Origin of the sequence: Pseudotamlana agarivorans, from assembly GCF_001642835.1 — a bacterium.
Lineage (GTDB): Bacteria > Bacteroidota > Bacteroidia > Flavobacteriales > Flavobacteriaceae > Pseudotamlana > Pseudotamlana agarivorans.
On sequence record NZ_LXEI01000010.1, the window covers coordinates 1 to 102373 of the forward strand.

The 102373-nt window shown below is 34.5% G+C and carries 79 protein-coding genes and 1 tRNA gene; 46 read left to right on the forward strand and 34 right to left on the reverse strand.

Annotated features, from left to right (window positions below; all coding sequences use genetic code 11):
- Positions 1 to 38: 38 nt before the first annotated feature.
- Positions 39 to 422: a helix-turn-helix domain-containing protein gene (locus tag A6I66_RS11560; protein ID WP_067149454.1), complete on the reverse strand. Its 384-nt coding sequence runs from the start codon at positions 420 to 422 to the stop codon at positions 39 to 41.
- A gap of 889 nt (positions 423 to 1311) precedes the next feature.
- Here A6I66_RS11560 and A6I66_RS11565 point away from each other — a divergent pair.
- Positions 1312 to 2277: an IS110 family RNA-guided transposase gene (locus A6I66_RS11565; RefSeq protein ID WP_084399660.1), complete on the forward strand. Its 966-nt coding sequence runs from the start codon at positions 1312 to 1314 to the stop codon at positions 2275 to 2277.
- Positions 2278 to 2316: 39 nt separating this feature from the next.
- On the opposite strand, the gene A6I66_RS11570 is transcribed toward A6I66_RS11565, so the two are convergent.
- From A6I66_RS11570 to A6I66_RS11605, 9 genes are all read right to left on the reverse strand, one after another.
- Positions 2317 to 2799 carry a DinB family protein gene (locus tag A6I66_RS11570; protein ID WP_067149456.1) on the reverse strand — a complete coding sequence of 161 codons (483 nt, stop codon included), beginning with the start codon at positions 2797 to 2799 and terminating at the stop codon, positions 2317 to 2319.
- A 142-nt stretch (positions 2800 to 2941) separates the two neighbouring features.
- Complete coding sequence (locus A6I66_RS16510) at positions 2942 to 3214, reverse strand: integrase core domain-containing protein (protein ID WP_084399645.1); 273 nt, start codon at positions 3212 to 3214, stop codon at positions 2942 to 2944.
- Positions 3215 to 3244: 30 nt separating this feature from the next.
- A complete protein-coding gene (locus A6I66_RS16515; RefSeq protein ID WP_084399647.1) occupies positions 3245 to 3718 on the reverse strand; it encodes a DDE-type integrase/transposase/recombinase in 474 nt (157 codons plus the stop codon).
- Between the two features lie 20 nt (positions 3719 to 3738).
- Complete coding sequence (locus tag A6I66_RS11580; RefSeq protein ID WP_067149458.1) at positions 3739 to 4197, reverse strand: helix-turn-helix domain-containing protein; 459 nt, start codon at positions 4195 to 4197, stop codon at positions 3739 to 3741.
- Between the two features lie 206 nt (positions 4198 to 4403).
- Entirely contained in the window at positions 4404 to 5873 is a 1470-nt protein-coding gene (locus tag A6I66_RS11585; RefSeq protein ID WP_067149460.1) for a S41 family peptidase, read from the reverse strand.
- Positions 5863 to 6564 (reverse strand): DUF4386 domain-containing protein, encoded by a 702-nt coding sequence (locus tag A6I66_RS11590; RefSeq protein ID WP_067149462.1) that lies wholly within the window; start codon positions 6562 to 6564, stop codon positions 5863 to 5865. The genes A6I66_RS11585 and A6I66_RS11590 overlap by 11 nt, the downstream gene beginning before the upstream one ends.
- 78 nt (positions 6565 to 6642) lie before the next feature.
- The gene (locus A6I66_RS11595; RefSeq protein WP_067149464.1) at positions 6643 to 7215 is read right to left on the reverse strand and encodes a Crp/Fnr family transcriptional regulator; all 573 of its coding nucleotides are present in this window, start codon (positions 7213 to 7215) and stop codon (positions 6643 to 6645) included.
- A gap of 152 nt (positions 7216 to 7367) precedes the next feature.
- Positions 7368 to 8216, reverse strand: coding sequence for an IS3 family transposase (locus tag A6I66_RS11600; RefSeq protein ID WP_067149466.1), 849 nt, complete (start codon positions 8214 to 8216; stop codon positions 7368 to 7370).
- On the reverse strand, positions 8162 to 8620 hold the full coding sequence (locus tag A6I66_RS11605) for a helix-turn-helix domain-containing protein (RefSeq protein ID WP_067149468.1): 459 nt from the start codon (positions 8618 to 8620) through the stop codon (positions 8162 to 8164). Before A6I66_RS11605 ends, A6I66_RS11600 begins: the two co-directional genes overlap by 55 nt.
- Positions 8621 to 9023: 403 nt before the next feature.
- Between A6I66_RS11605 and A6I66_RS11610 the strand changes: the two genes are divergently transcribed.
- The 11 genes from A6I66_RS11610 (at position 9024) to A6I66_RS11660 (ending at position 34380) form a co-directional block, all read left to right on the forward strand.
- The gene (locus A6I66_RS11610; RefSeq protein ID WP_067149469.1) at positions 9024 to 9995 is read left to right on the forward strand and encodes an IS110 family RNA-guided transposase; all 972 of its coding nucleotides are present in this window, start codon (positions 9024 to 9026) and stop codon (positions 9993 to 9995) included.
- Positions 9996 to 10236: 241 nt separating this feature from the next.
- Positions 10237 to 12096: a cytochrome-c peroxidase gene (locus A6I66_RS11615; protein ID WP_067149471.1), complete on the forward strand. Its 1860-nt coding sequence runs from the start codon at positions 10237 to 10239 to the stop codon at positions 12094 to 12096.
- Position 12097: 1 nt separating this feature from the next.
- A complete protein-coding gene (locus A6I66_RS11620) occupies positions 12098 to 14098 on the forward strand; it encodes a cytochrome-c peroxidase (protein ID WP_067149473.1) in 2001 nt (666 codons plus the stop codon).
- Between the two features lie 292 nt (positions 14099 to 14390).
- Positions 14391 to 22292: a LamG-like jellyroll fold domain-containing protein gene (locus A6I66_RS11625; RefSeq protein WP_067149476.1), complete on the forward strand. Its 7902-nt coding sequence runs from the start codon at positions 14391 to 14393 to the stop codon at positions 22290 to 22292.
- Positions 22293 to 22364: 72 nt separating this feature from the next.
- Complete coding sequence (locus A6I66_RS11630; RefSeq protein WP_067149479.1) at positions 22365 to 23273, forward strand: leucine-rich repeat domain-containing protein; 909 nt, start codon at positions 22365 to 22367, stop codon at positions 23271 to 23273.
- 940 nt (positions 23274 to 24213) lie between these two features.
- On the forward strand, positions 24214 to 25347 hold the full coding sequence (locus A6I66_RS11635) for a FecR family protein (protein ID WP_157614193.1): 1134 nt from the start codon (positions 24214 to 24216) through the stop codon (positions 25345 to 25347).
- A 151-nt stretch (positions 25348 to 25498) separates the two neighbouring features.
- Positions 25499 to 28987, forward strand: a complete 3489-nt coding sequence (locus A6I66_RS11640) for a SusC/RagA family TonB-linked outer membrane protein (protein ID WP_169815728.1) — start codon at positions 25499 to 25501, stop codon at positions 28985 to 28987.
- 2 nt (positions 28988 to 28989) lie between these two features.
- On the forward strand, positions 28990 to 30534 hold the full coding sequence (locus A6I66_RS11645; RefSeq protein ID WP_067149485.1) for a RagB/SusD family nutrient uptake outer membrane protein: 1545 nt from the start codon (positions 28990 to 28992) through the stop codon (positions 30532 to 30534).
- Positions 30535 to 30559: 25 nt separating this feature from the next.
- On the forward strand, positions 30560 to 31468 hold the full coding sequence (locus A6I66_RS11650; RefSeq protein ID WP_157614195.1) for a type 2 periplasmic-binding domain-containing protein: 909 nt from the start codon (positions 30560 to 30562) through the stop codon (positions 31466 to 31468).
- A gap of 51 nt (positions 31469 to 31519) precedes the next feature.
- A complete protein-coding gene (locus A6I66_RS11655) occupies positions 31520 to 32899 on the forward strand; it encodes a TlpA family protein disulfide reductase (protein ID WP_067149489.1) in 1380 nt (459 codons plus the stop codon).
- A 98-nt stretch (positions 32900 to 32997) separates the two neighbouring features.
- Positions 32998 to 34380, forward strand: a complete 1383-nt coding sequence (locus A6I66_RS11660; RefSeq protein WP_067149491.1) for a TlpA family protein disulfide reductase — start codon at positions 32998 to 33000, stop codon at positions 34378 to 34380.
- Positions 34381 to 34906: 526 nt separating this feature from the next.
- On the opposite strand, the gene A6I66_RS11665 is transcribed toward A6I66_RS11660, so the two are convergent.
- A complete protein-coding gene (locus A6I66_RS11665; protein WP_067149493.1) occupies positions 34907 to 36403 on the reverse strand; it encodes a T9SS type A sorting domain-containing protein in 1497 nt (498 codons plus the stop codon).
- Positions 36404 to 37174: 771 nt separating this feature from the next.
- A complete protein-coding gene (locus A6I66_RS11670; protein ID WP_067149495.1) occupies positions 37175 to 37759 on the reverse strand; it encodes an RNA polymerase sigma factor in 585 nt (194 codons plus the stop codon).
- Between the two features lie 118 nt (positions 37760 to 37877).
- Here A6I66_RS11670 and A6I66_RS11675 point away from each other — a divergent pair, with 118 nt between their 5' ends.
- From A6I66_RS11675 to A6I66_RS11700, 6 genes are all read left to right on the forward strand, one after another.
- Positions 37878 to 39011, forward strand: a complete 1134-nt coding sequence (locus A6I66_RS11675) for a FecR family protein (protein ID WP_084399656.1) — start codon at positions 37878 to 37880, stop codon at positions 39009 to 39011.
- Between the two features lie 196 nt (positions 39012 to 39207).
- Positions 39208 to 42654, forward strand: a complete 3447-nt coding sequence (locus A6I66_RS11680) for a SusC/RagA family TonB-linked outer membrane protein (protein ID WP_067149499.1) — start codon at positions 39208 to 39210, stop codon at positions 42652 to 42654.
- Positions 42655 to 42656: 2 nt separating this feature from the next.
- Complete coding sequence (locus A6I66_RS11685; RefSeq protein ID WP_067149501.1) at positions 42657 to 44105, forward strand: RagB/SusD family nutrient uptake outer membrane protein; 1449 nt, start codon at positions 42657 to 42659, stop codon at positions 44103 to 44105.
- Between the two features lie 18 nt (positions 44106 to 44123).
- Positions 44124 to 45248 carry a TlpA disulfide reductase family protein gene (locus tag A6I66_RS11690; protein WP_067149503.1) on the forward strand — a complete coding sequence of 375 codons (1125 nt, stop codon included), beginning with the start codon at positions 44124 to 44126 and terminating at the stop codon, positions 45246 to 45248.
- A 232-nt stretch (positions 45249 to 45480) separates the two neighbouring features.
- Positions 45481 to 46857, forward strand: a complete 1377-nt coding sequence (locus tag A6I66_RS11695) for a TlpA family protein disulfide reductase (protein WP_067149505.1) — start codon at positions 45481 to 45483, stop codon at positions 46855 to 46857.
- A 93-nt stretch (positions 46858 to 46950) separates the two neighbouring features.
- Positions 46951 to 48645 (forward strand): S1C family serine protease, encoded by a 1695-nt coding sequence (locus A6I66_RS11700; RefSeq protein ID WP_067149507.1) that lies wholly within the window; start codon positions 46951 to 46953, stop codon positions 48643 to 48645.
- 287 nt (positions 48646 to 48932) lie between these two features.
- On the opposite strand, the gene A6I66_RS11705 is transcribed toward A6I66_RS11700, so the two are convergent.
- On the reverse strand, positions 48933 to 49502 hold the full coding sequence (locus tag A6I66_RS11705) for an RNA polymerase sigma factor (RefSeq protein WP_067149509.1): 570 nt from the start codon (positions 49500 to 49502) through the stop codon (positions 48933 to 48935).
- A gap of 434 nt (positions 49503 to 49936) precedes the next feature.
- On the opposite strand from A6I66_RS11705, the gene A6I66_RS11710 reads away from it, so the two are divergent.
- The 4 genes from A6I66_RS11710 (at position 49937) to A6I66_RS11725 (ending at position 59804) form a co-directional block, all read left to right on the forward strand.
- Positions 49937 to 51634, forward strand: coding sequence for an alkaline phosphatase D family protein (locus tag A6I66_RS11710; protein ID WP_067149510.1), 1698 nt, complete (start codon positions 49937 to 49939; stop codon positions 51632 to 51634).
- Positions 51635 to 52174: 540 nt separating this feature from the next.
- Complete coding sequence (locus tag A6I66_RS11715; RefSeq protein ID WP_067149512.1) at positions 52175 to 56233, forward strand: chondroitinase-B domain-containing protein; 4059 nt, start codon at positions 52175 to 52177, stop codon at positions 56231 to 56233.
- Positions 56234 to 56607: 374 nt separating this feature from the next.
- On the forward strand, positions 56608 to 58866 hold the full coding sequence (locus A6I66_RS17065) for a discoidin domain-containing protein (RefSeq protein WP_067149514.1): 2259 nt from the start codon (positions 56608 to 56610) through the stop codon (positions 58864 to 58866).
- 128 nt (positions 58867 to 58994) lie between these two features.
- Positions 58995 to 59804: a Cof-type HAD-IIB family hydrolase gene (locus tag A6I66_RS11725; protein WP_067149604.1), complete on the forward strand. Its 810-nt coding sequence runs from the start codon at positions 58995 to 58997 to the stop codon at positions 59802 to 59804.
- 65 nt (positions 59805 to 59869) lie between these two features.
- Here A6I66_RS11725 and A6I66_RS11730 read toward each other — a convergent pair whose 3' ends face one another.
- The 4 genes from A6I66_RS11730 to A6I66_RS11745 form a co-directional block, all read right to left on the reverse strand.
- The gene (locus A6I66_RS11730) at positions 59870 to 60592 is read right to left on the reverse strand and encodes a head GIN domain-containing protein (RefSeq protein WP_067149516.1); all 723 of its coding nucleotides are present in this window, start codon (positions 60590 to 60592) and stop codon (positions 59870 to 59872) included.
- Positions 60593 to 60712: 120 nt separating this feature from the next.
- Positions 60713 to 62434, reverse strand: coding sequence for a PspC domain-containing protein (locus A6I66_RS11735; RefSeq protein ID WP_067149518.1), 1722 nt, complete (start codon positions 62432 to 62434; stop codon positions 60713 to 60715).
- Positions 62427 to 62771, reverse strand: coding sequence for a PadR family transcriptional regulator (locus A6I66_RS11740; protein ID WP_067149520.1), 345 nt, complete (start codon positions 62769 to 62771; stop codon positions 62427 to 62429). The genes A6I66_RS11735 and A6I66_RS11740 overlap by 8 nt, the downstream gene beginning before the upstream one ends.
- 130 nt (positions 62772 to 62901) lie before the next feature.
- A complete protein-coding gene (locus A6I66_RS11745) occupies positions 62902 to 63339 on the reverse strand; it encodes a DUF4870 domain-containing protein (protein ID WP_067149522.1) in 438 nt (145 codons plus the stop codon).
- Between the two features lie 147 nt (positions 63340 to 63486).
- On the opposite strand from A6I66_RS11745, the gene A6I66_RS11750 reads away from it, so the two are divergent.
- Positions 63487 to 63942 carry a DUF4442 domain-containing protein gene (locus tag A6I66_RS11750; RefSeq protein WP_067149605.1) on the forward strand — a complete coding sequence of 152 codons (456 nt, stop codon included), beginning with the start codon at positions 63487 to 63489 and terminating at the stop codon, positions 63940 to 63942.
- Positions 63943 to 64552: 610 nt separating this feature from the next.
- Complete coding sequence (locus A6I66_RS11755; RefSeq protein ID WP_067149524.1) at positions 64553 to 65353, forward strand: TIGR00266 family protein; 801 nt, start codon at positions 64553 to 64555, stop codon at positions 65351 to 65353.
- A 181-nt stretch (positions 65354 to 65534) separates the two neighbouring features.
- Here A6I66_RS11755 and A6I66_RS11760 read toward each other — a convergent pair whose 3' ends face one another.
- Together A6I66_RS11760 and A6I66_RS11765 are read right to left on the reverse strand one after the other, a co-directional pair.
- Entirely contained in the window at positions 65535 to 68543 is a 3009-nt protein-coding gene (locus A6I66_RS11760) for a T9SS type A sorting domain-containing protein (RefSeq protein WP_067149526.1), read from the reverse strand.
- A gap of 450 nt (positions 68544 to 68993) precedes the next feature.
- Positions 68994 to 71996 carry a T9SS type A sorting domain-containing protein gene (locus A6I66_RS11765; RefSeq protein ID WP_157614197.1) on the reverse strand — a complete coding sequence of 1001 codons (3003 nt, stop codon included), beginning with the start codon at positions 71994 to 71996 and terminating at the stop codon, positions 68994 to 68996.
- A 461-nt stretch (positions 71997 to 72457) separates the two neighbouring features.
- Here A6I66_RS11765 and A6I66_RS11770 point away from each other — a divergent pair, with 461 nt between their 5' ends.
- The 5 genes from A6I66_RS11770 (at position 72458) to A6I66_RS11790 (ending at position 76170) form a co-directional block, all read left to right on the forward strand.
- Complete coding sequence (locus A6I66_RS11770) at positions 72458 to 72652, forward strand: hypothetical protein (RefSeq protein ID WP_067149531.1); 195 nt, start codon at positions 72458 to 72460, stop codon at positions 72650 to 72652.
- A 124-nt stretch (positions 72653 to 72776) separates the two neighbouring features.
- Positions 72777 to 73106, forward strand: a complete 330-nt coding sequence (locus A6I66_RS11775; protein ID WP_067149533.1) for a hypothetical protein — start codon at positions 72777 to 72779, stop codon at positions 73104 to 73106.
- 196 nt (positions 73107 to 73302) lie between these two features.
- The gene (locus A6I66_RS11780; protein ID WP_067149535.1) at positions 73303 to 74088 is read left to right on the forward strand and encodes an MbnP family protein; all 786 of its coding nucleotides are present in this window, start codon (positions 73303 to 73305) and stop codon (positions 74086 to 74088) included.
- A 53-nt stretch (positions 74089 to 74141) separates the two neighbouring features.
- Positions 74142 to 75191: a cytochrome-c peroxidase gene (locus tag A6I66_RS11785; protein WP_067149537.1), complete on the forward strand. Its 1050-nt coding sequence runs from the start codon at positions 74142 to 74144 to the stop codon at positions 75189 to 75191.
- Positions 75169 to 76170, forward strand: a complete 1002-nt coding sequence (locus A6I66_RS11790) for a hypothetical protein (RefSeq protein WP_157614199.1) — start codon at positions 75169 to 75171, stop codon at positions 76168 to 76170. Before A6I66_RS11785 ends, A6I66_RS11790 begins: the two co-directional genes overlap by 23 nt.
- 35 nt (positions 76171 to 76205) lie before the next feature.
- Here A6I66_RS11790 and A6I66_RS11795 read toward each other — a convergent pair whose 3' ends face one another.
- Positions 76206 to 77144, reverse strand: a complete 939-nt coding sequence (locus A6I66_RS11795; RefSeq protein ID WP_067149539.1) for a LysR family transcriptional regulator — start codon at positions 77142 to 77144, stop codon at positions 76206 to 76208.
- Positions 77145 to 77253: 109 nt separating this feature from the next.
- On the opposite strand from A6I66_RS11795, the gene A6I66_RS11800 reads away from it, so the two are divergent.
- Positions 77254 to 77733 (forward strand): Dps family protein, encoded by a 480-nt coding sequence (locus A6I66_RS11800; protein WP_067149541.1) that lies wholly within the window; start codon positions 77254 to 77256, stop codon positions 77731 to 77733.
- Positions 77734 to 77907: 174 nt separating this feature from the next.
- Here A6I66_RS11800 and A6I66_RS11805 read toward each other — a convergent pair whose 3' ends face one another.
- From A6I66_RS11805 to A6I66_RS11825, 5 genes are all read right to left on the reverse strand, one after another.
- A complete protein-coding gene (locus tag A6I66_RS11805) occupies positions 77908 to 79239 on the reverse strand; it encodes a DUF58 domain-containing protein (protein ID WP_067149543.1) in 1332 nt (443 codons plus the stop codon).
- A 114-nt stretch (positions 79240 to 79353) separates the two neighbouring features.
- Positions 79354 to 80415, reverse strand: coding sequence for an AAA family ATPase (locus A6I66_RS11810; RefSeq protein WP_067149545.1), 1062 nt, complete (start codon positions 80413 to 80415; stop codon positions 79354 to 79356).
- Positions 80416 to 80417: 2 nt separating this feature from the next.
- Entirely contained in the window at positions 80418 to 81623 is a 1206-nt protein-coding gene (locus A6I66_RS11815; protein ID WP_067149555.1) for a DUF4350 domain-containing protein, read from the reverse strand.
- The gene (locus A6I66_RS11820) at positions 81620 to 82363 is read right to left on the reverse strand and encodes a hypothetical protein (RefSeq protein WP_169815729.1); all 744 of its coding nucleotides are present in this window, start codon (positions 82361 to 82363) and stop codon (positions 81620 to 81622) included. Before A6I66_RS11820 ends, A6I66_RS11815 begins: the two co-directional genes overlap by 4 nt.
- The gene (locus tag A6I66_RS11825) at positions 82360 to 83349 is read right to left on the reverse strand and encodes a stage II sporulation protein M (protein WP_067149558.1); all 990 of its coding nucleotides are present in this window, start codon (positions 83347 to 83349) and stop codon (positions 82360 to 82362) included. Before A6I66_RS11825 ends, A6I66_RS11820 begins: the two co-directional genes overlap by 4 nt.
- Positions 83350 to 83373: 24 nt before the next feature.
- Between A6I66_RS11825 and A6I66_RS11830 the strand changes: the two genes are divergently transcribed.
- Positions 83374 to 84093, forward strand: coding sequence for an RDD family protein (locus A6I66_RS11830; RefSeq protein ID WP_067149560.1), 720 nt, complete (start codon positions 83374 to 83376; stop codon positions 84091 to 84093).
- An 82-nt stretch (positions 84094 to 84175) separates the two neighbouring features.
- Entirely contained in the window at positions 84176 to 84787 is a 612-nt protein-coding gene (locus tag A6I66_RS11835; protein ID WP_067149562.1) for a trimeric intracellular cation channel family protein, read from the forward strand.
- Between the two features lie 178 nt (positions 84788 to 84965).
- Here the strand turns inward: A6I66_RS11835 and A6I66_RS11840 are convergent, their stop codons facing one another.
- Positions 84966 to 85679: a peptidylprolyl isomerase gene (locus A6I66_RS11840; RefSeq protein WP_067149564.1), complete on the reverse strand. Its 714-nt coding sequence runs from the start codon at positions 85677 to 85679 to the stop codon at positions 84966 to 84968.
- A 37-nt stretch (positions 85680 to 85716) separates the two neighbouring features.
- Here A6I66_RS11840 and A6I66_RS11845 point away from each other — a divergent pair, with 37 nt between their 5' ends.
- The 6 genes from A6I66_RS11845 to yaaA all read left to right on the forward strand — a co-directional run bounded on the left by A6I66_RS11845 (position 85717) and on the right by yaaA (position 91935).
- Complete coding sequence (locus tag A6I66_RS11845) at positions 85717 to 86358, forward strand: NUDIX hydrolase (protein ID WP_067149566.1); 642 nt, start codon at positions 85717 to 85719, stop codon at positions 86356 to 86358.
- A gap of 56 nt (positions 86359 to 86414) precedes the next feature.
- Positions 86415 to 87212: a lysophospholipid acyltransferase family protein gene (locus tag A6I66_RS11850; protein ID WP_067149568.1), complete on the forward strand. Its 798-nt coding sequence runs from the start codon at positions 86415 to 86417 to the stop codon at positions 87210 to 87212.
- A gap of 35 nt (positions 87213 to 87247) precedes the next feature.
- A complete protein-coding gene (gene recQ / locus A6I66_RS11855) occupies positions 87248 to 89383 on the forward strand; it encodes a DNA helicase RecQ (protein ID WP_067149570.1) in 2136 nt (711 codons plus the stop codon).
- A 267-nt stretch (positions 89384 to 89650) separates the two neighbouring features.
- Complete coding sequence (locus tag A6I66_RS11860; RefSeq protein ID WP_067149572.1) at positions 89651 to 90121, forward strand: lipocalin family protein; 471 nt, start codon at positions 89651 to 89653, stop codon at positions 90119 to 90121.
- A gap of 222 nt (positions 90122 to 90343) precedes the next feature.
- On the forward strand, positions 90344 to 90904 hold the full coding sequence (locus A6I66_RS11865; protein WP_067149574.1) for a pentapeptide repeat-containing protein: 561 nt from the start codon (positions 90344 to 90346) through the stop codon (positions 90902 to 90904).
- A 272-nt stretch (positions 90905 to 91176) separates the two neighbouring features.
- A complete protein-coding gene (gene yaaA / locus A6I66_RS11870) occupies positions 91177 to 91935 on the forward strand; it encodes a peroxide stress protein YaaA (protein WP_067149576.1) in 759 nt (252 codons plus the stop codon).
- Between the two features lie 23 nt (positions 91936 to 91958).
- Here yaaA and A6I66_RS11875 read toward each other — a convergent pair whose 3' ends face one another.
- Entirely contained in the window at positions 91959 to 92093 is a 135-nt protein-coding gene (locus tag A6I66_RS11875) for a 30S ribosomal protein THX (protein ID WP_067149578.1), read from the reverse strand.
- A 191-nt stretch (positions 92094 to 92284) separates the two neighbouring features.
- On the opposite strand from A6I66_RS11875, the gene A6I66_RS11880 reads away from it, so the two are divergent.
- Genes A6I66_RS11880 through A6I66_RS11890 form a run of 3 tightly spaced genes read left to right on the forward strand, consistent with a single transcriptional unit; the run spans position 92285 to position 94031 of the window.
- The gene (locus tag A6I66_RS11880) at positions 92285 to 93589 is read left to right on the forward strand and encodes a DEAD/DEAH box helicase (RefSeq protein WP_067149580.1); all 1305 of its coding nucleotides are present in this window, start codon (positions 92285 to 92287) and stop codon (positions 93587 to 93589) included.
- A gap of 9 nt (positions 93590 to 93598) precedes the next feature.
- Positions 93599 to 93823 (forward strand): DUF6500 family protein, encoded by a 225-nt coding sequence (locus A6I66_RS11885; protein WP_067149582.1) that lies wholly within the window; start codon positions 93599 to 93601, stop codon positions 93821 to 93823.
- Positions 93804 to 94031 carry a VF530 family protein gene (locus tag A6I66_RS11890; RefSeq protein ID WP_067149584.1) on the forward strand — a complete coding sequence of 76 codons (228 nt, stop codon included), beginning with the start codon at positions 93804 to 93806 and terminating at the stop codon, positions 94029 to 94031. The genes A6I66_RS11885 and A6I66_RS11890 overlap by 20 nt, the downstream gene beginning before the upstream one ends.
- Before the next feature lie 36 nt (positions 94032 to 94067).
- Here A6I66_RS11890 and A6I66_RS11895 read toward each other — a convergent pair whose 3' ends face one another.
- The 3 genes from A6I66_RS11895 to map all read right to left on the reverse strand — a co-directional run bounded on the left by A6I66_RS11895 (position 94068) and on the right by map (position 96125).
- On the reverse strand, positions 94068 to 94835 hold the full coding sequence (locus A6I66_RS11895) for a class I SAM-dependent methyltransferase (protein WP_067149607.1): 768 nt from the start codon (positions 94833 to 94835) through the stop codon (positions 94068 to 94070).
- A gap of 27 nt (positions 94836 to 94862) precedes the next feature.
- A complete protein-coding gene (locus A6I66_RS11900; protein ID WP_067149586.1) occupies positions 94863 to 95237 on the reverse strand; it encodes a GxxExxY protein in 375 nt (124 codons plus the stop codon).
- Positions 95238 to 95306: 69 nt separating this feature from the next.
- Positions 95307 to 96125: a type I methionyl aminopeptidase gene (map, locus tag A6I66_RS11905; RefSeq protein WP_067149588.1), complete on the reverse strand. Its 819-nt coding sequence runs from the start codon at positions 96123 to 96125 to the stop codon at positions 95307 to 95309.
- Positions 96126 to 96318: 193 nt separating this feature from the next.
- On the opposite strand from map, the gene A6I66_RS17110 reads away from it, so the two are divergent.
- On the forward strand, positions 96319 to 96438 hold the full coding sequence (locus A6I66_RS17110) for a hypothetical protein (RefSeq protein ID WP_394331376.1): 120 nt from the start codon (positions 96319 to 96321) through the stop codon (positions 96436 to 96438).
- Between the two features lie 45 nt (positions 96439 to 96483).
- On the opposite strand, the gene A6I66_RS11910 is transcribed toward A6I66_RS17110, so the two are convergent.
- Together A6I66_RS11910 and gpmI are read right to left on the reverse strand one after the other, a co-directional pair.
- On the reverse strand, positions 96484 to 96888 hold the full coding sequence (locus A6I66_RS11910; RefSeq protein ID WP_067149590.1) for a BT0820 family HAD-type phosphatase: 405 nt from the start codon (positions 96886 to 96888) through the stop codon (positions 96484 to 96486).
- A 140-nt stretch (positions 96889 to 97028) separates the two neighbouring features.
- Positions 97029 to 98546 carry a 2,3-bisphosphoglycerate-independent phosphoglycerate mutase gene (gene gpmI / locus A6I66_RS11915; RefSeq protein WP_067149593.1) on the reverse strand — a complete coding sequence of 506 codons (1518 nt, stop codon included), beginning with the start codon at positions 98544 to 98546 and terminating at the stop codon, positions 97029 to 97031.
- Positions 98547 to 98799: 253 nt separating this feature from the next.
- Here gpmI and A6I66_RS11920 point away from each other — a divergent pair, with 253 nt between their 5' ends.
- Entirely contained in the window at positions 98800 to 99201 is a 402-nt protein-coding gene (locus tag A6I66_RS11920; protein WP_067149599.1) for an ankyrin repeat domain-containing protein, read from the forward strand.
- A 76-nt stretch (positions 99202 to 99277) separates the two neighbouring features.
- Here the strand turns inward: A6I66_RS11920 and A6I66_RS11925 are convergent, their stop codons facing one another.
- Positions 99278 to 99727, reverse strand: coding sequence for a GNAT family N-acetyltransferase (locus A6I66_RS11925; RefSeq protein WP_067149600.1), 450 nt, complete (start codon positions 99725 to 99727; stop codon positions 99278 to 99280).
- A gap of 75 nt (positions 99728 to 99802) precedes the next feature.
- Here A6I66_RS11925 and A6I66_RS11930 point away from each other — a divergent pair, with 75 nt between their 5' ends.
- Entirely contained in the window at positions 99803 to 100228 is a 426-nt protein-coding gene (locus A6I66_RS11930; protein ID WP_067149601.1) for a GNAT family N-acetyltransferase, read from the forward strand.
- Between the two features lie 54 nt (positions 100229 to 100282).
- Positions 100283 to 100355: transfer RNA gene (locus A6I66_RS11935), tRNA-Gly, on the forward strand.
- Positions 100356 to 100580: 225 nt separating this feature from the next.
- On the opposite strand, the gene pepE is transcribed toward A6I66_RS11935, so the two are convergent.
- Positions 100581 to 101288, reverse strand: coding sequence for a dipeptidase PepE (pepE, locus tag A6I66_RS11940; protein WP_067149602.1), 708 nt, complete (start codon positions 101286 to 101288; stop codon positions 100581 to 100583).
- 111 nt (positions 101289 to 101399) lie between these two features.
- On the opposite strand from pepE, the gene A6I66_RS11945 reads away from it, so the two are divergent.
- Positions 101400 to 102200 carry a carboxypeptidase-like regulatory domain-containing protein gene (locus A6I66_RS11945; RefSeq protein WP_067149608.1) on the forward strand — a complete coding sequence of 267 codons (801 nt, stop codon included), beginning with the start codon at positions 101400 to 101402 and terminating at the stop codon, positions 102198 to 102200.
- Positions 102201 to 102373: the final 173 nt, after the last annotated feature.

Sequence of the window (102373 nt, forward strand, 5' to 3'; positions counted from 1 at the left end):
CGCCTGTTTACTTAGCCCGAGGCATTGATAGAGCCATTTTATTTTGAAAGGCCTTTGCGCTTTTTCTCTATCTCTTTTACTAATGCTTCGGGCAAGTACTTTTTTGAAAGATGTTCTCCTGTAATGTTCTCGAAGTCGGCAATGACATCCTGCTGAAATTCTTTTACGAATTCCAGTTCTTCTATGCGTTCCTTGAGTTTTTTGATCTGGTCGTTCTTGCTCATAATATTGGATTTATCTTCGAAGTTACTCAATTTCTTGATCCAATACTCAATGGAGCTTCGGGAAATCTTGTACTTATTTGACGCATGATTTACGGAGATCTGTCCATTTGCAATTTCATCAATTATCGAAAGTTTCATATCGAAACTTACTTTTTGATACTTCTTTTTTCGGCAGGAGCGGTTCTTTGATGTTTCCATAGTTAACTAAAAGTGTTTAATTTTTAGTCAACCTATTTTAGGACGAGACGGGGGGCAAAATTGGCTACAACGGTTATGTGTAAGGTGCGTTGCGACTAAGAAGTTAGGATTTCCGTATGGAAATCCGAAGTTTCAAAAGTAGACAGCACATTACTTTAAACACTAAAGTAAGCAATGCGTTTTACACTGTGTTGTGTATAGCGCTTTTTTTATCCGTATTTTGCTTTAAATCTCTAAAATTAAGGCATTTTTAAAAGATTTTTTGAGGAGAGATTTGCCGTGAAACTTGCGTATTACTTATCACGATTTTTGGAATATTTTATTTTTTAAACATCTATTTTTTTATAACGTGATTTACAGCTCAGATTTTTAATCAGCCGTAACAGTTGAGCTAAATTGGAGTCCGAAATCGTTTGAGTAAGCAGAATCCAATTTTTGAGCTTTTTTAAGAGACTTTTTAGCGTTTTTAGAGTCGGAATTACCTAATATTTGCGCACTGCTATTGTCCGAAATCACCTGAGTGAGCAGAATCCCATTACGTAATACTTTTTAGAGTTTGTTTTCGCTTAGATTCCAGGAGAATTGCTTCTCTAGTTTTTTTGATAAAATTAGAGTTTTTAGCGTAAGATATTCAGGAATTGCGTGTTGTAGGGTAGGAGTGAGTCGTTATACACGGCTTAAGTTTGTAATTCACTAAATTTATATAATAATCAGAAAGAACAAAAGAGTGCATTAAGGTTACTATATACGGTGAAGCTTTAGACTTCGGCAACATTGATAATCCGCACTCTTTTACTACTTAAACTTCGTTCAGTTCTGTGAGACCTAGATCTTGTTTTCAAGTTGTTGAAATATGAGTAGCGTTGTTCTTTCCAAATTTCAAGTTGTTATGACTAAAGATAGAAAAATTTATGGTATTGACATTAGTAAATCTGTGTTTGATATTTACAATCAAGACATAGGACATTATCAGTTAAAGAACGATGAAAAGGGTTTTAAAAAACTACTAAAAAGTTTATCAAAAGATGCTTTGGTAGTGATGGAAGCTACGGGATATTATCATTACAGATTAGCCCAGTTTTTATATAAAAAAGGGGTTTTCGTTTCAGTTGTAAATCCCTTGTCAGTAAAACGTTTTATTCAAATGAAACTAGCAAAAGTAAAAACAGATAAGAGTGATGCTAAATCTATTTGTGAGTATGGTATCTTTAATGAAGTCCCGTTGTACAATGCTCTAACAGATGTTCAAGCAGAATGTTTACAGCTTTTTAGGTTATTGGATAGTTACGTAAAAAAGAGTACAGCTACCAAAAACAAGCTTCATGGCGAAGAAACACTAGGGGTTCCATCCAAAACGGTTTATCGCTCGTTAAAACGAAACTTAGGACATTTAAAGAAAGAGATTTTAATACTAGAAAAACGCTTATTAGAATTAGTAAAACAAGACCAACAAGAGCAATTAACTATATTACAAACCATACCAGGAATAGGCTTAAAAACAGCTTTGTTTTTAATCGTAGTAACGGATGGATTTAAAAAGTTTGAAACAGCATCACAGCTATGTAGTTATGTAGGAATTACACCAACAATTCGAGAATCAGGAAGCAGTGTACGAGGTCGAAGTAGAATTAGTAAAGTAGGCAATAAGAAATTAAGGAATCTTGTGTTTTTAGCAGCCTTTTCGGCCTATAAATATAACCGAGCATGCAAAGCCTTATTTGATAGAATTGTAGCTAAAGGAAAGAGTGCAAAACTAGCGTTAATAGCCGTAGCGAATAAGTTGCTAAAACAGGCCTTTGCTATTGCAAAAAGCGGATTGCCTTATGATGAAAACTATGTTTCAAAATTAGCTTAAAATTGCTTGTTTTTTAACTCAGTTCTTTGTTGTAAGCAGTTATTTATTTGGATTTTCGTTCTTAAGTCGCTTTTTTATTAGGATTATTTGTCCGAGATGATAGTAAGTATGTTCTATCATTGCATCAATATTCCTATAATAAGTTCCATATTTTTCGTCAACAAAGTTGTCTTTTAATTTTTCGTCAGTCATATTTTCAACAAGGTTGATGAACTTTTCAGAATCAGAGCAAAACCTTTTCACTAAATTTCTCCAGTCTTGTTCTGATTTAATTGGTGGCGAGTCAAAACTAAATTTGTCTTTAATATCAAGAGTTCCACCTTCAAGCACTTTTGTCACTCCAGCGATATAATAATGTAGATGAAATGTCAAGTCAGCAATAGTATTAAAATCCTCAACTTTTTGAATAGCTTTATTCCAGTCCAAATCATAAATTTGCTCTTTAAAATTAGTTCCTACAACCCACTTTCCTTCCGTGAAAATTTCTTTAAGACGATTTGTCAAATATTCATTTAATTTCATTTTTTTTACTAAATTTTATTTCGAAATCCGAGCTGCTGCATTATACTGAAATAGGTTGACCTTTTTTGTTACTATTTACACGTTCAAAAGATTTTTTTTAGCCGTTTAGAAGGCAAAAAAATAGTTTGAACTAGGTCTGTTCTTAAATCGTTAGTTCAGGTAAATTTACATTATTTTTCCGATAGGATTTGTATTTGATATTTGGATTAATGTGTACTTCGGCTGGTTTTCTTAGATCCAGGCTAAAATGTGTTCTTAAATTGTTATAAATATATACAGCTTGCTGGGTCATTTTTTGAGCCAGATCAGTGTTCTTAATGGTTTGTTTTAAACCATATTCGTATTTAAGTGTTCTGTTAATTCTTTCAGCTATAGCATTTTCGTAGGGATCATATTGTTCAGTCATCATACTCATTGTAATGTTGTTTCGCTCTGCAAATTCGGTTTATTTAGGATTACAGTATTGAAAACCTCTATCAGAATGATGAATAAGCTTCTCCTTAGGGTATTTTCTATTTTTAATAGCCATGGCTAGCGCATCTTTACAAAGTGATGTTTTCATATGGTTGTCGAGTTTGTAGCCCATAATCTGTTTAGAATAAGCATCTGTAACTAAAGCTAAATAGTTATGTCCATTTTGAGTTTTAATATAGGTTATATCGCTTACCCAAAGTTGTTCTGGTCGAGTAGGAACGTGGTCTTTTACCAGGTTTTTATATTTTTTGTATATGTGATTAGAATTGGTTGTTGTGATATAGTTTTTTGTTTTTGTCACTAGCAGTTTATTAAGTCTCAAGAAGCTGAAGAACTTGTCTCTACCAATTTTAATACCAGCGTTTATAAAATCTTGTTTAAGCTCAGTATGTAGTTTTATTCCACCAGTTTTAGAGCCTACTTTTTTACGGTAGTCTTTAACCATATCGGTTAGTTTTTGATGATCTATTTGTTGTTTTTTTTGCGCTTTGAGTCTTTTGTAGAAGGCTTGTTTAGAGATCCCAAAACATTGATAGAGCCATTTTCTTTTAAAATGTTTTTCTTCTTTAGTTCTATCTCTTTTGCTAATGTTTCGGGCAATGACTTTTTTGACATATCGACGCCTGTAATGAGTTCCATATCAGCGATTATATCTTGCTGAAAGTCCTTTACAAACTCTAGTTCTTCAATTTTTTCTTTAAGTTTCTTTATTTCGTCGTTTTTACTCATACCTGTATTTTGTTGCTCTAAGGTACTGTATTTTCTAATCCAATATGAAATAGTTGTTCTAGGAACATCATATTTTTTAGATGCAAAGTTTGTAGAAATCTGACCATTCTGAATTTGGTCAACGACGAATAATTTGAGTTCTAAAGTTGCTTTTTTGTAGCTTTTTTTTCGCCAGTGTTCTTTTTGTGCTTTCATAAGTGACTATCATTAAGTGATGAATTTTTAGTCAACCTATTTCAGGAAAGTACATTTTTCGCTTTGCACATAACGGTTAGTATATGAAAAGTAGGCGATTTCTAAGCACCCAACTTTCGGCTAAGCACAAAGTTTGATACGAGCCAAAAGTCTTTATTTTATTACTGTTTCGCCTATTTTTTATATACATTGTTACCACACGTTTTTTATTGCTCACTTAAATGCTTCACTACATAATCCAATTGACTGTCTTTTCCATTGATTAAATCTTGTACTGTTAGCTTAACTTCAATATCGGGTAATATACCACTTCCTTTTGGAACAGAGTTATCAAGAACATATTTATCAATTTTTACAAATGGCATACGTACCATTATTTTAGAATTTGGAAGTTCATATAAGGCAGAATATTGAGCCGTATGGAAATAGTAGCCCCCTCCAGTCTCTTCACCTACAAGAGTTATGTTTTTGTCGTTCTTAGTACTCAAAGCAAAAGCACTAGCTGCTGAAAATGTATTTCCTCCTATTAGAACATACACTTTCCCTTTGAATGTTTTTTTATAAGAAATCATTTCTGCTTGAGCGTGGTCTTCTGTTATTATCCACCGCTCATCCTCTTTTTTAGCTAAAGCAAAATACATTTCGAAGAATTCAGTATAATCAGACATTGTATGAATAATATATTTTTCTTGAGGTAACTCATTTGTAACAGCACTTTCTGATACTCTTTGCTTAAAAGGCTCATTCGTCAAAAAAGAGTACAAGTTTATGGCATTGATTCTGAATCCACCAATGTTTTGCCTTATGTCTATTATTAAGCTTTCAGCTTTCTTCTTCTTCTTAATTTCTTTAAATAAATCAATCAGCTTGGACTTAAATTCTTGTGGGTCTAAACCAAATGAATTCACAGTTAGAACTGCAGTATTTATGGAGTCTATATAATAAACAAATGGCAATTTTTCAGCTATTCTTTTTTTAAAATACCCAACTCGACTAGTATCTTGATGATATGGTGCAAAGTGAGAATTTCTATTAGGGTATCGGCTACCGATGCTTTCAAATGACTTTGGAGCAATTATATTTGTTTTCACTTCACCGTCTGCGGTCGTGCATTTTACAGAATAACTTTTTTTACTTCCATATTCGTAAAAATGAAGTATCCCAAATTCTTTTTCTATTTGGCGGTATTTCTTTGTTAGGTTAAAACCATCTGATGGTGCATACTTCAATAAGTCGTTTAAAATAGTTTGAGAAGGTTTGCTATTAATAGCCGTTATTTCTGCACCTAAAGGAATCCCAAAATCATCTGTATCAGTATATAGTTTTCCATTTATGATTTTTAATAATAAAGGGAATAACGGAGGAACTGTGTCCATTTTTGGGTGGTGTATTATTAAATGTCCATCCTTCGCATTGTCAGCAATAGATGTGAAATACTTAAATAAGTCATTTGACGTTTCCACCTCTTTGATTCCTTTTTGTTCAAATGTCCTAAAAATGTTATCCCACTCGGTTTTTGAAGTATATTCATATAAACTTGGATGTCCAGTTGTTATAATTTCTTTAAAAATGGTATAGTCTTCTAAAACTTGGTCTTGGGATAGTTTGTTTTGCCCAAAAGAGTAAAAAGATAACAAAAGTATTATGAATGTGGTTGTGCAATATTTAGTTTTCATTTCTTTCAGTAATAAAATTTATAATATTTGAATCAAAACCCTTAGCAATCAACCATATTGCTAAAGTTATCTCCAACAATGCTGTAGGGAAGGCTAATGAGATATAAGTAGGAGTAATGATGTCTATAACCCCAAACAGGAGTAGTAAACTTGCGATAATTCCACTTAGCACAGTAGCAATAAGTCCCCAAACTGATAGACATCTTGGAATCAATTTTGATTGATACAAAATAGCATAGAACATTAGGTTCCCCACACTCAGAATTAAGGGCATTGCCACATGGTTGATTAAATCTCTACCAGACCGTAATATAGTATCTAAGGTTTGAAAGTGTGATAAATCTGGGCTTCCTGTTTTTACAAATTCTTGACTTAAGACTAATAACAAAAGTATGCTCAACCAACCTACGAAAATAAATGCCACAGCAATACTTCTGAAAACAAGGAAGCCAATGGATAGACCCGTGTTAAATTTTTTAAGTATGGTGTATAGTATGATAGGAATGCTTGCATAAATAAGGGCTAAAATGAATTGCATAAAAGCTCTAATTAATATAGCATTTGAATGGATATAAACACTTTCAAGATTACCCATTTCATCAATAACTGGGTCAATACTCAAAACCCCTACAAGTATGCTAAGAATTAATAATATTCCAACTGCAATTGATTTCTTTCTGATTGTGTCCATGATATTTCACTCTTTAAAATTTCCACAAAAATAACATGGTGTTATTTTGAACTCATTGACTTAAGTTAAGAAATCAATTTATTCATATACTATTCTCTTCCTGATTCGGCTTAACGACTCTGGTGTAATTCCTAAGTAGCTAGCTATTTGATATTGAGAGACTCTTTGAAGTAAATCGGGTTTTGTTTTAAGTAAATTTAAATAGCGTTCTTCTGGGGTGGATGTTTTAAATTCAGTAAAAGATTCTTGTTGCTTTGTTAATATTACTTCAGCTATTACTCTTGATAAGGATTCTAATTGTGGGTACTTTTGATACATTTCATTTTCTATGGTTGGATTTCCCACATTCACAACTGTATCTTCTATACATTCTAAGTAATACCGAGAAGGTGTTGATTTTCCATAATTTGCGGGTGTGACAACATCTTCTTCCGTATAAAACTCTATGGTTTTTTCTTCGCCATCTTTCAAAAAATAACTCCTAATACACCCATCTAATATGAAATAACATTCATTCGAAAAACTGCCCTCTTTAAGTAAAATAGTTCCTTTTTTATAGGTTTTAAAAAAAGCACTTTCGTTTACTGCATTCTCTAATTCCTTTGTAATTGAAGTGTATTTTGAGAGGTATTTCAATATTTTACTTTCCAAAATCTGATTCTTTTCTATTTAATATATTCATAGTAGGTGATGTTTGTATTATACTGAAATAGGTTGACCTTTTTTTATATTAATTCGACACGTTCAAAAGATTTTTTTTAGCCGTTTAGAAGGCAAAAAAATAGTTTGAACTAGGTCAGTTTTTAAATTGTTAGTTCGAGTAAATTTACATTATTTTTTCGATAGGATTTGTATTTGATGTTCGGATTCAAATGTACTTCAGCAGGTTTTCTGAGTTCCAGGCTAAAATGCGTTCTTAAATTGTTGTAAATATAGACAGCTTGCTCGGTCATTTTCTTGGCTATATCTGTATTTTTAATAGTTTGTTTGAGCCCATATTCATATTTAAGAGTCCTGTTGATTCTTTCAGCCACCGCGTTTTCGTATGGGTCGTACTGTTCTGTCATGCTCATTGTGATGTTGTTGCTCTCTGCAAAGTCTGTATACTTAGGGTTGCAGTACTGGAAGCCTCTGTCGGAGTGGTGTATGAGCTTTTGTTTTGGGTATTTTCTATTTTTAATAGCCATAGCGAGTGCCTCTGTACAAAGTGATGTTCTCATATGGTTATCGAGTTTATAGCCCATTATTTGCTTAGAATACGCATCTGTTACTATAGCTAAATAGTTATGTCCATTCTCTGTTTTAATGTAAGTTATATCACTAACCCAAAGTTGTTCAGGGCGGGTAGGAACTTGGTTTTTCACGATGTTTTTATATTTTCTGTACATGTGATTAGAGTTTGTTGTGGTGATATAGTTTTTTCGTTTAGGCACCAGTAAATTATTAAGTCTTAAAAATTGATAGAACTTGTCTCTGCCAATTTTAATATTGGCGTTTACAAAGTCTTGTTTAAGCTCCGTATGTAGTTTAATTCCACCCGTATTTGAGCCTACTTTTTTACGATAGTCCTTTACCATTTTGATTATTTTTTGATGGTCTAGGTATTGTTTTTGTTGGGTTTGTTGTCTTTTGTAGAAAGCTTGTTTAGAGATCCCAAAACATTGGTAGAGCCATTTTCTTTTATACGGTCTTTCTTCTTTCGCTCTATCTCTTTTGCTAATGTTTTGGGCAGCGACTTTTTTGACATATCAACCCCTGTAATGAGTTCCATATCAGCAATAATGTCTTGCTGAAAGTCTTTTACAAATTCCAGTTCTTCAATCTTTTCCTTTAACTTTTTAATTTCATCGTTTTTACTCATACCAGTATTTTGTTGTACTAAGGTACTGTATTTTCTCAACCAATAGTTAATAGTAGTTCTAGGAACATCATATTTTTTAGAGGCGAAGTTGGTAGAGATTTGACCGTTTAAAATTTGGTCAACGACTAAAAGTTTAGTTTCTAATGTTGCTTTTTGATAGCTTTTTTTTAGCCAGTGTTCTTTTTTTGATTTCATAAGTGACTATAATTAAATGATTAATTTTTAGTCAACCTATTTCAGGAAAGTACTGGGTCAAAATGACGCACAACGGCTTCGTGTATGATTAGTGGCGTGATTTAGCACCGAATTTAGCAAATAAAAACCGAATAGAATATTCCGCAGGAATATTCGTAAGCAAGCTCGACCTAGCCATTAATTATACACGTCTTAAGTTTACAATCTATTAAATTTAGAGTATTAATCAGAAAGAACAAAAGAGAGGATTAAGGTTATTATACACGTAGAAGCTTAAGACTTCGTCAACATTGAAAATCCCCTCTCTTTTCTACACAGATTTCGTACAGTTCTATGAGGCTTTGGACCTCGCTTTAAAGTCGTTGAAACTCGCGTAGGTTGTCCTTTCAAAAAACATTTTCTTATGAATAAAGATATTAAATATTTTGGTATCGACATCAGCCATTTGGTTTTTGATGTCACCGATTCTCAAGGTAATTATTACCAGTTTAAAAACACGATTTCAGGCTTTAAAAACTTTGCTAAACTTCTATCAGCAAACAGTCATTGTGTTATGGAAGCCACAGGTTATTACCATTATCAATTGGCTTATTATTTACTAGAGTCAGGGACAAAAGTATCGGTCGAAAACCCATTGGCGGTAAAACGGTTTATACAGATGGGACTCTCAAAGGTAAAGACCGACAAGAGCGACTCAAGACTTATCTGTGCATACGCACAGCATGTAGAGTTGAAGCTTTGGAAAGGTAATTCCAAGAATGAGCTAGAGTGTTTGCAGATCGTCAGGACCTTATCTGTATACACCAAACAGAGCACCATGCTAAAGAACAAATTGCATGGTGAGGCCGTTTTGGGAGAGCCGAGCAAATTGGTTGTAAGGTCATTGAAACGAAACTTGAAACAATTAGAAAAAGAGATGAAAACCTTGGAAGATCAACTCCTGCTGTTGGTCAGACAAGTACATCAAGATTTATTGACACGCTTGGAGACCATACCAGGAATAGGAAGAAAGACAGCCATAATGTTGGTGGTTCTAACAGGTGGTTTTGATCGATTCACCAGTGCGGGCGAATTGTGCAGTTATGCAGGTTTAACACCAGTGATAAGACAAAGTGGAAGCAGTATCAATGGACGGGCAAGAATAAGCAAAATAGGCAACCAGAAACTGAGAAACTTATTGTTTATGTGCAGTTTTAATGCTTGTAAATACAACAAGGCTTGTAGGGATTTATACGAGCGGATAGTAGCCAAGGGAAAGAGCAAAAAACTAGCCTTGATTGCAGTGTACAATAAGTTGTTAAAACAGGCCTTTGCTATAGCAAAATCAGGATTGATATATGATGATAATTACAGAAGTACTTTAGTGAAAAATTAAGGAGATTTTACTTGTTTTTTACCACAGTACTTCTTAAGTTAGCATTTTAATAAAAGCAGTAATTTTAAACCAGTATTAGAAAATTAAGCAGTTCTAATATGGGGAAGCTTACAGTAATTGATAGTTCTAATATTTTTTATTTAAAATTATTGCTATTCCTTAATATAAACATTTCTTAACATAAAGATGACTGCTAGGTGGTATGTCAAGAATACATTTGCTCGTTAATAAAAATAGGTAAATGGTTAAATCGTTATCTCTTATAGGGCTTTTTTTAGTTCTTATTATTGGAGCACTTTTAATAGGAACGTTGCTCGCATTTCAATCTAAAAAGGAGGTAAGTTTTTTAGATACTTTTATTCAGAACGAACTCCTTAAAACGAACAAAGTTTTTTTGGAGATGGATGCTATTGCTGAAATGCATCAACAAGGAAGCGCTACCGCAGAAAATTTAAAACAAGCTGTTACCAAATCGAGGTTACAATACAAAAGAATTGAGTTTTATTTAGCTTACCATTACCCAGAATATGTCAAGAAACACATTAATGGTGCTCCATTATTACGTTTAGAATTAGAGAATTCAAAGTCTATTATAGACCCAGAAGGACTTCAAACTTTAGATGAAATCGTACATACTGAAAACCTTAAGGAAAATAGTAACACCATTTTAGGTCTTACCAAACGATTAAATAGTAACTATTTAACTTTATATGATCGTATTTATTACGAGCCTATACAAAAAGAAAACACCATAGATTTAATGCGTTTGCAACTTATAAGAATCTATACCCTTGGCCTTGTAGGCTTTGATACCCCAGGGTCTTTAAATGCGATACAGGAATCAAAGTATTCTTTAGAAGGGATGAAGTCTTTTTTTAATGGTGTATTCTTAAGTCATAAATCGGTTAAGAATTACAAAATATGTATAGATCTCTTTAATTCATCTATTAGCTACTTAAACCGGAACAATAATTTTAATAATTTTAATCGATTGGAGTTTTTAAAAGAGTATCTCGATCCTTTATATAAAGCGTTAAAATATTTTCAGGCAAAAAATTCCAACAAAAATTTAAAACATGTTAGTTCATGGAATAGAGATAGCGAATCTATCTTTGATGCTAATTTTTTAGATCCTTATAGTTTTACCGAGCTAACAAGAGATGAAGACAGTCAAGCATTAAGAAATCTCGGAGAAAAGTTATTTTATGATACTCGTATTAGTAGTCAGAATAATATGAGTTGCGCTAGTTGTCATCAGCCAGAAAAAGCATTTACAGATGGCTTGACAAAATCTCTAAGTAATATTCAAGGCAAAACCGTGTTAAGAAATGCTCCCACATTACTAAATGCCGTATATGCCGATCGTTTTTTTTATGATTTACGAGCATTTTCTTTAGAGCAACAGGCGGAGCATGTTATTTTTAATCCATCAGAGTTTAATACCGCTTACAGTTCTATTTTAGAAAAGTTAAAAACTAAGGGCACTGGGTATACCGAAGATTTTGACAAAGTGTTTGGAGAAAAAAGTATTAGCCGAAATAATATTTCTAAGGCGCTCTCATCGTATGTATTGTCCTTAAGTTCTTTTAATAGTGAATTTGATAAATATGTTAGAGGAGAAGTTAAAGAAATTTCAGAAGAGATTAAAGAAGGTTATAATTTATTCATGGGTAAAGCCAACTGTGCAACTTGCCACTTTGCACCTACTTTTTCAGGTCTTATACCACCCTTATACAATGAAAATGAAACAGAAATACTCGGTGTACTAAAAGTGGAGAATCAGCCAGGGGAAGGGGTTGACGCCGACCAGGGGAGAGTTTTAAATGGGATTTACAAAGAGGAAGCTTGGATTTACGAGAAATCCTTTAAAACCACTACTGTTAGAAACACATTATATACCGCTCCTTTTTTTCATAACGGAGCTTATAGTTCTTTAGAAGAGGTTGTAGAATTTTATGATCAAGGAGGAGGTGCAGGTCTTGGCCTAAATGTAGCTAATCAAACATTGTCTCCTGATGCATTGCTATTAAGTGATCAGGAGAAATCTAGTTTAGTAGCCTTCATGAAATCGTTAAGCGATAACCCAGCGTTAATAAAATAGCATGAAATTTTCTGGTAAAATCTTCCTAAAACCCATATGTTTCTTAATATTTTCGATACTAGTTGGGTATGAACTGTATGGATTTATTGTCAAGGAAAATCAAACCTATGGTTTAGATAATTATAACCCGTACTATAAGACTTTTATTGACAAAGAGGTAATTATCTTAGGGAAGCAAATTGAAACACTGCAATCTGTCGCTAGGGATTTAGATTCTACCCAGAGCTCATTAAATGAGGTTAAAAATCAATGTGTTCACACGAGAAAAGCCTTTAAAAGATTAGAAGGTATATTAAGCTATTATTTTCCTAAGCATGTAAATGCATATATAAATGGAGCTCCACTTGATCATGTGTCTCCATTGCCAACGAGTAAGGATTTTGAAAAAGCGAGCTATTATCTAGGTTCCATAGATGATTATAAAAACTCTTTGCCTTTAGATATGCTGGAAGCAGGGCATTATAGTGGAGAAACCTTTACTATTTTAGCACCAGAGGGATTACAGCGCATCGACGAATTACTGTTTGTAGGAGGTGGATATAGGGCGAAATCAGAATTAGTAGATCTTACAGGACGACTCAATGCTTCGTTCAAAATATTGAAAAACACGGTACTTTTAAGAAAGTATTATTTTGATTTTGAAATTATTGAATCTTCAAGGTTAGACTTAATTCGAATACTTAGTAAAGGCATAACTGGATTTGATACTCCTGGATCCTTAAATGCTATTGAAGAAGCGTCAGTTTCATTACAGGGTTTGGAAGAGATTTTAAAACCATTAATAGATGCCAGTTCCACATATAAGAAAAGCTTGAAAGATCGGTTCAGCGGTGCACAAAAATTTATTAAAAAGAATAGGGATTTTGATACCTTTGATAGATTAACTTTTATAAAATCTTATTTAAATCCCCTGTATAAGGAACTCCTATTACTTCAGCAGGAATTAGATATACCAAGTTCAGCCGAAAAGTATAACCAGACTGCATCTTGGAATGCTCAAAGTGTGAATGTTTTTGCTAACGATTTTCTAAATCCCTACTACTACAGTATTTTAAAAAATAAAGATGACAGCTCGGAATTAAGACAATTGGGCAAAAAATTATTTTTCGATAAAAACTTAAGTCATAGTCAAACGGTTAGCTGTGCATCATGCCATAATCCTAAATTGGCATACTCAGATGGAGAGAGGACTTCAAAATCAAGCATAATAGGAGAGACCTTAACAAGAAATGCACCATCATTAATAAATTCAATTTTTTCAGATCGCTATTTTTACGACCTAAGAGCTTTCGACTTGGAAAATCAAGTAGAGCATGTAATTGTTAATCATTTAGAGTATAACACCAATATCGAAGCGATTGTGGGAAAAATAAATAAGGATGATGCATATCAAGAGGATTTTAAAAACATATATCAATCACAATCTATTAATCGATATCAGCTTTCAGCTGCATTAGCTTCCTACGTTATATCCTTAAGATCATTTAATAGTGATTTCGATAAATATATGCGAGGCGAGATTTCCAGCCTAAATTCAAATGTAAAAAGAGGTTTTAATTTGTTCATGGGAAAAGCGAATTGTGCTACTTGTCATTTCGCACCTACTTTTAGCGGCTTAATACCTCCTTTATATCAAGAAAATGAAAGTGAAGTTTTAGGTGTTTTAAAAAAACCTGGTTCTTTTATTGTCGATTCAGATCCGGGTCGTATAAATAATGGGGTAGATAAGGATAATCAAGAAATTTTTAATAAATCTTTTAAAACCACAACAGTTCGTAATACAACTTTAACGGCTCCGTATTTTCATAATGGAGCATATAACTCATTAGAGGAGGTACTTGAGTTTTATAACTTGGGAGGCGCGCAAGGGATAGGATTATATTATGAAGTGCCAAACCAAACTTTGGCTTCAGAACCTTTAAATTTAACAGATGATGAAATACAAGATATTATTGCTTTTATGACTGCATTAAACGATATTAACGTTGATATTTCTTACTAATTTTTTTTATTAACTAATTGTAACTAAAAGCAATGTATTGTTAACTTAAATTTCATGAGTTAAAAGTTGTATGTGGTCTTGGGGTGTTGTTTTTCAGTGGTTTATGTTTCTTCTTTTTCATATATTCTGTATCTTATTTTTTTTTGACATGCATATTTTTCCTTGTTAAATAAGTGTTAAATATCGAATGAAGCATAACATTCAAATTACTTTTAGTTAAAATTCAAACCGATTTCTCATTCTAATTTCGCGAAAAATTTTTTTAACTAACAAATTAATTTACGTGATTAAAATGAAAAAACATTTACTATTTATCTTACTCATTTTTTCTCTGGGTCTGAGTTTTGAGCTTGAAGCTCAAACGGTCATACCAGGAGATTCTTTGGTGTTTGGTCCTATGTTTAGCCCTGTTTACGAAAACAAGGTTCGAGTTTGGGTGCTCACTAAAGGTAACACAGGTTCGGGAGAAACACTCTCCTTATCCATGACGGCTTCCCAGTCGGAAGCTACCGAACTAACAGGAACAGTTTATAATTCTGATGAGAGACTAGAGTATTACCTAAGATCTTATGAGTTTGAAAATTTAACCGAGGGTGAGACCTACACGGCTACGTTACAAACTAACGGAATACCATCTTTAAGAACTTCATCCATTATCAATGAACAAAATGTTATAGACAATTTTGAGTTTTTGGCTGGTGGTTGTGGCAGAATCTATGACACGTCTCGCTGTGTAGATAGACCAGAATCCTTAACCCATATTAATGGCAATCCAGAAATGTTTAATCATATGGCTCAAGAAGATGCTGATCTTATGGTTTGGTTGGGAGATGCGACCTATCTTCTAGGTTTGCAACATGCTGGAGGACAGTGTCCTGATGCGATAGATGATTGGGCCAATAAAGATATGGCTTTCGATCGATATAGGTTTTATAGACAGTTTCATGATCAGTTAACTATGGCTATGCCTCAATTATCTATAACAGATAATCATGATACTGGACCAAACGAGTTTAATAAAACGATGCCAACCTTACCAGAAATGCGCGAAATATTTATGGACTGGTGGCCAAATCCAGAATATTTAAGTACGACAGAGGGCCAAGGCTTACAGTCGTCGTATGTTTATAAAGACGTAGAGTTTTTCCTTACAGATAACAGGAGTTTTAGAGATGGAACGGCAGATCATTTTGGAGATGAGCAGCTTGAGTGGTTAAAGCAAGGGTTATTAAATTCTAAGGCTACTTTTAAGGTTATTATAAATGGTACTCCAACTTTTAGAGAAGTTGGTGGAAGAAATTTTAGTGTTAGTAATCAGGCTGAAGAGTTTTTACAATTTATCCAAACTAATAATATTAATGGTGTGCTTTCATATTGTGCAGACATTCATGACCAACGTTTTATGGTTCGTGATGCTGATACAAAATATCCAATGTTCGATATTATGTCTGGTAATATCAATTCTGATATTGGAGGTAATGGAGAAGCGGGACATTATAATGTCAACTATAATGCGTCTAATGATATTTTAACCGGTGTGAAGCATGGTTACGTTAGAACGAATGTTTTTGGTGATGAGGGCGATAGAAGAATTAAATTTGAGTATGTTGGTTTTGATGGGGCTACATTCTTTGAAGAAGTTGTTCATGAAGACATGCTAACCAGTGAGAACTCAGACGCCCATAATTTATCTTTAGATTTTGCAAATGCGCTTAAAGATAATTCGGAATATAATCATAGTTTGGAAGCTGAAAATTATAATTTTGGTGTAGATAAGGATGATAATACAGATAGTGCTCTAGTGTTTACTGAAAACACGAATCTAACTGTTTCTGCATCTAAATCATTAAACTTTTCAGATAAAGCATATAGTTTAGGTTTTTGGGTTAACCCGAGTAGCTTAACTTCTAAAGGCGCTACGATAGTCTCTAATGCTACGGCAACGGCAGGGGTGTCTTTTGGTATTTCAAACAATGGAAACTTAAATTATAAAGATCATGCTACAGGTATAATTCACGAAAGTAATTATAGTGTTTTAGAAAATAGTTGGTCTTATATCACGTGGAAATATGACAATGTAAGAAAAAATCTGGCTTTATATTATAATGGCTTCTTGATTCAAACCTGGAATAATGTTACTTCTCCTATCGAGTCGTCTTCAGATTTACGTATTGGTAATAACATAGAAGGCAAGCGCTTCTTAGGAAGCATAGATGACCTAGAATTATACGCAAGGCTAATTTCTGATAACGATATTTTAGAGGATGCTAATGTAGAATCTAATCGTGATAATATGTTAAGCCTATCTGGAACACAGGAAACTACAATAGGTTCAGATGTTTCCAATGGCTTATTCGCAAATGACTTTACGGTTCAATTTTGGGCCAAATTAAATGCAGATCCAGCAACTAATGCATCAATTTTTTCTACACATGGAAGAGTTGATGGAAATTCAACAGGACTTTCGATAGAATTTTCAGATGCCAATAAATTAAGTGTTGTATTCGGAACAAATAGTTCAGGTTGGGATAAAATTAATAGTCAAGGAGATATTTGGACAGTTGGTGAATGGAATCATATTACTGTTTCAGCAAAAGTAGGTGGAACTGTTAAATACTACCAAAACGGAATATTAGTCGCTGAAATGCCTTATAATGGTTACCATCCTAATACTTTTGGTTTAGGGATTGGGCATAGTCCTAACTATGGAAGTTCAATTAAAGGTGATATCGAGGACATGAGAATTTGGAGTAAAGTTTTAACTTCCGAAGAAATAGAGAAATATTTACACTATCCATTAACAGGAGAGGAAGCTGATTTAGCATTATACTACAATTTCGAATCTGAGACAGAAGAAGAGACAACCGTAATAAGCAAAGGCGATGTTAACTACGAATTGGATATTACTACAGCTAGCTTAGCATCTGCAACAGCTCCTATTGGGGATATGCCGACGGCCTATCAAGATTTTGTTTCTGGTAACTGGAGTAAGAAAAATAACATGCTTAATCATGGGCTAGGGTTTTCTGATGAGATTTCTTTGTTCACGAGCAATATAATTGTGGGTAAACAAATAGACGATGCTATTTCTGCAGTGCCAAACATGCCAGACGTGCAGTATTTAAAAGGTGGATGGAAAGTAAATCCATTAAATACACCATTTGCAACGATGAAATTCAATTTAGAAGCAACTGTTGGCGAATCGGCTAGTGCTATTTCTGCATCAGCTGGTCACTATTATCTTTTAAAGCAAATTGAAGGAGAAACAGAGTTTTCTATAGTTGATGAGGGTACTTTTGATGGTACTAGTGTAAGTTTCTACAATGTGAATGTACAAGAAGCGGTATATTATCTAGCTTGGGAAGAAGGTGAATTTGTTCCAGGAAGGGGAGGAGCGTTAGCTTTGTTAGATGCTCATGATGTAAAAGTTGACAATACCTCAGTAGAAACTGTTTTGGGAGGAGCGCACACCATAGAGTTTTGGTTAAGCTTACCTGAAGACCCTAATGATAAAACTATACTATCTAACCACGGAAGGATTGATGGTAATTCTACAGGTTTTACCTTAGAATTAGAGGGGAATAACACCATAACAGCAGTGTATGGAACTAATGGTTCAGGTTGGGCAAAGGTAACGTCACATATAGCTCTTGAGATTGGAGAATGGAACCATATTGCTTTAACTACCAATCCTGGGGGTGAAATTCAACTCTATATAAATGGTAATTTGGAAGGAAGTACAGCTTTTGATAGCTATGTACCTAATAATACTTGGGACTTAGCCTTTGGTCGTAGTCTTAGTTATGGCGGGCAAGTGCTATTTGTGGTTGATGAATTTCGTATGTGGTCTACAGTACGCACGCAAGAAGAAGTAGTTGCTGATATGCATAAAGTATTAGATCAAGCTAATGAAGAGCTTCAGTATCACTTTAGTTTCGATCAAGAAGATAACGGCCTATTAGATAATAGAGGGATAGACCAAGGTGAGGTGACATACTCCAATGCATCCATTTTAGCGGCTACTAGCCCTGTAGCCGAATCTGTTATTGATTTTCAGGATAGTATAGCTGCAAGTTGGAGTTATACAAGTGAAAAGACTTCAGGAATGTTTGTTGACGCTACAATTAGTAGCTTTATTGAAAATGTTGTTTTTGGAAGAGATTATAATAATGCTACCTTAGATCTGCCAAATGCAGAAGAAGAGGATACACATTACGTTGCAGGTGGGTGGAATGTTAACGCTATGAATATGACCACGACTGATATTGCAATCGATTTATCTTCTGTGTTTGAAAATGTTGAAAAGATTGCAACTACCGTCGATGAGTATATGTTAATTAAAGGTGATCCACAAGTGGCTTATGAGGTCATAGCATCTTCGACAGTACAAACTGACCATATCGTTAGTTTTAACGACGTAGAGATTGGTAACGGTGTGTACTATATCGCTTATCACGTAGATATGGCTGCAGCTATAGCTAAGCAAGGCGGTGCTTTTAATCTTGAAGGCGATCATCAAGCACTTATACCGTCAAGCCAAATAGAGCCTATTTTAGAAAAGGATTTTACTATCGAGCTATGGACTAGGCTAACAGAAGATCCAGGTGAAAATGTACCGGTGTTATCCAACCACGGAAGAATTGGAGGAAACTCTACTGGTTTTTCATTAGAATTCCCAAGCAACAATTCTATTAACGCCGTATTTGGTACTAACGGTTCTGGTTGGAATAAAGCAGAGTCCCGCACGCCGTTAAACATTGGAGAGTGGAATCACGTGGCTGTAACTGTGTCATCGCTAGACAACGAATTAAAGCTCTACGTAAATGGAGAACTAAAAGCAACAAATGCGTTTGACGGTTATGTTTCTAACAGTACTTGGGATTTTGCTTTGGGAAGAACGATAAACTACAATGGTGAATCTAAGTCGACTATAGACGAGTTAAGAATTTGGACTAAAGCTAAAAGTCAGCAAGAAATTTTGGCAGATATGCACAAATCACTTAACGATTCGAATGTAGATTTAGCTTATAATTATACTTTTGATCAAGAAAACAGCGGATACCTTGTAAACTATGGAAGTACTGTAGTGGAAGTGCCATATATAAATTCTAACATAATTCCTGCTACAAGTCCAGTAAGAGTAATTGATGCTCCTTTTGATCAAGAAATAGCTGGAAGTTGGAGTCTTGTAAATGATGACTCTAATGGAATGTACTTAGCAAGTGATATTACAGATTACGATACCAATGTAGTGTTTGCAAAAGAAGCTGGAGACGAGGTTTTACCAACAGTCGATTTTACAGAGACTAATGTATTATTTCTTAATAGTGCATGGATAATGGATCCTTTGTTTATAACTAAGGGATCTATTAAAGTTGACGTTTCTAAAGTATTTGATAATTTAAATTTAGTAGAGCTTATTGCTAACGAATACTATTTATTATCTGGAGATCCTTTAACTGCTGTAGAGGTCGTGTCATCTGGATTAAAAGAAAATAATGTAATAATCTTTAATGACGTTGAATTTAGTACAGATCAACCTGTTTATTTAGCTTGGAAAAATATTGATGAATATCCTACAGGAAGCTTTCCAATTGAATCTGGAGGACTTTGGAAGTATAATGATTTAGGACAAGACTTAGGTACAAGTTGGACAACTTTAGAGTTTGATGATAGTGCCTGGGCATTTGGAAATGCAATTTTAGGTTATGGAGATGGTGTTGAAAGCACTACTTTAGATTTTGGTCCAGATAGTTCGACGAAACATCCAACGTATTATTTACGTCATATTTTTAATGTAGATGATGTTGATGCCATAGGGGATTTACTTTTCAATGTAACTTATGATGATGGCGTTATTGTTTATGTTAATGGTGTTGAAGCTTTTAGGTTAAATATGTCTGAGGGTGAAGTAACCTACGATATGTATGCTGCTGGTGAAATTAGTGGAGACGCTGAAAGCGCTTGGACAGAAATAAAAACAGCTAACCTTCTTCAAAATGGTGTAAATGTAATTGCCGTAGAACTTCACCAAAATAATGGCACAAGTTCTGATGCTCGCTTTGATATGGAAGTATCTTATGAGTTACCACCTATTGAAGTAACAGAGTACCCTGTAAATAAAGACGAGCAATGGTATGTGCTAGATGAAGGTACAGATTTAGGTACAGATTGGTTGGCACTAGATTATAATACCATTTCTTGGGACAGAGGATTTGCTCCTTTTGGATATGGAGATCCTGTTAATACAGAAGTGTCTTACGGTCCTGATGGGAATAACAAGTTTATTACAACTTATTATTTGAAGGATATCAATGTTTCTTTAAGTGATTTGACTGATCTAGTTGAATTAGGACTTCGTAGAGATGATGGTGCCATTGTATATGTAAATGGTGTTGAGGTTTTACGAAATAATATGCCAACGGGGACAATTGATTATTTAACACCCGCTGTAAATGCTGTAGATGGTATTAATGAGAATATTTATCATACTTCTACTGTTTCAAAAGAAATATTCGTTGAAGGACTTAACCGAATTGCTGTAGAAATCCATCAAGCAAATGCGTCAAGTTCAGATACACGTTTTGATTTGTATGTTAAAAACACAGAAGATTTAACAGCAGCTTGCGAAGCTGATCATATAAGTTGTATAACTTCAATAACTCCTACGTCTCAAACGAGTAATTTAATTTTATCACCAGAGCACGATTTTCAGGTTGTTATGAAGGAAGGTGATCCCTATTCAATAGGAGGTGGAAATATGCCTGGTACAAACGATTTTACAGCTTATGTTGCTATTGAAGGTAGTAGTGAACAAGGCTATTTAGCTGTTAATCATGAGAACACACCAGGAGGCGTGTCGATTTTAGATATTAGTTTAAATAACACAACACAACTATGGGAGGTAGACGAAAGTCAAGCTGTAGATTTATATGATGAGAACCTGGTAACAACAACACGTAACTGTTCAGGGGGTATTACACCTTGGGGAACCGTAGTTACAGCAGAGGAAAGTACTAATTCTGGAGATGTTAATGGTGATGGTTACCAAGATGTTGGATGGTTAGTTGAAATTGACCCAGCAACAGCATCTGTTCTCGATTATGATAACGATGGCAAAAAAGACAAATTATGGGCCATGGGAAGAATGAACCATGAAAATGTTGTCGTTTCTAATGATGGGACAACCGCATATTATGGAGAAGATGGAGGTACACACTGTCTTTATAAATACGTTATGGATACTCCAGGTGACCTTACAGAAGGTACAGTATATGTATTGAGCATGGATATTGCTTTATCTGGTAACGATCCAAGTTCATCTAGAGGTACTTGGATTGAAGTTCCTAATGATACGCAATCCGATCGAAATAACATAAATACTATTGCAGCTAACCTTGGAGGAACAGCTTTTAACGGTGTTGAAGATGTTGAAATTAATCCAATAACGGGTAAAATATATTTTGCAGCAAAAGGACTTAGTCGTGTATATAGATTTACAGATAATGGCGAACAAGTGAATGATTTTGAAACCTTTGTTGGAGGAATGAATTATGAAATCAATTCAGAATCTGGTTTGCAGTCTGAACCTTGGTCAAACGGAAATGATAATTTAACATTTGATGACAAAGGGAATCTTTGGGTACTTCAAGATGGAGGTAAAAATTACATATGGATTGTGCGTCCAGATCATACACAAAGCAATCCCAATGTAGAGTTGTTTGCTTCTATGCCTTCTGGCGCCGAACCTACGGGTTTAACTTTTACGCCAGATTATAAGTATGGATTCTTTTCTGTGCAACATCCTAGCGGAAGCAATGCGCCACAAGTAGATGCTGCTGGGAATGATATTACTTTTAATGCTTCTACAACTATTGTATTTGCTTTAGATGGTAATTTAGGTGAAGGGTCACTGAGTACTGAAGATCATGAGCTCGTTAAAGATGTCATCTTGTATCCAAACCCGACTAACGGTAAGGTAACTTTACAATTTGCTACTTCTCTTGTAAACAAGGATGTCTCTGTAGAAATAAGTGATATTTTAGGTAGACCGTTAATGCGTTATAGTGATTTTAATACAAATAGTAGTCGACTTTCATTAGACCTAGGTGAGTTAAAATCTGGAAACCAAGTACTTTTATTATCCGTTGAGTTAAGTGGAGTTAAAAAGGTTTTTAAAGTGTTGATGAAGTAAATCATACTTACATAGAGTTTTTAATTTTAGAAGCAGGCATTTTTTGTCTGCTTCTATTTATATATACTAATTATGAGAAATTACATCGTTTTTACGATTATAGTTAGCTTGTCTTATATTGTTCAAGCTCAAAATGCTAATCCTTATAAAACTAGAGTTTATAACAATATAAAAATTGCTGTAAAAAAAGCAAATGATGTAGAGCAACTTAGTTTAAGGGATCAACATTTGTTTAATATGCCTAAAGAGATAGGAGATTTTAGGGCCTTAAAGTTCTTAAATATGATGGGAAACAGTTTAGAGTCATGGAATTACGATATCTTTAATTTAAAACTCTTAGAGGTGTTAATAGTTAAGAAAAATGATCTAAAATATATTCCGGAGGAAATATCAAAATATCAAAATTTAGTAAGATTTAATATATCTACGAACAAAATTACTGCTTTGCCAGAAACAATTGGAGAGCTATCTAACTTGAGGTTTTTACACTTGTCTTTCAATGATTTGACTTCACTACCCGAAAGTATAAGCAACTGTAGAAAATTAGAGGTTTTAGAATTAGACAATAATCAACTAAGATTTTTACCTCATGAACTAACGCAATTGTATGATTTGAAAACGCTTGACTTAGGATATAATCAGTTTTATGAATTCGACTCAGACTGGTTATTAATTAAAGGATTAAAAACACTTAATATTGAGCACAATAACCTTGTAGCGCTTCCTAATGAGATATTTAAGCTATCTAAACTAGAAACTCTTATTCTTAACAATAATAAAATTGAGGTATTACCTGAGAGTATTGGGGAACTTCCTAATTTAGAGTTATTAATTTTATCAAACAATACGTTGACAAAATTACCAGATAATTTATCGGATCTCAAACACCTAAAAACTTTAATATTAAAAGGGAATAATTTTTCTAATTCTGAAATTGAAAGAATAAAAAAAGCCTTGCCGTACTGTAAGGTTTATTTGTAAAACCTGTATGAGTCTTAAATTGTTGACTATAGCTTTATAATAGCAGAATTTATATATAGTATTTTAAAACTTAAGCTACACATTTAATAAAGTTAAAAATCAATCTAAATTTTTTGAACGTAAATTTGGTTTACATGAGTTTTAAGCGGTTTATTCTTGATATGCTCTGTTTATTATTATTATTATTATTATTATTATTAAAAATGAAATGGTCTTAAATGTAGTATTTTGATTAAATTTGACAAGTGAATGTCAAAAACTGGTTTGAAAATGTCCTATTAGGTGTCTTGTTTAAAAACCACGCTATTAAGCAATTGAAATACAGTGTGTTGTGTTTTGTTTCGGAATCCTGTCATCCCGACTAAATGATCTAAACTGTTTTGTGTAAAATGTTTTTCACATTTTTAAGCAAGACGGTTTAGATCATTTGCAACGATGTTTTTTCTGGATTAGTTAAATCCTGTCATCGCAAAAACAAAAAAAAGTGATTCTGAAAAGAGTCACTTTTTTTGTTTTCTGTGGTGTCACGGTTTTAATTGAAAAGTTGATAAAAATAAATAAGGATGCCAACCTAGAACATTTGTATTTCCTGTCCTTTATAAAATAGATTATTGAATATATTATGTATTCATCCTTTTTTTAAATACCCCACCTCCTTTTTTATTTTATAACATCATATTTCCTAATTATTGAATTTTTTTTCACCCAAACAGTAGTTTTTTTACAAAAAAAATTAAAAGAGAGTAATATGTTATACTTGATTAATTAAGTACTTGTAAGTCAGTGCATTGTCTTTTTATTGTTATGCTTTTAAAATGGCGTTACTGAATGGTTAATATCTAATTAATCGCATCAAAAACTAAAAAACATTGAATTTTTTTAGGGGTTTTCTTTTTAATACAAGTAATAATATAAACTAATGCCTAAATAAGTGCTTATTATGAAAAAGATGATTACCAAGTTTTTAATCAATACAATCTCCAATGAAGAGCTTCTGGAGTTATATGAGTGGTTGGAAGATCCAGACAATCAAAAGGAATTTGAAGCTACGGTTGCAGATTATTATGATGTAAACATGGCAGTGCTTAAAAATGATGTAGATAAAGCTTATCAAAAAGTAATTGAAGGTATTTCGAAGGAGTCAACAAAAAAGAAGGTCATTCCAATTTATAAAAGGAACTTCCTTAAATATGCGGCAGCTATTGTCATTTTTCTTGCAACGAGTATTTATTTCTTGAATAAAAACAGTTTTAATGAAGTTGATAATATTTCAATTCAGCCAGGAACAGATAAGGCGACTTTAACGTTAGCTAATGGCACAGAAGTTTTTTTAGGAGGTGAATCAACCTATCAAAACGAACAAATAAACGGTAATGGGAAAGAGATTATTTACAAAAATACTACAAGTGAATCGTCTCTAGTAGAGTATAACTATTTAACCATACCTAGAGGAGGCCAATATCATGTTGTGCTATCAGATGGAACGCAAGTATGGCTTAATTCAGAATCACAATTAAAGTACCCCGTAAATTTTGTTAAAGGTCAGCCTCGCGAAGTGGAATTAGTTTATGGCGAGGCTTATCTTGATGTAGCAAAAAGAAAAGAATCAGAAGGAGAACCTTTTTCTTTAAAAGCAAATGATCAACACATATCAGTTCTAGGTACTGTATTTAATGTGAAAGCTTATAAAGATGAGTATGAAACGTTAACTACTTTAGTTGAAGGTAGTGTTTTAGTGAGTAACGAGGTGAATAAAAAAGTTTTAGTACCAGGAGATCAGTCTAAATTATTACACGACGGTAACACTTTTAATGTGTATAAGGTCGAAGTTGAAGATGAAATCTCATGGAGAAAAGGGGTGTTTAACTTTTCTAATAAGCCCCTAGGTGATATTATGAAAGTCCTATCTAGATGGTATGATATCAACATTACTATAAATAATATGGAAATCAAAAATTTAAAGTTTACAGGGGTGTTAAGTAAACAACTAACCATTATTGACATCCTGGAAACTATCAAAACAACTAACGATATAACCTATACTATTAAAGCCAATGAATTGAAGATAGAATAATAAAAAAGGGATAAAACTAAACATGTCAGCGCTAAGTGATATCCCTGCTTATTGATTAATTAACTCTAGTAACCAACCAAAATTCAAATTTATGAAAAAAAGAATCATGAACTCACTTTTCTTATCAAAGAGAAGTTTTTTAACCACTATTATGAAAGTATTTATTTTACTTTTCACTACGGTTGTTTTTAGTTTCACACCAACAAATGGATTTACTCAAAACGATAAAATTAAAATTGATGAAAGTCAGGTTGTTTCGGTAGATGAAGTCTTTAAACTGATAAAAAATCAAACAGATTATACTTTTATTTATAGGTCTAATTTATTTGAAAAATATCCAAAAGTAGCGATAAAAAAAGGAATCATTAAAGTAAATGAACTACTAGGGAATGCGTTGTCTAAAGGCAACTTCATTTTTGAGTTTTCCAAAAATAATATCATTGTTATTAAGGATAGAGTTGAGCCTATTGCTGCAAGTACACCTAGTGTAACCCTTGGGTCAATACAAGTGCCACGGCAAACCATTCGCGGGAACGTTGTGAACGAGAAGGGAGAACCCTTACCAGGCGTTACCGTTAGGGTTAAAGGTCAGAATAGAGGAACAGCAACCGATTTTGATGGTAATTTTAGTATATATGCCGACGAGCAAGCCACTTTAGTTTTTAGTTTTATTGGTTTTGTTACTCAGGAAGTTGAAGTTAACGGTCTTACCGTTGTTAATGTCAAGTTGATCCAAGACATTTCAGAATTAAGTGAAGTGATTATCGATGGGTATCAAGTTAGAGATAGACGAGAAACAAGTAGTGCTGTAACAGTTGTTGAAGTTGGCGATATAGATGTCGTAGGGTCTGTGAGTATAGAAAACATGATTCAGGGGCAAATTGCCGGAGTTAGTGTTGTTAATAATTCTGCTGCTCCAGGAGCTTCACCAACAATTAGAATTAGAGGTACAGCTACATTAAGTGGAAACGCAGAGCCTATCTGGGTTGTCGATGGTGTCATGTTAGAAAGTGGTGTTCCTGCTACGCCAGCACAATTAAACGATCCAGACTTCTTAAAAACTTTTAATAGTTCTATTGGAGGAGTAAACCCTAACGATATTGAATCACTTACCGTATTAAAAGATGCTTCGGCAACAGCAATTTATGGAACAAGGGCCGCCAACGGTGTAATAGTTGTTACTACAAAAAAAGGAAAAGTTGGTAAGCCACACATCTCATTTAATCATACATCGGGAATAAAACCGAGACCGGGTTATGAAGATTTTGATTTAATGAGTTCTCAAGAACGTGCCGATTTTTCTTTCTCATTGCTTGAGGATGGTGTCGGTCTTAATGGTGGTGTTGGTGTTGCTTATTACGATGGTCTTTATACGCGTGGTGGGATTACAGAAGCAGAATACATCGAGGGAATAAGAAAGACTTCTCAAATGAATGTAGATTGGTTCGACCTTTTATTTCGTAACGCCATAACTAATACTACCGATATTAGTTTTTCTGGAGGTTCAGAAAAAAGTAATTACTATACCTCACTAAGCCATATCAATGAAGAAGGTTTAGAAAAAGTGGCCGGCTATAAAAGTTATAGTGCTATGGCAAAAGTGAATACCCAACTTTCTGATAGATTTGATTTGGGTATTATTTTAAATGCATCTAAAAGAGATCGCGAAATGAGTTATACAACCGATCCTTTTGATTATGCGTATAAGTCTTCAAGGTCTTTGCCAGCATTTAACGATGACGGTAGTTATTATTTTTATGGAAACTATAATTACAATTTCTTGCATGAGCAAAATACGACACACCAAAGCTCTAATCAGCACGAAATTAGAGGAACATTAAACCTTGATTACGAAATTGCAGACTGGTTAAGCTATAATTCTGTAATGAGTTATACTTATTCTGGTAGCAAAACGCAGCAATACGCTACAGAGGAGAGCAACTACATAGCACGTTTACGTGGTTATAACTTTGGGCAAGGCTCTACAGAGCAAATTGAGAGTTCTAGCCTGCCTTTTGGAGGTGAGTTTAATCAAATAGATTTTTCTCAGGAATCATATCTTTTTAGAAACTCTTTAAACTCAAGGTTTAATATTGTTGAAGATTTAGGGGTAGATATCATGGCTGGAACCGAATTTAGAAATGTGGTTTACGACGGATTAACGACCAATAGTTATGGGTATTTACACGATAGAGGAAAAATTTTTTACAATCCACAATCATCAGAAGAGACGGGACACATTCTTAGAAATACTGCATCTCGTTCTATTTATGACAGATCGTTTGTATCGTATTTCGGTACCATCTCTTCTATTTTTAAAAATAAATATGTATTAAATGCGAATATTCGTTTTGATGGTTCGAATCTTTTTGGTTCAAATCCAGATTATCGATACTTGCCTCTTTGGTCGGTATCTGGTAAATGGCGCATTGCTCAAGAGTCGTTTTTAGATACAGCCTCTCTTATCGATGTTTTAGCTGTTAGAGCGTCTTACGGATTAAGAGGGAATATTGTGGAAGAATCTTCTCCTCAAATTATCTCTTCAGCATTACCTCCAAATGGTTTTACTTACTTGCCAGAACAACAAATCATTCAGGCTGCAAATCCAGAGCTAAAATGGGAAACCACAGAAACTATAAACCTTGGACTTGATTTTGCTTTTTTTAACAATAGGCTATCGGGTGCTATAGATTTATTTAAAGATTTAGGAAACGATTTAATTTCGTATAAAAATGTTTCTGGTGTAACAGGGTTTGAAAACAAAGCGGTGAACTATGCAAATATCATGAATCAAGGTATCGATATTGGTATAAACACTGTAATTGGTAATAGAAACGGCTTCTCTTATAATCTGGGCATTAACGCTTCAATGGTTGATAGTGAGGTTACCCAATCATTTATTGAGCCTTCGATATCTAGTTTGCTATCATCAACTTATACTGTTGGTCAGGTGGTAGAGGGTATGCCTATCAATTCTATGTATTCATACCGTTTTTCGAGAATAAATGAGGAAGGACGCGCTATGTTCTTTGATGAGCATGGTACAGAATACGATGCCTTAGATCCCGATTTTAGAACCAATGTTCAAGATAATAAAAGTGCCTTAAAATATGAAGGGTCTCGAGTTCCTACAACAACTATAGGTATTACAAACAGATTTAACTACAAAGGTTTTCAATTATCTTTCTTACTTGTTGCTGGTTTAGATTATAAAATAAGGCTTCAAAACTTAGCCTTTGATTCAGAGTATGTAGAAGCCGAATTTAATTTACGTAGAGGGGTTCAAAATAGGTGGAGACAACCTGGAGATGAAAGTTTTGCAACAATCCCTTGGCTAGGTTCATCGACGTATTCGTATACGCAGGCCAACATGTTTAATAACAGTGATGCTCAAGTGGTAGATGGTGATTACTTAAGGCTGAGAAATGTATTGTTACAATATACTTTGCCTTCTAGCTTTACCAATAACTCCGGTATTTCTAACGTCGTATTCAAGTTTCAAGCAGATAATTTATTTGTATGGGCAGACAAACGTTTAGATGGGATGGATCCAGAAACGGCAAACTTTAACACGTCATTTTCTGGAGGATCATTACCGTTGCCGAGAACATTTACATTAGGTATTAGTTTAAATCTGTAATTATGAAAATTGAGAAAAAAATGAAAAATAGATATAATATATTTCAAATGTTATCGATGCTACTAATCATTTTTGGTGTGGTGTCATGTGATGATTATTTAGAGGAAGTGCCTCAAAATAAGATGAATCCGTCTACTGTAACAGACTACAGAGAACTACTTAATTATGGTTATATCACCGATGAAAGAATCATGCCATACATAGAGGCTTTAGGTGATGATATTGGCTTTTTTGAAGATGATAAAATGTTTGGTTATAATTCGGGAGCGCCAAGACCAGATATATCCGATGACTATATGGGAGCCTATATGTTCGATAATTCTCATGAAGATACCATGGGAACTGATATTGCTTTTTCAAGGCTATATGAAAGTATTTATTATGCCAATTTAGTAATGTCTAATATCGATAACGCATTGTCTGTAACTATTGGTGATGAGATGATAGACTATAAAAACAATTTAAAAGGAGAGGCACATGCTTTACGAGCTTTTTCATACTTCTACCTTGTAAATTTATATGGGCAGCATTATAACCCAGCGACAGCAAGTTCAGACTTTGGCGTACCTATTACTAAATCTACTAGTGCTGAAGATAAAGCGTACCCAAGATCGACAGTAAAACAAGTTTACGATTTAATTATGTCGGATCTGGAAAGTGCTGTTACTCTTATGGAAGCTAATCCTATTGATAAAAATACCAAGGTGCTTTTTGATGTTCAAAGTGCTACAGCTTTACAATCTAGAGTCGCGCTATATATGCAGGATTGGGATAAAACTATTGAAGTCGCCAATAAGGTGCTGAAAACAAATAATTCTATTTTCGATATTAGTGGTCTATCAGATACATATAATGAAGCAACTTCTATCGACTTTAATACTTTTAGAACAGGAATCGATTATTTAGGCGTAGAAAATACGAATATCCTATTTGGGAACGGTGCCACCGAGAATATACCTATTCTGTCTATTTGGCCAACAGTTACAACATTTTCTGTAAGTAAAGAATTAGCAGATTCATTTGAAGAAGGCGATGTAAGACGCTACTATTTTATAGGTACACACAATAGAACGCTTTGGGGAAGATCTGTCTCTAAGTTATCACTCGTCAAAAATAGGGAAAACACACCCTTAGCAACAAGTGCTGCATATAATAGTTTTCAAGGTTATAGTCGTGTGCTACGTGTGGAGGAAGTATTGCTAAATAGAGCCGAAGCTTACGCGCAAAATAACCAGTTACAATTGGCTATAAACGATCTAAATACTTTAAGGGTTAAAAAAATTAACCCAACTTTTTATAATGATTTGGACTTAGGGAGCTTTACTAAAGAGTCGCTTATCGAATTTATTTATAATGAGCGTAGAAAAGAACTATGTTTTGAAGGTCACCGTTGGTTCGATTTAAAACGCACAACACGACCAGCAATGTATAGAATAGGCTATGACGGACGTGAAGCGCATTTAGAAAAAGACGATCCGCGTTATGTATTGCAGATACCAGAAAGTGAACTTCAGGTGAATCCTAGCATTGTAGCAGCTCCTAGATAATTTATCAACCTTAAAGAAAAAAATCATGAAATATATAATAAAATTAATGTCTCTGTTACTGCTTGTTTCTTCATTTATGTCTTGTGAAAAAAATGATGATGTAGATGATTTTTCAGAATTTAACGGTAAAGAACCGTATCCGCTTATAGAAAAAGGAGATACCGAAGCTAGTCAACTTGCTTATAGCCTGTATGAAGATTATGATTTGCATACCTATTATACCCTTGAAGGAGATGAGGCTTTACAAACAGAATATGGCTCTATGAGATTAACAACTTTTTCACCTATTAAGGCTGAAGAAGAAAGAGCGGCAGTAGTGCTTAAGTTAACAAGTGAGATGTACGATTTGTTTAAAGATTATAGAGAGTTGCAAGTTTATAGAAGACTTATTTTAATTGGGAATGACTTTTTAAGCACAACCACTAGAAACTACGATAAGTATGGTTTCAATAGAGATTTCAATACCTATAATATTGAGGGTACACAAATTCTTTCTAATATTAACAACACCTTCGATTTTAACTTGGCACTAACCAAGGAAATGTTGTTGTACACCTATTTTAATGGTTACTTCCGTTACCATTTTGGTGTTCCAGAAGAATTTACTAGCGTCACCGCTGGAGATTACCGTTGGGAATTATTAGCAAAAGGAGAGCCTGCCTTATTTACCTCTGCACAATACGACGAGGAGCGTGCTACAGATCTAGGTTATGTGCATCCTTATGGAACACTGGCTTTTGTGTTCAATCCATATATGGACTGGGAGTCGTACGTGGTTTGGATTATTTCGAGACCAAAATCAGAAAGAGAAGCCTGGTTAAACTCAAAACCTAGAATTAAAACAAAATATGATATTGTAATTAAAACAATGTTGGAAGACTTTGGAATGGATTTAGAATCCTTTTCAACACAGTGGCAATCAATCGGTATATAAATTCAATATAAACAGTCCCATAAAATACACTTTATTACAATATTCAATCTTATGAAAAAAACCACACTGAGTTTTGGATTGGTATTAACTCTAATGGCGTGCAATAAAAAAGCGCCATTAGATTATGCCATACTAACGGGTCAAATCAATAACCTTGAAGCCAAAGAAATAAATTTAGAAAAAACAGATCAATCCTACATTAAAGATATTACTGTCGCACCCAATGGTTCCTTTACCGATACCATTAAACAGGCATCAGGGGTATATCAACTTACCGTTGAAGGAAATAGCATTCCTGTATATTTAGAAAATGAAAACGTTGTTAAGGTAACTGCCGATGCTAAGGAGTTTAGTAAGTCTCTTGAGGCGTCTGGCGAAGGGTCTCAAACAACAAAATATTTCATATTTAAAAGGAAAAAGACCCAGGAACTAAAAGGCAAAAAGTCTTCGTTTTATGCCTTAGAAGAGGAGGCGTTTAAAAATAAAGCTAAAAACATTAGTACAACACTTAATACCGTGTTGGATACAGTGAAAGGTGTGGACCCTGCTTTTAAAACCTTAGAAAAACGCAGCCTCAATTATGCTTATTTACTAGAATTATCTAGGTATTCTACAGGGTATCATAGCTATTGGGCAAAAAATAGAGACTATGAGCCGTCTCGCGATTTATTAGCCGAATTAGAAGTGGTTGACGTTACTAATGAGGAGGATTATAAGTTTTCTCCAGCATACAAACACTTAGTTACGGCGCATTATGTTAAAATGATTAGAGCCTTGTCGGAAAAAGATTCGATCGATTTTGCATTGGCTAAGGTTAAGGTACACTCTAAAATCTCTAATACTTTTATAAAGAATGATCTCATATTTTCGGGAGCTGAATATGGCATGGTCAAAACAGAAAATTTCGAAGATTATTATAAAATTTTTATGAGTGCTTCCACGGTTAAAGAGCATAATGATAAAATTACCTTGCTTTACAATAAGTTATTAAGTCTTAAGCCAGGACAGCCGTCTCCAAAATTTATGAATTACGAAAATAATTCAGGGGGAACATTGTCGTTAGACGATCTTAAAGGAAAGTTTACATACATCGACGTTTGGGCAACTTGGTGTTCACCGTGTTTGGCTCAAGTGCCTCATTTAAAAAAATTAGAAAAAGCATATCACGGGAAGCAAATTAACTTTTTAAGTATTTCAATTGATGCTTCTAAAGACTATGAAAAATGGAAAAAAATGATTGTAGAAAAGGAGCTTGGTGGTATTCAGGTGATTGCAGATAAGGCTGCTGAATCTCAATTTACAAAAGACTATTTCATTTCATCAATACCACGTTTTATATTAATCGACCCTAACGGATTAATCGTAACTAAGGATGCACCGCGCCCTTCAAGTCCAGAGTTGATCGATTTATTTAATTCGCTAAACATTTAATTTATTAAAGCCTCAATTTTTTATGCCGCTTAAAAAAATAGGTTAGCATGCTAACAATTGAATAATACATTATTAATTAGAATAAAAATATCAATAAAATGAAAAAAACCATATTTAGTTTGGGATTGGCAGTAGCGTTTGTATCATGTGCAGAAAAGACTCCAGTAAACTATGCACTTTTTACAGGTAAAATCGACAATCTTAAAACTAAGGAGCTAGTATTAGAAAAATCAGATCATTCGTTTACCAAAACTATCCAAGTAGCACCTGATGGTACTTTTGCCGATACGGTTAAAACCACACCAGGACTTTATACTCTTTCTGGAGGTAAAAGACATAGAACGCCATTGTATTTTGATAATGGCAGTGAGCTTAACCTTGTCGCAGATGCTAAAGAATTTAATAGCAGCATCGAAGTAACTGGTGAAGGAGCCGAAGCTACAAATTACATGATCTACAAAAATAAAAAGGAAGCCGCACTAAAAACAAAGGATAGAGCTGTATATAAGTTGGAAGAACCCGAATTTAAAGCAACTTTTAAAGAAATAAAGAAAGACTTAAATGCGAGATTAGATTCAACCCAAGGCATATCGCCAGCTTTTAAAGCTTTAGAAAAACGCAATCTTAATTACGAATATTTGAATGAATTAGAACGTTATGCCGGAGGTTACCATAAGCAATGGGCTAGAAAAAGAGGTTATAAGCCTTCCGAAAGTTTTCTAGAGGAAACAGATGGATTAGATTTAAACAATGAGGTTGACTTTTATTTTTCTAGTGCCTATAGAGAAATGGTTAACCGTTATTATACAAAACAAATAAATGCTTTGAGCAAAGAGAACACTGTAGAGTATGGTTTAAGAGGAGTAACAGTATACTCTACTATCCCAAATCAAACCATTAAAAACGAACTTATTTTTAGTAAAGCCGAGTACGATTTGTATCAAACTAATGATTTTCAAAAATTTTACAAAATTTTTATGGAAGCTTCTACTAACGAAGAGAATAATGCTAAAATCACTAAGATTTATAATGATTTAATGCGTGTTAACGAGGGGCAACCATCTCCTAAGTTCACGAATTATGAAAAACACTCAGGGGGTACCTTATCATTAGACGACCTTAAAGGAAAGTATATTTATATTGATGTTTGGGCCACTTGGTGCGGACCTTGTGTTAAGGAAATTCCAGATTTAAAGCGTGTAGAAAAAGCCTATCACGGAAAAAACATAAGCTTTTTAAGTATTTCAATTGATGCTCCTAAAGATCATGACAAGTGGAAAAAAATGGTGGAAGAAAAAGAACTTGGCGGTATTCAAGTGATTGCAGATCATGCTTTCGATTCCCAATTTGTAAAAGATTATAGCATTAAATCAATTCCTCGTTTTATACTTATTGATCCTAATGGTGTTATCGTGACTTCAAATGCACCAAAACCATCAGATCCTAAGTTAATAGACTTATTTAATGAGTTAGAGCTTTAAAAATATCATGTACGCAATATAATGGTTTTCTATTTAGAAATAATTTTTTTGTAGTATACCAAAAGGAGCTTTTTAAAATTAGTGTTATTAATATAATGAAACATAAATCAAATGTAGTGGTCATTGTCAATACAGGTATTCATTTCGTGTTGCTTTTTTAAGTCCGTTACACTTAACACCCAAGAAAAACCCCAACAAATTTAGCTTTGTTGGGGTTTTTCTTGGGTGTTCTTTAGGAGGAGAGCCTCCTTAAATATCTCATTAATATTGATAATTTAAGTCGTTCTTTTAGGTTTGAGTTAGCTGTTTTAGCCGGTATAAATTATCGGAAATTTATTGGGGCTGTTGATATTGTTTAAATTTAGGGTTATTGTTCTGCCTTTTTATTAATTCGGTTTTTCAGGAAGCTTACTAACCTTAATTTGAGCTTCGAAAATTTAAAGGAAACTTGATTTTATCCTAAAAAAAATCGTCTAAAAAAACTTTTTAGACGATCCTTTTAAATCTTTTTAAATTGAATTTAATCCTAGTTTTTTACTATGATTTTCTTAGTTATTGATTGTAGCCCGTTATCTAACTTTAATAAATATAATCCAGATGTTAGATTGTAATTTATTATATTATTATTCATTGTTCCTCCTAATACTTGTTTACCTAATAAGTCATATATTGAGTAGTTGATTTGGCCTTCTAAAGTGGTTTTAATATTTACAAAACTAGTTGATGGGTTCGGGTAAATTGAAATTGAATTATTAAATTCAAAAGCAGAAGTGTCTAATGTATTTAACTCATCATTTGTATAGGTAAATAATTCTCGTCCTATATCAACATTACCTAAAGTAGGGTCTTCATTACTCGTGTTAAAAGAGGCTTCAAAATATAGTTTATGGTTAAGTACTGCGATATCATCAATATTATCAATTAAGTCAATTTCTATAGGCTCTATGGCTACGCCATCTGTTCTATACAAACGGAAGGTAGCAGATAAAGCTTGAGATTTTCCGGCATAATATAAGTATCCATCACCAGGTGCAGCAAAATGAACAGGGTCATGTCTAAAAGCAAAATCAGTAATAGACGTAGCTTTATCTGTAGCAGGATCGTATGCCCAAAGCTGGTCATTATTGCCATCATCACCTTCAAAATACAATTTTCCTCCCCAAGCGTAAATTTCACCAATGTCATTGATAGCAGATGCTGATGCTATGGGAGTAGTTCCGCCCGTTGTACCATCGGTAACCCATAAATCACTGTCATACTCAAAGTAAACGTCGTCTCCCAGTTTTGTGAAATGATATAGGTTAGAATCTCCTGGGCCATCATCAAAATTTTTAATCAACGTATAGCTTTGATTAGTAATATTATACATATATAATTCTTGTCCAACTGATGTACCAGCTACAGTATATGTCATATTGAATAAAATAGAATTATTATCAAGGGCAATGTAACTACTTCCAGCCTTAACTTCTCCTGTGCCACTATCTGGCAATGCTTGAAAGGTTGTGCCGTCAAACTCATAATAAATACCTAAAAAATTATTATTAGCATCTAGAAAAAAGGATCTCATATAAGCTTTGTTTCCAATAACGATAGGTGCACCACCTTGAAAATTATTACCTAGAGATACTGTTCCAGCTTCGGTACCATCTGTAGTAAAGAAATTGTAACTATTTTGTGCAAAATCCTGTGCCTGAAAATATAATTTATTATTTAATTCGAAAAAATGTTCAGGGTTTGAGCTATCACTAGACCCATCAAGATCTTTTACGAGTACTGTACCTTCTGGAGTTCCATCAGAAACCCATAATTCTTTACCAACATCTATACCGCCAGTATTAGTTGCTTGAGAATCATCGGCAGAAAAATAAAGTTTTCCGTTAAATGCAGTTAAATTAGCAGGAGATGATTGGAAATTTGCTTCACCAAGAAAATAATAATTGATGTCTTTAACTAGTGTGATTTGTTGTGCGTTTGCTAAGCTTGTTATTAGAAGTAAAACAAGCATGTAATAATTTTTCATAATTGGTTATATTTTGGTTTATATAATGTATTACGATCGTTTTTTAATTTACCCTTAGTACATTTTTCATTTTTTTTTAAAAATTGCACAACTATATCTTGTGTTTTTGTTATTTCGTTGATGAAAAATCATGAAATCTCTTGTTTTGTTTTGTTTTGTGTAATGCTGTTTAGGTATGAAAAAAGCAGAAAACATGTGTGTTTTTGATTATCAGAATTAAAATTTAATTAGTATGTAATAATAAAGTGTTTTTTTTATGAATTATGTTGTGTAAACAAAACCATGGAATTTCTTATGGCAAGAGTGAGCTAGTTGAAAAATATAGAATTAATATTTTTATATCAATTTCCAATGTAAGCTGTTTTAGGTGGTTATTTGAAATAAACATTTATAAACAAACATGTGTGTTTAATTATAGTTATTAAGCTTTATGCAAATAATGGATTAAAAAATTAAGTTTTAGTTTCTTTTGAACGAGGAAAACAATCCTGACGAAAATTGTTGTATATGAGTAAAGGATTAAGCAGGCATTTAACTAAATGAACATTAAAATGTATATATTGTATTGACATATAAAGGTTAGGAATGCATTTTGGGGATGAAGCTGCCTAATAGAGCCCATAGATTTATATGAACTATGATATGGAAATTTATAAATGGTAAAAAAATAAATAAAATCAATACTGGGTATTCAACAAAAAAATGAAGTCACTATAATGTTATTAGACCTTTAAATGAAAATTTTAAAACTAATACCCTAGGGATTTGGTATTACTCTTGAAATAAATTTTTATAAACAATGAATAAAAATAATTCATCATCGCTAAAGTTTTCTCGAATTTTTTTAAAAGCGGTATACATGTGAGACTCTACCGTTTTTACAGAAATGTCTAATCGTTCCGAAATTTCTTTATATTTAAGACCCTCAAATTTATTTAAATACAAAATTTCTCTGCATTTTTCTGGTAGTCTATCTATTACTTTCTGTAGTTTAATAATACGTTTTTCTAGAGCTTCAGGGTCTGTAGTAAATCTATCTCTAAGAGCTTGTTCTTTAAGCTCATTAAAAAAAGCATCTTTCTTTTTTTGTTTTCTGTATACATCAATATATGTATTGTATGCTATTCTATATATATAGCTTTTAATAGATTTTGTGTAATTAAGATTTGCTCTATTGTTCCAAAGAGAGATAAAAGTCAGTTGAACTATGTCTTCGGCTTCTTGTAAGTCATGAGTATAGGTTACAATGTAATCTAAAAGGTTTTTATAATAACGTTCAAATAATGTTTTAAAAGCTTCCCTATTACTTTTTTTTATCTCACTTGCTAATAAAGAATCGTTAAGTAAAACTTCCAATATAGTTTCGTTTTTCCATTAGTGCACAAATATGCCAAAAAAAAATAAAAAATGTACTAAGGGTAAAACATTAAATTAACGTATTAGTAATATTAAGTTAAGCAAAACAGAGAAACAGTTGAAAAAAATAACCATAAAATATATAACGAATACAATATCTTCAAAAGAGCTAGCAGAACTTAAGGAGATGTTAAAAGAAAAGAAAAATCAAGATCTTTTTAAAGACTATATTAAAGACTATTATGATGTTCATACTTTACTAAATAAACCAGATATAGATAAGGCTTTTGATAAGCTTTGGGGTACAATAGAGAAACAAAAGCCTATAAAGCAATTGCTTTTCTCAACGTGGTTTAAATATGCAGCAGCAGCTGTAATAGTTTTGATGTTTTCGGTGTCGTTTTATTTAATAAATAATCAAAAACAAATAGAAACAAATCCTTCAGTTGTAAAAACAGGAAGTCCTGGTTTTAACAAGGCTATTTTAACCCTTGAAGATGGTTCTGTTATTGTGCTAAAAAAGGGACAGTCTTATAATGCAGCAAAGGTTACAAGTAACGGTGAACAAATTGTGTATAATAATAGAGAGGGTAGCGAAGTGTTGTATAACTATTTGACTGTGCCAAGAGGGGGGAAGTTTGAGGTTGATTTAGCTGATGGCACACGAGTTTGGTTGAATTCAGAATCAAAATTAAAATTTCCAATAAGTTTTAAGGAAGGAGTTACGCGTCAAGTAGAACTCCTGTATGGAGAAGCTTATTTTGATGTTTCACCTAGCAAAAATCACAATGGAGCATCATTTAAAGTAAGTTCTAAATTACAAGAAGTAGAAGTGCTAGGTACCGAATTTAATATAAAGGCCTATAAAGATGAGGTAAGCGAGTATACTACTCTGGTAGAAGGAAAAGTAGCTGTGAATAATGGGGGTGTTAAGAAAGAGCTAAAGGTTGGTGATCAGTCCGTTTTAAGTGATATAAAAGGTGATATTAAAATTAGATTCGTGAATGTTTATAATGAAACAGCTTGGAGGAAAGGGATATTTTCATTTAAAGATAAACCATTGAAAGACATTATGAAATCTTTGTCTAGGTGGTATGATGTAGATATAATTATTAAAAATAAAGAACTTGAAGATATAAAATTTAATGGTGTCTTAAGTAAAACGATGAGTTTAGAAGAAATATTAATTCCAATAAAAAGAAGTAGCAACCTAAAATATAAAGTATATGATGGAAAAATAGTTATTGAATAAAAAAGGGACGAATCACATACCGCTCAAAGTACACTGGTTTCATCCCTTGTTTTACAAGTATTAATTAAATTATTAACTAACACCTTGCAAATCTATGAATTTTTTATTTACTAAAGAATTTTACTTCTTTAGGAAATCAACCAAAAACTTAATTATGAGAACAATATTAATGTTGTTTTGCTCAACTATTTTTAGTTTGACGCCTGCAAATATTATTTCTCAAAATGCATTAATCACAATTAATCAGGATAAGATAGTTTCTGTAGATGAGATTTTTGATATTATTCAGTCCCAAACATCATATACTTTTATTTATCGCTCAGATCTTTTTAACGACATGCCTCCGGTTACATTAAAAAAAAGCACCATTAAAGTCAAGGATTTATTGTCTAATGTTATATCCTCAAGTGAATATACTTTTGGCCTTTTAAAAGACAATACTATTGTTGTAGAAGAAAAAGTTTCAAGGGTAATACAAGAAGAGATTATAGGGAATGTCACTGATGAGAAAAATATTCCTTTAGCAGGTGTAGGTATTTTAATTGAAGGTACTAGAAGGGGAACTTTAACAGATTTTGATGGTGATTATAGAATTAGAGGTCTTAAAACCACAGATGTCTTAGTTTTTTCCTTTATGGGGTTTGAAAAACAATACATTGAAGTAGGAGACAAAAAAGTTATAAATGTGGTATTGAAAGAATCTTCGAACGAGTTAGATGAAGTAGTTGTTTCGGGAAAGAAAATAGTTAATACAGGATATCAGGTTGTGTCAAAGGCAAAATCTGTTGGTTCTTTTGAAACTGTAGGTGCCGAAGTAATAGAAACTAAGTTTCAAACAAATATTTTAGATAGAATAGAAGGGACTGTTAGTGGGTTATCTATGTATAGGGGGACCCCAGTAATTAGAGGGGTTTCCACAATTTTAGGAGAATCCTATCCATTAATTATTTTAGATGGAGCAGTTTATAATGGTGATTTAGAATCTATTAATCCTAACGATATTGAAAGTGTTACCGTTTTGAAGGATGCTTCTGCTGCTTCAATTTACGGTTCTCGAGCTGCAAATGGAGTTATTGTAGTAACTACTAAAGGCGGTTATATTGGTAAGCCAACTCTTAGCTATACATCGTCATATCAAATAGAATCACAGCCAAGTCGGTCCTATCAGAATTTAATGTCATCTTCCGAATTTGTTGATTATCAGGTAGATGTTTTTAATAGAATACCGACTCCTGCTGGAGATGAAAAAAATCCGGATTTAGCTCTAGATGAGGTTAATACGCTACTGTATGCCCATCGAGATGGTTTAATTTCAACGGATTATTTAAATTCAGAATTGAATAAGCTTAGGGGATTAGATGGATATAGTCAAGTTGAAGATATTTTGATAACTCCAAAATATACACAACAACATAGCCTTGCTTTAAGAGGGGGGTCTAAAATCCATCAATATGCATTATCTCTTAATTATGCAAGTAGAGGTTCTTTTAACATTGATAGTGCTTCTGAAAACATAGGGCTTAATATAAAGAACTATTTTAGGTTAAATGATTGGCTTAAAGTGGATGCAACTCTTATAAGTAGTTATGGTTTTTCAGATAATTATGGAGGTGTTTCAGGTATAGGTTTATTAGGGCCTTCAAGGCTTCCTTATGAAGTACTTAAAGATGAAGATGGAAACCCCGCTGAATGGAACCATATTAAGAGCCATGAGAAGATTGACGAGCTTATTTCTAAAGGTTTATTAGATCAATCTTATTACCCTTTAAATGAATTAAAGGAAGTGCAGACCTCAAGTAAAAGTCCTTCTGTAAATATAAACTTTGGAACAGAAGCCAAGCTTTCAAAGTCATTTAATTTACAATTAAGAGGTCAATTACAGTACGGTGAAACCCATAGTGAAATTTATGCTTCAGAAAACAGTTATACTGTTCGCGATATGATAAATAATTCGACTCAAATAATTAATGGTGAAGTTATTAATAACATCCCTTACGGAGGTCAACTTACAGAAACATTTTATGATAGAAATTCCTATACTTTGCGAGCACAACTTAATTACTCTAAATTATTTAATCAAAAACATGATGTAAAGGTATTTGTAGGTGGTGAAAGAAATAAAGCAGTTACCGAATCATATGGATTTAAACGTTATGGTTATGATCCAGAATATTTAACTTTTGAAAGTGTGGATGAGGCAACTTTAGCTGAAGGAATTACGGGTACCGAATCGAACTCAGGGCTGTTTACTTTAGGAGGACAAACTGGTTACCAAAATACCGATATTAGATATATATCTGCTTATGCAAATGTTTCGTATATGTTTGATGATAAATTAGGACTTAATGTAAGTGCAAGAATAGATGAATCTAATCTGTTTGGTAAAAACCCTGAATATGCATATCGTCCACTTTGGTCATTTGGAGCAAACTACATTATAGATACAGAATCTTTGTCTGTATCATGGCTTGATAGATTAAAAGTTAGAGCTACCTATGGAATAAGTGGAAATGTTTATGATAATGGTGGGCCAGAAGCTATAGTACAAATTAGTGGTGTTAATGCTGCCGAAGAACAAATAGCTGTAATATCTACTCCTCCAAATGAAGAGTTGAGATGGGAACAAACTAATATAACCAATATAGGTATAGATTATGAGTTGTTTTCTAGGAAATTAACAGGAACTCTTGAATTTTACGATAGGAGTACAACTGATGCTATTTCGAGGATAGACTCAGATCCTATTTTAGGATGGAGTCAACTTCCTAAAAATTATGCTTCATTAAATAACAGAGGTGTTGAACTTCAAATGAACGCGCCATTTTTAACGACACGTGACTTTAGGTGGGGTGGTAGTTTAATACTGAATTACAATAGAAATATAGTAACAGAGTATGTTCCAGAATACACTACGTTTAATGCGTACGACTATCTCTACGAAAATTATTTAGTAGAAGGACAAGCATTAAATGCAATTTATACGGTTCGTTATGCTGGCTTAGATGAGAAAGGAGCTCCAAGAGCTTATAAAGCAGATGGTACTATTGTAGAAACTTATAGTGATTTAACTTTGGAAGATTTGAAAGTTGAAGGAACTAATGATCCTCCATATCATGCCTCTTTTTCTAGTAATATAAGCTACAAACAATTAAATCTTTCATTTCTTTTTATTTATTATGGGGGACATGTTCAGAGGGATGTTGCCGCAGGACACACGCAAACATATAAATATCCTTATGATATAACTCGTAACTTAGATAGGGTACATTTAAACTACTGGAAAGAGCCAGGTGATGAGGCGGATATTTACAAAGCTCCAGCCATTAATTGGAACAATACGGATCTCAATGAAAATCCTGATTATATTCAAAGTTCTCAAAGAAATTTATGGACATACGCAGATATACATGTTCAAAAAGCCGATTACATGAAGATAAGAAATATTACTTTGTCGTATAATGCATCTAATGAGATCTTAGAAAAAATTAATTTTTCTAGTTTAAGATTTTCTTTTGATGTTCGTAACCCTTTTCTCTGGACATATAATCGAAATAATCTTGATCCTGAGGTTTGGACAGGCGATAGTAGTAGAGGAACAGCGATTATGCCTACATATACTTTTGCGATTAATTTAAAATTTTAAAAATGATGAAACATATATATAAAACATTAATAGCATTTCTAATCATCTTAAATTTCGCTTGTGATGACTTTTTGGAGGTTTTACCAAAAGGACAAGTTATACCTACAAAATATGAACATTTTGCATATTTGTTAAATAGTGAAACTCTTATAAACCAGGTTGGTATAGGTTATGTTGGTTATTTCACTGATGATTTGGAAAAATCTTTAGACCCAGGTATGCCAAGTACTGTTGGTTTTATTGATACCCCAGAGTTCGCTGTGAACTATTATTATTTTAATCCTGGGCCAACGTATCCCCAAGAAGAAAACGATCTTTTTTTTACATCAAGTTATTCACAAATTTATACGTTTGATTTTGTGGCAAATAATGTAATGGAAGTTACAGATGCAGCTGAAGAACAAAAATTGGCTGTTAAGGCCGAGGCTTTATTTGGTAGAGCATACAATTATTTCAAATTAATAAATCTTTATGCAAAAACCTACAATCCAGATACAGCTAGTACAGATTATGGTGTGCCTCTAATTTTGGAAGATAATATTTATGCAGAATATGGCAGGAATTCAGTGCAGGAAGTTTATAATCAGATAATTAATGATTTGTTGGAGGCTATTCCTGCTCTTCCTGTAACTGCTTCAAGTAATTACCATCCCACAAAAGCTTGTGGTTATTTTCTATTAGCTAAAGTATATTTATTCATGGGGCAATTTGAAAATGCACTTACAAATGCAAATTTATCCATAGAAAATAGCGATCCTTACGAATTACAAGATTTAAAAAAATATGTAGCTATTCCTGGAGGTTGGTTCAGAAGGATTTGGAATATTGAAACGCGGCTTCCAATGGAGGATATAGTAGACATATCAGAAAACATGTATCTTAAAAATGTGCAAGATAATCATGATGGCAAGGCTTTTGCCACAGAAGAACTATTAGAAATATTTGAAAAAGATTTACCAAGCAGTTCACAAGATATGCGTAAGGTGTTGTTTTTTGAAACTGATAGAGCAAATTTTGGTAATCCAATAGCTTTTCCAGGTAAAACAATTTTTGGAGGTTTTGCCATTAGAAATGCAGGGATTTTGCTGTCAGATTTATATCTTATTTTGGCAGAAACAGAAGCTAGGGTAGGTAGTAAAGATAAAGCAATGGAGTATATAAACTTCCTTAGAGATTATAGAATTACCAACAATATGCCATTAACAGCTGCAACAAATGAAGAAGCTTTATTAATGGTTTTTGAAGAAAGAAGAAGAGAGTTTTGTTTTCGTTCCGATTTTAGGTTTCAAGATCTAAAAAGGCTTAATAAAGAGCCTACTTTTGATAAAACAGTAACTCATACAGTGTTAGGTATAGATTATACCTTGCCTCCAAACGACCCAAGGTATATTTTACCACTTTCTAACGATGTCATACAATTTAACCCAGATTTACCTCAATACGATAGGTAACCAATAGAAAAACAACTTATGAAAAATTTATTTATAGTTTTATTTGCCACATTATTATTTTCATCATTTCAAAAGCCTCAATATGTCATTAATGGTGTTTTTAAAGGCGGTGAAGGAAAAGAAATAGTATTAGAAGAACTTTCAAATCTAAGGGTTGTAAAACGCTTAGGTTCCACCCGTGTAGATGCCAATGGTAAATTTACTTTTACGGGCGACGCTTTTGGAGAAATTAAAGAAGCTAGGCTGTCAATTCCAGGTACTCGATTTAAAGAAGACTTTATTATTGAAGATACTGTTATTAAAGTAAATATTAGACAAAAAGTAGTTACAGAGAAATACACAAAATATCTTTTTGATTTAGAACGCGGAAAAGAAGATGCGGTATATGCTATGCTAAAATCAAATTATAAGGATAGACGAACCGTTTGGGGAGGCAAAAGTAATAGAGTTGTTGTAGCAAATGAAGCAGGTGAGCTTAGTGATGAAGACTTAGTAAAAAAGCGAGCAAAATTAGATTCCGATTTTATTGCAGAAACACTTAAAATTTTAAGTAATTATCCAGATAGTTATGGGACTTATTTTTATATAAAAAATTATATGCTAAGATTTGATCCTTTACCAGTAGTAGAGGAAGCCTTTAATAACTTGTCGGATAAAATAAAGAACTCAAAAGAGGCTACAGTTTTCAAGGATGAGGTAGAGGAATTAAAAAGATCATTTGTTGGAGGAATCCCTGAAGATTTTACAATTCCATCATTAGATGGCGGAGAAACGAGTTTGTATCAATATAGAGGCAAAGTCTTACTTATAGATTTTTGGGCGACGTGGTGCGGGCCATGTATAAAGGCTATGCCACATATAGGAGAGATTTACGACGAATTTCATCCCCAAGGCCTAGAAGTGTTAGGAATATCTTACGATAGAGATGATACAAAATGGCGTAATTTCTTGAAGAAAAATGATTACGTTGTTTGGGATCAAGCTTCATCTTTAAAAGAATGGAAATGTCCATCAGCAAAAACATTTGCAATCACAACGATACCAGAAACCATTTTAATTGATAAAAAAGGTGTGATTGTAGCGAGAGGACTTCAAGGAGATGAACTTGAGTCTAAAATTAAAGAATTACTAGCAAAGGGATAATAATTTCAGGGTTTTATATACTCAAAACCTCATTATTTAAATAATGAGGTTTAAAAAATAAGAAGAAATTTTTCTCATTATAAAGTGCTATTATCAAAAATTAGCTTCAAATAAATTTGAAATAAAAAGAGGATTGTATTAGAGGTCCTGTTCTATGATTCAAGAAGCACTTAAAATCTCAATAGATCTATTGGTAATTACCTCTATCCTCTATTTTACACTATTTTATTAAATGAAAACAATAATATTAAGTTTCGGATTGATTTTAAGTCTAATGGCTTTCAGTAAAGAAACTCCAAAAGACTATGCGATACTTTCGGGAAAGATTGAAAATTTAGAAGTAAATGAACTCACCTTAATTAAGTTAGATCAATCCTTTAAAAAGAAAATTTTGCTAGCTGCTAATGGTGTTTTTTCTGATACGATAAAAGCAAGTGAAGGACTCTATTTGTTAACTGCAGGAAAAAGTAGTGTTAGTATCTATTTAAATAAAGGATGTGCTATTAATTTGGTAGCTAATTCTAACGATTTTAAAAGTTCTCTTAATGTTACAGGAAAAGGTTCGGGAACCACAAATTATCTATTATTAAAAAGGAAAACAGAAGCAAACGAATTAGCGGAATCATCACTTTATGTATTAAATGAGGCAGCGTTTAAAAATAACGTTAAAAACAGAAAATTACTACTTAACAAAGCCTTAGATACAATAAAAGAGGTCGATCAAGACTTTAAAGCGTTAGAAAAACGTAAGCTTAATTATAATTATTTATTAGCGTTATCAAAGTATGCTACAGGTAAACATATTTATTGGTCAAAACAATCATACTATAAGCCATCAGCAGAATTTTTAGCAGAACTTGATGCTTTAGATGTAACTAATGAAACTGATTTTGTAGCAATTAATACCTATAAACAATTAGTAATTGCGCATTATAATGATAAAATTAAAGCGCTATCCAAAAAGAGTTCTATTCCCTTTATGTTAGCAAAGTTAAAAATACATGCCACCATTCCGAATGAAACTATTAAGAATGAATTGATGTTTACCGGAGCAGAATATGGATTATTAAAATCTGAAAATTTTGAAGAATATTACCAGATATTCATAAATGCATCAACAGATTCAGAAAACAATGCTAAGATTACTAAAGTTTACAACAAATTAAATAAAGTAAGTCCAGGTCAGCTCTCACCAAAATTTATAAATTATGAAAAGTATTCAGGAGGAACTTTGTCATTAGACGATCTAAAAGGACAATATGTTTATATAGATGTTTGGGCTACTTGGTGTGTACCTTGTATTAAAGAAATTCCAGATTTAAAGCGTATTGAAAAAGCGTACCATGGAAAAAATATCGTTTTTTTAAGTATATCCATAGATGAAGCTAAAGATCATGATAAGTGGAAAAACTTGGTTAAAGCAAAAGATCTAGGAGGAATTCAAGTTATTGCAGATAAGGGCGGGAAGTCTAAATTTCTGGATGACTACTTTATTTCTTCTATACCACGTTTTATATTAATAGATCCATCAGGGAAAATAGTGAATAATAAAGCCCCACGCCCATCAGATCCTGAGTTATTAACCTTATTTAATGAGTTAGCACTTTAATATATATTAGGACACTATATAAGTTTTTCTTTTAAGAAATAGTGTTTATTACTTAGCAAAAAATACCATAATCAATTTAGGATAATCCATAAAATGAAACATAAAACAAATATAGTAATCACCGTACATACAGGGATTCTTTACTTATTTCTATTTTTTAGTCAGCTACATCTTAGTGCACAACAAGTGAATGAAAAATACTCTAAAGTATTAACTTCAGAAGGTTCAGATTTAACACTTGAAGATTTAGAGAGTCAAATTCAAAAAACATATAAAAAAGTTTTAGCGAGTACAGTTACAATAAACAAAAATGCAACAGGAGTGTTGGTCTCTTCTGATGGATATATTTTAACAGCGGCTCATGTTGTTTTAGGTATTAGAGAAGAACAGAGTAGTATAACACTGAGTGATGGCACTACATATAAGGCTATTCATTTAGGTTTAGATGAGAAAGGGGATTATGCACTTATGAAAATAGTAGATAAAGGGACTTGGCAGTATCTAGAGTTAGGGTCTTCTTCAGATTTGGGGCAAGATGAAACATGCTTAATGTTTGGGCATTCTACAGGATATCAGGTAGATCGACCAGCTTTAATGCGCATAGGATTTTATAAAGGAACTAAAGCATTAGGATATTTAAAAACAAGTTGTATTATGATGCCAGGCGATTCAGGAGGACCTTTGGTAGATTTAAATGGAAAAGTAATAGGCGTTTGTAGTCATATAGACCGTTCAATGGAAGACAATTTTTACGCGCCAATAGACCCCGTAAAAGCAAATTGGACAAAGTTAATTAACGGAGAAAGGTTTAATAAAAGAGGCCCAAAAGAACCTCAATTTCCTAAAGATAATGAAACGATTTCTCCCTCAAAGACAATGGCAGCCTTTTCATTAGAAGGGGGTAAAGCCACCGTAATTAAAGATATAGCAAATTCAGCAAAAGATCTCCATAAATCTGTAGTGAAAATAAAAAGCCTTAAGGGTGATAATACGGAGGTCACCACTTACGGCACCATTATAAATTCTAAGGGCTATGTAGTAGCCAAAGCTTCAGAGTTAAGTAAAGCAGGACTAAGCTGCGAGCAGTATAATGGAGTAATTAGTCCAGCAACTATAATTAGAATTGATGAATCTAATGATTTAGCTGTTCTGCAAATCTCTTCAAAAAATGTAGTAGCTATTAATATTCCTAAAAATATAGATATAAGCGTTGGAAAAATAATTGGAGCAGCTAGCTTTAATGTAGATATAAAATACTCAGGAATTATTAGTGCACCTGTTAGAAAGGTTTTACCAGAACCACCTTCTCAAGGGTTTTTAGGTGCATCAGTAACATTTTCAAATAAAATTTTTGTGCTTTATGATAATGGAGCTGCAAAGTTAGCAGGGCTAAACAGAGGTGACATCATTATTAAATTTGATGATACAAAGATAGAAAGTAGTGAAGACCGTATTTCATTTTTAAAAACAACTCAAGTAAATCAAAAAATAAAGGTAACTGTTTTAAGGGATGGAGAGGAAAAGGAAGTAGAAGCTACCTTATTAAAAGAGAACGAAAAAAGAATACGAAATAGACATATTGGTTATGATCTTGATATTAGCGAACGAAAGTATGATTTTACTCGAGCATTTACGCACGATATGCCTATAGAGGTTAATGAAACAGGAACTCCAGTAGTAGATATTAATGGAGATGTTATAGGAATAAATATCGCAAAAGAAAATAGAACAAGTTCTTTTGTAATTCCGTTAAATGTTGTTTTACAAACAATAAAAAATATAAAATAGTTTAATAAACAAATAGAGATTAGTAAATGTCTAGTTATACAATTGATGATAATGTTTTAGACTGCTACTAGGTTACTTTATTTAGATCCATTAAAATTTGTTTCGAAAACAATAAGGGAACATAATAATATTTCAAATTATCTTTAACACTTCGTTTTTATGAATTATTTTGAGTTAGTCTATAAAAGTGTAAAAGATAAAAAAAGGCTGTCTGAAAAGGCAGCCTTATTATTTTGCTTTTGTAGTAAAAAGAGTTTAGTATGTAGTTAAATTCGTAATTAGGGATGCTAATTTTTTTTTGTAATGCTCATAATAAATAAATAGAGATTATCTTTTTCAAAACCTTTACGTATTTTTTTAAAAGCAATACTCATTTGTGCTTCTACTGTTTTTATAGAAATATCCATAATTTCAGCAATTTCACGATACTTAATACCTTTAACCTTATTCATTTCAAGAATCGTTTTACACTTTGGTGGTAAAGATTCTATGATAGCTTTCATGCGTTTAACGCGTTCATCTAACTGCTCGGTGTCTTCTTCTATTTTATCTCTTAAGGCTCTTTCGTATATTTGATCTAACAAATTACTTTGACGCTTTTCTGTATGTATAGTATCAATAAATCGATTGTAGGCTATGCTGTATAAATAGTTTTTTGGAGATCTAATAGTATCTAACTTAGACTTATTATTCCAAAAATCAATAAAGGCTTGTTGTACAATGTCTTCTGCACTCATTTTATCATGAGTATATGTAACAATATATGCAACTAGCCTATCGTAGTACTGATAAAATAGATATCTAAATGCGCTCTCATCTCCTTCTTTAAGCGCTTTTACAGCATCTATGTCATTCATGGGGATTTTAGTTAATTCTTAATAACTCTTGAATTTAATATTACGATTTGTTTAAATTTTAAACAATAATATAAAAAATAACATGAATAAGGTGTGAATATTATGGAATATTCAGTATGTGTTTTTAGTAAAAATTGAATTTAGAAAGAAAAGCATTACTAATTTTAATGAACTCTAGAAAATAAATCAAATCACGTAATGCGATTCTTTCTAACTATTTCTTAAAAGCCTTTATGTGAATGGTTTATTCTAGTGTAAGTTTGTAAAAAAAAACATGCGCATGTATGAGGGGTTTAAAAATCTTATATGATTTCTTTTTAAGTATTGCACTTTTAGGGCATATAATAGAAGAAAAGAAATATTATTTTACACACCCTTAAAGATTTGCTAACTTCTGAAGTTTTTAAATAAGCCATTTTTGAACAAAAAGAAAAATGGCAATTAAAAATACAGGAAGAAGAGGCTTTATTAAGCAAGCTTTAATAGCAACGGGAGGTGTTATATTAGCTCCTAATTTTATGAGTTGTAGTAGTGATGACGATAATTTTCAAGAAGATTACGACTCTACTCAGTTAACCCATAAAAACTTCAATCAGGGCGTTGCTAGTTTCGACCCTTCAAGTTCTAGCGTAATTATATGGACGCGCTATGCTACCGCAAACAAAGACATCATTTGGGAAGTTTCTACAGATTCTAGCTTTTCTAGTATTTTGAGATCCGGGAAAATCACCACAGAAGCGTCTAGAGATTTAACCATTGCTGTAGAATTAACAGAATTGGAAGCCGATTTAAAATTGTATTACCGTTTTATTAGTAGTGATGATAATGCCGTTTCGGTAACAGGTGAAACGATAACGTTACCAACCGAGGCTTCACAAATAAAATTAGCGGTTTGCTCATGTTCTAACTACCAAGCAGGCTTGTTTAATGCTTACGATGCTATGGCCAATTCTGAAGCTGATATTATCGTGCATTTAGGGGATTATTTTTATGAATACGAAGCGGGGGGTTACGGGGCTTCAGCTGAAAATGCCTTTTTAAACAGATTTCATGAGCCGGCCCACGAAATCCTTTCATTAGAAGATTATAGAACCCGTTATAAGCAGTATCGTTCTGATGTTTCCTTACAATTAGCACATCAAAAGAAACCTTTTATTTGCGTCTGGGATGACCATGAAATCGCTAATGATACTTATATCGATGGTGCCGAGAACCACGATGAAGCAACCGAAGGCCCATTCGAAACCCGTAAACAATATGCGCTTCAGGCTTATAGCGAATTTTTACCCTTTACTCAGCGATTCAAAGACCAAAAGGATATTATTTATAGAAATATAAATATTGGAAACTTGGTTAATTTAGTGATGTTAGATACCCGAGTTATTGGTCGTGATAAGCAGTTGAATATCACCGATTATTTTACAGCAACAGGATTTGATGCTCTGGCCTTTCAAGCCGCATTAAGCGATACGTCGCGTTCATTACTGGGAGCAGAACAGCTTAATTGGGTGGTGAATGAAATTCAAAGCAATAACGCAAAATGGCAAGTTTTAGGACAGCAAGTACTTATGGGCAACATGTATATTCCTGCGGAATTATTATTGGCTTTTGGGAGTGCGGCCTTTGCTCAAACCCTTACAGAACTCACAACCATTAAAGCAAGAATGTTACAGCAAGACCCTACTTTAACCTACGAAGAAAAAGCTAGGGTATTAACAGCTATTCCATATAATCTAGATGCATGGGACGGTTATCCTGTAGATCGCGAGGTGATTTATAATGCCTTAAACGGAAAAAAACTAGTGACTTTAGCTGGCGATACACATAACGCTTGGCATAATGTGTTAAGATCTCAAAACGGAACCGAGGTAGGCGTAGAATTAGCAACTTCGGGCGTTAGTTCCCCAGGATTTGAAACCTATTTGGGGGCGACAAGCCCTGAAATGATTGCAGGTTTTGAGCAAGCCATGACCACGCTAGTTGATGGATTACAGTATTTCGATGCTTCGCGTCGTGGATATATGATGGCTACTTTCACCACAACACAAGTAACCTCAGAATGGATTTTTGTTGATACGATTCTCTCAGAGTCTTACTCAGCTAATGTGGGGCATACCACCACTTTTTCATAAATATTATTTTTGAGATAAGTTTTACGAGGCTGTTTTAAAAATTGAATCTTGCGTTAATCTGAATTTATTTCAGATACTCAAAATCATTGAATTTTAGTTTGATGATATGCTGTGTCGAGCACAGAATGACGAAGGTTTGAATTTTTTAATACAGCTTTGTTTTTTTTTAAAGGTATTTCTAGAATCTCAAAACCAAAACTTGAATTTTCTTGCTTCAAAAAACACTTTTCATCTAGTATTCATAAATGTAATTTTATGTCTTATTTTTTGTGGATTTGATATTTTTTAAAGGCTTTAAATATAGATATAGCAACGGTTTTCAAGTGTTTTGATGTGTATTTTAACCATGAAAAATGCTTTTTATCGAATTCATTTCAAATGTTAATTTATGTGTTGTTTGTCTAAAATGTTGATTTTCAGTTGTTAAATTGTCTTCTTTCTTTTACATTGCGTAAGAATTAAACTGGTTCACCACTTTGAATAACCAGATTGATTTACCAATTAAACCATTTTTTTAATTAAAACTTAAACTAAACTTAAATGAAACATTTTTTATTTAAACGAATTGGCCGCATGGCTCTTTTCGTTACGACACTCTTGTGCGCTTTACAGTCTTATGGCGCCGATTACACCGTTAGCTCAGCCGATGAGTTTAACGCATTAAGCCTATCTCCTGGAGATGTGGTTACTTGGACAAACGGAACCTATGGTGATGAACAAAGAATTAATTTCACTGCAAACGGAACCGCTTCAAATCCGATTATCTTAAGAGCAGAAACCCCTGGAGGCGTAGTCTTTACAGGCTTAACCAATATGGATATTTCTGGAGACTATGTTATTATCGATGGATTCTACTGGAATGGTGGGCCTGGCAGTAATAATCATATTCAATTTAGGAAGAGTAGTGCTTATGCCAATCATTCAACCATTAGAAACTGCGGATTTAATAATCTAACCCCTAGTGGTACAGATAAACACCGCTGGATAGTACTTTATGGTACCAATAACGTGGTTGAAAATTGCTCCTTTCTTAACAAAAATAGCCCAGGAGCTCTAGTATTGGTGGAACTAGAGTATAATGATTATAATCCTGTAGGGCATATCATTAGAAACAATTATTTCTATAATTATATTAAGCGTGACCCCTCTACAACGCATTCTGGCGACAGTGAAACAATTCGAGTTGGTACAAGCGAATTTCAGGATAAAAGTGCAAGCGTAACTGTAGAAGGTAATTATTTTTACAAAGCTGATGGTGAAAACGAAATTATAACCAACAAAAGTGCCGATAACGTATACCGCAACAACACTTTTAGAAGATGTAGAGGTTCTTTAGTGATGCGACATGGAGCGCGTGCTACAGTAGACGGAAATTATTTTCTAGGAGAAAATGTTGAAGGTACAGGAGGTATTAGAATCACCGATAGTTACCATGTTATTACTAACAACTACATTCAAGATGTGGTGAGTAGTGGCGATAAATGGAATAATGGTATCACGCTAGTAGGAGGATCCGACACTTCTGGAGGAACTACTAACGGCTATCAAAAAGTAGATGGTATCGTGGTTGCTTTTAATACCTTATATAATGTGGAGTCGCCAATTTTTTATAACGATCGTTCCAGCTACGATCCAACGGGAGTTTTAGCTTATAATGTTGTTTATAGTACAGAATCGAATATTGTAAGTGGTGATATTTCTGGAACTGGACAAGGCATGACTTATGAAGGCAATATTTTTGGTGGGACGACCATCGGTATTTCAAACTCAGGAATTACAGAAGCTAACGCTAATTTTTCTGCTAGTGGTGAAATTTTTAAACCTAGTGCTTCGGGGCCAGCTGCAAATGCAGCCGGTAATGCTTATAGTTCTACTGTAAATAACGATATTGAAGGACGTACTAGACCGAATTCTAATATGGATGCTGGTGCTCACGAGGTGAGTGGTGCTAGTGGTTCTGCAACTTTTTCACCACATACTAATAGTATGGTTGGGGTTTCTGTAGGTGCTAGCTTTTTGGATGCTACAGGTAACGGAAGCTCGGGTGATTATTTATCAGTGGCTTCTTTGAATGATTTTCCTGCGGAAGGAGACACAGCAACAGTAAACGTATCTTCAAATGTAAGTTGGACCGTTACCGATAACCAATCTTGGATTACAGTATCGCCATCTTCTGATTCTGGTAATGGTACTATTAGTGTTACCGTTCAAGAAAATACAACCGATTCAGAGCGCTCAGGTACTATTACAGTAAGTGGTTCTGGAGTGTCTAACCAAACGATTCAAGTAACACAAGAAGCTGCTTCATCAGGAAATGTCGAGGTGTCTTCTGTGGCTTTTTCATCTAGCAATTTAAATCTGTCTGTTGGAGAATCTCAATCTTTATCTGTTACAGTAAGTCCTTCCGATGCATCGAATAAAAGCGTGAGCTATAGTACGAGTAGTTCGAATGTGGCTTCAGTAAATTCAGATGGTGTTGTTACCGGTCATGCTGAAGGTAATGCTACTATTACCGTAACTACCGACGATGGCGGGTATACCGATACTATAAATGTGACTGTTGAAGAAGCGCCAACACCTTCGGTAGGTGATAATGTGGCTTTAAATAAATCGGTGCAAGGTACGGGTACAGCCGATGGGGCTCATGTGGAATCCAATTTGGTTGATGGTGATACAGGCACAAGATGGTCGGTTTCCGGCTTTCCACAAACGGCAACAATTGATTTAGGATCTGTATACACTTTAGGAAGTACTGAATTGGTGTGTTATAGTGATAGAGCTTATCAATATACTATTTCAGTATCTAATACCGAGAATGGGAGCTACACCGAAGTGGTAAACAGAAGTAACAACACATCGGGAGGATCAACTTCAAATCCGATTGCAGATACTTTTGATAGTATTGATGCCCGATTTGTGAAAATTACAGTAACAGGAGCAGATTCATATACCGGAAGTTGGGTAAGTTTATTAGAGCTACGTGTGTTTGCTGGCGAAGATGCGCCAACAACAGTGGCGGTGACTTCAGTGTCATTAACACCTTCAAATGTAACTTTAGATGAAGGCGATACCGAGCAACTATCGGCAAGTGTTAGTCCGAGTGATGCGACTAATAAAGATGTAAGTTACAGTAGTAGCAATACCAATGTGGCTACAGTGAATGCTAATGGTGTAGTTACAGCAGTTTCAGAAGGTTCGGCTACTATTACAGTAACTACAGATGATGGTGATTTTACCGATACAACGGTGGTAACCGTAAATGGGAGTACTAATAACGGTACTGTGCCTTACGATTTAGCGAAGTTTCAAGATTATTTAGCACAGTGTAAATTACAATCGCCGTTAAGTGGTACAGAGGCTACAGACGCCGAAATTATTGCAGGCTATGCTTCCAATACATTTTATGTTGCCGATGGCGATAAATTAGCGTTTTATCAAACTAGAGATTCAGGAGGCACATCGCAACGATCGGAATTAAGATTCCTAGAAAACTGGTATGTCGATGGGAGTTCTCAAACGCTTCATGCCAATGTAAATATTATAGAACAAACCTGTGAGCAGTTAACCATCATGCAAATTCACGATGATGCCAATGTTGGTAGTGGACCAAATAAACCTTTGCTACGTGTTTACCAAAGTGATGACCATTTATGGGCAGCAGTTAAAGTTGATGCTGCAGGAGTAAACACAACTCATATCGATCTTGGAGCGACACCTAGCGGCTATTTTGATTGTGATATTACTATAGATTCTGGCGATATGATCGTTGAGGTTAATGGTACAGAATTAGTAAATGTGGATGTATCTTTTTGGTCATTCCCAAGTTATTGGAAAAATGGTGTCTATTTACAAGATAGTGGTGAGGCTACTGTTTACTTTAATGAGTTAACCTTAACAGGTGGCGGGTCTGGACCTACACCAACTTCTAGCAATGTGGCTTTAGAAAAATCGGTGACTTATTCTAGCGAGCAATCGACAAATCCAGCTTCTAACCTTGTTGATGGTGATGAAGATTCTAGATGGTCGGCTCAAACCTATCCAGAATGGGCAGTTATAGATTTAGGAGGACTTTACACCATTCATAGCACAGAGGTTATTTGTTTTAACGATCGTGCGTATCAGTATACCATTGAGATTTCAGAAGATGGTAATAACTTTACCGAAGTTGTCGATCGCTCTAATAATTCTACAGGTGGTTCAAATGGTGCTCCAATTTCAGATGATTTTAGCGAAATTGATGCGAGATATGTGAGAATATCGGTTTCAGGTGCCAATAGTTATTCTGGAGATTGGATAAGTATAGAAGAGCTTAGAGTATTTGGGTATTCATCAGCGACATCAAAATCAAGCAGTTCTAAATTAGAAAACGACAGTTTACAAACGGTTACACTTTGGCCAAACCCAGCAAGTCACACGGTAAATATTAGTGGACTAGATGCTGCGTCATCGGTAATGGTATTCGATCAAACGGGTAAAGTCGTGATCAATCAACCATTACTTGGAGATTCAGTAGATATTTCAAACCTTAACTCAGGCGTTTATATTTTTAGAATTATTGGAAATGATAAAGTTATTAATAAACGTATTATTAAAAATTAAACAAAAAAGGATGTATTAACCGGTTTTAAAAATTGACTTTGCGTCCTTCATAAGCAGATGATTTTTAGTCATCTGCTTTTTTTTTGAACTAAAAACAGAAAGCTGAAATGAGTATTTGTTAAAAAACTACCTTAAAAAATATGTATATGTTAATATTTTAAGGGTTATTTTGTTAGTAGTTAGTGGGAAAAAACCTTAAAAAGATGTATTTCATCGATAATATTACACGTGTTGTGTTTAAATTATTGGTTTTCAGTTGTTAGTTAGAGTACTTTCTTATACATTGCGGTTAATTAAATTGGTTCACCACTTTGAACAACCAGTTTGATTAACCAATTAACCCATTTTATTAAAACAACTTAAACTAAATTAAAATGAATCTAACATTATCAAGTCGCATAAGCCAGCTGGCGGTATGCGCAACCCTATTTTTAGGGGCCTTTCAAATAGGAACGGCACAAACTCCCTCAGACCTCATGCGTAATTGTAACCAATGGAAAATTACTTATCCAGATGGTGTAGAAGAAAAACAATTGTGTGGCGAATCAAACGAATTCTTTTATGTTAATAATTCTGGCGATGCTATCGTTTTTAGAGCGCCAATAAGAAGTGATAACGGTACAACGCCTAATTCAAGTTACATCCGTTCAGAGCTTAGAGAAAGAGAAGTTGATGGAAGTAAAGATATCTATTGGACCACCGAAGGTTCGCACATGATATATGTAAAACAAGCCATCACACATTTACCAATTACTAAATCACATTTAGTAGCAACGCAAATTCATGGAAATAAAGACGATGGTATCGACGATTCTATGGTAATGCGATTAGAAAATTCACATTTATTTTTATCATTCAATGGAGGAAAACTACGTGATGATGTAACCATTAAAACAGATTATAACTTAGGTGATATTCATGAAGTTATCTTTTTAGTTGAAGATGGTAAGCACTATTGTTATTATGCTGAAGATGGTAACTTATTAAACGCTTTTAACAGCGGAAATGCCTCTTCATACTTAGTAAGAGCCGATGGTAACGACTATGTAATGGACTTAAACTACGATCAAACGTACTTTAAAGTAGGTAACTATACGCAAAGTAACCCTGAAAGAGAGGGTGATAATACTGACGATCCAGACAACTATGGTGAAGTATTAGTATATGATTTCTTAGTAGATCACGGTGATGGTGGTGGATCAACCGACCCTATCGATGTTACAGGTGTATCTTTAAACCCTAGTTCAGTGAGTTTAGCTATTGGTGGAACTCAAGAATTATCTGCTTCTGTAAGTCCTTCAGATGCCTCTAATAAAAGTGTGAGCTATAGCTCTAATAATAATGCCGTAGCTTCAGTAAGTTCTACAGGTGTAGTGACTGCACATTCAGAAGGATCAGCAACAATTACTGTAACAACTTCAGATGGAAATTATACAGATTCAACTAATGTTACTGTATTAGAAGCATCAAACCCTTCAGACGATACGAATTTAGCATTAAATAAATATGTATCAGGAACAGGATCTGCCGATGGATCTAATGTGGTAGCTAATCTTGTTGATGGTGATACAGGTACAAGATGGTCTGTTTCAGGTTTCCCACAATCGGCTACTATCGATTTAGGAGCCATTCAAAATATTGGAAGTACAGAGTTAGTATGTTATAGCGATCGTGCTTACCAATATACTATTGAAGTTTCTGAAAACGGAAGTTCTTATACCGAAGTTGTAGACAGAACAAATAACTCAACACCAGGAACAGCATCAAGTCCAATTATAGATGCTTTTGATAGTGTTGATGCTAGATACGTAAAAATTACGGTTACTGGTGCTGATGCTTACACAGGTAGTTGGGTAAGTTTATTAGAATTAGCTGTTTTCCCAGGTGATGGTAGCGATAACGGTGGTGATGATGATGACGATGACAATGGAGGTGAGCCAACTCCAGAATCTACTAATGTGGCTTTAGGGAAATCGGTGACTTTTTCTAGCCAACAATCTCATAATCCAGCTTCTAATTTAGTTGATGGTGATGAAGATTCAAGATGGTCTGCAGAATCATACCCTGAGTGGACAGTGATCGATTTAGGTGGTTTGTATACCGTTAATAGTACTGAAGTTATCTGTTTTGGTGACCGTGCTTACCAATATACAATTGAAGTTTCTGAAGACGGAAGTTCTTATACTGAAGTTGTAGATAGAACTAATAACTCAACTGGAGGTTCAAATTCATCTCCAATAGCAGATTCTTTTAATGAAATTGATGTTAGATATGTTAGAATCACGGTAACTGGTGCCGATGATTATTCTGGAGATTGGATTAGTATTGAGGAGCTTAGAGTATTTGGATATTCTAGTACAGCAACATCAAAATCTGGTGCTTCTAAAAGTGCTAATGTAAACGATTCAGTTGAAGCTGCAAGCTTTTGGCCAAACCCAGCTGCGAACACTGTAAATATTAATGGTGCAAGCAATTACGAAACACTAACTGTTTTTGATTTAACAGGGAAAGTGGTTTTAAATCAAGCGATTCAAAGTCCATCTGTTGATATTTCAAACCTGAATTCAGGGATGTATATTTTCAGACTTGAAGGAAAATCAGGTGCTGTTAATAAGCGCATCATTAAGAAATAATTTTTCTTAAGAATAAATTTAAAGGCAGATGAATTTTTCATCTGCCTTTTTTTTGTTTAACATTTTAAAAACAAGCATCGCTGTTTAGCTTCTTAATAATATTGTATTTTGGTCTTAAAAAGGATGTTATGGATTTTTCGAAGGTAAAATTAGTGGTTTCAGATATGGACGGTACTTTGCTTAACTCTAAAGGCGAAGTAAGTGCGCGATTTTTTAGTCAGTTTGAAGCCTTAAAAAAACATAAGGTTCATTTTGTGGCTGCTAGTGGTAGACAGTACCAAAGCATTCTTCATAAACTTGACAAAATAAAGGATGAGATTTCCATTATTGCCGAAAATGGCGGGTTTATGCAACATGGAGAAGTTGCTGAAGTGTTGCTGAAATTATCTAAGGAAGATGTGCAAAAATGTGTTGAAAAACTGCGTACAATTACTGGGGCTTATATCGTTTTATGCGGAAAAAAAGCGGCTTATATTGAAACTAAGGATGAGGCATTTATAGCTAAATTCAGCGAATACTATAAGTCTTATGAGGTGGTGGATGATATCACCAAAGTGGTTGATGATGAATTTCTCAAGATAGCGGTTTACCATTTTGAATCTTCTGAAACCTGCATTCTTCCTGTTATGAAAGATATGACTCACGAATTACAGATTACGATTTCAGGAAAAAACTGGCTTGATATTTCTCATAAGGAGTCCAATAAAGGTTATGCTTTGTCCATGCTTCAAAATAAACTGAATGTAAATTCAGATGAGACCTTAGTTTTTGGCGATTATAACAATGATTTGCAAATGTTAGGGCTAGGTTATTTCAGCTATGCTATGGCCAACGCACATCCCGATGTGAAGAAAATAGCGCGTTTCGAGACCAAAAGTAATACGAATGAAGGTGTCGAGTCGGTGTTAGAGGAACTACTTCAAGCCAAGCTTGGATAAGGTTTAAGACCATCAACCTGAACATGTTTTAACCGATGAGGTACATGATCAAGTTGATGATTTTTTTACTTCTGTTTAATGCTTCCAGAAGGATTATTGCTTTTTTCTACTTTTTCAGGGTTTCCAAAATAATTAACATCTCCACCACTTGAGGCTTTAGCAATTAAAGATTTTGAAGTGTTTACAGTAATATCCGATCCGCTAGAGGCTTTAGCTTCCGCAGCTTCAGCAAATAGATCGGCTGCTTTTATAGCGCTTCCGCTTGAGGCTTCAGCCAATAGGTTTACGGTTTTTCCAGAGAGTTTCAGGTCCGATCCGCTCGACGATTTACAATGTAAAGCTTGGGTATTCACTTCAAGCTCCATATCACTTCCACTACTAGATTTCAGCTTTAATGATTCAGCTCTTATGGTATTGGTGCTGTAAACATCACTGCCGCTTGATGATATAATTTCAGATATGTTTTTAAAATGAACCCTTACTTTTTTAGAAGTCGAATTACCAATATTTTTTTTGGTGTGTATGTTTAAAACACCATCCTTAATTTCGGTTAAGATAAGTTCCTGAAGGTTCTCGTCGGTTTCTACAGTAATGCTTGCTTCGTCACTTTGGGTTAAATAAACATCCAAACCCTCGGCTGCTTTTATGGTTGAAAACGCTGCGTTAGAAGGGCGAGTTTCGGTGGTTACATGGCCATTACCTCGTTCTCCAGGACTGATGTCGAGATTACAAGAAAGCAGCATGAAGCTTAATACCGTGCTTACAATGATTTTGATTAAAGTGCTCATAATGTTCGTTTTTTGATGATGATGAATGCTTGATTTTTAATTTGATGTCATAAATATCCTTAGAATATATATGTTGATGAAAATTAAGTGTTTGAATTGTAGTTTTTTAATGATGAATTGTTACTGATCAGATTTTATTTCGATGCCTTTACTGCTAATATTTATTTTAACTTCCTCCGATTCGACTTTAATACCATTGCTGTCAATTTTTACTTCTGGGGTGTCGACCTCAACATTAAAATCTTCATCAGGACAGTCTAAACACTTCGAGTTATTATCCATAATGCGGATAAAATGATTGGTGTTCTTGTCAGATATCAAATGACCTTCATGGGTGTTATGACGAATAAAGTCTTCTGTATTACTACTAAAATATACCACGGTGTTTTCTGGTAGATAGAGTATGATATCAACTTCTTGATCGTTGTACTTGTTTTTGATATCGGTAGTTAAAAAAGCATCTAGCATCAAGTTGTTGTTGTTAACTTCATAATGATAGTTGATGTTTTTTGCTCGTGCTATAGCCGTTTCATAGTTTCTTCCATTGGCACTTTTTATGATAGAAAGTGAGGCTAAGGTATCGGAAGTGGATTTTACCATAATACGAACATCAGATGAATACATAATCTTATTGCCATTGTCATCATGAGCTAGTTTAAAATCATCTCGGCTAAAGCTAGAGTTGAATTTATCGCTATGACTCATTTTAACCATTAAAGTATCGTTAGCTTTAATAAAGAGCTCGTTTTTTTCAATATAACTTTCTTCGAACGCGTGCTCGCTTGCTTGTCGGATACCAAAAATAACCAAGGTGATTATGGATAAAATCCATAGGCCTAACAGGGTGAATTTGGCAATGTTTCCAATAGATTTTAAATTGTTGATTAAAATTTTAAGTCCTAAATAAAACAAGAAAAAGAACGGAATCCCTACAGCAAAAAATATAGCAAGTGAGACCAACCAGATAGGAGTGTTACCCACGTTTACTAAATCTAGGCTATCTAAACCTGGTATGTGAACTATATCGGCCACACCTATAGAGAAAAGACCAACAATAAGCGCGATTAAGGTTGATGCTCCAATGATAATGAGTAAAATACCTATGAATTTAGCAAATATTTTAAGCAAGATCATAACGGCATCGGCCAGGCTATCGAAAAACGTTTTTGACGTCGATTTAATAGAATTCGTGCCTTTTTTCAGGTCTACATTTTTAGCTGCTTTCGATACCGAATCCGATACGTTTTTGGCAACTTGCGAGACGTTATCAAAGCCGTCTTTTATTTTTTTTTCAATATTACTAATGTTAACAGGCTCGCCGGTCATCATGATTTTTTCGGCAGTAGTTTTAGCTTCAGGAACTAAAATCCACAGTAAAATATAAAGTAATACGCCTGTTCCTGCACCAAACACTAAAAGAATCCAAGCCAATCTCACCCAAATGGCATCAATACCGAAGTAATGCGCTAATCCAGACGATACCCCACTGATATAGGAGTTGTCGGGATCTCTAAATAATTTTTTAGAGCGAGTAGATTTGTTTTGATTCGTGCTCGGATCGTCTTCAAAAATTTCTTCATCAACCACATAATCTTCTGGTTGCCCCATGATTGAAATGATTTCATCCACCTCTCTAAGCCTAATAACTTGCTTGTTGTTTTTTAAGCGTTCGTTAAAAAGTTCTGCAATTCGTGCTTCAATGTCGGCAATAATTTCATCGCTACCTTGCGAGTTTGCTAACGAGCGTTTTATAGACTCCAAATAACCTTGAAGTTTTAAGTAGGCGTCTTCATCAATATGAAAAAATATACCTCCTAAATTTATGTTTACTGTTTTATTCATTGCTGTTATTTTTTTGGCTTGTTACGATGTTTACTGCGTTTTGAAGTTCATTCCAAGTACTACTAAGTTCTTCTAAAAACAGTTTTCCTGTTTCTGTTAAACCGTAGTATTTTCTAGGTGGGCCAGAGGTAGACTCTTCCCAGCGGTAACTTAAAAGATCGGCGTTTTTAAGTCTGGTAAGCAAAGGGTAAATGGTACCTTCTACCACAAGAAGTTTGGCATCTTTTAAAGTGCTTAAAATTTCGGCCACGTAGGCATCTTCATCTTTTAAGACCGATAGAATGCAAAACTCTAAAACGCCTTTGCGCATTTGGGCTTTTGTGTTTTCTATTTTCATGTGTTGTATTTTTTGCTTTTAATTGGTTGCTGAGGTGATGAAATTCAGTACGTTTTAAAAGCTTTTATGTGATGAAACAATTCGCTTTTTGATTGATTTTTTTTTGTTTTCTGAAACCGTCTTGATCTGTTTATTTTAAAAATTGTATGGTTAAAGGATATTTATAAATTTCGCCATCCCTAGCCTTAAGACTTGCAATAATGATTAACACCAGTTCCAATACGAAAGCCACGATCGCTATAACACCTAAGCCTAATGCTGTGAATATGATGACAGAAGGCTGATTGATATCGAGCTCAATACCTTCAAAATTACTGAAGGCTATATTGCCAAAAATGGACAACAGAAAAAACGGAATAGCAATACAAGCTATAATGATCGCATAAAGCAAAATGCTAATCTGGAAATTGATGATTTGTTTACCATTCTTGTTGATAAATTCAGATTTATCTCTATTGGATAGCCATAATATTAAAGGCCCTATAAAATTTCCGAAAGGAAAAATAAATCTTGTAAATGATGATAAATGAATAAATGTGGCAATATTTTTTTGTTGTCTATCTTCCATAATTTAAAAACGTATAATAGTTTCTTATGCAAATATATGTCTTTAAAAAGGTATTATGTTACGCATAGTACCTAAATTTAACATAATATTAACAATTGTGACAACAAATTTATTGCTTAACTTAGGGAGTGAATTTAAATGATGTGTATGAATGTAACCCCTACAAAATTAAATACTTATATGGCGTTTAAGCTGCCTGCGGCTTATTTGTGCGGCGTAAGAACACGGTTTATAGATGATAAAAAGTGTGAGGTTGTTGTGAAACACCGGTGGATAAATCAAAATCCGTTTAAGTCCATGTTTTGGGCTGTTCAAGGCATGGCTGCCGAGTTTACAACTGGCGCATTGATGATGACGAAAATCCAGTCAACCGGCAAAAAAATGTCTATGTTGGTGACTGCCAATAGGGCAAGCTACTCCAAAAAAGCTAGAGGGAAAATTACCTTTAGCTGTAAGGATGGAGAATTGGTCGATGCCTTGTTAGAAAAGGCGATCGCAACCGGAGCTGGCGAAACTTTAACGATGACTTCAGTTGGAGTTGATGAAGCAGGGGATGAGGTTTCTACCTTTCATTTTGAATGGAGTGTTAAGCTTAAGGTTTAGTTTTTTGTTGTTACTAGAATGCCCAGAGGCTCCAAAGAAAAAGCTTTGTGTATCTCTGTGTTATCTCAGCGAAACTCTGTGAAAAGAGATATTTACGCCGAGCTTCACAGAGAAGACGCTAAGGTTCACAAAGAAGAACTCGGTGTATCTCTGTGTTATTTCAGCGAAACTCTGTGAAAAAAACTTTACGCCGAGCCTGACAAAGAAGACGCTACGGTTCACAAAGAAAAGAACTCAGTGCATCTCTGTGTTATCTCAGCGAAACTCTGTGAAAAGAGATATTTACGCCGAGCCTCACAGAGAAGGCGCTACGGTTCACAAAGAAAAGAACTCAGTGCATCTCTGTGTTATCTCAGTGAAACTCTGTGAAAAGAGATATTTACGCCTAGCCTCACAGAGAAGACGCTAAGGTTTACAAAGAAAAAGCTCTGTGTGTCTCTGTGTTAGCTCAGCGAAACTCTGAGAAATAGAAATATTTACGCAGAGCTTCACAAAGAAGTCACGAAGGACCACAAAGAAAAAACGTAGAGTATTTCTGTGAAAAAAATAAAATCACTGTAACAAAATAAAAAAGGGAGCAACATATTATTATCAACAAAAATCGAAAAAAATGACAGCACACGAAATTGATTACATTATCTACGGCGAAGAAATGCAATACGTAGAAATTGAATTAGATCCACAAGAAGGTGTCGTAGCCGAGGCCGGAAGTTTTATGATGATGGAAGAGGGCATCCAAATGGAAACCATTTTTGGTGATGGTTCACAAAAGGATCCTGGGTTTTTAGGACAGATTTTAGGAGCAGGAAAGCGCATTCTTACGGGCGAAAGTTTATTTATGACAGCCTTTTATAATAACCTAAGCGGAAAGCGTAAGGTCTCTTTTGCGTCACCGTATCCCGGCAAAATCATTCCTATTGATTTGACCCGCTTCGGAGGTAAATTTATTTGTCAGAAAGATGCTTTTTTATGTGCAGCCAAAGGCGTGAGTATTGGTATTGAATTTTCCAAACGTTTAGGGCGTGGCTTGTTTGGTGGCGAAGGTTTTATCATGCAAAAATTAGAAGGCGATGGTATGGCATTCGTACATGCTGGAGGTACTATGGCTATGAAAGAACTTAAGGCAGGAGAAACTTTACGTGTTGATACTGGTTGTATTATTGGTTTCGATCAAACCATCGATTATGATATTGAGTTTGTAGGAGGTATTAAAAACACCATTTTTGGAGGCGAGGGCTTGTTCTTTGCAAAATTGAGAGGCCCTGGAACCGTTTATATTCAGTCTTTACCTTTTAGTCGACTAGCTGGTCGCGTTTTGGCCACTGCACCTCAAGCAGGAGGAAAGCGTAAAGGCGAAGGCAGTGTGTTAGGCGGTCTCGGTGATTTACTTGATGGTGATAACCGATTTTAGATTAAGCCGAAGAACGTGAAATTATAAAAGTAGGGCTGTCTGAAAAAGTGGATGTTTCGTCAATCTGAATTTAATTCAGATTCTCATAATCATGGAATTTGATGTGATGCCATGCTGTGTCTAGCAAAGTATGACGATGGTTTAAACTTTTCAGACAGCTTATAATTTTTCACAATTATGCCTAATATTTAAGGAACTTTATAGAGCGCTTATTAGAATCCGATTTCAGTTTTAAATTTAATATGTATAAGCCTTCACTTAATGCGCTAACATCAATACTAGCCGATTTTAACGTTCTTTTCGTGATAACTTTTTTACCATTAACATCATAGATTATTACAGAGGCTATGTTACTTAAATCTTCAATATGATTTAAAGCGAGGGTCTCCGTTGGTTTATTGTAAGTTGCCGTAACGGTGTTTTTTGCAACCCCTTCAGTATTTAAAAGACTTCCTTTTTGAAACACAACAGCAAATCGGTTTTCATAGGTACCACTTTGTAGATTAATTTCCGCGATAGTATTTCTTAGATCAAAGTAGCTATTCGTTTCAAAATCCTTTAAAAACACTTCCAAGGCATCAGGTAGATGCTGCGAGTCATCAATAGTCATTTTGTAAATACCGCCATCGGTAGCTTTTATTGTAACTGGCAATTCATCCTCGATATTAATATGAGGTAAGGCTTGGATAACTAATTCCTTGTCTTCTAATGGCCAGTAAATATCATTTTTAAATTCATCAAAAGCTATCGCATCATAACCATTGTCGTAACCTATGGTGGCATGATTTGGATCGTAACCTAAGCCAAAGATTTTCTTTATGTTGTTAGGTTCTAAAAACGCAAACCATATTTTGGTTCTGTTATCTTGAGTCGTAGTTGATTTATTACTGTTCGACTTATAGAAAATACTTCCTCCATCTGAATCTTTTGCAAAAACACGTTGACCATTATTGAATTGAATAAACGCGGTTGAGCTGTTAGTTACAAAAAAACCTTGTCCTACACTAATGTTTCCTGTTGGTGCTACTTTTGAAGCTGTTCCCATTCCACTTGTTAAACCAGAATTATCAGGAATTGCAGCTGAAATTCCCATAATCAGGTTATAGGTAGCATAACCGCCTTCGTAATCTTTAAGGTAGTGGCTATTGTTCGAGCTAAAATGCTCCCAAAAATAGAGGGTTCCAGTAATAATTCCAGCATTGTCATTGATAAATTGTGTAGCATCCATAGCTGAAGGATAGGGGTTGCCAAGTAATAAATCGTTTCCAGCAAGCCCCAATTTTGTATAGTCCCCATCGTTCGGTATACCTTTAAAAACGTACTCTTGTTCTGTGCTTGAGGCTCCCGAACCCTTTAAAGTATAGCCTACTCCAGAAGATATTACAGTAGTTGGATCAATGGGCTGCCAAGCATAATAATTATTGGTTACTCCACTAAAAGTATACAGCCATCTGCTACTTAAAGTAATTGGCGAAGTGGATGGATCGGCATCTACATTGGGATTAAAAGTTATTGGTCCACTAGCATCTTCAAGCCAGCCAATTTCCCATCGACCACCTCTATTCACAGGAGCACTCCAGTAATTGTAATTGTATAAATTTGTGGTGCCTTGTTGTCTAATGATCAATGACCCGTTTCCAGAATTTGTCGTTGGTCCCGAGTGATTCTGTATGAGCTGAGCTTCTCCTAATAAGTCTAAGGTACCGTCAATAGTTACAGAATCTTCAACTTCTAAAAGTAACCCGTCATTAACATTTAATGTAGCACCCGATTCCACTTCTACTTCTCTTACATGGGCCGTAGCACTTAAGGTGGCTGGACTTCCAGCTTTTACAGTTAATTTTAAACAAGCGTCAGCGGCACTTGGTGCATTGGCTGTACCAGAACCATTAAAAAACAACGATCCATCCCAAACAATTTGGTCGGTGTATCGTAGCGTGAAATAATCTCCATTAGAAAAAGAAACCCCTGATACAGTAGCCGTAGTTCCTGAAATGGTAAGCGGGTAAACTGATGTAGGCGATGAAACATCAGAATCGTTATCCAAAATTAATTGTAACGGCGAACAAGTAGTACCTTGAAAACCAGATAAATCTATAGCACTTATGTCAAAGGTGACCGTAACAGTACCCAAATTGTTGGCTTTACTAACACGCCATGTGGTGTTTAACTGTTCAGTGTAATTAGTAGTATTGGTTGCGAACTCATAAGTAGCGTCTTTAATATTTTCACCCCAAAATAAATAATCGCCATTAGATAAATTCGAAGGGGTGTTTATTCTAACAATGCCTGTACCTTGCGAATCGGTATGACTTGAACTATCACTAGCTTGACCTATACCAGCAACGTTATGATCGAAATTTCCATTGGCCGCATTATCTTGAAGATAAAAGTTATTAGCCGTAAGCGCTTGATCATATTTTGCAGATAAATAATTATTAATAATGATTCTTTGCGCAGCATTTACTTTGGTTTTAAAAATGGCTACTTCAGTCATATCGCCTACAAAACCAGCAGTTCCAGAAGTATTCCCTCCTAGATTAAAGCGTTGTGTGCTATAAGAGTTATAGGTTGTTGTGTTACCTCTATTTTGTAACAAATTTTCATTTCTATAAAGTTGTTTCCCTGTTGTAGGATGAGCACCATAGGACCAAATGGAGTAATTAGTTAAGCCTGAAAGACCACTAACTTGTATTCGGGCATCAGTGCCACAACAAGTTCCTATATCAAAATAAACTTGGTTCTCCCAAGGGATATGGCAGGTAAATCTGGTTGAGCCAACAAGGGGGTCGGTGGTATATACACAAGATCTTTGAGTGGTATTATCGGCTCTTACAACTACAAAAGAAGAGGCTTCATTTACTATAAAGTTAGAAGTGGTAAGAGTCATTCCAGTAACTAACTTATTCGAGCCATTAAAGCTAATCTCATCATAACCATTAACAGCATTAGTTATTAGAGTTGGTCTCTGGGTTGTTGATTCACTCATGTTGAAATCCGAAATTCCAGCAGAATTTTCCCATGAATCAACGGCAGATGCAGTGGTTGACACCCCATTGTCAGGGCGAAACCACATGATAAGGTTTGAAGAGCCATCATTAGTTCCCACACCCCCAGGGCCAGTTTGGGCGTGGTTTACGGCATAAAAAAAGCACAAAACTAGTGCTAGTAGGTATTTAAATTTTGTCATGATAAAGATTTATCAAGTTATCTTTAGCTATAAGCTTGTTAAAAAGTGTTTTGTCAATTACTGAAAAGCAATTAACTTATTATTATAATAAATGGAGGGAAATCACTTTAATATACATTTCTGAAAAAATGAATTCATTTATAACAGATAAAAGTGAATACAATGTTAAGTAAAAGTCTTAAAATGACCCAAAAAAATATTTATTTCTTTTAAAAATATAGAAGTTTTACAGAGGAGTGGTAATTCGTTGAATTAATATCAATAGAATAAAAAAACAATTATTTAAAACGAAGTGGTTGATTGCGTAGATTAACCATTTGGCTTAACATCACTTGATCAGGAATTTTGTTAGAGATTGAAATTTTTACAAGACACCTATGTAAAAACAGAGAACTTTGAGAAAAAATGTATTCATAGCACTAAAACTTCTTCCAAACTTAAAATGGCGTTTTAGTATTTAAGGAATTTTACTGTTTGAAAAAGGATGTTGGTTTTCAGTTTAACGCTTAATATGTATAGTCCATCCTGAAACGGACTTAAATTAAGTTGTTCTGATTTTAAGGACTTCTTATTCAATATTTTTTTGCCGTTTGCATCATAAATAATAACGCTTTCAACTTGGTTTAAATCTTCAAGTTGGCTGATTGTGAGTGTTTTATCAATGTTGTTATAACTCATAGAAATGTTATTTTCTATGGGGGTTTCAGTATTTAGAAGGTTTGCTTTTTGAAACACAATAGCAAATCGGTTTTCATAGGTACCACTTTGTAGATTAATTTCCGCGATGGTATTTCTTAAATCGTAGTAGCTGTGTGTTTCATAATCCTTTAGATATACTTCCAAGGCATCAGGTAGATGTTGCGAATCGTCTATAGTCATTTTGTAAATACCGCTATCGGTAGCTTTTATAGTAACTAGTAATTCATCCCCGATGTTAATATGAGGTAAGGCTTGGATAACTAATTCCTTGTCTTCCAATGGCCAGTAAATATCATTTTTAAATTTATCAATAGATATCGCATCATAACCATTATCGTAACCTATGGAGGCATGAATTGGATCGTAACCCAAGCCTAAGATTTTCTTTATGTTGTTAGGCTCTAAAAATGCAAACCATATTTTGGTTCTGTTATCTTGAGTTGTAGTTGATTTATTGTTGTTAGATTTATAGAAAATACTTCCGTCATCTGAATCTTTTGCAAAAACACGCTGTGAATTGTTGAAAGCAATATTCCCCGTTCCAACAATACTGGTGAAAAAGCCTTGACCAACACTAATGCTTCCTTTCGGTTCTAATTTTGTAGCAGCGCCGATTCCGCTTGTTAAGCCAGAATTATCAGCAACAGCTTTAGTTCCCATCATCAGGTTATACACGGCATAACCACCTTCGTAATCCTTAAGGTGGTGGCTGTTATTAGAACTGAAATGTTCCCAGAAATAGAGCGTCCCTTCTATGACGCCGAGATTGTCAGTAATAAATTGATTGGCATTTAATGCTGAAGGGTAAGGGTTGCCGAGTAATATATCGTATCCAGAAAATGCTACTTTAGTATAGTTTCCATCGTTAGGTATGCCTTTAAAAATAAACTCTTGTTCTACACTGGTTGCTCCTGAACCTTTTAAAGTGTAGCCCTCACCAGGAGTTATTACGGTATTGGTTTCTTCTTTTTGCCAACCGGTATAATCGTTAGTATAACCGCTAAAAGTGTATAGCCATCTGCTGCTTAAAGTTATAGGCATAGTGGTTGGGTCGGCATTTACATTAGAAGTAAAAGTTATAGGTCCGTTTATATCTTCAAGCCAGCCAATTTCCCATCGGCCACTTCTGTTAACCGGAGCACTCCAGTAATTGTAATTGTAAAGATTCGTAGTTCCTTGCTGTCTGATAATTAATGATCCGTTACCAGAGTTAAAGCTTATGCTTGTGTGATTCTGTATGAGCTGTGCTTCTCCTAATAGGTCCAAGGTTCCGTCAATAATTACAGAATCTTCAACTTCTAAAAGTAACCCGTCATTAACATTTAATGTAGCACCCGATTCCACTTCTACTTCTCTTACATGGGCCGTAGCACTTAAGGTGGTCGGACTTCCAGCTTTTACAGTTAATTTTAAACAAGCATCGGCGACACTTGGTGCATATGCTGTGCCGGAACCATTAAAAAACGCCGATCCATCCCAAACAATTTGGTCGGTGTAGCGAAGTGTAAAATAATCATCATCAGAAAAAGAAACACCAATAGCGGTAGCTGTGGTTCCAGTAATGCTAAGTGAGTGTACTGAAATAGGGGACTGGAAATCAGCATCGTTATCGATAATTAATTGTAATGGTGGACAACTACTGCCTTGAAAACCAGATAAATCTAAAGCGCTAGTGTCAAAAACGATCGTAACAGTACCCAAATCGTTGGTTTTACTAACACGCCAAGTCGTATTGAGCTGTTCGGTGTAATTTGTAGTATTAGTAGTAAATTCATAAGTAGCATCCTTTATATTCTCACCCCAAAATAAATATTCATTATTATTCAAATTAGAAGGCGAATGCATACGTACAATTCCTGTGCCTTGTGAGTCGGTATGGTTTGTGCCTCCAGTCTGTCCAATACCAGCAACGTTATAGTCGAAATTTCCGTTTAGAGCTTCATCTTGAGTGTAAAAATCGTTGGTTGTAAGCGCTTGATTATATTTTGCCGATAAATAATTACTAATGATGATTCTTTGAGCAAAATTTACTTTGGATTTAAAAATAGCGATCTCAGTCATGTCTCCCTCAAAACCTGCTGCACTTGGAGTGTTACCTCCTAAATTAAAATGCTGGTTACTATCAGAAACGTAATTGGAGGTATTTGGTCTGTTTTGTAGTAAATGGTCATTTCTAAAAAGCTGTTTACCATTTGAAGAATTAGCAACGTAAGCCCATATGGAATAATTAGTTAAACCGTTAAGGTTGTTTATTTCAATACGAGCATTATTACTACAACAGGTTCCAATATCGAAGTAAACAATGCCACCCCAAGGAATATGACAGGTAAACCTGTTAGAATTAGGATGAGGGTAGGTGGTGTACACGCTAGACTGTTGTGTGATATTATCTGCCTTTACAACAACAAAAGAAGAGGCTTGATTAGTTATAAAATTCGAACTCGTAAGGGTTTGCCCTGTCTCTAATCTATTATTGCCATTAAAGTTAATCTCGGCATATCCATTAACAGCATTAGTTATTAGAGTGGGTCTTTGACTGCCTGATTCGCTCATGTTAAAAGCAGGAATTCCGGCAGCGTTTTCCCATGAATCAATTGCGGTTCCAGATGTTGATAAACCATAATCAGGGCGAAACCACATGATAAGGCTTGAAGTACCATCGTTGCTTCCAACTCCACCTGGTCCCGTTTGGGAATGACATAAACTGAAACTAAGAGCTACTATTAGAACTGAAAATGGAGGGAATCTGTTCATTATTAATAGATTAAGGTTGTGGTGTCTTACATGCTGTATTTGTTGGATGTTATACAATATAGTAAAAATCTTTCAATAAAATTTTGTAAATGGTGTGTTTTTTTAGTAATAAAATTATATTTCCATGGTTGTTTTTAGGTAAAATTCTTATGTTATTTTGGTGGTTTTTGATTACTCAAAAGCGAACAAGTGGTCTGTTTTGACTTGCTTTATTAAAAAAGAAGAATCAAGAATTTTGTCAGTCCCTATTACTATTCCTAATAAACTGTAAAATAGGGTAAAGAAAGGGGGGCTTAAGTTCAGCAAGTAATGACTTAGGTATTAAATTTGTGTTAATAAGCTAGAGTTATAGAAATTTTTAGTAAATTTAGAAGGTAATTTTTTTATAAAAATAACTGCCTATTTAACAAATCTACGTATTACACTAATTTTTACACCAAACCTAAACTTTAAATAAAATTATGGCAAGAGCAATGATGGAGTACACGAAAACTGTACTCGATAAAGTGAGTTTCGACAGTAACTTATTTTGCAGAGAAGTGCAAAAAGCAGTTCAAAGACTATTACCATACGAAGTAGAAGAACTTAAAATTTTTATTTTGTCTTTAGTGCAACAAAATCCAGAATTAAACCAATGTTTAATTTATTTAAAATAAAAAAAGGCGACGATTTTAGTCGCCTTTTTTATGTATTATAGTTTCCTGCACTATATTTGCAAAAAAAAGCACACTGAAACGATTTTTAGCTGTCATATTATTTTTAATACTTTCTGTAAGACCCATGTACTACCTTGGGCAGGTGGCCTATTATGAGCTAAATATTGATTACATTATTGAGAATTACTGTGTTAATAAAGAGGAACCAGAGTTTCAATGTAATGGAAAATGTCATCTGGCTAAACAATTCCAGCAAAGTACTCCAGACGAAGATTCAAACTCAAACCATTCCATTTTATTGGAGTGTTTTTATGTGGTTTTTAACAACCCTCAAACTCACGATATAAATCGTTACCCTCAAATAATCACTACAGATAAAAGTAAAATATTTAGTTTCGATAAGCATTATGCTTATTTAAGGGATTCTTCTTTGTTTCGACCTCCCATGTGTTAGTTTTCATAATGTCTTGATGATACTCAAGATAAATACCTCGACATTCTAAATCACAGAATGTTTTCCAGAACATATATATATTATTTAGCGAAGAGTGCATTTAAACATGCTTTTCAATAGAATACTATGATGTTTTTTCAAGGCTTTAAAAGTGCTTGCCTAAAAAAGTACAATTATATTTTATTCCAAAACATTAATGAAAACTACAAAATTCGCATGTATCATCATGCTTGCTATATCTATTTTATCATGTTCATCTGACGATGTAAATAATGATAACATAACAGGAACAGGAGTTCTAACTGTTGAATTTGATAATGCCTATAACGATTCCGATTTACTTTTAGAAACCAGCGTGTATAGCGCTGTCGATACCGAAAAAATATGGATTTCAGATGTGAAATACATTGTGAGTAATATTCGATTAGAAGATGAAGATGGTGAGGTTTATACCGTTCCAAAAAATGAGTCTTACTTTATTGTAAATGAATCTGATGAGAATTCCTTATTTATCGATTTATCTGATGTTCCAGCAGGAAACTATAAAAAAATAACTTTCGGACTTGGAGTCGATCAAGAGAAATACCTTGAAGGGGCTACAGGACAAGGTGATTTTTTATCGAAAGCTGAAGAAGCTGGTATGATGTGGTCATGGCAAGCTGGTTACAAGTTTTTTGTTTATGAAGGCTTATATACTTCGGCAACGACTACCACCGAAACGGCTTTTGCATTCCATATGGGAAGCCATGGAACGGCTTTAGACAACTACAAAGAGATTACTTTAGACATGCCTACAACGGCACGTGTAAGAACGGATATTTCTCCTGTTGTTCATATTGTGTCAGATTTATCTCAAGTATTAGATGGATCAACACAGTTTAAACTTGATGATGCTCCTCAAATTCATGTGGATGCTGTAAAATCACCTCAAATTGCTAGTAATGTGAGTGGTATGTTTATGGTGCATCACGTACATAATTAATAATATTTTATTGGCTTGATTGGGTTTACGCTCAATCAGGCCCATTTTTTAGAATGAAAAAAATAGGATTAATTATAACCCTTTTTGGGGTGTTATGGTCATGTTCTGAAGATACCTATGTACCTGTAGAACCTCAAGATTTAGTGTTTGAAACACCTGCTAATTTCCCAGGCCTTAAGTACGATTTGTCAGCTAACCCTCTAACAGATATGGGGTTTGAACTTGGTAAAAAGTTGTTTTATGAGGGGAAATTGTCGTCAAGTGGTATTATATCTTGTGGATTTTGTCACGAGCAATCTTCGGGGTTTACTCATCACGGTCATACCATTAGCCATGGTGAAAATGGCTTAGAAGGGTTTAGGAATACCCAACCCATACAAAATCTGGCCTATTTCGATGAATTTACTTGGGATGGGGCTGCCATTCATTTAGACTTACAGCCTATTATTCCGATTACGGCAGAGGTTGAAATGAATGAAACCATGCCTTCCGTATTGGAAAAATTAAGGAATTCATCTGAATATCCAGAATTGTTTAACCGCGCTTTTGGTACTCCAGAAATAAATTCAGAACGCTTGTTAAAAGCACTTTCCCAATTTATGGTGATGATGGTGTCTTCGAATTCTAAATATGATAAAGTGGTTCGTCAAGAAGAAAATACTGAGTTTACAGCCTTAGAGGCTGAAGGTTATCGTGTTTTTAATAATAAATGTGCGTCTTGTCATACTGGAGATTTGTTTTCCGATCAATCTTATCGTAATAACGGTATTCCTTACAATAGAAAGCATCCCGAAGAAGAAGGTAGAAAACGCGTTTCTGGATACGTGTCTGATTTTTACAAGTTTAAAGTGCCCAGTTTAAGAAATATTGAAAAGACATTTCCGTATATGCATGATGGTCGTTTTGGGAGTTTACAAGCAGTTTTAGATTTCTATAGTGATGGCATGGTAGAAAATGGGGGAGAAGTGGATGCAAGCTTAATTAAAGAAGACGGTACTCTAGGAATTGATTTAAGCTCGCAGGATAAGGAAGCCATTATCGCTTTTTTACTAACATTAACAGATTATGAATTTTTAGAAGATGAAAGATTTTCAGAATATTAATATAAAAAGTCTATGGTTGTGCGTCATTCTGGTTTTTATACCGTTTAAGCATCAAGCATTAGAACCATTGCCGTATTGTCCCATGCATCAGCATTCAGAATTTGCTCCCGAATGCGATCTTTGTGGATGTTCTACAAGTAGTGGCAGTTTTGGTTTTGGCTCATTAAAAAATTCCAATTTTGTTGGGGTGCGATACATCTATCAGAGTTTTGAATCTAAGGATGGTATTTTTGAAAATTCTCCTACTTCAAAAGAAAGTTTTAATACCTACCAAGTTTGGGGACGTGTACCCATTACCGAAAATTTTTATGTAAGCAGCATCATTCCTTATCAAGATTTATATCGTGATTTCACACACCGAACAGAACATATTAATGGTATTGGGGATATGAATGTTATAGGCTGGTATCAGTTAACATTTTATAAAAAGCAAAAGGCTGGCGACGTGGTTTTTTCAACTGAAAGGGAGCCTTCAGGCCACAGAATTCAGTTTGGTTTAGGTGTTAAATTGCCTACTGGCGAATTTGAAGAATCGCTAACCGATTACGTAAACCCAGGGTTTCAAGTAGGAACAGGCAGCTGGGATGGTATTTTTGCTCTAAACTACGGGTACAGCGCTGGTAAAATTGGGATTAATACAACGGCGACTTACTATGCTAAAACCGCCAATAAAAATGATTACCGTTTTGGAAACCAATTTAGTTATGCTTCAAATTTCTATTATTCCATACCTAAAACCACTTTTATAGCCATGCCGTTTGTTGGTGTTTCTGGCGATGTTTACGATTCCATAGAGCAATTTGGCGAAGTCATTCCAGAAACCGAAGGCCATAGCTTTAGTGGAACCGTGGGTTCAGAAGTTGTTTTTAATAAGTTTACCGTAGGTGCCAACTATACTTTTCCTATTCAGCAAAATCTATTTGGCGATAACGTGCACGCAAAAAACAAGTTTTCCTTATACTTGAATTTGACTTTGTAAATCTGTAAATGAATTACTTCCGTGATTGGTGGTTACTATTTGGGTAGCGGACTAATAATTTGTACGTTTTGAAAGGCTATGGCACCTCTAATTATACCAGAGATTACATCTTGCAAAGCTTCAATAATTTGCATTTTCAATTCACTTTTATGGTAAATTATACTCACTTCACGAGCCGGAGTAGGTTCGTTGAAGTAGTGTAAATTAAGTTTCTCCTCGCTGTTTAAGTCTAAAGTGTGTAAATAAGGGAGCAATGTCATGCCAAGGCCTTCGTTAGAAAGCTTAACTAAGGTTTCAATACTACCGCTTTCTAACTGAAACTTATCATCGGTATGATTTTTAAAAACTTTACATAAATTAAGAACGCCGTCTCTAAAACAGTGGCCGTCTTCAAGAAGCAGCATGTCATCAACATCTAAATCGGCGACATCAATTTTGTTTTGTTTGTGTAAACGGTGGCCATTTGGGATGTAATTCACAAAAGGTTCGAAATAAAGCACCCGTTCTTTTATATTTTCGTCTTCCAAAGGGGTTGCAGCAATGGCCGCATCTAAATGGCCATCTTTAATTCTAGCCATAATTTCTTCGGTAGTCAATTCTTCAATTTTGAGCTTTACTTTGGGATGTTTTTTTATGAAGCTTTTTAAAAACATCGGTAATAAAGTGGGCATCACCGTTGGGATAATGCCTAACTTAAATTCGCCGCCTATAAAGCCTTTTTGTTGATCGACAATATCCTGAATACGATAAGACTCGTTTACAATGTTCCGTGCTTGAGTCACTATTTTTTTACCAACCTCGGTGAGTTCAATAGGTTTTTTGGTACGATCGAATATTTGTACGTCTAATTGCTCCTCTAGTTTTTGTATTTGCATGCTCAAAGTAGGCTGGGTTACAAAACATTTTTCAGCCGCTTTGGTAAAGTTTTGGTTTTCTGCCACAGCTAAAACATAGTACAATTGTGTTATCGTCATCTATCATCAATTTAGGCTATAAAAATATAAAAACTATCAATTATATCTATTATTTAAACTGTTATTAATAGAGTAAATTTGTAAGAACGAATAAAAAAAACAAAGAAAAATGAAATTAAATAGTATCGGATTAGACACAGAAAAAGCAAATGATTTAGCTGAAGATTTAAACCATCTATTAGCTAATTTTCAAATATATTATCAAAACTTAAGAGGTATTCACTGGAACATTCAAGGAAGAGCATTCTTCGATTTACACGTGAAATTTGAGGAGTTATATACTGATGCAAATACTAAGGTAGATGAAATAGCCGAGCGTATTTTAACCTTAGGCGGAACCCCTTTACATACTTTCGAAGATTATTCGGCGAAAGCACAAGTTCCTGTAGGGAAAAACATTTCTAAAGATGATAAAGCCGTACGATTAATTGTAGATTCTTTAGCGGAACTTCTTAAAATAGAAAGAGATCTTTTAGAAAAAGCAGGTGATGCCAATGATGAAGGTACAAACTCTATGATGAGTGACTTTATTACCGAGCAAGAAAAAACGGTTTGGATGATGAAAGCTTGGTTAAGCGAAACGGTTTAAGTTTATCTTTAACCCATAAAACATAGACGGTCTAGAAAGTGAAATTTTCGTCAACCTGAACTCGTTTCAGGTTCTCATAATACAAAGTTATCAGTAGGATGAGATTCTGAAATAAATTCAGAATGACGCGTAAACACCTTCTAGACCGTCATTTTATTTAATTCAGAATGGTTACTACAACATCCCCCGAGCTTTAATCTCTAAATATTTATTTATCGTATCAATCGTGAGATGCTCTGGCGTGGTTAAAATAGAATGAATACCGTATTTTTTAAGCTCGTTGGCAATCAGGCGTTTTTCATATTCTAGTTTTTCAGCAATCACCTTATCATAAACTTGCTGAATGGTTTCTGCCTTACCCTTTATCATCTGGTCGATTTCGGTGTTTTTAAAGAAAATAACAACTAGCAAATGACTTTTAGAAATGGCTTTTAAATAGGGTAACTGACGTTCTAAACCATTCAAGGTTTCAAAATTGGTGTACATTAAAAGCAAACTACGGTGGGTAATGTGTTTTTTAATGTTGCCGTATAAGCGACTAAAATCACTTTCAAAATAATCGGTTTTCACGTTGTAAAGCGCTTCTAGAATGAGACGCATTTGCGAATTTCTACGTTCGGCAATCACCACATTGTCTATGTTTTTTGAAAAGGAAAACAGCCCTGCTTTATCATGTTTTCTTAAAACCACATGACTTATAACTAGTGCGGCGTTTATGGCGTAATCAAGTAGGCTTAATCCGTTAAAAGGCATTTTCATTAAACGGCCTTTATCGATTATAGCATATACAGGCTGTGATTTTTCATCCTGAAATTGATTCACCATTAATTGTTTCTTCTTGGCTGTTGCTTTCCAATTGATGGTGCGTAAATCGTCGCCAGAAACATAATCTTTAATTTGTTCAAATTCCATGGAATGTCCGAGACGACGGACTTTTTTTAAACCATAATCAAGTGAATTTTTATTGATGTTTAGTAGCTCAAATTTCTTTAATTGCTTGTAGCTCGGATAGGTTGGAACACTACTGTCTGTATTAAAGGTATAGCGTTTGGCTACCATTTTCAAAACTGATGAAGCATATATGTTTAAATCTCCAAATTGGTAAACACCACGTTCGGTAGGTTTTAAATGATAGGCAATGGTTTCCGTTTTTTTAGAGCTTATCGCACGTTTAAGCTTAAAATCCCGTACTTGAAATTGCTCAGGAATTTCATCAATAATCTCAAAGTGAATATTAATGGGATAATTATTTTTAATAGTGATTTCCACTAAATTCATATCACCATTCGAAAACTTATCTGGTAATACGCGTTCACCTTCAACCTTATTTTTACCTATAAATACGAGGAGAATATCTAAAATAAAAACAATACACAAAACCAAAATAAGTAACTGTGCCACCAAAAATAAGAATGGCACAAAGTAGCTCAATGCAAACAACACAACAATGCCAATACCGGCATAAAAAAATCGAGGTTGTATGTAGAATGGTTTTAGGAGTTTCAAATTGAATATTGGTTAATGGTTATTCGTTGTTAGTTTTTGGTTATGCTGTATGCGGTAGGCCATATGCCGTATGTTTTATGCTCCATATAGCCTACAGCATATTGCCTCCAGCCCTTACCTCGGAATCTCAACATTTTCGATAATTTGTTTTATAATTTGTTTACTGCTCACGCCTTCCATTTCACGCTCTGGAGTTACAATAACACGGTGATGAAGTACAGGGACTGCAGCTCGTTTTATATCTTCAGGTGTTACAAAATCACGACCAGTCATAGCAGCAAAGGCCTTACTCGCTTTTAATATAGCAATAGAAGCACGAGGCGAAGCTCCTAAATATAAAAACTGATTGCTTCTAGTGGCCACAATAATTTGTGCGATGTAGTTAATAAGGTGTTTCTCCACAATAACTTGCGTCACGAGATTTTGATAGCCTATAATTTGCGATGCGGTTAAAAAAGACGTGATTTCATCGGTTTTCGCTTTATCTTGTAAAAGGTGCTCACGACTAATAATTTCAATTTCTTCTTCTAAATTGGGATAATCCACATCGATTTTAAACAAAAAACGGTCTAATTGCGCTTCAGGTAAACGGTAGGTGCCTTCTTGTTCTACAGGGTTCTGAGTGGCTAAAACCATAAAAGGTGCATCTAAAGCATATTGATGTCCGTCGATAGTAATTTGCTGTTCTTCCATCACCTCAAAAAGCGCGGCTTGTGTTTTGGCTGGCGAACGGTTAATCTCATCAATAAGAATCATGTTTGAGAAAATAGGCCCTTTTTTAAATTCGAATTCTGAGTTTTTTAGATTGAAAATGGACGTTCCTAATATATCACTAGGCATTAAATCGGGAGTAAATTGAATCCTGCTAAAATCAACACTTAAAGATTTGGCCAATAGTTTGGCCGTAACCGTTTTTGCCACACCAGGAACCCCTTCAATTAACGAATGACCTTTGGCTAAAAGCGACGCAATAAGCATGTCGATCATATCGGTTTGGCCAACAATAACTTTGCCTATTTCAGCCTTTATATTTTGAACGCTGGCTTGTAATGCGCTAAGATCTAAACGGTTTTGAAACTGTAGGTTATTAGCCTCCGTTTGTGATGTAGATACAGTGCTATTTTCCTGGTTTGGTAAATAATCTTGATGTTCTTGTGGGGTGTTATTCTCGTCCATAATTATTTTGAATTAAAGGCTTCAATGAATTTGTTTAGTTTGATTAATTGGGCTTCTGTAACGGCTTCTTGCGTTTTTAACCATTTGATATAGTTGATTAAAATTTTAACATCCTCGGTTTTTTTACCCGATTTGGCAGCCAATCGATTTATAAATTCTTCGTCTAAAACCTGCGTGTTTAAATGAAATTCAACTCTAATTTTCTCTAAAAAATAAGTGATTTTTTTATCAATGAGGTTTTTATGGTCTTTGGTTTCAAAGTATAAATTAGAAACGGTTTTCACAAAGGCCACCGAAGTATTTTGTAACGGGGTGATAATTTTAATAATACGCTGTCTGCGTTTGGCATTAAAAATCATAAATAAAATGGTAAACACTAAAGCGGTGTACCAGGCCCAACGAAAGGATTGTTGTTGTAAAAACCACGAAAGATTGGATTCTTGTTCAACATCAGGGCTGTAAGGGGTTTGTATTTTGGTAAAGGAATCGAAATATAGATCGTTTTCAGGTAAGTAGGCGAGTACCCCTTCAATATATTGATAGCGATTTTCTGCTAGCAAATTATAGTTTGTAAAGGCTTTGGGCTCGGTATGCAGATAAATAAAACCTGCTCCAAAGGGAATTTTTAAAAAGTTAGCGTGTTTGTAATCTATTTTAGAATAACCTAAAACGGTATATTTTTCTTTATTATAAGATGAAAAATAGGAGTCCCCTTGATTTTTATCAATTTTGATATCAGGTAGATCGAAATCCGTTAGAGAGAGGTATGAAATACTGTCCTTCTGATTTGTGATGTATTTAGTTTCAAGGGCTAAAGTGTCATTTATTTTCTGCGGAAAGCTGTAATCGGAAATGAAAAGTGTGTTTCCAGAATCCACAAAATGAAGCAATTCCTCAATGGAATCATCTTCTAAATAATTTGAATTACCGAAAATAAGGTAGCTACCTTCTGCAATAAATTCACCATAACTTCCATCGGAATGTGCACGTAAGTAACTAGCCGGTTGATGGTAAACGGTTCGAAACGCATGATTTTCAAAAATTCGAGGCAGTTCCTTATATAGGATACTTAGTCCGTAAGGTTTATTACTTTTTTCGTTAAAAGATTCTTCCCAATCGACTGTTTTGGTGCTAGAAATACTGAGCACGACAGCTGCAGTTATAATTAGCGTAATTAGAATGACGATAACCACTAAAATTTTTCTCATGATTTTAACGGTTTTAGGAAGTCAGTAAAATGAGTTTTAGCCATTTGGTATTTCTGTAAATCAACAGGGAATTCGCCGTACCAAATGTAATTATAGAGGTATGAGATATATCCGAAATTTTTAAAGTGGGCCGTTTGTTGTAGTTCGGTTAAATATTCTGCATTTGTTTTATCGTCTTCAAAAGTAATAAGGTTATTACGGCTTAAGGTTTTTAAAGTAAGCAGGTAGTAATAACGTATAGCAAGTCGGAAATTAGTATCGTTTTCAGCTTGTTTTATTAAAGTCTCAATATCTATGTTTTCAATATTCTCTGCGGTAATGTCTTCATCGGGGTTAAGCGATTTGTTTCTTTTTGATGAGAACAAACCACTGCCACCTTCTTTAACCAGTAAATAAACTAAAGCAACAACCGCCAAGGCAATAGCGAGGTAGAAAAACCATCCTAAAGGGCCAAGGTTAATATGAAAATCGCGTTGGTTGTTTTCTTCTTCGGTTTCAAGAGGTGCATTGGTGGCCTCACCGTTTCTGTAGGTTTCGTAGACTCCAGACCCCGATTTAGTACGCCTAACAACCGCTCGACCTTGATAGTTAAATCGCTCGTCTTGATAGCGCGATTTAAAATCGTCATCAAAACGTCTAACCTGATCAGGGTTTTGAGATATTGTGGTAGCAAAATTCGTTTGAACACAGCAACACAGCATCAAAATAAAAAGCCTAAGATATGGGGGTGATAATTTCAAACGGTTAAGGTACTTGTAGTTGGGATTGAAGTGATTTGCTTCTGAATTTTAAAGGGGTATATTAAATAGTAATAAGAGATTAAACTCAAGGTGCTTAAAATGATAAAAACCGATAAAGCGTGTGGCATAATATTAGAATATCGGGTTATAAAACCTTCCAAAAAGCCAGCAGCAAAAGTAAAAGGGAAGGTGCTAATTAAAATTTTCACACCAATTTTAGCGCCTTTTTTAAAAGACGTATATCGTGAATGGGTGCCAGGAAATAGAATACTAGCACCTAAAATTAATCCAGCCGCCGCTTCAATAACAATGGCGAATATTTCCATAGATCCGTGAATCCAGATACCTCGAACACTTTCCCAAAACACATTTTTTTCATAAAAGAAATATTGAAAGGAGCCCAGCATAATGCAGTTTTTAAACATGATGTAAAGGGTACCAATACCTAAAAACACACCCATTACAAAAGCGATAATACCCACTTTTAAGTTATTAATGGTGATGCCAATAAAACTTCCCCAATTGCTACCACTTTTATATACGGCCACAGGATCGCCGGCTTCAATGTTTTCTAACGACATGTTTACATAATGGTCGCCTAAAATAGAACGTACAAACTCACCGTCGTTGGCCGCAGAGATCACCCCAACAAAAGTAAAGGCGAAAAACACAATAAAAGCGATGTAAATAAATTTTCGGTATTCGTAACAAATGAGTGGGATTTCGGTTTTCCAAAAAGAAATAATCCGATTCGTGTCCTCTCGCTTGGTTTTATATATTTTTTGAAAGGCTTTGGCGGCTAATTGATTGAGGTAAACAACCACCTTACTTTTAGGGTAATAAGTTTGTGCATAAGCCAAATCGTTCACCACATGAATGTATTGTGTAGCCAGCTCATCTGGACTTTCAAAATCGTTATTGAAAATGGCTTTTTCAAAACTTAACCATTTTTCCTTATTTTGCTTGATGAATGAAACTTCCCTCATATATTTGATAAATTAAAATATAAAATGTCAGAGTTACAAATTAACACCACCCAAAATGTAAAAATATCGTTCAATGCTTCAGGAGCAGGAGAACGCTTGTTGGCTTTTATCATTGATATGGCTATAAAAATTGGCTATTTAATGGTTTTAGCAAGCTCTTTTGGTGTTTTTGATAACATGGATCAATGGTCTCAAATCGCCTTGAATACCCTGCTTAGTTTTCCCGTGATGTTTTACACCTTAGCGTTAGAGTCGTTGTTTAACGGACAAACCTTAGGCAAGCGTATTATGAAAATTAGAGTGGTGAAAATTGATGGCTATCAGGCGTCTTTTTCAGATTATGTGGTACGGTGGTTTTTTAGAATCGTTGATATTTATATTTTCGGATTAGGCTTTTTTGTCATGGCCATGAATAAAAAAACACAGCGTATAGGCGATATGGCCGCCGGAACTGCTGTTATTGTTTTAAAGGATAAAGTGAACATCAGTCATACTATTTTAGAAAATCTTACCGAAAATTATAAACCAAGTTATCCCAATGTTATAAAACTATCTGATAACGATGCTCGTATCATAAAAGAGATGTTTAATACTTCAAAACTTTCAAAAGATTACAAAACCTTAATCAAACTTCGTGAGAAAATATTAGAGGTGACAGGCATAAAAGAGGTGAAGCAAAAAACTGATACAGAATTTATTAGCGTTATTTTAAAAGATTATAATTTTTATACTCAAAATATGTAAATAGAGAAGTACTTTTGCGCCGCGAAAGTAAATATGATACTTTCCTAAATTATTTTAAGAACATATAATTTAAAGATAAATTATGTTTTATATCGTTGAGATTTTTGGAACCGCGGCCTTCGCTATATCAGGAGTTTTAGTGGCTCTTAAAAAGCGAATGGATTTATTTGGTATTCTTATAATTGCTTTCGTAACCTCGGTAGGAGGTGGTACTTTGCGTGATATTTTAATTGGTGTTACGCCCGTAAGTTGGATGACCAATATTGTGTATACTTACGTGATTATAGGCGCTTCGATTTTCGGAATTATTTTTAGAAGTAAACTTAATTATTTACGAACCTCACTATTTTTATTTGATACTATTGGAATAGGTCTGTACACTGTTGTAGGTGTAGAAAGAGGGATAAACGCTGGTTTACACCCTGTAATTTGCATTGCGATAGGCACCATAACAGCATGTTTTGGAGGTGTTGTACGTGATGTTTTGTGTAACGAAATCCCCGTTATTTTTAGAAAAGAAATTTATGCAACTGCCTGTATTTTAGGAGGAATCACTTATTTCCTATTAAAATTATTACCAATTGAAGGTAACTTTATTTTTATTATCGCTGGGGTTGTGGTTATCGTGATTCGTTTATTAGCCGTTATTTTTAAGATTGCATTACCGAATTTGTACAACAATCAAGGGGATTAAAAGAGTGAATCTTTTCGCTGAAACCTAATAAAAACACCTCCCTTAATCCCTCCTTATTAGGAGGGAAACTGTTGTGTTAGATTTTCCCTTTATAAAGAGGGTGTTAAGGGGTGTGTTATCAGAAGTTGGTAGGTCTTAAATTGAGTAAAGCCCTCTAATAAAGTCACTTTGTCCCAAACTATTCTATAATCTCAACATTGCGTATATAAATGTTTTTGTTAGGCCAATCGGCACTGTCGGTATCTACACTCGCAATTTTATCAACTACATCCATACCTTTAGTAACATGTCCAAATATGGTGTAATCCCCATCTAAAAAATGCGAGCCTCCTTCCTGCTGAACAATGAAAAACTCATAAGGCGAGGCTAGTTTATGCGGATTGTCAATTTCGCTACTTGGCATAGAAATCACACCTCTGTCATGTTTAAAACCACGTTTGGTGTCTGGAGGTAAGAGGTATTTGCCTATGTATTCACGCTTTCTAACCGTTTCTTTATCGTCGCTATTTCCGGCCTGAACCATGAAGTTATCAATCACACGGTAAAACTGTGTGTTATTGAAGTATTTTTGCTTCGTTAGCCAAATAAAATTGGAACGATGAAACTTGGTTTCGTTATACAGTAGGATGTCTATGGTGCCAAAATCGGTTGTAATGCGCACCTTATTTTCCTTGTGATGCTTGTCGTATTCCAAGAAAAAATCCATCGCATTTTTGTCGGTTAACTTAGGGAATTCACGGGTCTTTTTTTTAGTAGACGTCGTTGTTTTCGGTGTTTCCTCGGTTTCTTTGGTTTCAACTTGGGCTTCAGGGCTAGGCTTCTTTTTAGTTTGTTTATCTTCACAGTTTAAAACTAGAAGACATAAAAAACAAAAAATAAGATTAAACTTCATTAATTATAATTTTGTTATTCACTGAAAATATTTTCGAATGAATTTTGATACATTTTTACAGGCGCTTTCAAAAATAGAAAATATACCCGTATTAGGCGAAACATCGCACTTTAAAATGGTGCCTTCCTTTCGTCATGAGTTTCTTAGAAATCAGAAATCGGCCATCAAAAACGCTAAATTAGCAGGTGTTTTAGCTTTGTTTTATCCCGATCAGTTTCATGAAACACATTTTGTTTTAATATTAAGAAAGACCTATAAAGGGGTACATTCGGCACAAGTAGCTTTTCCTGGCGGGCGGTTCGAGCCTGATGATGCGTCTTTAGAATTTACGGCTTTGCGTGAAACTTTCGAGGAAGTTGGGGTGCCTATGGAAGATGTTGAAGTGGTTAAAGAGCTCACACAGGTGTACATTCCTCCAAGTAATTTTTACGTGCAGCCCTATGTAGGAGTAAGTCACAAAACACCAAAATTTGTAAAACAAGCTGATGAGGTAGAACGTATTATTGAAGTGCCTCTGGCCGATTTTTTAGATGATAGTTACTTAATTACTAAAAAAGTAAAAAGCTCTTATAGTGCTGAAGTCGAGGTGCCTGCTTTTAAATTAAAAGGTCATGTGGTTTGGGGCGCAACCGCTATGATGCTTAGTGAAATTAAAGACCTGTTAAAAGCTCTGATATAATCTACGAGATTTACTACATTTGCACCACCAACTGAAAAATTGAAGAAGGATTTATTATGGGATTGCTTAAAAAAAATCCATTCGGACACATATTACTATTAAAAAAATGGCTGATTAGAGTTTTCGGCCTTCTTACACATAGACGCTTTAGAGGGTTTAACGAACTTCAAATCGAAGGTTCTGAAGTGATTAAAAATCTACCCGATACCAACGTTTTATTTATATCAAATCATCAAACTTATTTTGCCGATGTGGTTTCTATGTTTCATGTTTTTAACGCGAGTTTAAGCGGACGTGTAGATTCGATTAAAAACGTAGGTTACATTTGGAATCCGAAATTAAACATCTATTATGTTGCAGCCAAAGAAACCATGAAAGCAGGGTTGCTGCCTAAAATATTAGCTTATATGGGGTCGATTAGTATCGAGCGTACTTGGCGATCTGAAGGTAAAGATGTGAACAGACAGGTTAAAATGAGTGATATTTCTAACATTGGAAAGGCCTTAGACGATGGTTGGGTGATTACTTTCCCGCAAGGAACCACAACACCTTTTAAACCGGTTAGAAAAGGTACCGCTCATATTATAAAGCGTTACAAACCTATCGTTGTACCTATTGTTATTGATGGTTTTCGACGTTCATTTGATAAGAAAGGCTTAAGAATTAAAAAGAAAAATATCTTACAATCTTTTGAAATAAAAGAACCTCTAGAAATTGATTATGATAATGATTCTACAGACGATATCATTACTAAAATCGAATATGCGATCGAGCAGCATCCATCATTTTTAAAGGTTATTCCTCAAAAGGAAATTGAAGCACTTGAAGCTTTGAATAAATTAAGAGAGTGGTAGTAAACCGCTAAAATCTTCTTTCATAAAAAAGCTTAATGCACACGACAGAAACTAAGGATAAATTATTTTCTAATTTAAAAACGTACTTTGGATACGATACGTTTCGTGCACAGCAAAAAGAGATTATTGAAACCGTTTTAAGCAAAAAAGATTGCTTGGTTATCATGCCTACTGGTGGCGGAAAATCGATGTGCTTCCAGTTACCTGCCTTAAGTTTTGAAGGTGTTACCCTAGTCATTTCACCATTAATTGCTTTGATGAAAGATCAAGTAGATGGTTTAAATGCCAATGGTATTTCGGCTTCGTATTTCAATAGCAGTCAGAGTGGTTCCGAACAAGATCTTATTATAGAACGTGTTATTCAAGCTGATTTAAAACTCCTGTATGTGGCTCCAGAGAGCCTTGCTTCGCTTCAAAATATCATTAATGAAAAATATATCAGTTGTGTCGCTATTGATGAGGCGCACTGTATTTCGTCTTGGGGACACGATTTTAGACCATCATATCAGCAACTAGGATTTTTAAAAGGCACGCTGCCTAATACACCATTTATTGCACTAACGGCCACTGCCGATAAAGCCACGAGAACCGACATCGCGAAGCAATTACGTATTGAACATGCGCAACAATTTATTTCGTCGTTCGACCGAGAAAATATTGAACTAGAAGTCCGCCCTGCCGATAATAGAATATCTCAAATCGTAAAGTTTATAAACAAAACGCCTAATCAATCGGGTATTGTTTATTGTTTAAGCCGAAAAACCACCGAGCAGTTGGCTAAAAAGCTTAAAACTAATGGTATTTCAGCTAAAGCTTATCATGCGGGTTTGAATTTTGAGGAACGGTCCAAAGTACAAGAGTCCTTTATTTTTGATAAAACTCAAGTAGTTTGCGCTACCGTTGCCTTTGGTATGGGTATCGACAAATCTAATGTTCGATGGGTCGTGCATTATAATATGCCTAAAAATATAGAAGGCTATTATCAGGAAATTGGTCGTGCAGGACGGGATGGATTAAAATCGCACGCCCTGTTATTTCATAGTTATGCTGATGTAATTCAACTTCGGAATTTTGCTAGTGGTGCATCAAATGAAGAGTTTCAAATAGCGAAGCTCGACCGTATGAAGCAGTTTAGTGAAGCCACTACCTGCCGTAGAAAAATCTTGCTTAGCTATTTTGGGGAGTTGCTTGCCGAAAATTGTGGAAACTGCGATGTTTGTAAAAATCCGCCACAGTTTTTTGATGGTACCATATTCGCTCAAAAAATCTTGTCGGCCGTATATCGTTTAAAGCAAGCAGAACCTATAGGAACCGTAATCGATGTGCTTCGAGGTTCGCAAAATGCCACGATTTTAGATAAAGGCTATAACCAATTGAAAACCTTTGGGATTGGTAGAGAAATTGCTTATCGCGATTGGCAGCATTTAACCATTCAATTAATAAATCAGGGGTTTTGTGAAATCGCTTTTCATAAAAATAATGTCCTTCGACTTACCGAGTTTTCTAACAAAGTTTTGTTTGAAGGCGCTAAAGTCTCATTAACAAAACCAGTTCATATTCCGGAACCAAAAGTTAAGGAACGCGTAAAACGCAAGCCCAAAGCAAGTCCTAAAGCTCGTGTTAAAACCGTTGAAAACAGCTTGTTTGAGCGTTTACGCCAGTTGCGTTATAAAATTGCTTTAGAAGAGGATATTCCAGCATATTTGGTATTTAGTGATGCGACGTTAAAGGAAATTGAACGAGAGCGTCCATTAAGTGAATCGGACTTTTTAAGCATAAGTGGTGTAGGACAGCGTAAGCTCGAGGTTTATGGCGATGAGTTTATGGCCGAGATTTTAGATTTTATGGGTTCTAAAGTGAAGAAGCCTAAAAAGAAGGCAACACATTTAGTCACTTACGAACTTTATAAATCGGGTTTAAGTGTGGAAGAAATCTCATTGGAACGTAAACTTTCCACCACGACCATTTATTCACATATTGCGAAATTACACAGTTCGGGGAAAGCAGTGAATATTCATGATTTTGTTTCAAAAACAGAAATTGAAGCCGTTCGAAAAGCAAAGCAAGAACTTGATGCCCCAAATGCTTTACGTCCTTACTACGATTATTTTAATGCCGATCTAGACTATTTTAAAATCCGTTTGGCCTTAAGTGTGGTGGATAAAAGTTAAACTATATCAGATTATTTACTAGTTAAAAAATAAGCTTTTTCAGTAGTTTTTGAGTTGTTTTTTAGTGTTGTATTTCAGTGTTTTATGTGTTGTTCTTCAGTGTGATTAAGTGATAACTGCGAAATGTCCTTAAGGATGCTATCTGTTTTTTTCTTACTTTTCCACTCCTAAATATTACAATTCGTGAGGAGTTTTCATCTTAAGGTGTAAGGGTTGGAAATATTGAAGTTAAACCAACTTATGTAATTAATTAAAAAAACAAACCAAATGAAAAAAAATACCAGCGTTATTCTTTTAACGGTAGCTGTGCTTGCTAGTTTATTTTTAATGTCTTGTAGTAATGATGATGATGATGATGATGAAGTTGAAGAAGTTGGAGAGGTATTTAATGAGGAGCTTTATGGAAAATGGACTTTATTTGTATTGCATGAAAGGGAATACGTAAATGGAACCTTTGAGAGTGAACGATATTATAAGTTCGGGGAAGACGAAATAAGTGACTTAACTTTTTATGAAAATAGCACCTTTTACAAATATGAATCCTTTTATGGGGTTAGAGAGAATGAAAAAGGAACCTATAGCTTTGATGGAGATGTTCTAACTTTGACTCTTGAAGATGGTTCTAAATATGCTTCTAATGTCGAGTTGTATCAAGAATATTTTATCATTCATAGTTCGGAGGAATTTGAAGAAAATGGAGATACCTACAGGCATGAACGTGAATGGAAGTACAGATAAGATTATAAAACCTAATTGAGACGAGCATTATTTTAAGGTGCTCTTTTTTTATTGCTTATAATTGTGCTTTGGTTTATAACCGATTCCATTGTTCAAATGGCTAAGAGCTCTTTACTTGTCTCGATACATTCCCGGTCTAGACTATTTTAAAATCCGTTTAGCCCTAAGTGTGGTGGATAAAAATTAGTACTTTTAAAAAGAAAAACCATTTCATAAAAGCTTATGGTAGAAGATCAAACTTTTAGTAAACAAGATTTTACCGAGAATCGGCTTCCTCATGGTGATTATGAATACTGCAGCTTTATAAATTGTAATTTTTCTAAATCGTTTTTAAACGGCATTAACTTTTTAGAGTGCGAATTTATCGATTGTAATTTAAGTTCGGCAAACATTACTAACACCGCATTTCAGGATGTGAAATTTCAAGATTGTAAAATGTTGGGTTTACATTTTGAAACCTGTAACGATTTTGGGTTTTCCGTTCGTTTTTTGAATTGCATAATAAATCACACGTCGTTTTATCAAGTTGATTTAAAAACATCAAAATTTGAAAACTCTAAATGCCATGAAGTCGAATTTACCGAAGCGGATTTAAGACAAGTTTCTCTTAACAATTGTGATTTAGAAGGCGCGACTTTTAATAACAGTAATTTAGAACGCACAGATTTTAGAACAGCAACTAACTATAACATCCACCCCGGACAGAATAAAATAAAAGGCGCCAAGTTTTCTGCAGAAGGCCATACTGGACTTTTAAGGGTCTATAAAATTGTGATTGAGTAGTTTATTTTAAAATCTGTTTTGTAAATAAATGAGCTTCATCTACATACCTTTTTATGATTTAAAAGGTTATTTTTAAGATCGAACTTGAAAGTATTTCTACAGCAAGCGCCTAGCCAATCATTAAACATCAATTCATTCTATAGTGGCATCAGAAATAATTCTTAACCATGATTTAAAAAATAGGATAGGAGTTGTAAATTTGAATTGAAAATAAAAAGTTAGGTAGAAGTATTGCCAAATTCCGCGAAAGCGAAAACAACAAAAAGGTATTTATGAAATTAGTTATATCTCCAGCAAAGTCCTTAGATTTTGAAAGTGAATTACCAACATCGCAACATACAGAAGCTCGGTTTTTAAAACAATCGGAGCGTTTAAATAAATTACTTAAAAAGAAATCGGCCAAAAGTTTATCGAAACTCATGAGTATTTCTGATGCTTTGGGGCAACTTAATTACGAGCGTAATCAAGCTTGGGAATTGCCTTTTACTACCGATAATGCCAGACCGGCAGTTTATGCTTTTAATGGCGATGTGTATCGTGGTTTGGATGCCTACACCATTCCAGAAGATAAAATTGAAACGCTTAACAACACAGTTCGCATTCTTTCTGGTTTGTATGGTGTTTTAAAACCTACCGATTTAATTCAGCCTTACCGTTTGGAAATGGGAACTAAATTCCCTGTAGGTACAAAGAAAAATCTATATGAATTTTGGAAAAAAGACATCACCAAAGCCCTTAATGAGGAGCTGGAAGATGATGAGTTGTTTTTGAATTTAGCCAGCAACGAATATTTTAAAGCGGTTGATACTAAAGCGCTAAAAGTACCTGTGGTAACGGCTAATTTTAAAGATTTTAAAAATGGCGAATATAAAATGATTTCCTTTTTTGCTAAAGCCGCCCGCGGATTAATGGCACGTTACGTAGTGGATACCAACGCAAAAACCATAGACGATTTAAAGGGCTTTAATTATGAAGGCTATAGTTATAGCGAACCGATGTCTAAGGAGAATGATTTGGTTTTTATAAGATAGAGGCTTAAAAAATAAAGCGCAGCCTATTTGGGTTGCGCTTTGTTTCCAATATTAATTTTACTCTCAACAGAAGGTTTCTTTTTTATTCTTGGGCGTCTCACTCCAAAAGTACCTCTGTGAATTTTGCCTCTTTTCGTTTTTTTATCGCCTTTTCCCATAGTTTTAATGATTTTTTTATCGCTTTCGCGGAATTGTTTCCGAACAGATTTGGAGTTCGGGTGTTTGGTTTAATATAACATTTTTTTACGGAAGAACAAGTATTTACACCACTTTGATAAAATTAGCTGTACCTTTGCCCACTTAAAGAAGTAGACTATAATTTTGTATGTGTGCTTCATAAATACGTTATATGTCATTTCAATCTTTGGGACTGTCTGAAGCCCTGCTAAAAGCAATTAGCAAAAAAGGATACACAAAACCATCTCCAATTCAAGAAAAAGCCATTCCACCCGTATTAGAGGGATATGATGTTTTAGCATCGGCACAAACAGGAACAGGAAAAACCGCGGGGTTTACTTTACCACTTTTACATTTGCTTTCTGAAAATCCGAAGGAAAAATACAAGCCCATTCGAGCTTTAATTTTAACGCCAACACGAGAGTTAGCAGCGCAAGTTTATGCGAATGTTAGAGAGTATAGTGAGTTTTTAAATTTACGAAGTGCTGTTATTTTTGGAGGTGTTAACCAAAAACCTCAAGCGGCAACTATTCGTCAGGGAGTTGATATTTTAGTAGCCACTCCAGGGCGTTTACTAGATTTACAAAATCAAGGTTTATTATCTCTAAAACGCGTAGAAATTTTTGTTTTAGATGAAGCCGACCGTATGTTGGATATGGGCTTTTTAAGAGATATTGAAAAAGTGATTAAAAGTATGCCAGAGAAACGTCAGAATTTGATGTTTTCGGCAACGTTTTCTAAGGAGATTAAAAAACTTGCTCATGGTATTTTAAATCAGCCAGTACAGGTTGAAGCGACTCCAGAAAACACGACGGTTGAAGCGATTTCACAAAAGGTATATCGCGTTGCCAAAGGGTTAAAAACAGGGTTGATTATTAAATTAATTAACGATGGTAATTGGAAACAGGTACTTGTTTTTACCAGAACAAAACATGGGGCGAATAAACTGAGTGAAAAAATGGATAAAGCTGGTATTACAGCAGCTGCCATTCACGGGAATAAAAGTCAGGGTGCGAGAACAAAGGCCTTATCTGGTTTTAAATCGGGTCGTGTTCGTGTTTTAGTGGCGACTGATATTGCTGCTAGAGGACTTGATATTCCGTTGTTACCACACGTGATTAACTTTGAGTTACCTAATGTTTCTGAAGATTATGTACACCGCATTGGTAGAACAGGAAGAGCAGGAGCCAAAGGTGAAGCTATTTCTTTAGTAAGTGCCGATGAAACCACGTTTTTACGTGATATTGAAAAACTTATTGAGTTAAAGCTTCCTGTAGAAATCGTTGAAGGTTTCGAGCCTGATCCTAATGCATCAACGGTACCTGTAAAACCAGGTCAGGGTAGACAAAACCGAAGACCTCAAAAAAGTAAATCAAATAAACCGAATAATTCTGGAGGATCTGGAGAGGGTTCTCGAAGAAATTCTGGAAGAAATAATAAATCCAGACGCCCAAGAAGAAGTAACGAAGGGAGGTAATCATACATTATGAATACCATTTTAAAACATAAAATTTTAGAAGTTTGCGATAAGAAAATTGCCGCTAAAGGTGATCAAGTTGGTATCTCGTTTTATGCTTTTTTTAAAAATAAAAACGATAATCCTGAGTTGTTAATGGAGGCTGCTACCTGGTGGATTCAAACTCATAAGCTTGATCATTTTGAAAAGGCAATAAAAATAAAAAATCTCGTTCTTGGAATCACAACCAAATAATCCCTTACATGGCGTAAAGTTAGAGCAAATCATTAATGATCTCGTGGCACATTATGGTTGGGAGTATATGGGGTATACCATTAAAATAAAATGTTTTAATGATAACCCTTCTGTGAAATCCAGTTTAAAGTTTTTACGCCGTACCCCATGGGCAAGAACGAAAGTAGAAAACATGTACTTGAAGATGCTTAAGGACCAAAAAAAGTAACTACTAAAAACTACTAAAGGTGTTTTATATGGCAGCTTACTTTCTAACAACAGGGATAATTTCACCCTGGGCTAAACAATAGCGATCAATGAGGTCTTCCGAAAGGTTCGCAGTATAGTCTACTTCTTCAACTGTAAAACCTATGTCTCGGAGCTTATCAAAATAATCACGGCCATAAACACGTACATGGTCGTATTGTCCAAATATTTCTGCGCGTTCTTTTTTATCAGTAATCGAATCGTCTTCAAAGGTTTTTTCCCGGTTCAAATCTTGCGGAATTTGTAAAACACCCATGCCGCCTTTTCTCAAAATTCTATAAAGCTCTTGCATGGCTTTCGTGTCATTGGGGATATGTTCTAAAACATGATTGCAAAGTATCATGTCAAAAGATTCGTCTTCGAACGGTAGATTGCAAATATCTGCTTTAATGTCGGCAAGAGGAGAATTTAGATCCGTAGTGACATAATCCAAGTTTTTCATTTGTCTAAAGCGCTTATAAAAAGCTTGCTCTGGCGCAAAGTGTAATACTTTTAATGGGGCAGAAAAGAAGGATGTTTCGTTTTTAAGGTATGACCAAAGAAGGCGGTGTCTTTCTAATGATAGGGTAGAAGGTGACAGTACATTACTTCGTTGATTTCCGTAGCCATAAGGAAGAAAGGATTTAAAGCTTTTTCCATCTATAGGATCGGTGTATGTTGAACCTTTTAGATAGGTTGCTAAAATAGGTCGTACAACATAGCTTAACCTAATTAATAGTGGCCTTGGGATGGTGTTTAGGATTAATTTGAAAGTTTTATTAGACACAGATTTCACAGATTTTCACAGATTTTTTTAAAGTATTACGCGTTTGTATTTTAAGCTGTCTTCTCCGAAATTTATAAGAAGACCTAATTTTAACTTTGATGCAGCTAAATAATTAAGTGTTTGCTTGGTGTGTGAATCGGTTAAACTGCTAATAGCTTTTATTTCTAGAATTATTTTGTCCTCAATAATAAAATCTGCTTGATATTTATGTGGTAATAAATTGCCTTTATATACAATGTTAAATTGTTTTTCTCTTGTAAAATTAATATTGTTATCTGTTAATTCAATCTCAAGAGCATCGCCATATACGATTTCGTTGAATCCTTTTCCTAATTCTCTATGAACAGCCATACATGCTCCAATGATTTTGTAAGTATCCTCTTGGTACGGGAAATTGTACATAGCTAGTTTGTCAGGTTTAAGAGCAGAGTTAGTAATCTGTGAAAATCTGTGAAATCTGTGTCTGAAAACTTAAAGCACTAAAGCCTCACGACGAAACTCATCCTCTTCATTGCTCTTAATCCCTAAAGCCTCATAAATGTAAGCAAAAGTAGAAAGCAATTCTGGCTTACCATCAATAAGCGCAACATCATGCTCGAAATGCGCCGAAGGTTTGTTATCTAAAGTTGTAATAGTCCAGCCATCACGATGTTGTTTTATACGCTGTGTTCCTAGGTTTATCATAGGTTCGATAGCCACCACCATGCCGTCAACGAATTTTTTTCCGCGTCCGCGTTTACCATAATTTGGCATCTCTGGATCCTCATGCATAGTACGTCCTAAGCCATGACCAACCAACTCGCGCACCACGCCATAACCATGATCTTCACAATATTTTTGGATAGCAAAACCAACATCACCAACACGGTTGTTAGCTTTAAATTCTCTAATACCTACATATAAAGATTCTTTAGTCACTTGAAGAAGTTTCTCGGTTTCAGGGTCGATTTCGCCAACAGCAAACGTATAGGCATGATCGCCATAAAAACCATTCTTTAAAGCACCACAATCGATAGAGATAATATCACCTTCCTTTAAAGGGTCGCCATTAGGAATTCCGTGGACAACTTGTGAGTTCGGACTCATACAAAGTGTGTTAGGGAAGTCATATAAGCCCAAGAATCCAGGAATGGCACCGTGGTCTCTAATATGTTCTTCAGCTAACTTATCTAATTGTAGTGTCGTTACTCCAGGTTTAAGTGCTTTAGCAATTTCACCTAAGGTTTTAGATACGATTAAGGCACTCTCGCGCATTAATTCAATCTCTTCTCTTGTTTTAACAATAATCATAATTCTAAATATAGGAATGCAAAGGTACTTAATTTTAGTGATTCAGTTTTTACATTATTATTAGTAATTGCTGACTTTTGACAGTTTTTTTGATTTAAAAACGGGGTAATTTTGAGTTTTCAAGAAGCCATGTAATCATCCATGACGTTGAGCAGGTAGAATTCGCAAATTCAACTATGAAACAAAATCACGGATGGTTTTATCCGTATTTGTACATGAAGTAGTTACCGAATACGGTGTAGCCAATCTGTTTGGAAAAACAATAAAGGAAGCGCGTAAAAGCTTTAGTGTATATGGCTCATCACAATCATAGAGAAGCTATAGACAAATCGTATTTTGAATTAACACGATACTAATGTTAGCCGAATAATCCGAAAAAGCCTTTTTTCTTTTCAGGAATAGGCGCTTCTGTATTGGTGAGTTTTTGATAAATTTCTCCCCAGCCTAAAAAGCCTCCTACATTTCTATCGTCTATGAATAAATCAGCATTAATTTTTCGGCTTACCGAGTTGTCGTATTCTTCTTCAGGAAAACTATTGTTTACGGCATAAAAGGTAATACCTTTGTCTTCGCAAAATTTAACGGCATCATCTAATTTTGATCCGCAACGGTAAGTCCATAGGATAAGGCGGTGACCATCCTCTTGAAGCTTTTTTAAGGTTTCAAAAGCGAAAATCATGGGTTTTCCAATTTTAGGGTAAGCGTCTTCAACAATGGTGCCGTCAAAATCGACAGCGATAATTAATTGGTTACTAAATGTCATAAATTAAGTTAAGCAAGGGTTTACGGCAAAAATACAATAATTTTTAAGGATAAGAAGGCTAAAGGGTTATGGACTTATAAGAATTAAAAACCCCACATAAAGTGGGGTTTTATTTTATAGATTTAATATCTAATAAATGGTTATACTAAAGCATGTCTAGTCATGGCTTCAGGTTGAGGTACTCCCATGAGTTTTAATATAGTAGGAGCAACATCGCCTAAAATTCCATCCTTAATTTCTTTTAATTCATTATCCACTAAAATCACAGGAACTGGGTTCGTGGTGTGCGCTGTATTTGGAGAGCCATCTGGGTTAATCATTGTTTCACAGTTACCATGATCGGCAATTACGATGGTTGTATAATCATTTTCTAAAGCTGTCGTGATTACAGATTTCACACAGTCATCTACCGCTTCACAAGCTTTAATGGCAGCTTCCATAACCCCTGTATGACCTACCATATCACCATTAGCAAAGTTTAAGCATACAAAATCAACATCACCTTTTTCTAGTTCTGGCACTAATGCATCACGAAGTTCGTAAGCGCTCATTTCAGGTTTTAAGTCGTAAGTTGCCACTTTTGGAGAGTTTCTTAAAATACGGCTTTCACCTTCAAACTCTTTTTCTCTTCCTCCAGAGAAAAAGAAGGTTACGTGTGGATATTTTTCTGTTTCAGCAATTCTAATTTGCTTTTTGTTATGTTTTTCTAAAACTTCACCTAAAGTTTCGGTTAAATTCTCTTTATTGAAAATAACGTTCACATTTTTATATGTGTCGTTGTAATTTGTAAGCGTCACATAGTGTAAATCTAACTTTTTCATGTCGAACTCTGGGAAGTCTGCTTGAGATAACACTTCGGTTAACTCACGACCTCTATCGGTTCTAAAGTTGAAAAAGACAATCACATCCCCATCTTTTATTTTTGTGATAGGTTCATTGTTAGCATCAACAGCGATGATAGGTTTGATGAATTCATCGGTAATATCATTCGCGTAATTAGCTTCAATACTAGCAGCGATATCAGTAGATTTTTCACCTTCACCTTTTACTAAACCATCGTAAACTACTTTAACACGTTCCCAACGTTTATCTCTATCCATGGCGTAGTAACGGCCTGAAATGGTTGCGATTTTTGTGTTTGTTCCTTCAATATGAGACTGTAATTGCTTAACAAATCCAGCTCCAGATTTAGGGTCTACATCACGTCCGTCAGTAAAACCATGAACATAAGCATTTGGTACACCAAAATCATTGGCAGCATCTACTAAACCTAATAAGTGGTTGATGTGTGAATGCACACCGCCATCACTTAATAAACCTAAAAAATGAACATCTTTATTTTGTTCTTTAGCATATTTAAAAGCATCAACTAATACCTTTTCGTTGTTTAGTGTTTTGTTTTCAACAGCTAAATTAACTTTTACTAAATCTTGATATACAATGCGGCCAGCACCTAAATTCATGTGTCCTACTTCACTATTACCCATTTGGCCTTCAGGTAAACCAACGTGTAAACCATCGGTACGTAAAGTGGCATATGGAAATTTTGTATATAAAGAATCAATAAATGGAATGTTGGCATGGTCGATTGCAGAAACTTTTGGATCTGGAGAATTTCCCCATCCATCAAGGATCATTAAGATAACTTTTTTGTTCATTTTTTATAAATTTTAAAACGTAACAAAGATAAGGAAGTTTGTTAAAATAAGATCTATAGTAACGCGTGAAAAGTCTTGTGAATTAAGGTGTTTCGTAATTGTTAACTCACAGTTGTTTTTTGTTAAGTTCTTGCGAATCAAACGTTAAAAATGTGTTATTAATAATTTTAGGTGTAACATTTTGAAAATTTTGTCGTCTCTTTAGTATATCAAAAAACGTTAATCATTTTAATCAAACTTAAAATCTTTCATCATGAAAAAATCAATCATTATTTCAGCTATTGCATTATCCTTTTCAATCATGGGTGCTCATGCAACAACAGAACCATTAACACTAAAAAATAATAGTGTAGAAGCGTATTTTAAAGTGAACTCTTTTTGTGTTTCTATTGCTAAAGGCGATTATGAAACCGTACAAAAATTAATCGAAAGAGGTGCCGATGTCAATGCTAAATCTCATGGGTTAACACCAGCCATGTATGCAGCTAAATATAATCGCGTAGACATTCTTCAGTTATTAATTGATAATGGAGCCAATTTAAAAACCAAATGTGATAAAGGTAAAACTGCTGCAGAGTATGCCGAATTACATGGTGCGCACGATACGAAAGCTGTGATCGATGATCATTTAGAATCGAAAAAAAGAAAAAAATAATTGCTATTTTATAATTATTTCGAGTTAGTTAGTCTAAAAAACGTCTTGTATTCAGGGCGTTTTTTTATGCCTCATTTTACAATGATTTCTGCATGGTAAAATGGGTGCCAATATCTGGAATATCAAACGGTTCGCCGAAAATTTGATATCCGCATTTTTCATAAAAGCGTATAGCCACTTCACGAGCATTGCACCAAATGGTTTTAATATTTTTAGACTTTAGGTAGGCTTCACCAAATTGTAACACGCTGTTCCCTATGCCCATCCCTTGATAAGCTTCTAGTACAGCCATGCCCCGAAGCTGATACTGCTGATTATCTACTATATGAGGATGGCTGTTTTTAAAAAAGGAACAAATACCAATGATGTCGTCATGTAAATAAATGCCAAAATGAATGGTTGACTTCAAAGTGTCTCCATCAAAAACACAAGAATCAGCAGGTTTGCCTGGCCTTAAAACGGGCAAGCGTACTTTGTAAGTTTCCTGAGCACTGATTTGTTTTATCTGAAATTCGGATGGATTCATACGAGATTTGATATTTTTGCGAATAAAAACAAAGGTAAATAAACAGGTTTTATTTTATTAGAAAAAGGAAAGAACATGGCATACACTTTTAAAATTTTAGACCAAGACTATATTAAACAGATAGTGCCCTTGGTAAAAAAATTAAATGCAGATAAAATTTCAGAAGATTTACTTCGAACACGTATCACTGAAATGTTTTCTCAAAATTACGAGTGTGCTGGTGTTTTTAATGAAGATGAACTTATAGGAGTTTGTGGCTTGTGGTTTTGTACACGGCATTATTCGGGGAGGAGTGTGGAGCCTGACCATGTTTTTATTGAGGAAGCTTATCGTGGAAACGGATTAGGGCATCAGTTTTTTAGCTGGATTTATCAATATGTACGTGAAAAAGGTTACGAATCTATCGAATTAAATACCTATGTGAATAATTATGCGTCACATAAGTTCTATTATAATCAAGGGTTTAAGATTTTGGGTTATCATTTTTTGAAAAAGTTGTAAATTTTTCTTGGAAGATATCTAAAGGTTTATCTATATTTGCCCCCGGAATTAAAGGCGAGAGTAGCTCAGTTGGTAGAGCGTCAGCCTTCCAAGCTGAATGTCGCCGGTTCGAACCCGGTCTCTCGCTCAAAAGCTTCATCATAACGATGAGGCTTTTTTTTTTTTGTGTAAAATTTAAATCTTTCTAAAGATAAGGGTGAGAAGTTTATGCTGAGCGCAGCCGAAGTGAACCCGGTCTCTCGCTCAAAAAGCTTCATCAAAACGATGAGGCTTTTTTTTTTGTGCAAAATTTTTAAATGCGTTAAGCTATATGCTTTGTGCTTAAAGCCTATCGCATATAGCATACAGCCTATCACTTCAACACATTCAATTCAGTTCCCGATGGAATTTCATAAGGCGCTTTATCATATTCAAAGATTCTAGCATCCAAACTTCCTTTTAACACAATTGAATCGCCTTGAACATGCAACCAACTGCCTTCTCTTAACCCAACAACCGGTGGTGTGTTGTAATGATGAAATTCTTTAATACGAGTTTCACGTGTTTCCCCCATATGTTTACTGGTAGGATCTGGATCTAAGTAATGCGGATTAATATTAAAAGGAACAAAACCCAAAGCATTAAAACTTGGGGGATAAACTATAGGCATATCATTAGTGGTTTTAATGGTAAGTCCGCAAATATTACTTCCTGCACTGGTGCCCAGATAAGGCGTTCCGTTTTTCACAACATGTTGCAACGGCTCTATCAGGTTGTTTTTATAAAGTTGATTGGTTAAAACAAAGGTGTTACCACCACCAACAAAAACCCCTTCAGCCTGGGTAATGGCATCAATAGGATTTTCAAACTCATGTAGGCCTTTAACGTCAATATTAATTTTTTTAAACGCTTGTTTGGCATGATCGGTATAAGCGTCATGTGAGATGCCTCCTGGTCTGGCGTAAGGAATAAAAACAATGTTTTTTACCTCTTTAAAAAAAAGGTTTAGTTCCTCTAATATATATTCTAAATAACCCAAACCATGTACCGTAGAAGTACTGGCTATAATGATGTTTTTCATAGCATTTTTATTTGTTGATAAAAGTACTTAAAAATGGTTTTTAATAAAACTTTAAATATTTTTAGTTTAAGATTTTACCCAAAAAATGGTACCTTCATACAAAATAATGATATGAAAAAAATAGTACTTTTTATAACGATTTTGTGTTCACTCCAAGCAGTTTCTCAAAACGTAAATAGAGTTGAGGTTTTGGGGAAAATTATTGTAGAAGGCAGTGATATTTCTGGTATTACCGTAATTAATAAAACGTCAGAGGTTGGTACCATAACGAACGATGATGGTGAATTTACAATGCAAGTCGCTTTGCATGATGTGGTAGAAGTAAGTGCACTTCAGTATCAAAATATAAGCTTTGAAGTAAATGAAGCGATCCTAAAATCAAAGCGTATGAAGCTCTTTTTAATTGAAGAGATTAACAAACTTGATGAAGTTGTGGTGACTGAAGACGGCCTTACGGGAAATTTAGCTGTAGATTTAGAATCGGCCGCACCCTTTAATCCGAAATTAGATGCCTTGTATTTTGGTGTGAAGCACAACATGGATCATGAGTTTAAGCCAGACAACAAAACAAAAGTTGAAAATTTAGGTCAGAATTATCAGCAACAGCGTATGATAAACGGTTTAAATATTGTGAATGTAGTCGATCAATTATTACTGCCATTATTCCGATCTAATGTCTCAGATAAAAAGAAAGCAGGTGTTCCAGAAGTACCTATCGAATCTATAAAACCTTATTTTGGAGCTCAATTTTTAAAGGATAATTTTAATATTCCGGAGCATCGTACTCAAGAATTTATTCAATTTGTGGAAAAAGATAATTTCGATTTTACCTTACTTAATTACGGTAAGGAAATGGAATTTTTAGAATTACTTAATCAAAAAAGTATCGAGTTTTTAAACCAAAAAAAGTAGTCTTTAAACGGTTTTAACGAAATGTTATAGTTTCATTGTCAGTTTTTTAAGGATTTATAAGCTTTTTTTGTTGTCTAAACCAACAATATTGAAACGCATTTTTGCTTTTTTACTAACCTTCTGCGGGGTGATATCGGCTTTTTCCCAGTCTCATGACTTATCAGGAACTGTGC

Bases quoted from the DNA above. Each gene is read 5' to 3' on its own strand.
- A6I66_RS11580 (WP_067149458.1), bottom strand. From the start codon at position 4,197: ATGAAAGCACAAAAAGAACACTGGCGAAAAAAAAGCTACAAAAAAGCA.
- A6I66_RS11645 (WP_067149485.1), top strand. From the start codon at position 28,990: ATGAAAATTGAGAAAAAAATGAAAAATAGATATAATATATTTCAAATG.
- A6I66_RS11840 (WP_067149564.1), bottom strand. From the start codon at position 85,679: ATGAAGTTTAATCTTATTTTTTGTTTTTTATGTCTTCTAGTTTTAAAC.
- A6I66_RS11620 (WP_067149473.1), top strand. From the start codon at position 12,098: ATGAAATTTTCTGGTAAAATCTTCCTAAAACCCATATGTTTCTTAATA.
- A6I66_RS11570 (WP_067149456.1), bottom strand. From the start codon at position 2,799: ATGAAATTAAATGAATATTTGACAAATCGTCTTAAAGAAATTTTCACG.
- A6I66_RS11910 (WP_067149590.1), bottom strand. From the start codon at position 96,888: ATGACATTTAGTAACCAATTAATTATCGCTGTCGATTTTGACGGCACC.
- A6I66_RS11700 (WP_067149507.1), top strand. From the start codon at position 46,951: ATGAAACATAAAACAAATATAGTAATCACCGTACATACAGGGATTCTT.
- A6I66_RS11710 (WP_067149510.1), top strand. From the start codon at position 49,937: ATGGCAATTAAAAATACAGGAAGAAGAGGCTTTATTAAGCAAGCTTTA.
- A6I66_RS11835 (WP_067149562.1), top strand. From the start codon at position 84,176: ATGTTTTATATCGTTGAGATTTTTGGAACCGCGGCCTTCGCTATATCA.
- A6I66_RS11590 (WP_067149462.1), bottom strand. From the start codon at position 6,564: ATGGACACAATCAGAAAGAAATCAATTGCAGTTGGAATATTATTAATT.
- A6I66_RS11630 (WP_067149479.1), top strand. From the start codon at position 22,365: ATGAGAAATTACATCGTTTTTACGATTATAGTTAGCTTGTCTTATATT.
- A6I66_RS11665 (WP_067149493.1), bottom strand. From the start codon at position 36,403: ATGAAAAATTATTACATGCTTGTTTTACTTCTAATAACAAGCTTAGCA.
- A6I66_RS11705 (WP_067149509.1), bottom strand. From the start codon at position 49,502: ATGAATGACATAGATGCTGTAAAAGCGCTTAAAGAAGGAGATGAGAGC.
- A6I66_RS11930 (WP_067149601.1), top strand. From the start codon at position 99,803: ATGGCATACACTTTTAAAATTTTAGACCAAGACTATATTAAACAGATA.
- A6I66_RS17065 (WP_067149514.1), top strand. From the start codon at position 56,608: ATGAATCTAACATTATCAAGTCGCATAAGCCAGCTGGCGGTATGCGCA.
- yaaA (WP_067149576.1), top strand. From the start codon at position 91,177: ATGAAATTAGTTATATCTCCAGCAAAGTCCTTAGATTTTGAAAGTGAA.
- pepE (WP_067149602.1), bottom strand. From the start codon at position 101,288: ATGAAAAACATCATTATAGCCAGTACTTCTACGGTACATGGTTTGGGT.
- A6I66_RS11640 (WP_169815728.1), top strand. From the start codon at position 25,499: ATGAAAGTATTTATTTTACTTTTCACTACGGTTGTTTTTAGTTTCACA.
- A6I66_RS11925 (WP_067149600.1), bottom strand. From the start codon at position 99,727: ATGAATCCATCCGAATTTCAGATAAAACAAATCAGTGCTCAGGAAACT.
- A6I66_RS11770 (WP_067149531.1), top strand. From the start codon at position 72,458: ATGGCAAGAGCAATGATGGAGTACACGAAAACTGTACTCGATAAAGTG.
- A6I66_RS11880 (WP_067149580.1), top strand. From the start codon at position 92,285: ATGTCATTTCAATCTTTGGGACTGTCTGAAGCCCTGCTAAAAGCAATT.
- A6I66_RS11610 (WP_067149469.1), top strand. From the start codon at position 9,024: ATGAATAAAGATATTAAATATTTTGGTATCGACATCAGCCATTTGGTT.
- A6I66_RS11695 (WP_067149505.1), top strand. From the start codon at position 45,481: ATGAAAACAATAATATTAAGTTTCGGATTGATTTTAAGTCTAATGGCT.
- A6I66_RS11725 (WP_067149604.1), top strand. From the start codon at position 58,995: ATGGATTTTTCGAAGGTAAAATTAGTGGTTTCAGATATGGACGGTACT.
- map (WP_067149588.1), bottom strand. From the start codon at position 96,125: ATGATTATTGTTAAAACAAGAGAAGAGATTGAATTAATGCGCGAGAGT.
- A6I66_RS11800 (WP_067149541.1), top strand. From the start codon at position 77,254: ATGAAATTAAATAGTATCGGATTAGACACAGAAAAAGCAAATGATTTA.
- A6I66_RS11875 (WP_067149578.1), bottom strand. From the start codon at position 92,093: ATGGGAAAAGGCGATAAAAAAACGAAAAGAGGCAAAATTCACAGAGGT.
- A6I66_RS11730 (WP_067149516.1), bottom strand. From the start codon at position 60,592: ATGAGCACTTTAATCAAAATCATTGTAAGCACGGTATTAAGCTTCATG.
- A6I66_RS11565 (WP_084399660.1), top strand. From the start codon at position 1,312: ATGACTAAAGATAGAAAAATTTATGGTATTGACATTAGTAAATCTGTG.
- A6I66_RS11850 (WP_067149568.1), top strand. From the start codon at position 86,415: ATGGGATTGCTTAAAAAAAATCCATTCGGACACATATTACTATTAAAA.
- gpmI (WP_067149593.1), bottom strand. From the start codon at position 98,546: ATGAACAAAAAAGTTATCTTAATGATCCTTGATGGATGGGGAAATTCT.
- A6I66_RS11745 (WP_067149522.1), bottom strand. From the start codon at position 63,339: ATGGAAGATAGACAACAAAAAAATATTGCCACATTTATTCATTTATCA.
- A6I66_RS11845 (WP_067149566.1), top strand. From the start codon at position 85,717: ATGAATTTTGATACATTTTTACAGGCGCTTTCAAAAATAGAAAATATA.
- A6I66_RS11885 (WP_067149582.1), top strand. From the start codon at position 93,599: ATGAATACCATTTTAAAACATAAAATTTTAGAAGTTTGCGATAAGAAA.
- A6I66_RS11560 (WP_067149454.1), bottom strand. From the start codon at position 422: ATGGAAACATCAAAGAACCGCTCCTGCCGAAAAAAGAAGTATCAAAAA.
- A6I66_RS11690 (WP_067149503.1), top strand. From the start codon at position 44,124: ATGAAAAATTTATTTATAGTTTTATTTGCCACATTATTATTTTCATCA.
- A6I66_RS11785 (WP_067149537.1), top strand. From the start codon at position 74,142: ATGAAAAAAATAGGATTAATTATAACCCTTTTTGGGGTGTTATGGTCA.
- A6I66_RS11735 (WP_067149518.1), bottom strand. From the start codon at position 62,434: ATGAATAAAACAGTAAACATAAATTTAGGAGGTATATTTTTTCATATT.
- A6I66_RS11755 (WP_067149524.1), top strand. From the start codon at position 64,553: ATGACAGCACACGAAATTGATTACATTATCTACGGCGAAGAAATGCAA.
- A6I66_RS11830 (WP_067149560.1), top strand. From the start codon at position 83,374: ATGTCAGAGTTACAAATTAACACCACCCAAAATGTAAAAATATCGTTC.
- A6I66_RS16515 (WP_084399647.1), bottom strand. From the start codon at position 3,718: ATGGTTAAAGACTACCGTAAAAAAGTAGGCTCTAAAACTGGTGGAATA.
- recQ (WP_067149570.1), top strand. From the start codon at position 87,248: ATGCACACGACAGAAACTAAGGATAAATTATTTTCTAATTTAAAAACG.
- A6I66_RS11815 (WP_067149555.1), bottom strand. From the start codon at position 81,623: ATGAGAAAAATTTTAGTGGTTATCGTCATTCTAATTACGCTAATTATA.
- A6I66_RS11795 (WP_067149539.1), bottom strand. From the start codon at position 77,144: ATGACGATAACACAATTGTACTATGTTTTAGCTGTGGCAGAAAACCAA.
- A6I66_RS11760 (WP_067149526.1), bottom strand. From the start codon at position 68,543: ATGACAAAATTTAAATACCTACTAGCACTAGTTTTGTGCTTTTTTTAT.
- A6I66_RS11585 (WP_067149460.1), bottom strand. From the start codon at position 5,873: ATGAAAACTAAATATTGCACAACCACATTCATAATACTTTTGTTATCT.
- A6I66_RS11740 (WP_067149520.1), bottom strand. From the start codon at position 62,771: ATGAAAATAGAAAACACAAAAGCCCAAATGCGCAAAGGCGTTTTAGAG.
- A6I66_RS17110 (WP_394331376.1), top strand. From the start codon at position 96,319: ATGGTTTTATCCGTATTTGTACATGAAGTAGTTACCGAATACGGTGTA.
- A6I66_RS11660 (WP_067149491.1), top strand. From the start codon at position 32,998: ATGAAAAAAACCATATTTAGTTTGGGATTGGCAGTAGCGTTTGTATCA.
- A6I66_RS11715 (WP_067149512.1), top strand. From the start codon at position 52,175: ATGAAACATTTTTTATTTAAACGAATTGGCCGCATGGCTCTTTTCGTT.
- A6I66_RS11765 (WP_157614197.1), bottom strand. From the start codon at position 71,996: ATGAACAGATTCCCTCCATTTTCAGTTCTAATAGTAGCTCTTAGTTTC.
- A6I66_RS11635 (WP_157614193.1), top strand. From the start codon at position 24,214: ATGAAAAAGATGATTACCAAGTTTTTAATCAATACAATCTCCAATGAA.
- A6I66_RS11650 (WP_157614195.1), top strand. From the start codon at position 30,560: ATGAAATATATAATAAAATTAATGTCTCTGTTACTGCTTGTTTCTTCA.
- A6I66_RS11920 (WP_067149599.1), top strand. From the start codon at position 98,800: ATGAAAAAATCAATCATTATTTCAGCTATTGCATTATCCTTTTCAATC.
- A6I66_RS11900 (WP_067149586.1), bottom strand. From the start codon at position 95,237: ATGTACAATTTCCCGTACCAAGAGGATACTTACAAAATCATTGGAGCA.
- A6I66_RS11605 (WP_067149468.1), bottom strand. From the start codon at position 8,620: ATGAAATCAAAAAAAGAACACTGGCTAAAAAAAAGCTATCAAAAAGCA.
- A6I66_RS16510 (WP_084399645.1), bottom strand. From the start codon at position 3,214: ATGAGTATGATGACTGAACAATATGATCCCTACGAAAATGCTATAGCT.
- A6I66_RS11615 (WP_067149471.1), top strand. From the start codon at position 10,237: ATGGTTAAATCGTTATCTCTTATAGGGCTTTTTTTAGTTCTTATTATT.
- A6I66_RS11750 (WP_067149605.1), top strand. From the start codon at position 63,487: ATGAATGTAACCCCTACAAAATTAAATACTTATATGGCGTTTAAGCTG.
- A6I66_RS11685 (WP_067149501.1), top strand. From the start codon at position 42,657: ATGATGAAACATATATATAAAACATTAATAGCATTTCTAATCATCTTA.
- A6I66_RS11625 (WP_067149476.1), top strand. From the start codon at position 14,391: ATGAAAAAACATTTACTATTTATCTTACTCATTTTTTCTCTGGGTCTG.
- A6I66_RS11780 (WP_067149535.1), top strand. From the start codon at position 73,303: ATGAAAACTACAAAATTCGCATGTATCATCATGCTTGCTATATCTATT.
- A6I66_RS11655 (WP_067149489.1), top strand. From the start codon at position 31,520: ATGAAAAAAACCACACTGAGTTTTGGATTGGTATTAACTCTAATGGCG.
- A6I66_RS11810 (WP_067149545.1), bottom strand. From the start codon at position 80,415: ATGGACGAGAATAACACCCCACAAGAACATCAAGATTATTTACCAAAC.
- A6I66_RS11825 (WP_067149558.1), bottom strand. From the start codon at position 83,349: ATGAGGGAAGTTTCATTCATCAAGCAAAATAAGGAAAAATGGTTAAGT.
- A6I66_RS11860 (WP_067149572.1), top strand. From the start codon at position 89,651: ATGAAAAAAAATACCAGCGTTATTCTTTTAACGGTAGCTGTGCTTGCT.
- A6I66_RS11945 (WP_067149608.1), top strand. From the start codon at position 101,400: ATGAAAAAAATAGTACTTTTTATAACGATTTTGTGTTCACTCCAAGCA.
- A6I66_RS11865 (WP_067149574.1), top strand. From the start codon at position 90,344: ATGGTAGAAGATCAAACTTTTAGTAAACAAGATTTTACCGAGAATCGG.
- A6I66_RS11775 (WP_067149533.1), top strand. From the start codon at position 72,777: ATGTACTACCTTGGGCAGGTGGCCTATTATGAGCTAAATATTGATTAC.
- A6I66_RS11790 (WP_157614199.1), top strand. From the start codon at position 75,169: ATGAAAGATTTTCAGAATATTAATATAAAAAGTCTATGGTTGTGCGTC.